The following is a 112,729-nucleotide window of genomic DNA, read 5'->3' as shown; positions in this document are numbered from 1 at the left end:
GCCACGGGTGAGGATGAAATGGCCGACTTCATCGGTCAGGTGCAGGCCACGGCGCGAGGCCCGCAATTGCAAGGCACGAAGTTTGTCTTCGTCGGACAGGCCGCGCATCTGGAAGATCAACGCCAGGGTCAGGCGCGACTTGAGGTCGGGCAATTTGATCGGCAGCTCGCGCGGTGAGCTGGACGCTGCCAGCAACAGGCGCCGGCCACTGTCGCGCAGGCGGTTGAACAGGTGGAACATGGCCTCTTCCCAATCGGCCTTGCCGGCGATCACGTGCAGATCGTCGATGCACACCAGTTCGTATTGCTCCAGGTAATCGAGCAACGTCACGCCACGGTCGAGCAATTGTGCCAGGGGCAGGTAGACAGCCGGTTCGCCCAATTGCTGGAAACGGTGGGTCGCGGCCTGGAGCAGGTGCGTGCGACCAACACCCTGCTTGCCCCATAGATAGATGAGGCTCTCGGTCCAGCCGGCGTCGGCTTCGCAAAGCCGTTCGACGTAACCCAATGCCGCGGCATTGGCGCCCGGATAGTAGTTGATGAAGGTGGCGTCATCGCGCAGACGCACACCCAGGGGCAACTGGATCGGTTTCATGCTGGCTGGCGGTCGCGAGGACCACAGGGGGCCTTTGGTGAACAGTGCGCAAAGTCTATACCCGCAACGCGGACGGCACAATCTGTGAGGGTAATAGGGCAAGTAAAATCAATGGGTTGCATGACATTTTGGCCTTGCCGGCACGGTTGCATGGCAAGGGCTTCGCCCTTGATCGCGCGGCAAGCCCGCGCCTACAGGGCCGCGACGCGGCCCCCTGCCCTGCTAAAGCTTCGGGTCGATATCCCCGGCGTACATGTCCGACTCCTTGTAAAGGTCATGCACATGCCGCAGCAATACCATGATCACCGCCGCCACCGGCAAGGCCAGCAGCACGCCGGTGAAGCCGAACAGCTCGCCACCGGCCAGGATCGCGAAGATCACCGCAACCGGGTGCAGGCCGATACGGTCGCCTACCAACAGCGGCGTCAGCACCATGCCTTCGAGCGCCTGACCGACCATGAACACCGCGACGATGCCGAGCATCGCGTAGGGGTCGCCGCCGAACTGGAACAGGCCCGCGACCAATGCCGCGCCAATACCGATGATGAACCCCATGTACGGCACGATGGCCGCAAGCCCGGCCAACAGGCCGATCAGTAACCCCAGCTCCAGGCCCACCAGCATCAGGCCGCCGGCGTAGATCAAGCCAAGCGCCAGCATCACCAGCAACTGGCCGCGAACGAACGCCCCCAGCACCTCATGGCACTCCCCCGCCAGGCCCATGACCTGCGCTTCGCGCTGGCGAGGCAGCAGGCTGCGCAGCTTGGCCATCATCACGTCCCAATCGCGCAGCAGGTAGAACCCCACCACCGGGATCAGCACCAGGTTGGCCAGCCAGGCGAGCAAGGCCAGCCCCGACGCCGTGGCCTGGGACACCACCACGCCGACAATATCGGTGGTCTGGCCCATGTGCGCACCAATGGCGGCCTTGATCTTGTCGAATCTCCAGAAGCCATCGGCCAGGCCCAGCCGACCCTGTACCCATGGCAGCGCCACATGCTGCAGCCAGTCGAGCATCTGCGGTGCCAGTTCGTACAAGCGCACCAACTGCTTGGCCAACATCGGCACCAACACCAGCAGCAAGGCAAGGAACAGCAGGGCGAACAGACTGAACACCACCACCACGCCCCAGGTCCGAGATAGCCCCAGGCGCTCCAGGCGATCGACCAGCGGGTCGGCCAGGTAGGCGAGCAGGATGCCGACCAGGAACGGCGACAGGATGTTATGCAGGCAATAGAGGAGCACGGCGACCAGCAACGCCACACCCAGCCACGCCCAACGGCGCATATCGATCATGCGTGGCACTCCCTACCAGCGAAAGCGCAGGCCGTCGAACGGCTTGGGCGCGGCCGGCTGGGGCGTGCCCGGTGGCTGCGGCGCCGCAGCGGCATCGGGCAGCGGCGCAGGCGCCTGCTCGGGCGGCAGCTCCTGGAGCTTGGCCAGGCCCAACTGGGCGCGCAGTTGTTCGCGGTTGCCGGTGACGCTGTAGGTCAGGGTGTCGCCTTCGGCCTGGCGCAGGCGTGGGCCATAAGGCTCGAGCACGCGGCCGAGCTCGGCATAGCGCTGCAGGTTCATGCCCTGCACCTGGATCTGCAACTGGCTGCTGGCCCCCGGGCGTGTGACATAGCGAGGGGCCAGGCGACTGCTGACCGCCAGCATCACCGCATCGGCCAAGGCTGTCTGGTCGGCGGCCTCGACACTCCCCTGCTCGCGCTGGTCGCCCAGCCACAGCTGCCATTTACCCCGCCACTTGCCGTCCGCTTCCTGGGCATGCACCGCCAGCATGGCATCGGCGTTGTAGCGTTCGGACGCTTCGCGCAAGGGCGCCGGGTCGTTGCCCTCCAGTTGCTTGGCGTCAGCCACCAATTGTTCCTGCAGGTCGCCCAACGGCAAGCGCAGCAGCAGGCCGCGATGCTGGGCGGCACGGCGCAACGGCCCGGCGGCCGACTGCCCGTCCCCCACCAGGTTGCTGCCCTCGACGCTGTCGTTCAGCCACCAGCCGAGGATCGACGGCCGGTTGCTGCCCCACAGGGCCAGCCCGGCCTGGCGCAGGGCGCGCTCGGTACTGCCAGGGTCGAACTCCACCACCAGGGTTTCAGGCGGGCCCGCCTCGGTGCCGACCTGGTTGATGATTTGCTGTGGATCTTTGCGCAACGCCGCAAGGCCTGGGCTCTGGGCCGCCTTGGGGTCGCCGGTCAGGCGCAGTACCAGGGTGTCCAGGGCCTTGCTGGTGGCCTGGGCGCGGGCTTCGCTGCCCTGCCCGTCGATCGGCTCACGGACCTGATAGAGCCCGGAGACGGTTTCGGCCTGTGCGACGGCACTGCCCACGACCAGGCAAGCGACCGCCAGGTGATTGAGAAAACGCATGGAGGATTCCTGTCCAGATGACCAAGGGGCGCCGGGCCCCGACCTGCCGTTGTGACACCCGCACGGCGCAAAACGCTCCGCCGTGCCAGCCGATACGGCCCACCGCCATTCCTATTACCTTATACAGGCACCGCCCCGGCAACCAGTCGCAGCCTGTGAAAGGATGTTTTTTGCCAGATTCACGCCCTGCCCGTCGGCCTGAGGATGGCCGCTGCCCGGCAACCCTGATAAAATCGCGCGCCTTCGCAGACCAGTGACGTACAGGCAGCCGCCGCCCTTCGAGCCGGCCTTGGCCGTCGCGGTCGTTTTCCCGAATCCCTCCCTCCTAAAGGCCTGGATCAATGAGCAAGCAACCCTCCCTGAGCTACAAGGACGCCGGTGTAGACATCGACGCCGGCGAAGCACTGGTCGAACGCATCAAGGGCGTGGCCAAGCGCACCGCACGCCCTGAAGTCATGGGTGGCCTGGGCGGCTTCGGCGCCCTCTGCGAGATCCCGGCCGGCTACAAGCAGCCGGTTCTGGTCTCCGGCACCGATGGCGTGGGCACCAAGCTGCGCCTGGCGCTGAACCTGAACAAGCACGACAGCATCGGCCAGGACCTGGTCGCCATGTGCGTCAACGACCTGGTGGTCTGCGGTGCCGAGCCGCTGTTCTTCCTCGACTACTATGCCACCGGCAAGCTCAACGTCGATGTAGCCGCCACCGTGGTCACCGGCATTGGCGCCGGCTGCGAGCTGGCCGGCTGCTCCCTGGTCGGTGGTGAAACCGCCGAAATGCCAGGCATGTACGAGGGCGAAGACTACGATCTGGCCGGCTTCTGCGTCGGCGTGGTGGAAAAGGCCGAAATCATCGACGGCTCCAAGGTCGCCACCGGCGATGCCCTGATCGCCCTGCCGTCCTCCGGCCCGCACTCCAACGGCTACTCGCTGATCCGCAAGATCCTCGAAGTATCCGGCACCGACATCGAGAACACCCAGCTCGACGGCAAACCGCTGGCTGACCTGCTGATGGCGCCGACCCGTATCTATGTCAAGCCGCTGCTCAAGCTGATCAAGGACACCGGTGCGGTCAAGGCCATGGCCCACATCACCGGCGGCGGCCTGCTGGACAACATCCCACGCGTGCTGCCGGCCAATGCCCAGGCCGTGATCGACGTGGCCAGCTGGCAGCGCCCGGCGGTGTTCGACTTCCTGCAGGAAAAAGGCAACGTCGACGAGCACGAGATGCATCGCGTCCTGAACTGCGGCGTCGGCATGGTCATCTGCGTAGCGCAGGACAAGGTCGACACTGCCCTGCAAGTGCTGCGTGACGCTGGCGAACAGCCATGGGTCATCGGCCAGATCGCCGAGGCACCAGCCGGTGCCGCCCAGGTCGAGCTGCAGAACCTCAAGGCGCACTGATGCCAAGCAAGACCTGTAATGTCGTGGTACTGCTGTCGGGTTCCGGCAGCAACCTGCAAGCGCTGATCGACGCCAACCGTGGCGACGATAGCCCCGTGCGCATTCGCGGCGTGATTTCCAATCGCGCCGACGCCTACGGCCTGCAACGTGCCCAGGCGGCCGGCATCGAAACCGCAGTGCTCGCGCACGGCGACTTCGAGGGCCGCGAAGCCTTCGATACTGCGCTGATGGCGCTGATCGACGGCTTCGAGCCGGACCTGGTGGTGCTCGCCGGCTTCATGCGCATCCTGAGCGGCGGGTTCGTCCGCCACTACCAGGGCCGCCTGCTCAACATCCACCCGTCGCTGCTGCCCAAGTACAAAGGGCTGCACACCCACCAGCGGGCACTGGAAGCGGGCGACGCGGAGCATGGTTGCAGCGTACACTTCGTCACCGAGGAACTCGATGGCGGCCCCTTGGTCGTACAGGCAGTGGTACCGGTTGAGCCAGGCGATACACCCGACAGCCTGGCCCAGCGTGTTCATCGCCAGGAACACCAGATCTACCCGCTGGCGGTGCGCTGGTTCGCCGAAGGACGCTTGCGTCTGGGCGAACAGGGTGCATTACTGGATGGCCAGCCCTTGGCGGCCAGCGGTCACTTGATTCGACCCTAGGAGAATTTATGCGTCGCGCCCTGCTCTTGGCTCTCGCTGTACTCGCCCTGCCGCTCCAGGCAGCTGATCTGAAGCCTTTCTCGGCCAGCTACACCGCCGACTGGAAGCAGTTGCCCATGAGTGGCACCGCCGAGCGCAGCCTGGTGAAGAATGCCAACGGTACCTGGGACCTTAATTTCAAGGCTTCCATGATGATCGCCAGCCTGACCGAACAAAGCACCCTGCGCCTGGACAACGACACCCTGCTGCCGCAGAAGTACCACTTCGAACGTGGCGGCCTGGGCAAGGCGAAGAAGGTCGACCTGACCTTCGACTGGAACAGCAAGAAAGTCACCGGCTCCGACCGTGGCGATGCCGTCAGCCTGCCGCTCAACCGTGGTGTGCTGGACAAATCCTCTTATCAGCTGGCCCTGCAGCATGATGTGGCCGCCGGCAAGAAGAGCATGACCTACCAGGTGGTCGATGGTGACGAGATCGACACCTATGACTTCCGCGTGCTCGGCACCGAGAAAGTCACCACCAAGACCGGCCAGGTCGATGCCGTGAAGGTCGAGCGCGTGCGCGACCCGAGCCAGAGCAAGCGCATCACCGAGCTGTGGTTCGCCAAGGACTGGGACTACCTGCTGGTGCAACTGCGCCAGGTCGAGACCGATGGCAAGGAATATGTGATCGTGCTGCAGGACGGTACGGTCGATGGCAAATCGGTGAAAGGCAACTGACCACCATTGCCTGCAATACCCGAGAGCCCCGCTTGATGCGGGGCTTCTTTTTGCCTGGGATTGGTCGCTGCCTGGGCCGGCCCTATCGCGGGACAAGCCCGCTCCCACAGATTTTGCCGCTGTAGGCCTATGGGCTTGTTCCGCGAGTAGGCAGCCCAGGATGAAACTTGTTTCATCGTCGTTTTAATTTACTTAGCCTGCTAACAAACTCTATAAAAGAGACCTGCGACACGTTGCCGCAGCCAATCGAAAGTGGAGTTTACCGATGACAGTCCAAGTAACCGAACGCGACGAATCGAAAATGTCCCACGAAAGCCAGGCCCATGGCCTGCGGATCTGGGACGTGCACCAGCAAGGCGAACTGGTGGGCATGTTCCACTCCGAACAGGAGGCCCAGCAATATCGCAGCGAGCTGGAATGCCTGGAGAACCAGCGCACTACGCAGTGACCCCCAAGCATAGAGGGGCCGCTTCGCGGCCCTTTCGCGGCACAAGGCCGCTCCTACAAGGATCGTGCGAGTCCTGTGGGAGCGGGCCAATTACCACATGAGGTCGTCTGGAATCTTGTAGGCGGCGTACGGATCGTCCTCGTCCGCTTCCTCGACATGGGTGTTGAGCAGCAGGATACGATGCGGGTCACGTTCCTGGATCTTCACTGCGGCTTCGCGCGGGATCACCTCGTAACCGCCGCCGAAGGAGACGATCGCCAGGGCACCATTGCTGAGCTTGGTACGCATCAGGGCATTGACGGCGATGCGCTTGACCTTCTTGTCATCGACGAAGTTGTAGTAGTCCTCGGTGTTGAGCTTGGGCAGCCGGGTTGCCTCGATCAACTGCTTGATCTGCGCGGCACGGGCCTTCTGCTCGGCCTTTTCCTGCAGCTGGCGGTTCAGCTCCTGATCTTTCCTGGCCTTCTCGGCCATGGCTTCCTTGGCCTGGCGCTGCTGGGTGTCGTCGACTTCGACCTGCCCCTTGTGCTCCAGACGTTTCTGTTTCTTCTCGGCTTTGTTGACCTGCTTGACCTGTTTCTGGTTGACCAGACCGGCCTTGAGCAATTGGTCGCGAAGGGAAAGGCTCATGTATTCACTCACTTATGCAACAGCTCAGCCGCAGCTGGGCAGGTTCTTTTCCTGACGCTTGGCTTCGCCCCACAGGGCGTCCAGCTCATCAAGGGTACAATCTTCGATCGGGCGGCCACTGTCGCGCAATGCCTGTTCGATGAAGCGGAAACGTCGCTCGAACTTGCGGTTGGCCCGGCGCAGGGCATTTTCCGGGTCGTGCTTGAGGTGCCGGGCGAGGTTGACGGTGGCGAACAGCAGGTCGCCGATTTCATCCTCGAGGGCATCGTCATCGCCGTCGGCCATGGCCTGCAGCACTTCATCCAGTTCTTCACGGACCTTGTCCAGCACCGGCAAGGCGTCAGGCCAGTCGAAGCCGACGGTGGCCGCGCGTTTTTGCAGCTTGGCCGCGCGCGACAGGGCCGGCAACGCCGCCGGCACGTCATCGAGCAGCGACAACTGCTCGGGCTCGCTTTTCTCGGCACGCTCCTGGGCCTTGATCTCTTCCCAGCGCGACTTGACCTGGGCCTCGCTCAGGCTGGGCGTATCCAGAGGCGCGTACAGGTCTCCGGTGGGGAAGACATGTGGATGCCGGCGGACCAGCTTGCGGGTGATGCTATCGACCACGCCATCGAAGGCGAAGCGGCCTTCTTCCCGGGCCAGCTGGCTGTAGTAGACCACCTGGAACAGCAGGTCGCCCAACTCGCCTTGCAGGTGTTCGAAGTCGCCACGCTCGATGGTGTCGGCGACTTCGTAGGCCTCTTCGAGGGTGTGCGGGACGATGCTCGCGTAGTTCTGCTTCAGGTCCCAGGGGCAGCCGTGCTGCGGGTCGCGCAGGCGGGCCATGAGGTGCAGCAGGTCGTCGAGGGTGTAGGACATCGGGTTCTCTCATACGGCGCAGGCTTCGCCTGCGATCGCGGGGCAAGCCCGCTCCTACAGGTACAGCGCACCCCTGTGGGAGCGGGCTTGCCCCGCGATGGGCCGCAAAGCGGCCCCGGGGTCTCAAGGGGTACGGTTACGCCGCGTCTCGATGATGTTCGGCAACTGCGAGATCCGCCCCAGCAGGCGCCCGAGGGCATCCAGGCCGGGGATCTCGATGGTCAGCGACATCAAGGCGGTGTTGTCTTCCTTGTTCGAGCGGGTATTGACCGCCAGCACGTTGATCTTCTCGTTGAGCAGTACCTGCGACACGTCGCGCAGCAGCCCCGGGCGGTCGTAGGCACGGATGATGATGTCGACGGGGTAGGTCTGCACCGGGATCGGCCCCCAGCTGACCTGGATCATCCGCTCCGGCTCCTTGCCGGCCAGCTGCAGCACCGAGGCGCAGTCCTGGCGGTGGATGCTCACGCCACGGCCCTGGGTGATATAGCCGACGATGGCGTCGCCCGGCAGCGGCTGGCAGCAACCGGCCATCTGCGTGAGCAGGTTGCCGACGCCCTGGATCTGGATGTCGCCACGCTTGCCGGAACGGGTGCCGCTGGCTTTGCGCGGGATCAGTTCGATCTGCTCGTTGCGCTCGGGCTCCAGCAGCTGCTGGGCGGCATTGACCATGTGGGCCAGGCGCAGGTCGCCAGCGCCCAGGGCGGCGAACATGTCCTCGGCGGTCTTGACGTTGGCCTTCTCGGCCAGGCGCTCGAAGTCGACCTGGGGCAGGCCCAGGCGGCTCAGCTCACGCTCGAGCAAGGTCTTGCCGGCGGCGACGTTCTGGTCGCGGGCCTGCAGCTTGAACCAATGGACGATCTTGGCCCGGGCCCGGGAGGTGGTGACATAGCCCAGGTTGGAGTTCAGCCAGTCACGGCTCGGGCTGCCGTGCTTGCTGGTGATGATCTCCACCTGCTCGCCGGTCTGCAGGCTGTAGTTCAGCGGCACGATGCGGCCGTTGATCTTGGCGCCCCGGCAGTTGTGGCCGATCTCGGTGTGCACGCGGTAGGCAAAGTCCAGCGGCGTGGCGCCCTTGGGCAGGTCGATGGCATGGCCGTCCGGGGTGAACACATAGACCCGGTCCGGCTCGATATCGACCCGCAGTTGCTCGGCCAGGCCGCCGATGTCGCCCAGCTCCTCGTGCCACTCGAGCACCTGGCGCAGCCAGGAGATCTTCTCTTCGTAGTGGTTGGAGCTGGACTTGACGTCGGTACCCTTGTAGCGCCAGTGGGCGCAGACGCCCAGCTCGGCCTCCTCGTGCATGGCGTGGGTGCGGATCTGCACCTCGAGCACCTTGCCCTCCGGGCCGATCACCGCGGTGTGCAACGAGCGGTAGCCGTTTTCCTTGGGGTTGGCGATGTAGTCGTCGAACTCCTTGGGGATGTGCCGCCAGAGGGTATGGACAATACCGAGCGCGGTGTAGCAGTCGCGGATCTCCGGTACCAGTACGCGCACCGCACGCACGTCGTAGATCTGGCTGAACTCCAGGCCCTTGCGCTGCATTTTGCGCCAGATGGAATAGATGTGCTTCGCCCGGCCGCTGATGTCGGCGTTGACGCCCGTGGCCAGCAGCTCGTTCTGCAGTTGGTTCATCACATCGGTGATGAAGCGCTCGCGGTCGAGGCGACGCTCGTGCAAGAGCTTGGCGATCTGCTTGTACTGATCGGGTTCGAGGTAGCGGAAGGACAAGTCCTCCAACTCCCACTTGATGTGACCGATGCCCAGACGGTGGGCGAGCGGTGCATAGATGTCGAACACCTCGCGCGCCACGCGCAGGCGTTTTTCGTCATCGGCGGCCTTGACCGCACGGATGGCGCAGGTACGTTCGGCCAGCTTGATCAGGGCGACGCGCACGTCGTCGACCATGGCCACCAGCATCTTGCGCAGGTTCTCCACCTGGGCCTGGGAGCCAAGCACCAATGACTGGCGCGGGCTGAGGCTGGCGCTGATGGCCGCCATGCGCAGCACACCATCGATCAGCTTGGAGACCACCGGGCCGAACCGCTGGCCGACCTCGGCCAGGGTCACCTTGCCTTCGCGCACCGAGCGATAGATCACGGCCGCCACGAGGGAGTCCTGGTCGAGCTTGAGGTCCGCGAGGATTTCAGCGATCTCCAGGCCCGCCTGGAAGCTGGACGTGCCATCGGCCCAGGAATGCTTGGCCGGGTTGCCCTTCTTCTCGACTTCCTGGGCAAAATCGCAGGCCTCCTTGAGCGCCTTGCGGTCCAGCGCCGAGTCGACGCTCACCACATGATCCAGCCATGCTTCGAGATTGATACTGCCGTCGGTATTGACCGGCTGGTGCACTCTCACCTGTACCATCTTTCTTTTACCTTTCCATACAGCGCACCCCACGGATGCGCTGGCAATCACCGTACGACGCCCATTCCCTGGACGCCGCACCAAGGGGCCAGCCTGGCTAGCCCGCTTCGAATAACGCCATGGCCTCGACATGTGCCGTCTGAGGAAACATGTCGAGAATCCCGGCCCTTGTTAACCGGTACCCCTGCCCTACCAGCACCTGGGCGTCTCGCGCCAGCGTGGCCGGGTTGCAGGACACATAGACCAACCGCTTGGCCTTGAGGCGTGCGATGTTTTGCACCACCTCGAAAGCACCGTCGCGCGGTGGATCCAAGAGTACCGCAGAAAAGCCCTCGGCGGCCCATCCGGCGCCATCCAAAGGCTGCGATAAATCGGCCTGAAAAAAGCGTGCATTATGCACTTTGTTGTCCCGGGCGTTGGCCGCCGCCCGCTCGACCATGGCCTGGACACCCTCCACCGCCACCACTTCACGGGCCTGCCGGGCCAACGGCAGGGCGAAGTTGCCCAGGCCGCAGAACAGGTCCAGCACCCGCTCCTCAGGTTGCGGCGCGAGCCAGGCCAGGGCCTGCTCGATCATCGCCGTGTTGACCTGGGCGTTGACCTGCACGAAGTCCCCTGGCCGCCAGGCAAGCTCCAGCCCCCAAGGCTCGAGGACAAAGCCCAGCGCCTGGCCTGCCCGTACCGGCGCCGGCTCGCCTTCGCCCTGCAGCCACAGCTGGGCACCGACGGCTTCGCAGAAGGCCTCCAGACGCGCCAGGTCATCTGCCGGCAGCGGCGCGACATGGCGCACCAGCACCGCCTCGGCGGTACCGCTGAACAACTCGACATGCCCCAGCGCTTGGGGTTTGCCCAAGCTGCGCAACACGTCCGGCAACTGGCGGAAAATCGTTTGCAAGGGCTGTACCAGAACCAGGCACTCATCGATGGCGACGATGTCCTGGCTGGCCTCGGCGCGAAAACCTACGTCCAGCCGGCGTGCCTTGGCGTCCCACCGCACCGCCACCCGCGCCCGTCGCCGATAGCCGAACTCAGGGCCCACCAACGGTGCGGCCCATTGTTCAGGCTGTATCCCCGCCACGCGCTGCAGCTGCTCGGCCAGCAGGCGCTGCTTGAGCGCCACCTGCCCCTCGTGGGGCAGGTGCTGAAGGTTGCAACCACCGCAGCGGGCGTAATACCGGCAAGGGGCTTCGCGCCGTTCAGGGCTGGCCTGCAGCACCCGCTCCAGGCGTGCCTCGACCACCTTTCCGCGCGCACCGAGCACCCGGGCTTCGACAGCCTCCCCTGCCAGGGCACCGCTGACGAACCAGGTACGCCCTTCCAGGAAAGCGATGCCTCGGCCGTCACCGGCCAGGCGTTCGATGTCCAGGCGTTGTTTCTTGCCTACCGGCACCTGGGGCGCACGGTTGCCGCCGGCCGGTTGGAACCGCAGGCCGCCGTTGCTTTTCTTTCTGGACATCAGGTTGCGTCGAACAGGCCGGTGGACAGGTAGCGGTCGCCACGGTCGCAGATGATCGCCACCATGACCGCATTCTCGACCTCGCGGGACAGGCGCAGCATGGCGGCAACCGCACCACCGGAAGACACACCACAGAAAATGCCTTCTTCACGGGCCAGACGGCGGGTGGTCTGCTCGGCTTCTTCCTGGGACATATCGACCACGCGGTCGACACGGCTGGCGTCGAAGATCTTCGGCAGGTACTCCTCGGGCCAGCGACGGATGCCGGGGATGGCCGAGCCTTCCATCGGCTGCAGGCCGACGATCTGCACCGCCGGGTTCTGCTCCTTGAGGTACTGCGAGCAGCCCATGATGGTGCCGGTGGTGCCCATGGAGCTGATGAAGTGGGTGATGCTGCCCTGGGTCTGCTGCCAGATCTCCGGGCCTGTGCTGGTGTAGTGGGCGACCGGGTTGTCGCCGTTGGCGAACTGGTCGAGCACCAGACCGCGGCCTTCGGCTTGCAGTTTGTCGGCCAGGTCGCGCGCGCCCTCCATACCCTCCTCCTTGCTGACCAGCAGCAGCTCGGCGCCATAGGCGGTCATCGCCGCCTTGCGCTCGGCAGTGGAGTTGTCGGGCATGATCAGGATCATCTTGTAACCCTTGATCGCCGCTGCCATGGCCAGGGCGATGCCGGTGTTGCCGGAGGTGGCTTCGATCAGGGTGTCGCCCGGCTTGATCTGGCCGCGCAGTTCGGCACGGGTGATCATGGACAAGGCCGGGCGGTCCTTCACGGAGCCTGCCGGATTGTTGCCTTCGAGCTTGAGCAGGAGGGTGTTGGTAGTCTCGCCTGCGATACGCTGCAGGCGAACCAGAGGCGTATTGCCGACGCAATCGGCGATGGTTGGGTACTGCAAGGTCATGGCGTAGTTCACAATCCGGACGGCAGGGGCGACTATCATACCGGCAAACGTTTCCTCGCCATATCACGCAATCTGCAGTCTCTATAGCTATAAGACATAAGGAAGCGATGCCTGTGAGGCCACCTCATGCCCTACGCAGCCGATCGCGCAAGCCCTACAGGGGGTGTGATGGCGGGCAGGCGCATGCACAGGCGCAGCCCTTGCTTGCCGTTCTCTGCCCACAGGGTGCCACCCTGGCGCTGGATCGCGCTGCGGGCGATGCTCAGGCCCAGACCGAAACCACCGTCGCCCGGGCGGGAGCCGTCCAGGCGCGAGAACGGGGCGAAGATGCGTTCGAGGTCTTCTTCGGCCACCCCGCCCCCCTGGTCTTCCAGGACGATGCGCCAATACCCGCCCTCACGCTGGCCTCCCAGGCGCACCACCCCCTGTTCGGGGGAATGGCGGATCGCGTTACGCAGCATGTTCTCCAGGGCCTGGGCCAAGTGGTTGAGGTTGCCTTGCACCCAGCATTCGGCCGGCAGTTCACAGCGCAGACGCGCCGGCACCCAGCCGCTCTCGTAGCAGGCATCCTCAGCGAGCATGTCCCACAGCGCCTGAAGCTGGATCGGCTCGAGGTTCATCGGCGCACGTTCGGCATCCTGCCAGGCCAGTTGCAGGGTGTTCTCCACCAGTTGCTGCATGCAGTCCACCTCACGGCCCACCCGTTCGGCCAGACGCTGCAGATCGGTTTCGCCATCACAGGCCACGCGCAGGCGGCTGAGCGGTGTACGCATCTCGTGGGACAGGTCACGCAACATCTGCTGTTGCATGGCCACGGTGCCCTGCAGGCGCTCGGCCATCTGGTCGAAGGCCCGGGCCAGTTCGCCCAGTTCGTCGTGTCGGCCGATGGTGCGCGAATCCAGGCGTGCCGAGAGCTGGTCGGCGCGCCAGGCATTGGCCTGCTCGCGCAACTGGTTCAGCGGTACGATCAGCATGCGGTACAGGCCCACGCACAGCAGCAGGGTGAACAAGCCCGGGATGATGCCGTTGGTCAGCACTTGCCAGAACAGGCGGTAGCGGCCAGGGTTGAGGCGCTCCGGCAGCTCGATCACCAACATGCCCTGCTCCGGTGCACCGGGGAACGGCAGGCGCAGCCAGGGTTGGCTGATGCTGCGCCGACTCATGGGCCAATCGACACCCCGCAGGTGCGTCAGTTGCTGAACCTCAGCAAGAGACAGGCTGGCGCTGCCCAGCGGCCGGAGTTCGGCATCGAGCACGCCGACCCAGCCCGCCCCCTGCTCGCGCATCTGCGCCTGCCATCGGTCGACGCCGGCCCGCCCGCCTTCGCGCCAGGCATGCTCGGCTTCGCCGGCCCAGGCCAGCAACGCTTCGCGGGCCGATGCGTCGAGGTAGGCATTGCGGGTTTCCATATGCCGACCCCAGGTGTAGCTCAGGCCGATCATCAGCAGGCAGAAGCCCACCAGGAGGATGGACAGCTTCCAGAACAACGAGTGACGGTCGAGCACCGTCAATCCGCCTCGCCGGCGCAGAGCATATAGCCCTTGCCCCAGACCGTGCGGATCTGCCGTTCGTGGTAACCGATCACCTTGAGCTTGCGGCGGATCTGGCTGACATGCATGTCCAGGCTGCGGTCGTGACGCGAATAGCCACGCTGCAGGACTTGCTGATAAAGGAACGGCTTGCTCAATACTTCATCCTGACTGCGATTGAGGGTATCGAGCAGACGGTATTCGCTGGGTGTCAGCCCAGCCCACAGACCATCGAGCCAGACGTCGCAGGCGGCATCGTCGAAGCGCAGCTGACCGTTGGCCACCTCGCGCGAAACCTGGTGACGCCGCTCGAGGGCGACGCGGCGCAGGATCGCCTCGATGCGAACACGCAGCTCGGCCATGCTGAAGGGCTTGGGCAGATAGTCATCGGCGCCGCGCTGGAAACCGCTGATGCGGTCGGCCTCGGCCCCCAGGGCCGACATCAGGATCACCGGGGTGGCGCTGTGCCTGCGCAATTGGGCCAGTGCATCCAGGCCATTGAGGCCGGGCAGCAGGATGTCCATCAGGACCACATCGAACACCTGGCGACCAGCGGCCTTCAGGCCCTCCAGGCCATTGCGGCACCAGGTCACCTGGAAGCCGTCACGCTGCAGCTCCTCGTTCAGGTAGGCGCCAAGTACGGGGTCGTCCTCGATGGCGAGAATAGAGGACTGGTTAACAGCTACGGGATTCATTGGCTTGTGACATTGATTCTCAGTTGCGCGATTATTGGCCATGCGGACGCACCAAGGCAACCGGGTTTCGACCGGTGACGGCTTTTCGCCACCCTCTGCGGGCTCGCATTCGCGTCGAACGCCCCCTGGCTGCATAAAATGGATACAAATAAGTGCAACAGGCCGGCTGCCGGGGTAACGTTCTGCCTGGAGCCGTCCCTATGATGACGGCATGCAGGCACATGACAGGAGACAGATGTGCTCGATCGCTTGGGAATCAGAAGCCGGGTCCTGCTGTTGGCCCTGCTGCCCGCCGGCCTGATGGCGTTGGTACTGGGGAGCTATTTCACCTGGTTGCAGCAGAACGAGCTGCGCACCCAGTTGTTCCAGCGTGGCAAGATGCTCGCCGAACAGTTGGCGCCGCTGGCAGCACCGGCCCTCGCCCACCCGGCCCAGGCCCAGCTCGAACGGATCGCCGCCCAGGCCCTGGAGCAAACCGACGTGCGCGCCGTGGCATTCCTCGCCCCGGACCGCACGCGCCTGGCCCATGCCGGCCCCAGCATGCTCAACCTGGCGCCCACCGGCGGCACCGGCACACAGCTGCTGCAGCGTACCGGCAACGATGCCACCCGTTACCTGATGCCGGTGTTCGGCCATCACCGCGACCTGGCCACCGAGGCCGTGCCCGCCGAGGCCGAGCGCCTGCTGGGCTGGGTGGAAATCGAACTGTCCCACGATGGCACCTTGCTGCGCGGCTACCGCAGCCTGTTCACCAGCGTGCTGCTGATCCTCGGCTGCCTGGCACTGACCGTCCTGCTCGCCCTGCGCATGAGCCGCACCATCAACGACCCGATCAGCCGCATCAAGCACGCCGTCACCCAGCTGAAGGACGGCAACCTGGAGGAGCGCCTGCCGGCCATGGGCAGCCACGAGCTGGACGAGCTCGCCGCGGGCATCAACCGCATGGCCGAGACCTTGCACAATGCCCATGAAGAGCTGCAGCACAGCATCGATCAGGCTACCGAGGACGTGCGCCAGAACCTGGAGACCATCGAGATCCAGAACATCGAGCTGGACATGGCGCGCAAGGAGGCCCTGGAAGCCAGCCGCATCAAGTCCGAGTTCCTGGCCAACATGAGCCATGAGATCCGCACGCCGCTCAACGGTATCCTCGGCTTCACCCACCTGCTGCAACGCAGCGAGCTGACGCCGCGCCAGCTCGATTACCTGAACACCATCGAGAAGTCCGCCGACAATCTGCTGGGGATCATCAACGAGATCCTCGACTTCTCCAAGATCGAGGCCGGCAAGCTGGTGCTCGACAGCATTCCCTTCAACCTGCGCGACCTGATCCAGGACACCCTGACCATTCTTGCCCCGGCCGCCCATGCCAAGCAGTTGGAGCTGCTCAGCCTGGTCTACCGCGACACACCCTTGTCGCTGGTCGGCGACCCGCTGCGGCTCAAGCAGATCCTCACCAACCTGGTAAGCAACGCGATCAAGTTCACCCGCGAAGGCACCATCGTGGTACGGGCCATGCTCGAGGACGAGCAGGAAGACAACGTGCAGCTGCGCATCAGCGTGCAGGACACCGGCATCGGCCTGTCGCCCCAGGATGTGCGCACCCTGTTCCAGGCCTTCAGCCAGGCCGACAATTCGTTGTCGCGCCAGCCCGGCGGCACCGGCCTGGGGCTGGTGATCTCCAAGCGCTTGATCGAACAGATGGGCGGTGAGATCGGCGTCGACAGCACGCCAGGCGAAGGGTCGCAGTTCTGGATCAGCCTGAACCTGCCCCGGGCCCATGACGATGCCGAGGAGCAGCCCTTGCAGCCGCTGCTCGGGCGCCGCGCGGCCATCGTCGACGGCCACGAGCTGGCTCGCCAGGCGCTGGAACATCAACTGGAAGACTGTGGCCTGAGCGTCAGCCTGTTCGCGTCCTTCGACCAGTTGCTGCAAGGCGCCCAGGCCGCCGCCCAGGCGGGCCAGCCATTCGACTTCGCCGTGCTCGGGGCCAACCTGGGCAGCCTCTCGCCGGAGCAGCTCGGTCATTACCACCAGCAACTCGAGCGCCTCGACTGCCTGTGCGTGGTGCTGTGCCCGACCACCGAACACGCGCTGTACCATCCCTACCTGCCCAATGGCCATGGTCAGTTGCTGTCCAAGCCGGCCTGCACACGCAAGCTGCGCCGTCTGCTGCTGGAACTGGTGCAGCCGCGTCGGCCATTGGCCGAGCCACGCAGCAGCGGTAGCCAGCGGGCGCCGAAGATCCTGTGCGTGGACGACAACCCGGCCAACCTGTTGTTGGTGCAAACCTTGCTCGAAGGCCTGGGCGCCGAGGTGCTGGCGCTCGACAATGGCTTCGCGGCGGTGCAGGCCGTGCAGAACGAGCCCTTCGACCTGGTGCTGATGGACGTGCAGATGCCCGGCATGGACGGCCGCGCCTGCACCGAGCAGATCCGCCGCTGGGAAGCCAGCCAGAGCGGCAACCCGCTGCCCATCGTCGCCCTCACCGCCCATGCCATGGCCAATGAGAAGCGCGCCTTGTTGCATAGCGGCATGGACGACTACCTGACCAAGCCGATCAGCGAACGCCAGCTGGCCCAGGTGGTGATGAAGTGGACCGGGCTGAGCCTGGCCCCGCAGCAACAGGAACGCGCACAGGAGCGCCTGCCGGACAGTACCGAGCTGAAAGTGCTCGACCCTGACGAAGGGCTGCGCCTGGCGGCGGGCAAGCCGGACCTGGCCGCCGATATGCTGGCCATGCTGCTGGCCTCGCTGGAGACCGACCGCGACTCGATCCGCAACGCCCGCGAGCGCGGCGACCGCACGGCCATGATAGAACAGGTGCACCGGCTCAACGGCGCCTCGCGCTATTGTGGCGTGCCGCAGCTGCGCGCTGCCTGCCAACGCAGCGAGACCCTGCTCAAGCAGGACAGCCCCCAGGCCCTACAGGCCCTGGATGAGCTGGACCGGGCCATCACCCGCCTGGCGGCCCAGGCGCGGCTGAGCGCCTGAGCTCAGGGCCCCGATCGCCGGCAAGCCGGCTCCCACCTGTACAGCGGTACACCCCTTGTGGGAGCCGGCTTGCCGGCGATCGGCCAGCACTGGCGACGCCTGTTCCCTCCGCGAAAGAGCGCCATAGATCAAGGTCCATGGGCTCGGACTGGCTACACTGGGCGCAACACGAAACCCAGAGGTGCCCCATGCGCGTCCTGTTGTTCAGCAGCCAGCACTACGACCAGGAAAGCTTCGACCAGGCTGCCGGAAACCATGGCCTGGAGCTGCATTACCAGTCCGCCCGCCTGACTTTGGATACCGCCCCGCTGGCCAACGGCTTCGCGGTGGTCTGTGCCTTCATCAATGACGAGCTGGACGCGCCGGTGCTCGAACGCCTGGCCGCAGGCGGTACGCGCCTGATCGCCCTGCGCTCGGCCGGCTACAACCATGTCGACCTGGCCGCCGCTCGGCGCCTGGGGCTGGCGGTGGTGCGGGTGCCGGCCTATTCGCCCCACGCCGTGGCCGAACATGCCGTGGCCCTGATCCTGGCCCTCAACCGCCGCCTGCACCGGGCCTACAACCGCACCCGCGAAGGTGACTTCACCTTGCATGGGCTGACCGGCTTCGACCTGCATGGCAAGACCGTGGGGGTCATCGGCACTGGCCAGATCGGCGAAGCCTTCGCCCGCATCATGGCGGGGTTCGGCTGCCAACTGCTCGCCTACGACCCCACGCCCAACCCGGCACTGCTGGCCTTGGGAGCGCGTTACCTGGCGCTGCCCGAACTGCTGCGCCAAGCGCGGATCATCAGCCTGCACTGCCCGCTGACCGAGCAGACACGCCACCTGATCAACGCGCAAAGCCTTGCGCAACTGCAACCCGGCGCCATGCTGATCAACACCGGGCGCGGCGCGCTGGTCGACACCCCAGCCCTGGTCGACGCGCTCAAGAGCGGCCAGCTGGGCTACCTGGGCCTGGACGTCTATGAAGAGGAGGCCCAGCTGTTCTTCGAGGACCGTTCCGACCTGCCACTGCAGGATGACGTACTGGCCCGGCTGCTGACCTTCCCCAACGTGATCGTCACCGCGCACCAGGCGTTTCTTACCCGCGAAGCCCTGGATGCCATCGCCGCCACCACCCTGGACAATATCGTCCGCTGGGCGGCAGGCGATGCGCAGAATCTGGTCATGGGTTAGTGCTAGGATACGCGGCAATTCTGGAGGACCCATGGTCGAACACGATTTCCGCTACACCCTATTCAACCCGCAACACACGCTGATCGAATGCCGCGCCCTGGTGCCCGGCCGCTACCAGGTCACCGGCAACGGTGGCTCGATGCACAAGGACGATGTCCTGCTGGTGACCCTCAAGGGCAGCAAGGACCTGTCCATGCGCCTGACCGTGGAAAGCGTGCGCCACCTGATCAACCCTCGCGGCCAGTGGGTCGCCGTGGCCAGCGGCCCGGTGTTCAACGAACTGGAGATTCTCAACTGGCAGGTCAAGTGCGACGCTTGCCAGGCCCAGCTGGACTTCGAATTCGCCGTGGACGCCAAGCTCGGCAAGAAGGCGCGTCAACCGGCGGCCAGCGCCCGTATCGCCGAACTGGGCTGGAGCAGCCAGGGCGAACGGCACCTGTGCCCGGCTTGCCAGGGGCGCGCGCAGTGAAGCATCTGTTGAGCGCCGCGCTGGTTGCCACCGCACTGGTGGGTTGTGCCTCCGAACCGTCGCCCCTGCAGCAGGAGCACGGCTATGTGCTGGAGTGGATCGGCGAACGTCCGCTGATCGACTACAGCCACCTGACCCTGATTCTGGGCGAGGACGGCCGCGCCTATGGCAATGCGGGCTGCAACCATTGGTTCGCGCCCTATACCCTGGAAGGCGATCGCATCAGCTTCGGCAAGGTCGGCAAGACCCGCAAGCTGTGCGCACCGGCGCTGATGGACCAGGAAAAACGCTTCCTGCAGGCGCTGGAGACCGTGCAGCGCTGGGACGTCTCGCCGATCGAGCAGATCCGCTTCTGGCCGGCCGAGGGCAAGCCGCTGCGGTTCTGGCCTGAGGAAGGCTGAAATGATCGGGGGCGCTTCGCGCCCCTTTCGCGGCACAAGGCCGCTCCTACACGCCTCGCGCCAGCTTGGAGCGGCCTTGTGCCGCGATGGGCTGCAAAGCAGCCCCGGAATCGATCAGGCGCCGCCCTTGAGCGCCTTGATCTTGGCCTGCAGCCCTTCGAGGGTCTGCTCGCCCATCAACTGCTCGCGTACCTTGCCCTTGTCGTCGATGATGTAGGTCACCGGCAGCGCCTCGCTGCGCGGCAGCTCGTAGCGCTCGGCCGGGTCCTGGGCGAGCACGGTGAAGGCGATGCCGAGGGTATCGGCCGCCTGCTTGAGGTCCTGCCCCTGCAGCCCGTCGAAGTTGACCCCCACCACCTTGATGCCCTGGGCCTCCCACTGCTTGGCCGCCGCGTTGAGCTCGGGGATTTCCGTGCGGCACGGGCCGCACCATTCGGCCCAGTAGTTGAGCACCACCCAGTGCCCATCGATCTGCTCGGCCTTTACCGTATTGCCGTGCTGGTCCACGCCGTAATCCGCACCGCAACCGCCGAGCAACAGGCTCGCAGTGATGGCCAGTACAGCTGCCAAACGCCTTGCCATGGGTCAATCCTTCTAGAAGATTCAAGCAAACTACACAGTCGCTGCGGTTAGAATAGCCGCCACACCCAGCTGGATGCGACCCGTCATGACTGATCTGACCCTCTATCATAACCCGCGCTGCTCGAAATCCCGCGGCGCCCTGGAATTGCTCGAAGCACGCGGCCTGGCCCCGACCATCGTGCGCTACCTGGAGACCCCGCCGGACACCGCCACGCTCAAGGCCCTGCTCGGCAAGCTGGGCATCGCCCCGCGCCAGTTGCTGCGTACCGGCGAGGATGAATACAAGACCCTGGACCTGGCCAACCCGGCACTGACCGACGCGCAGTTGATCGAGGCCATGGCCCAGCACCCGAAACTGATCGAACGGCCGATCCTGGTCGTCGGCGACAGGGCGGTGATCGGCCGTCCGCCTGAGAAAGTGCTGGAGATCCTGCCGTGAGCGAACCCTACGTCCTGGTTCTCTACTACAGCCGCCATGGCTCGACCAGCGAGATGGCCCGGCATATCGCCCGGGGTGTCGAGATGGCCGGCCTGGAAGCCCGCCTGCGCACCGTGCCAGCAATTTCCACCGAGTGCGAAGCCGTGGCGCCGGACATCCCGGCCAGCGGCGCGCTCTATGCCACCCTGGACGATCTGCGCCATTGCGCGGGCCTGGCCATGGGCAGCCCGACACGCTTCGGCAACATGGCCGCGCCGCTGAAGTACTTCCTCGACGGCACCAGCAGCCTGTGGCTGGGCGGCGAGCTGGTCGGCAAGCCGGCAGCGGTGTTCACCTCCACCGCGAGCCTGCACGGCGGCCAGGAAACCACCCTGCTGTCGATGATGCTGCCGCTGATGCACCACGGCATGCTGGTGCTGGGCCTGCCCTACAGCGAGTCGGCGTTGCTCGAAACCCGTGGCGGCGGCACGCCTTATGGCGCCAGCCATCATGCAGGTGCCGATGGCAAGCGTGAGCTCGACCCGCATGAGATCGCCTTGTGCCGCGCGCTCGGCCAACGCCTGGCGAACACCGCCAAAGCCTTGGAGGCCGCGCGTGGCTAAAAAGCCTAAGGTGTTGCCGCCGCTGGAATGGCTGGCACCGCGTTTGCGCCTGGCACGAGCATCGAGCCTGGCGTTCTTCTTCGGCCTGATCGCCCTGCTGGTGGTGAACAACCTGTGGTTCGCCGACCTCCACGGGGCGCGGGTCGAGGTGATCCTGGCGATCGAACTGGTGCCGCTGCTCGTGTTGCTGCCAGGCATGCTGATGGGCGGCGCCCGGGCGCATGCCTGGACCTGCTTCGTGGTGAATCTCTATTTCATCAAAGGCGTACTGGCGGCGTTCGACCCGGCGCGGGCAGTGTTCGGCTGGATCGAGGTGCTGGTGAGCCTGGGGCTGTTCGTCAGTGCGCTGCTGTATGTGCGCTGGAAGTTCCAGCATGAGCGGCGGCTGGCCGGCGAAGGGCTTTGAGCGCTAGGGTTGCCGCGCAACCCAATCGCGGGACAAGCCCGCTCCCACAGGGGATCTGCGTGACCTCAACGCTGTGGGGCTCAATGGTTGACGGTATGCGCCAGCATCACCGACAGCTGGCACAGCGGTCGCCCGCTTTCTGCATGCCATTGGTTGAAGGCCTGCTGCACCAACGCCAGGTCGCGCTGGCTGGTGGGCTGCTTGTCGATCACCCCCTGGGCGATCAAGGCCGCGCTCATGTCATCGGTGGGGATGAAGGTGTCCTTGCCGACCATGCGCAGGAAGCGCGGTGCCGACAGCCCACCTAGCTGGTTACCGTGCTTGGCCAGGTACTTCCACAAGCCGACGATGTCGGTCACCGGCCAGTCGGCGATGAATGCGCCGAAACTGCCGTGCACCTTCTCGATGTCGAGGATCATCTGCGCATTGCGCGGCACGCTCTTGAGCTTGCCCAGGTGGCGAATGATCCGTTCGTCCTGCATCAGCCGCTCCAGGTGTTCGGCGCCCATCAGCACCACCTTCTGCGGCTCGAAGCCGAAGAACACCTGCTCGAACGCGGGCCACTTGGCATCCACCAGGCTGTGCTTGAGCCCGGCGCGGAATACGCGCAGGGCCAGCGTCGACAGGTAGCGGTCATCGCCGATGTCGCGCAGTTGCGCAGGGGTACGCGGCTGCGGCAGGAAGGCTTCGAGGGCCTGGGCCGAGCCGAAGCGGTTCAGGCAGTATTCATGCAGCCACTGGTAGTCACGCATGGGTCAGATATTCAGCACGTCGAGAAAACGCGGGGTGGCGCTCTCGTCGATCTTCAGGCTGGTGAAATCGAACAGGTTGCGGTCGGCCAGTTGCGACGGAGCCACATTCTGCAGGGCCCGGAAGATGTTCTCGGTGCGGCCCGGGTGCTTGCGCTCCCATTCCAGCAGCATTTCCTTGACCACCTGGCGCTGCAGGTTCTCCTGGGAGCCGCACAGGTTGCACGGGATGATCGGGAATTCCTTCATGTCCGAGTAGGCCTGGATGTCCTTCTCGCTGCAGTAGGCCAGCGGGCGGATGACCACGTTGCGGCCGTCGTCGGCGCGCAGCTTCGGCGGCATGCCCTTGAGCGAGCCGTTGAAGAACATGTTGAGGAAGAAGGTCTCGACGATGTCGTCGCGATGGTGCCCCAGGGCCATCTTGGTGGCGCCGATCTCGTCGGCGAAGGTATAGAGCGTGCCACGGCGCAGGCGCGAGCACAGCGAGCAGGTGGTCTTGCCTTCGGGGATCAGTTCCTTGACCACCGAGTAGGTGTCCTTCTCGACGATGTGGTACTCGATGCCCAGGGTCTTGAGGTAGGCCGGCAGCACATGCTCGGGAAAGCCTGGCTGCTTCTGGTCCATGTTCACCGCGACGATCTCGAACTTGATCGGCGCCACCTTCTGCAGGTGCAACAGAACGTCGAGCATGGTGTAGCTGTCCTTGCCGCCGGACAGGCAGACCATGACCTTGTCGCCATCCTCGATCATGTTGTAGTCGGTGATGGCTTCGCCGGCGAGACGACGCAGGCGTTTTTGCAGTTTGTTCTGGTTGACCGAGAGGGTGCCCATAGCGCTTGGATCCGCGAGGTGTGACAAAAGCGGGCTATTTTACGCACAAACCGAGCACAGGCGTAGGCCATTCCGATAAAGAATCAAGGGCACGCCTGACAGCGCAATTTGCTCTAAAAAGCCGGTTTTTTGCCGGCAACGGCTTCCTATACTGCCTGATAAGGCCACACGACCGCTTGCATCGGTGTCCAGGGCCTCGGGCCGCAAGCGCTCCATTTGGGGGGCGTTTGACAACGACGATAGGAGTGACCGGCATGATCCATCACGTTCTGGGGCTGTTTACCCACCCTGACCAGGAGTGGAAGGAGATCCGTGGCGAGGACGAAAGCATCAGCCACATGTACCTGACCCATACGCTGATACTGGCAGCGATCCCTGCCGTGTCGGCCTTCATCGGCACCACCCAGGTCGGCTGGGTCATCGGCGATCGACCGGCGGTGATGCTGACCATGGAAAGCGCGCTATGGATGAGCATCATGTCCTACCTGGCGATGCTCGCCGGCGTCGCAGTGATGGGCGCCTTCATCCACTGGATGGCCCGTACCTACGATGCCACGCCGTCCATGGCGCAGTGCGTGGCCTTTGCCACCTATACCGCCACCCCGCTGTTCATCGGCGGCCTGGCGGCGCTCTACCCGCACCTCTGGCTGGGCATGCTGGTGGGCACGGCGGCCATCTGCTACACGGTCTACCTGCTCTACGTCGGCCTGCCGACCTTCATGAACATCCCCACCGACGAAGGCTTCCTGTTCTCCAGCTCCGTACTGGCGGTGGGCCTGGTGGTGTTGGTGGCGATCATGGCCGCCACGGTGATCATCTGGGGGCTGGGTGTGGGGCCTGTCTATACCAATTAGAGACATTGCGACACAGGAGCATGACCAGGGGCCGCCTTCGAGGCGGCCTCTGGCTGTGCGCTGACCGGTGGCTCGGCAGGCATGGGGCGCTTGCGGCATAATGGCCCGGCCAGGAGAACCACCCCGCCATGCCCGAGCTGCTCAAACAACGCGTCGAAACCTGTTACCAGCAAGCCGAAGCCTTCTTCAAACGCCCCTTCCCCCGCCCGGAAGTCAGCTTCAAGCTGCGCGGCCAGAAGGCCGGTGTCGCCCATCTGCACGAGAACCTGCTGCGCTTCAACCTGCAGCTGTACCGCGAGAACCAGGAAGACTTCCTGCGCCAGACCGTTGCCCATGAGGTCGCGCACCTGGTCGCGCACCAAGTGTTCGGCGACCGCATCCAGGCCCATGGCGAGGAATGGCAGTTGATCATGCGCGGGGTCTACGAGCTACCGCCCAACCGGTGCCACAACTATGAAGTGCAGCGGCGGGTGGTGACACGCTATATCTACCGTTGCCCGTGCCCGGAGAGCGATTTCCCGTTCACGGCCCAGCGGCACAAGCTGGTGCGCCAGGGGCGGCGGTACCTGTGTCGGCGGTGCCGGGAGATATTGGTGTACAGCGGCGAGACGCGCGTCGAATGATCGGGCTCTATCGCCGGCAAGCCGGCTCCCACCTGTCCTGCGCTGTTTTCAAAAACACCGCCATACCTGTGGGGGCTGGCCAAGCAATTCAAGACAGTTGCTCCCACCTGTCCTGCGCTGCTGTTATAGACACCGCGGAACTTGTGGGAGCCGGCTTGCCGGCGATGGGCTGCGAGGCAGCCCCAAATGCAGCCGATAAGGCTTAACTGGACTGGCATTAACCCGAAAGTCGCCTTTTCAGTTCATGCCCGGATCAACGTGCCGGGCCTTCTGCCACGCCCAGGTCGTCGAGCGGGCGGCTTTCGACCAGCGGTGCACCGCCAGAGGCCAGCTCGGCCTGCAACTGGTCGGTGTCCAGTTCATTGACCCACTTGGCCACGACCACGGTGGCCACGGCGTTGCCGATCAGGTTGGTCAGCGCGCGGGCTTCGGACATGAAGCGGTCGATACCCAGGATCAGCGCCAGGCCTGCAACCGGCAGGTGGCCCACCGCCGACAAGGTAGCGGCCAGAACGATGAAGCCGGAACCGGTGACGCCCGCAGCGCCCTTGGAGGCGATCAGCAGCACCAGCAGCAGGGTGATCTGGTGGGTGATGTCCATGGTGGTGTCGGTCGCCTGGGCGATGAACACAGCAGCCATGGTCAGGTAGATCGAGGTGCCGTCCAGGTTGAACGAGTAGCCGGTCGGGATCACCAGGCCCACCACGGACTTCTTCGCCCCCAGGCGCTCCATCTTGGCCAGCATGCGTGGCAGCGCCGACTCCGAGGAGGACGTGCCGAGCACGATCATCAGTTCTTCACGGATGTAACGGATCAGCTTGAGTACGCTGAAGCCGTGGAAGCGGCAGATGCTGCCCAGTACCACCAGAATGAACAGCAGGCAGGTGACATAGAAGCAGATCATCAGGTAGCTCAGCTGCACCAGCGAGCCCACGCCGTACTGGCCGATGGTGAAGGCCATGGCGCCGAAGGCACCGACCGGGGCCAGCTTCATGATCATGTTGATGATGTTGAACATGACATGGGCGAAGCGGTCGATCAGGTCCAGCACCGGCTTGCCGTAGCTGCCCAGGCGGTGCAGGGCGAAGCCGAACAGCACGGAGAACATCAGCACCTGCAGGATGTCGCCGTTAGCGAAGGCGCCGACCACGGTGTTGGGGATGATGTTGAGCAGGAAGCCGACGGTGGTCTGCTGCGCGCCGGCGGCGGCGTACGCGGCCACGCTGCTGGCGTTCAGGGTGCTGACGTCGACGTGCATGCCGGCGCCCGGCTGGACCACGTTGACCACCACCAGGCCGATGATCAGGGCGATGGTGGAGACGATTTCAAAATACAGGAGTGCGTAGCCGCCGGTCTTGCCGACCGACTTCATACTCTGCATGCCAGCGATGCCGCTGACGACGGTACAGAAGATGATCGGGGCGATGACCATCTTGATCAGTTTGACGAATCCGTCACCCAGGGGTTTGAGGGCGACGCCGGTTTCCGGGTAATAGTGACCGAGCAGGATACCGATGGTGATGGCGACCAACACCTGGATATACAGCGATTTGTACAGCGGCTGACGTGTCGTCATGGCTCATTTTCCTCAAGTGTGCCAAGCCCACCCTTCCCAGGGTGTTGCGGCACCTAAAGCGCGAACCCTCCTGCACCTGGAGGGATTTGTCGTTGTGGTCGAGCTGCCTGGGCAGGCCGATGCCAGGTCAATAGCAAGGCCGATGCCAAAGTGCTCGCAATGGGTGCAGAGGCCGTGTTTCAGGGCTTTTCATGCCCAAAGATCGAGCAGTCGCGCAGGAGGAAGCTGGCGGATTTCCGCCCGCTGGCGGGTTTGGAACGCGGGAGATGGCGGGAATCCGCCCGGGCGGGTGTTGCCTTCATCGCGGGACAAGCCCGCTCCTGCAAGGGCGCTGCCAACCCTATGGGAGCGGCGGTTCGGCTTGCACCGCGATGCAGGCGACACTCAGTCCAGATGGAAGACGATTCGGAAGGCCGCGCCGCCCAAGGGCGAATCGTCCAGGCTCAGCTCGGCGTCGTAGCTGTCGATGATGTCCTTGACCACCGCAAGGCCGATGCCCTGCCCCGGGTGCTGGCGGTCGAGCCGCTCGCCCCGCTGGAGAATGCGCTCACGCTGGCCGGCCGGCACACCGGGGCCGTCGTCCTCGACGCACAACGCCAGTTGCCCAGGTGCCTGCTGCAGGCTCACCCGCACCAGGCCGAGGCTCAGGCGGTAGGCGTTTTCCAGCAGGTTGCCGAACAATTCCAGCGCAGCCCCTTGCTCCATCGGCAGCCAGGCACGCTCGGGAATGTCCAGGGTGACCGCCACGCGCTTGTCGCGATAGACCTTGTCCAACGTGCTGCACAGGCTGTCGAGCACCGGCCGCAGTTGCACCCGGTGACGCACCAGGCCACTCTTGCGCAGGCTGGCGCGCTGCAGCTGGTAGTCGATCTGCTGACTCATGCGCTCGATCTGGCTTTGCAGCACCCGCGCCTGCTCGCGCTCGCTGTTGCCCTGCCCGAGGCTCTCGCCGACCCCCTGCAGCACCGCCAGCGGGGTCTTGAGGCTGTGTGCCAGGTCGTCCAGCGAGTCGCGGTAGCGTTGGCGCTGCTCGCGCTCACTACGCAGCAGGCGGTTGAGCGAGCCGGTCAGGCGCAACAGCTCCCGGGGGTGTTCGCGGCTCAGGCCATCACGCGCGCCGGCCTCCACTTCGTCCAGCTCCACGCTCAGCTGGCGCAGCGAACGCAGGCCCCAGGTCAGGCCGGCCCAGAGCAGCAGCATTAGCACCAGCAACGCGGCGCCAAAGCCCAGGTAGAGTTTTTCCTGCAGGCCATCGAGGGTGTGCTGGTAGTCGCGTACCGGTTGCAGGGCGACGATGCTGTAGGCCGCACTCTTGCCGCCGAGCAGCTTGATCTCCACGTCGTAGACGAAGTATTCCTCGCCATCGTCCTGGCGAATGCGATCGAATTCGTTGCCGCGCCCGTCGTAGCGCGGGTGGTAGTTGATGTGTTGTTCGGAGGTGGCGCGCGAACGCCACACCAGGGTGCCGTCACGGTCGAAGATATAGCCGCGCAAGCCGGTATAGGGCAGGTTGTAGCGCTCGTCGGGCAGCAACTCGGGCATCTGCAGCTGGCCATGTTCGATGCGCGCCGCAGAGATGAGGGTGGTGACATCCGAAGCCAGGCGCTGCTCGATCGACTCCTGCAAGGCCAGGCTGAAGGCCTTCTGCAAGGCCGGCAACAGGGCCAGCATGAACAGCAGGGCCAGCAGCGCCGCCGCCAGCATCAGGCGCAGGCGCAGCGAGCGGATCATCGGCAACGCTCGGTGAACAGGTAGCCCAGGCCGCGCACCGTGTCGATGGGCTTGAAGCCCCGGTCGCCCTCGAGCTTGCGCCGCAGGCGGCCGACCAGTACTTCGATGACGTTGGGGTCACGTTCCTCGTCATCGGGGTAGAGCTGCTCCATCAGCCGGTCCTTGGCCACCACCTGCTGGTGATGACGCATGAGGTATTCGAGGATGCGGTATTCATAGGCGGTCAGGGCCAGCGGTTGCTCGTCCAGCGTCGCCTGCTTGCGGTTGAGGTCCAGCACCAGCGGGCCGGCGGCGATGGTCGACTGGGTAAAGCCGCTGGAACGCCGCAGCAAGGCGTTGAGGCGCGCCTCCAGCTCCTCGAACTGGAACGGCTTGACCACATAGTCGTCGGCGCCGGCGGCCAGGCCCTCGACCTTGTCCTGCCAGTTGCCGCGCGCGGTGAGGATCAGGATCGGGAAGCGCTTGCCCTGGCTGCGCAGCTGGCGGATCAGGTCCAACCCGCTCATGCCCGGCAGGCCCAGGTCGACTACGGCCAGGTCGTGGTTGTATTGCTCGGCCTGGTACAGCGCTTCCTCGGCATTGGCCACCGCCTCGACCACGTGCCCGCTTTCGCCCAGGCGCGTGTACAGGTGGTGACGCAGCAGCGCTTCGTCCTCGACCACCAGCAATTTCATGTCACTCTCCTTGCTTCATTGCCTGACAGCCCCTATCGCGGGACAAGCCCGCTCCCACAAGATCGACGACGATTCCTGTGGGAGCGGGCATGTCGCGCAATAGGGCCGGCACAGCATACCAGTGAATGTCCGAGCCCCAGCCAAGTCAGAAGGTGTAGTTGGCCGACAGGTAAGTCTGGGCGCTGCTGGTCAGGCGCAGGGCGCCGGCCTTGGGTGCGCCGTGCTCGGCCAGTTCGGTGCTGGCATTGCTACGCAGGTAACGGTAGCCCAGTTCCACCGAGGCGTTGTCGGTGACCTGCTGCAGCACGCCGGCCTGCAAGCCCACCGCATAGCCCAGGTCAGTGTCGCGGCTGTAGCCCGTGGATTCCTGGGTCAGCTTGGTCAGGCCCAGGCTGGCGCCGCCGAACAGCTTGGTGGTGTCGCCGACCGGCAGGAACCTGTCGTAGCTGCCCAGCAGGTTTTCCTGGCGCAGCTTGATACCGCTGTGGTCCCCCGAGACGTTGTCGTAGGTCATGTAGTAGCGGGCGTCGTCGTTGATCTTGCCCAGGCGCACGCCCCAGGTGCCGTCCTTGCCGATGATGCCGTCGGTGTTCAGATGGCCGGTGTTGCGTTGCAGCAGGCCGGACTTGCGCACCTTGTCGCTGGTCTGGCCGTAGGTCAGGCTGGCGAAGGTGTCGTCTGCGGCGTGGGCGGTGAGGCTGGCGGCGCAAACGGCCATGGCGACCATCAGGGTGTTGAGTGCTTTCATGGGTTTGGTACTCCAGTTGGATGCGTTGTTTCGGTCTGGGGACTAGAGTAGGGAGGGCGCCCTGAACCGCCGCTGAACCCCGGCTGAACCCTGGCTGAACGAGCCGCCCTTTGCCGAAAAAGGAGGTACCGACCATGCGCTCCCTGCTTGCCCTGGCCTTGTTATGCAGCGCCACCTTCACCCAGGCGGCGGTGCAGACCCGTGAAATTCCCTACCAGGATGCCGACGGCCAGCGCCTGGTGGGCTACTACGCCTATGACGATGCGCTCGATGGCAAGCGCCCTGGCATCGTCGTGGTGCATGAATGGTGGGGGTTGAACGACTATGCCAAGCGCCGCGCCCGGGACCTTGCGGCCCTCGGCTACAGCGCCCTGGCCATCGACATGTACGGCGATGGCAAGAGCACCGAACACCCCCAGGATGCCCAGGCGTTCATGGCCGCCGCGATGAAAGACCCCAAGGCGGCGGCACGACGCTTCGATGCAGGCCTCGAGTTGCTTACCCTGCAACCCTACACGGACAAGGACAAGCTGGCCGCTGTCGGCTACTGCTTCGGTGGCAAGGTGGTGCTCGACGCCGCCCGGCGCGGCGAGCCCCTGGCCGCAGTGGTGAGTTTCCACGGGGCATTGGCGACCCAGGCTCCGGCGACACCTGGCAGTGTCAAGGCCAAGGTACTGGTCGAACATGGCGCGGCCGACAGCATGGTCACCGAGCAGCAGGTGGAGGCGTTCAAGAAGGAAATGGACGCGGCGGGAGCGAGCTTCGAGTTCGTCAGCATTCCCGGCGCCAAGCATGGGTTCACCAACCCCGACGCTGATCGGTTGAGCCATGGCGGGCATGGGGGGCCGGATATCGGCTACAGCAAGGCGGCCGATGAGAGTTCGTGGGCGGATATGCAGGCATTTTTGAAGAAAGTGTTCGACTGAGGATTGCCGGGGCCGCTTCGCGGCCCTTTCGCGGCACAAGGCCGCTCCTACGGGTACAGCGTCACGCCATTCCCTGTAGGAGCGGCCTTGTGCCGCGAAAGGGCTGCAAAGCAGCCCAAAAATGACCGAGCGCTGGCACAATAGCCGCCATGACCAGACTTCCCACTTGCTGTACTCCACTCCAACACCACTGGCCTCTGCCCCGCCCGGTCCCTGGGGCAGTGTTGGTCAGTTGCACCTTCGACCCCTCCCGCCTGGCCGCGGACGATTTCCAGCGTGCCGGTGTCGAGCAGAGCGCCAGCCTGCACCGCTCGGTGGCCAAGCGCCAGGCCGAATACCTGGCCGGCCGGGTCTGCGCCCGCGCCGCCCTGCAGCAGCTGGACGGGCGCGACTATGTGCCGGGCACCCATGAGGACCGCTCGCCGATCTGGCCGACCGGCATCCACGGCTCGATCACCCACGGCAAGGGCTGGGCGGCGGCAGTGGTGGCTGCCGATGGCGATAACCAGGGCCTGGGCCTGGATCAGGAAACCCTGCTCGATGAAGCGCGCGCCGAACGGCTGGCGGGGGAAATCCTCACCCCAGCGGAGCTGCAGCGCCTGGATCGCAGTCAGCTCGGCCTGGCCGTGACCTTGACCTTCTCGCTCAAAGAGAGCCTGTTCAAGGCGCTCTACCCCTTGACCCGGCAGCGCTTCTATTTCGAACACGCCGAACTGCTGGCGTGGTCCGCCGACGGGCAGGCCCGGCTGCGCCTGCTCACCGACCTGTCGCCCCAGTGGCGCAGTGGCCAGGAGCTCGAAGGCCAGTTCAGCGTCCGCGATGGGGCATTGCTCAGCCTGATCAGCGTATAGGGTTCAGGACGGCGCCCGGGTGCTGGGCCAGCTAAGGCTGAAACAGGCGCCGCCCAGCGCCTGGCTGCGGCCCACCATCGCCCGCCCGCCATGCCAGTAGATGATCCGGCGCACGATCGACAGGCCCAGGCCATGCCCGCCCGAGGCCCGGGTGCGGCTGTCGTCCAGCCGGGTGAAAGGCGTGAAGATGCGATCCCACACACCCTCCGGAATTCCAGGCCCATCGTCCTCGACATCGATCCGGCAGCGCTCCTGGCCCAACTGGTAGCTCAGCCGCACCTGGCTTTCAGCGTGACGCATGGCATTGCCCACCAGGTTCTGCAGGGCTCGATGCAGGTAACGGGGTTCGGCATCGACCCAGGCCCCGTCCGCCTGACCACCCAAACACTCGCCACGGACCACCTTGACCTCGGCGCGCAGGGGCGAGAGCTCCTGGATCACCCGCGCCAGCAAGGCGTCGAGGTCCACCGCCTGGAACTTCAATGCCGGCGTGCCCTGCTCCAGGCGGGCGTAGGTCAGCATCTCGTCGACCAACTTGTCCAGGTCCTGGATATCGCTGTCCATGCCGGCCAGGTGCTTGGCCCTGGCCTGTTCGGTGCCGGCGCTCTCGATCATCTCCAGGCCGAAGCGCAGGCGCGCCACGGGTGTGCGCAACTCGTGGGAGACCGCCCGCACCAGCTCGCGCTGCATGGTCAACGACCGCTGCAGGTGCTCGGCCATGCCGTTGAAGGCTTCGGCCAGCCGCCCCACCGAATCGGCATCGCCGGCCGGCACGCGGGTGTCCAGGCTGCCCTGGGCCAGGCGCGTGGCGGCGACTTCGAGCCCCGACAGGCGCCGCTCCAGCTGACGCACCAGCAGGTACACCACCAGACCGATCAGGCACAGGCCAAGGAAGGCAATGAGGATCAACAGCTGTGGCGGATACGGGTTGAGCTGGTACAACGGCCCGATTTCCAACACCCAGGGCGACCCGGTCAACCCCGAGAAGACACGCACCGAATCGCCATCCCTGCCCAGCGCCATCACCGTATCGCCCTCCTCCACCCGCCGCCGCTGGTCATCGTCCAAGCCGACCCGCTCCAGCCGTTGCAGGGCGACATTGAAGCCGAAGCCTTTGCTTTCCTTCAGTTCGGCCAGGCGCCGTTGCTGCTCGGTCACCGGGTAGCGCACCAGCTCGTCCGCCAGCAGGTAAAGGGTGGCGCGTGCGAGCTGTTCGCTGACCTGCTTGACCTCGGCCACCAACAACTGCGCCTCGTTGCCGATCTGGCGCAGCACCCGCACCGCGTGGGCACCGGTTTTCTCCACCACCACCAGCCCACGGCGCAGCCGCGCGCGCTGGCTGCCGTCGAGGGTGAAAGCCGATGTTGGCTGCAGCTCCAGCGGCACGCCGAGCAAACGCTCCCAGATCAGTAGCGAGCGCTTGCGCTCCACCGGGTCCTGCACGGCCAGGTTGTCGGCCATCAGGCTGAACGTGCCCTGCGCCAGCCGCTCGCGGTGTTGCTCGGCACGCACTTGGTTGACCAGGTGCAGGCTGAGCACGCCGAGTATCGCCACCAGCACCAGCACGGCCAGCATCCCGCCATAGATGCGCAGGAAGATCGAGTTCATGGCGCCGCGGCCTGGGCAGCCTCGCCGACGAACAGGTAGCCCTTGCTGCGCAGGGTCTTGATCAGCCGGGGATGAATCGGATCGTCGCCGATCTTGGGACGGATCTTGGATATGCGCACATCGATGGAACGGTCCTGGCCGTCATAGCCGACGCCGCGCAGGGAGGTGAAGATCTCCTCGCGCGACAGCACCCGGCCGGCGTTGCTGGCGAGCAGCCAGAGCAGGTCGAACTCGGCGCTGGTCAGGTCGATCGCCTGCTCGCCCAGCCAGGCTTCGCGCAGGCGGCTGTCGATACGCAAGGCGCCGAAGGCCAGCGCCTGGCGCTTGGCCTCCGGCGCCTCACTGCGCCGCAACAGGGCGGTGATACGCGCCAGCAGCACGCGTGGGCGCACAGGCTTGCAGACATAGTCGTCGGCCCCCATGTCCAGGCCCTGCACCTGGTCGAGCTCGTCGCTGCGCGCGGTGAGCATCAGGATGGGGCCTGCGTACTGGCCGCGCACACGCCGGCAGATGCTCAAGCCGTCTTCACCGGGCAGCATCAGGTCGAGGATCACCAGATCAGGCTGGCTGTCGATGATGCGTCGCACGGCCCGACCGCCATCACCTTCCACCGCAACCTCATAGCCGTTGGCCTGCAGGTATTCGGCGGTGAGCTCCGCCAGGCGCTGGTCGTCCTCGACGATCAAAATCCGGTTGCTGGGCTGGTCCATGAATCGCCTGTGCTGTTTATTCTTGTTCTGGGGCTGCCGATGGCTTGACGGTATCCGCGTCACCAAAAGGCAACAATGCCTGCCGATACTACGTGCCGCACCCGGCCCTGCCAACCATGCCAAGGCGCCGGTCGCAGGGCCTGGATCGGCGTGCTTTTCGTGATAGGGTTCGCACCCGAAAAAATCTGCGATGGGGCATCGGGACGCAGAAAAAAAGTGAAGACCAGCTAGGACAAGGCCTACAGCGCATACCCACGGATCACACACAAAGTACGCACAAGTTATCCACAGACGCTCGCCTTGCAAAGGCCCCAATACCGCATTATCTTGTATCCCCATCGCAGCGAACCACTAGATATTGGGTTTGACTCACTATCGCCAACACCAGTCGGCACAGAAATTCAAGCGATTTTTCTGGCTGAACTTAACGTGGTTTCACCAGCAAACCGCTCCAGCGGAAGCATTGAGAGCAACAGCTTTGGCCCCAGCGCCAACAGCATTTGACTTCGGCCAGGGAGCGGCAGGTTATTGCCCCTTATTCCTGAGTCTGTCCCGAAGTCGGTACGCCCGAGCGGGCGGACGCGCGTGCATGTGCGTCCCCCACCCGGCACCAGGCTAGTGGATGGAACGGTGGGCGCCCAAAAGGCGCCTGAACATATAGAAACTGTGGAGACACCCACCCATGCAAACCGACACAACTCGCGAGAACCCGCAGGCGAAGGTGCCGCAGGCCGCCGATTCGAACCAGGATCTGGCTGCTACGGCTCCAGGCCAACTGCGCGTGATCAAGCGCAACGGCACTGTCGTTCCCTACACCGACGACAAGATCACCGTTGCCATCACCAAGGCGTTCCTCGCAGTTGAAGGCGGCACGGCCGCTGCCTCGTCGCGCATCCATGACACCGTCGCGCGCCTGACCGAGCAGGTCACCGCGACCTTCAAGCGCCGCATGCCGTCGGGTGGCACCATCCACATCGAAGAAATCCAGGACCAGGTCGAACTGGCCCTGATGCGCGCCGGCGAGCAGAAAGTCGCCCGCGACTATGTGATCTACCGTGAGCAACGTGCCAAGGAGCGCGCCACCCGCGCCCACACCGACGCCGTGGTCGAGCCGCACCCGAGCATCCGCATCACCCTGGCCGACGGCAGCCTGGCGCCGCTGGACATGGCGCGCCTGAACACCATCATCAGCGAAGCCTGCGAAGGCCTGGCCGAGGTCGACGGCGAGCTGATCCAGCGCGACACCCTGAAGAACCTGTACGACGGCGTGGCCATCAAGGACGTCAACACCGCCCTGGTGATGACCGCCCGTACCCTGGTCGAGCGCGAGCCGAACTACTCCTTCGTCACCGCCCGCCTGCTGATGGACACCCTGCGCGCCGAGGCGCTGGGCTTCCTGAACGTCGCCGACAGCGCCACCCACCACGAGATGGCCGAGCTGTACGCCAAGGCCCTGCCGGCCTACGTCGAGAAAGGCGTCGAGTTCGAGCTGCTGGACCCTGCACTGAAGGGCTACGACCTGGAGCGCATGGGCAAGGCCATCGACCACGAGCGTGACCAGCAATTCACCTACCTGGGCCTGCAGACCCTGTACGACCGTTACTTCATCCACAAGGATGGTGTGCGCTTCGAGCTGCCGCAGGTGTTCTTCATGCGCGTGGCCATGGGCCTTGCGCTGCAGGAGAAGGACAAGGAAGCCCGTGCGATCGAGTTCTACAACCTGCTGTCCTCGTTCGACTACATGGCCTCGACCCCGACCCTGTTCAACGCCGGTACCCTGCGTCCACAGCTGTCGAGCTGCTACCTGACCACCGTGCCGGACGACCTGTCGGGCATCTACAAGGCCATCCACGACAACGCCATGCTGTCGAAATTCGCCGGTGGCCTGGGCAACGACTGGACCCCGGTACGCGCCCTGGGCTCGTACATCAAGGGCACCAACGGCAAGTCGCAGGGCGTCGTGCCGTTCCTGAAAGTGGTCAACGACACCGCCGTGGCGGTCAACCAGGGCGGCAAACGCAAGGGCGCAGTCTGCGCCTACCTGGAAACCTGGCACCTGGACATCGAGGAATTCCTCGAGCTGCGCAAGAACACCGGTGACGACCGTCGCCGTACCCACGACATGAACACCGCCAACTGGATCCCGGACCTGTTCATGAAGCGTGTGTTCGACGATGGCAAGTGGACCCTGTTCTCGCCTTCGGAAGTGCCTGACCTGCACGACCTGACCGGCAAGGCCTTCGAAGAACGCTACGAGTACTACGAAGCCCTGACCGAGTACAACAAGATCAAGGTGTTCAAAGTCGTCCAGGCCAAGGACCTGTGGCGCAAGATGCTGTCGATGCTGTTCGAGACCGGCCACCCGTGGCTGACCTTCAAGGACCCGTGCAACCTGCGCTCGCCGCAGCAGCACGTGGGCGTGGTCCACAGCTCGAACCTGTGCACCGAGATCACCCTGAACACCAACGCCGACGAAATCGCGGTGTGCAACCTGGGCTCGATCAACCTGCCGAACCACATCGTCGATGGCAAGCTCGATACCGCCAAGCTGGCGCGTACCGTCAAGACTGCCGTGCGCATGCTCGACAACGTGATCGACATCAACTACTACTCCGTGCCCCAGGCGCAGAACTCGAACTTCAAGCACCGCCCGGTCGGCCTGGGCATCATGGGCTTCCAGGACGCACTGTACCTGCAGCACATCCCGTACGGTTCGGACGCTGCGGTCGAGTTCGCCGACAAGTCGATGGAAGCGGTCAGCTACTACGCCATCCAGGCATCCTGTGACCTGGCCGACGAGCGCGGCGCGTACCAGACCTTCGAAGGCTCGCTGTGGTCCAAGGGCATCCTGCCGCTGGACAGCCAGCAGATCCTGATCGAGGCCCGTGGCGCCAAGTACATCGACGTCAACCTGGAGGAGTCCCTGGACTGGGCGCCGATCCGCGAGCGCGTCAAGAAAGGCATCCGCAACTCGAACATCATGGCCATCGCGCCGACCGCTACCATCGCCAACATCACTGGCGTGTCGCAGTCGATCGAGCCGACGTACCAGAACCTGTACGTCAAATCGAACCTGTCGGGCGAGTTCACTGTGATCAACCCGTACCTGGTCCGCGACCTGAAGGCCCGCGGCCTGTGGGACTCGGTCATGATCAACGACCTGAAGTACTACGACGGTTCGGTGCAGCAGATCGAGCGTATCCCGCAAGAGCTGAAGGACCTGTACGCCACCGCGTTCGAAGTCGAGACCAAGTGGATCGTCGATGCCGCCTCCCGTCGCCAGAAGTGGATCGACCAGGCCCAGTCACTGAACCTGTACATCGCCGGCGCCTCGGGCAAGAAGCTGGACGTGACCTACCGCATGGCCTGGTACCGTGGCCTGAAGACCACCTACTACCTCCGTGCCCTGGCCGCCACCAGCACCGAGAAGTCGACCATCAACACCGGCAAGCTCAACGCCGTTTCCAGCGGCGGCGACAGCGCCCCGGTCCAGGCAGCGGGCCCAGCCCCGGTGCCGAAGGCCTGCGCGATCGACGAACCAGACTGCGAAGCCTGCCAGTAACACCCCATGCCGCGGGAGGCGCCTTCGGGCGCCCCTTGCGGCATTTTTGTATCCGCGTCATCGAGAGGTCGTGCCCCCTGCACACCTGTTTCGCCAAGGGATAAAACAGCCAGACCCGGTGCTCCCAGGCACCGGGCCTCTATCCCAACACGGAAGACAAACGATGGCTCGGAAGAAAACAGTAGTACGCAAGATTGGCCGCAACGCCGAAACCGGCCGTTTCACCACGGTCGAAGAGGCGCGCCAGCATCCGAAGACGCATATCGTCCAGACGCTGCGCTACCGCTGCCACTAAGCCCTCGCCCGGGTGGTTCCGGCCTCCTGGGCGCGGCTTTTTGCCGCTCCCTCCCCCTGCGCAAAAACACAATATTTTGTGCCAAGTCAAAAATTCAGACACCACATCTGCGATTTTTCCGCTACACTTCTTCCCCGTGGAAACGACGCGTGATTCGTGAACGGATGCGCCTCACACCGGTCGAAAATTTACAGCAGGCCGGTTGAGCGTCGCTCCGATCGGTAGCGAATTCCGTTATACTTCGCCCCCCTCGAAAAAGGGTTTAGCCAATGATCGACTGCGTGACACAAGCCGTACCCCAACGCTTGGCCGGCCCGCACGTTTTATCGTTGCCACACTGTTCCCAAGCGACCTGGCCCCTCCTGCGAGGCAAGGACAGGCGCTGACCCCGACAATTCCAAACGTGACGAGCGCCCGCGCTCATCGCCCGCCGTATTGCCCTAAGGGCCTTGCGTAGCACAGGCGTCACCTTTCTAAAATCCAACCGGTTGCCCCGCGCAACCCTCTAGCAGGAGCCAGGAACCATGCTGAGCTGGGACGAATTCGACAAGGAAGACGGCGAAGTCGCCGCCAAAGGCAACGCCGCTGCACAAGGCAACGCTGCCGCCGCCACCCTCGACAAGCTGGACAGCGCCGGCGACGCCGCCGCCCAGGAAGCCCGCGTAGCGACCGCCGACGACTCCGATGCCGTCAAGCGCGCCAAGGCTGCCCTGAACGAACTCGACATCGCCGAAGGCCTGGCCGAGCTGGAAGGCTCCTCCGCTCGCGTGCGCGTCGACGAAAAGCGCATGATCAACTGCCGCGCCGACCTGAACCAACTGGTACCGTTCAAGTACGACTGGGCCTGGCAGAAGTACCTCGACGGCTGCGCCAACCACTGGATGCCGCAAGAGGTCAACATGACCGCCGACATCGCCCTGTGGAAGAGCATGGACGGCCTGACCGAAGACGAGCGCCGCATCGTGATGCGCAACCTTGGCTTCTTCTCCACCGCCGACTCCCTGGTGGCCAACAACCTGGCCCTGGCCGTGTACCGCCTGATCACCAACCCCGAGTGCCGCCAGTACATCCTGCGCCAGGCGTTCGAAGAGGCGATCCACACCCACGCCTACCAGTACTGCATCGAGTCGCTAGGCATGGATGAAGGCGAGATCTTCAACATGTACCACGAGATCCCGTCGGTGGCGAAGAAAGCCGCCTGGGGCCTGAAGTACACCCGCGCCATCTCCGACCCGGAATTCAACACCGGCACCGTCGAGACCGACAAGGAGCTGCTGCGCAACCTGATCGCCTACTACTGCGTGCTGGAAGGCATTTTCTTCTATTGCGGCTTCACCCAGATCCTCTCCATGGGTCGCCGCAACAAGATGACCGGCGTCGCCGAGCAGTTCCAGTACATCCTGCGTGACGAGTCCATGCACCTGAACTTCGGCATCGACGTGATCAACCAGATCAAGATCGAGAACCCGCACCTGTGGGACGCCGCGATGAAGGAAGAAGCGACCCAGATGATCCTGCAGGGTACCCAGCTGGAGATCGAATACGCCCGCGACACCATGCCTCGCGGCGTATTGGGCATGAACGCGGCGATGATGGAGGACTACCTCAAGTTCATCGCCAACCGTCGCCTGACCCAGATCGGCCTGAAGGAAGAATACCCAGGGACGACCAACCCGTTCCCGTGGATGAGCGAGATCATGGACTTGAAGAAGGAGAAGAACTTCTTCGAGACGCGAGTGATTGAGTATCAGACGGGTGGGGCGTTGAGCTGGGATTGATATCCGAGCGAAGCATAGAGAAGGCTGCCGATTGGCAGCCTTTTTTCGTTTGCGCGGACTTCAGGTTCACGCTGTTCTTGTGGGAGCGGCCGTGGCCGCGAACACTGGCGCAGCCGGTGCCCGCACATCCATGCAGAAGCCGCGTTACATCAGCGACAACACGCTACCTCGCAGCTTTCGCCGCCTCCCGGTTGGCCCTGCGAATGTCCCGGTAGCCCACCAGGCGCACGCGCATTTCCCGGTAGCGCTGGGTATTGATGATCAGTAAGGCCAGCAGCCCGAACAGCAAAACCGAGACGTAGCCGCCCATGTGCGGCCGGTAAGCGTAGCTCGGCAGCGCGGCCAACACGGCCAGCCCGTTCAGACCGATCAGCCCTCGCAGGCCCCAGGCATATCCACGCACCAGCGCGATATGCGAAGCGGCGCTCACCGCCCATGCCAGCGCCAGTGCCAGCACCGACAGCGACCGGTCCTGACTACGCAGATAGGTGGAGAACACCAGTGATACACAGCCGCCAATGGCAAAACAGGACAGCAGGAACTCGGCGATAAAAACGCCGAAATAGCGGGAAAGAAATCTTTGCAGCTCCTGACCCTTTTGAAACGTCGATCCCTTCATATGAGTGAGCACTGTCGTCCTTGAACACCGTGGTTAGCGGGTAGCTTACCTTGACAATTGCAAATGAATAAACCATAAGAAGCCGACTTCGAAGTGCCTGTCAGCGAGATATCATTTCGGCACTTTATGTAGGTTTCGCACCTGTGCATATCAGCAGCTCCGCACAGGCACATGCCCTCACCCAGGGCCGATAGGAGATCGAATTCTGGTGAATGAATCGCCGTTACTCTCGCTGTTCCCGCAGGCCGGTTCTGGGGAACTGAAAATGAATCGTGTGTCCAAAACCCTGCCGACGCTGCTGGCTGCAATCGCCCTGAATGCATGCGCACAGACGCCCGTTCCGTCATCGAATGCGGGGCCTGAAGTTACCCTTGCCGGGCACACACTTGCACTTGTGAACCACGAAGGGCGTTGCGCACTGCGCAGCTCCGATGCATCACTGCTACAGCTGGACATGCCCTGGCCCTGCCAATTCAGCCCGGAACGGGATGGAGGCAAGCCTCGCGTGGAACAGTTCAATGGTGTGCCGATCATCATCGTCAGCCATGTGCAACCAGCCCCGTCGCAGCCCGGACATTGCGATAGCCAGTACCAGGCTGTTCGCCAAATGGGCAACCGCCTCGAACCTTCCATCCTGGCACGTGGCGCCAGTTGCTCGAACGGCCCTGTGGACCAGAAGAACTTCGTAGGACTGTTCGAGTGGTAACCGAAATCGCGGGCTACCCGTCGCTACGCCAGGTCGTTCGCACGCGCAAAGGGCGTTATCAGGCATGAAGAAAATCCTCTTGTCCCGACACGATCGCGGCTTCGGCCAGATCGGTGGCGCGGCTTTGCTCAAGGACCTCTCCTTGTGGCCGACAAACCCGGAAACCGGCATGTTGATGACGCCCATCCTGACCCTGAGCGAGCGGTTCCAACCGGCCACGTTCGTCCCGCCAGGCATGGCCATCACGGTTTTCCTCGCCGTCGAGCAACATCAGGATGGCAGTTTCAGCCGCCCTCTCCAGCGTCGCTATACGGTCAATCAACAGGCGGAGCTGCAAGACGTCATCAGCAGCGGCTTTGCCCGGGTCATCCTGCACGAACTTGCCAGCCAACCACTGGAGCCCGGCAATCCCCCCTTGCTGCTGGAGCGAGCGTTCATCGATTTCGAAGAAATGACTGACGAGGAGCATGACGAGGAACATCAGGATGAGGACAGCGGGATCGGCCTGAGCAAACCCAGCGGCAGGCCCTGCTGGCTGCAGGACCCGATCTACGAACCAGCGCGCTACATGTTCATGATGCAACTGGTAGATGCTGACGTGGCCGAAGCCAGCCCTCAGCATGCAGGGCTGTTCGGCGAAGGTATCGGCTATCTGTTCGTGGACATGCGGGCGCGCCGTGGCAAGCAAGGCGACGACGCCGGTTTCTTCTTCATTCAGTTCACCTGAATGACCAACCAGGACCAAGGTCCATCCATGAATATCGCTACGGCACGAACGGCAAGAGCTCGGGGGCCTGGTATGAATATCTACCATTTAGACAACGCGCCAACGCCCTGGGGAGACTGGGGCGCAGCACTGATCCAGGGCGTGATCGCCTGGGATGAAGATACCGACATGGACAGCATCAACCGCGTCGGGCCGTACACGCCGGCTGCGTATATCCGGTCGGGTTCGCTGGTGCTCACCCAGCCGGTCAAGCAAGCCCTGGAAAAAAGCGGCCTGAAGGGGGTCGGGCGTTACGAGCGCCTGGAGAAGACCCATATCGTGCACATCGACTGGCTGCACTGGGATACCAGCAAGCCCATTACCGAATACCTCGATCTGGACGGCGGGCCGACCTCGATCATCGACGCCCTGCCCCATGACCCTGAGCTTGCCGCACGTATGCCGGAGTACTGGCAGGCATTCGTGGTGGGTAAGCTCAACCTGCTCAAGGACCCGCAGCATGACCCTGCCGACCTCGGCCAGTATCTCAAGGTGCTCAAGGTCGACGAGCAAGCCGATTTCTTCAAAGGGGATGCCTATCGTGGGTACTTCCTGAGCGAGCGGGCCAAGGAGTGGCTGGAACAGCAGTGCCCAGGCTGCTTTATATTCACCCGGCTCCGTTGAATCAGCCCAGCTGCTGAGCCCTCAGCGCCTGCGCCAGCATGTCAATGACGCTGCACGTGGTGCGCACGCCCGCTCCCACAAAGGTGAACATCAAGCCTGCACCACCTCCCCTGCTTGAGCTTTCGGCGCCTGCAGCAAGTTATGCAGGGTATTGATGAATACGTCGAAGCTCATGATCCCGCTGCCTACGGTGGACAGTACCGTCTGCCCGCTTTCGTCCTTGATCACCACCAGCTCGGTCCAGGCGTTGAGGTCGAGGTTGCGTAGGCTGGACATCGGCACCCGACGCCCATCCACATCGAGAGCATCCCGGGTGATGGTGAGGGTCTTGGTATTCAGCGCGAAGAAGTTGCCTTTCATACGCTTGCCCCACACCTGGGCGCTGTCGATGTAGCTGAAACGCACCGCACTGCCGTTTTCCAGGGTGGCGAGCGCACTGGGCAGGCGCTCGTTCAGGTGCAGGTCGCGCACCAGGTCGATGAAGGCATAGAGGTCCTTGAGGTGGGGGTTGACGCGACGGAACGGCTCGCTGGCATCGCGGCGGTACGCCAGGTTGTTGTGCAAACCGGCAACGGCGGTCTGCCCGGAGGCGAACAGGTAGAGGTCGTTCATCTCGCTGAAAGGCACGTAGTCGCGCTGGGTGCCGATGATCTGGCAGATGCCTTTTTCATACACTTCATAGCGAGCGTTGCGCAGCTTCTTCTGCCACATGGCCAGGCCGAACATGCACAGGGCAAGCACTGCCAGCAGGCCAAGGGTGAAGTTCAGCAAGCCTTGCGGACCATCGAACTGCAAGGTGGTGCCACGGCGGGTTTCGACGGAAATGGGACCAGACACATCCATTGGCAGCATCGTGCCCAGGACGCCGACGAAGGCGGCCAGGCCCAGGCAGACGATACCGATGACGACCAAGCTGATGATCAGCGCCTTGCCATAACCGTAGGTGCCGAGCAGATTCCCGGTGGCTGGGGATGAGTTCTGTTGCATGGTCGAGCCTCCTTGCGTGATGAATAAACGTCAGTGTTCGAAGCAGGCAGCGATCAGCACCGCCTGCATGAAACATGCTTTGGGGTTGGAGCGTTGGTCCTTTTCGCTCTGGTCGGGACAGCACCTCCCAGGGCCATGCGCCTATTGCGATGGCCGGAGCGTTGCTGGAATCAGGGCTGGCAGGTTAGCGGGATGAGCATTCCCCCAGCAAGTGCACTGTGGCGAACAGCCCACAAGATGGGACTTGTCTCACAGTAAGGAAAGAAACGGCCGACACCGGGAAGTACCGGCTTGATCGGGTCAGTTGCGCTGTTTGAAATACCGATACAGGCTACGCGCGGCCTCCACGACCTGAGGCACGCATGCCTGGTGCTCATCGAAGCTCATGGAGTCGAGCAGTTCGAAGTTGTCTTCCAGGCCATGCAGCGAAATGGCCTTGAGCAACCGGTCCTGTTCGGGCGGCAATTCGTCCCAGCCCGCGACCTGTGTACCGCGCATGTAGCCGAAGCACCATTCTTCCAGAATGATCGCCGGCCCCTCCTCGCCTTCGCTCTCCTCGAACAGCGGTTCGAAGTGGTCGAGATGATCGGCCAATTCGCCGGCCCGTTGATGGTAATAACGCAGCATCAGAGCGGTGTAGGCTTCTTCATCGGCCGGCTTCTTGAACTTGGGTACCTTGCCGCCGGAAACGGCCGGCAGCCATTGTTCGGGAAGGATATTGACCGGAGAGCTGGCCAGGGCAGTGAAGAACCCGTCGAGCTCGGCCAGGTTGAGCACGGAGAAGTCATTGCCGTACGTGATCAACAGGTCTTCCAGGCGGTCGAGTTCTTTTTCGCTGAGGGCGGGGAGCATAAAGTGAGTCCTGATGGAAATCTTCGTCGCACCCTAGCACATAAGCCAACGAGGCAACGCTTGCCTTGCCCCCCCTGGCGGAGCGGGCAAGGTTTTCAGCGCAAATGATCGCGCACTGAGCTCTGCAACCCATTACCCAACAACGCCCAGAGCAGTATCCGGCATTTGCGGGGACATAGGTGACCGGCCATGTGCATACACTTTTTTTGCAAATCGATTTCACTACCCACGAATCCGTAGCTGGCGCTGGCTGTCGTTCCCCTGCCAGTACGAGTCGCAACAATGACCGGGATCTGCCGCGCGATGCGCTCCAGGCTCGACGCCCAGCGTTCGGAAACATGTCCAGCACCAAACCCGGCAATGACCAGCCCTTCATAGCCCAGGCCAAGAGCTGCATCCAGCAAGCCCGTGTCAGCATCCAGACAGCTTTCCATCAATGCGACCTGATGCTGAACACGGTCTGGTTCAGGCAGAATGGTGCGATGCCCTGGCATGTGCCAATAGTGCACCTGGCCTTCGAACAGTTGGCCTACAGGGCCGCCATTCGGAGACTCGAATGCATTGACCGACAAGCTGTCACCCTTGCGTACACGGGCCGCGGCATGTATCTGATCATTCATTACGACCAATACGCCTCGATCTAGACTTTCTCTGGCCAATGCCACGCACGCCGCCGCCAGCAAGTTGGCCGGGCCATCCGCCCCTAGCTCACCCGCCGAACGCATGGCCCCCGTCAATACCAGAGGGACGTCAAAGGGCCAGAACAGGTCCAGGAAATACGCGCTCTCTTCCAGGCTGTCGGTACCCTGGGTAATCACTATACCGTGGGCACCACGCTCAACTTCCTCCTGCGCCCATCGCAATACGTCGATCATCTGCGCGAATCCCATAGAGGCACTTGGCACCAATCCCAGCGTAGCGGTACTGACCTGGGCAATCTCGCCAAGCCGGGGCAGGAAAGCGAGCAACGCCTCACAGTCCAGCTGCGGCGTAACCCCTTGCCCCATGATCGTAGCCTGCATGCTGATCGTGCCGCCCAGGCTGCCGATCGATAACCTGGGAAAACCGTCCGTTTCTTTCATCCTTGACCTCCTGCAATCAGGCTGAGCAACGGCACGATCGCCAAGGTGCTGATGGCCATCGATAGCACGTTGCCAATATAACTATGCATGTACCCCGGCAGCCGCTGGGTGATGGCCACAGCCAGTGGTGGCGCGATCAACGCTCCCAGGCTTGCGCTGAGGACGATGACCTGCCAACTGCCTCCAAGTGTCAGGACAGCAGCCGGCACAATGGAGACGATGGGGATGTAGGTCGGATACCAACCTCTTTCTCGCCACTGACGCCGCCAGATCACGACACCGATCAACGAAGCCAATGCCTGGCCGCCCACCAGTTCCAGAACCAGATACGACCCATAGGCGGGCCCCCCAGGGCCCAGCGCAAACGCGAGCAACACCCCGAGCAGCAACCCAAGGCTCGCCAGCTCGTTGCCAAAGAATGGAGCCTCGCTGAAGTCCGCGAGCACACGTCGCAAGGTCCAGCCAAGTCCCTGACCAACCTGGCCTGCCGGTGCCGCGACTTTGGGCTGGAAAGGCGTTCGTGCATGTCGAACCCATTGTGGATAACGCTTGCACAGTACGAAGGCGGCAATGCTCGCAACAGCCATGCCGAGCACGTTACCGACCACCAGGGGCAGATTCAGCGGATAACACAGCACGTTGACGAACAGAAGGCTCGCCGGGGTAACCAGCAGTGCTCCCAGCACAGCCCCCACGATCGACACACGCCAGCCGCCACCAAATACAAGCACCATGGCAGCAGGCAGCGATACGAATGCGACAAACGTTGGCTGCCAGATACCGGCCGCCAAGGTCCATCCCCACAAGGCATGGCTCAATAACAGCCCCAACAGCGAACTGAAGAACAGCCAGGGCCAGAGCCCGGTTCCGTAACAAATGGGGAAGCCTTGCCAACGGTAGCCCTCGGCATGTGCCCAATGAGCCAAGCAAGCCCCCAACAGTAACCCCAAGGCTGGCAGTTCATGCTTGTAAAACGCAACTTCGCTGATATCGCCGATAATCCAACGCAATCGACTCAGCGGCTCGTCCAGGGTAGCCAGCCATTGCCCATAGTCCGGCCAATGGCCCAGCGTCAAGCTGCCGGTCAGCAGCCCCCATAGACAAAGCAGGATCAGCATCACGGGCCATGGCCGCCCGTCGGAGAAACGTTTATCCACGACGGTCTCCTCAGCGCGGCAATGCTGGATGCTGGCGATAACCGAGCATGCCGTCGTACAGGTCGATACGACGGTCACGGGGCAAGTCGTTCAGGCTGTTCCAGATAGGGGCTGTACGGGCGTAGCTCAAATCCACATCCGCGTAGAGAATGCATTCCTCCTCAGCGTTGGCGACCTCACCGATGGGCCAGCCGTTCGTGCCTGCGATCAGCGAGCAGCCAAGGAAGCGCCCGCCGCGCTCCCTGCCGATGCGATTGGCTGCGGCAATGTAGATATTGTTGGCATGGGCGGCGGTCATGGTCAGGTAGGACGCCATGCAGCGCCCGGCTTCATCGAACAGCGGCGGAGGTGTCCACACCCAATTGTTCAGGCTGCAGATGATGTCGGCGCCCTGCAAGGCCATCAGGCGCGGAACCTCCGGGAACCAGATATCCCAGCAGATGAGCAGGCCGATACGACCGATCGGCGTCTCGAATACAGGAAACCCAAGATTGCCAGGGGTGAACCACAGCTTCTCCTGATTCCACAGATGGGCTTTGCGGTAGTGTCCCAGCAGGCCATCCGGCCCAAACAATACCGCACTGTCGTAAAGCTTCAGACCTTCGCGTTCGACGAAGCCAGCGGCCAGATAGACCTTGTAATCACGAGTGAATGTACACCATGCCTCCAGGCTGCGGCCCTCCTGCAGGGTCTCGGCATGGGCATAGGCTTCCTCGCGGGACTGGAAGGTATAGCCCGTATTGGCCAGCTCTGGCAGCACAATGAGGTTGGCGCCCTCACGCGCGGCGCGGCGAGCCAATGCCAGGCCTCGGCAGAGGTTACCGTCGCAGTGCTCGACCCCTACCTGGGGATCGTACTGGATGACGGCGATACGGACGGGGCTCACGGGTGGGTTCTGTTCGGGCATTACTGGCTTCCTTCTTGTGGTTATTGGAAGGTCGCCAGTAAAACGGGGTTGTCAGTGCCAAATACAGCCAGGCACCTCCTGCAATTAGGTAGGAAAATTCTGAAGCAACGGAAAGAACAGCCAGTGCGTTATTCTTTCCGCTACCCCTCATTCCTGTAGCCGGTAGTGAGGATAATCTTCTAGGGTAAATCCACCATTGTAGATAGCTGATGTGAAATGGCAGATATTGATGACCGCATCGATAGCCGTCCGCAGGCAGGGTTCGCTCCAGCCTGCATCCACCGAGAACGACTCGCCAACCAAATAAAGGCCAGACCGCCAGCTCAATTCTCGATTGTACGTCATTAAGTTCACCGCATCGTAATAAGTACCCGCGCGATACAGCTTGGCGCAGCCAAGGGCGTTACTATCTGTTACCCAGCGTTGTACTCGGATATTTCGGCTATCGACATAGGGTGAAATTGGCTCACCGATATTGGTGCAGCGCAGCAGGATCCGATCCAATTCCTTTAGGCATTTCACACCCAATTCCATATCGGTAAATGAGGCCAGCTTGGTAGCATCATCTTCCCAAGTATAACTGAGCAAAATGCAGTCATAGGCATAGCGCTCGTTATAGCGGTAGGCATAGACGTCATGTACAAAGCTGTCAGTTATCAGAATTTGAGGGATATGCGGGTTGCGGTCGAGGAAGGCTTTTTGCAGCGGTGCATATACCTTGCAGCTGGTTTCCCAATGGGCGTTTTTCCATGCACTGATGATACGTTGTGGTAACAAATCACGGCTAAAGCCATCCAGTCGGATATTGGTCTCAATCAGCCAAGACGGCAAAGTGAGAATCACTGCATCGAAATCTTGGTTCAATGTTCGCGTCTTGGAAGCATCACTGTGGTGCCAACGGTATTCGACGCGGATCCTTCCATTCGCCATCTTGTGCAGCCCACATACCGAGCTGTCGGTAAGCAGACCATCACTCCGCTCCAAACACTGGTTATAGAGCGACTGACCAATTTCTTCGATATCCATGAACAACAGACACTCATCAAGTGCTGCCAACCCAAGATAGGTAGGCGCCTGGAATCTCAACCCCTTGCTATCAGGCACTGTATCCATTTCGAGATAGGGGGCAGCATAAGGCATACCGTGCTCATCCACACGCCCATGCACCAGTTGCAGATGGCTACTGAAGCCGAAGATCGCTGTACGTAGTGGATAAAGGCAACAAACATCATAAAAGGCTCCCCAGCTACCATCCCCGATGCCTATCGAGTAAAAAATCGCTGACTCAGCATCACTCATCCCCAATCCACCGAAGTCGCCTGGATTCCCAGGGTCCCAGCTCTCAATCGTTGGTAAATGCACCAGATCACGGAAAGATAGCCGGTGATAACGTTCGACGATTGCGCTCCAACAGCCCTCCCACGTCCCCGTTCCGAAAACCGTAGCTACCTGTTCAGCCATCAGACGTGCAAACCTTTGCCATTTACCGTAAACCCGTAGCAGGGCCTCCGTTGGAGGGGGAGTGTCACCGAGTGGATTACGCCAGATCAGCAACTGGGGATCATCCTCTGCCAGTAATTGCCCTTCTTGAAGATAGATACCCGTGGCATTGACCCAAGGTGTTCCGGGATTGGGAAAATCCGAAATGCGTAAATCGAACAGCTTGGCGTAATAAGCCATCATTGAATGCCCGTCCTTGGGCGGCTCACCAGTCCTATTAAAAAATGGCATACGCATCGCCCCCATTTCGAAAGGCGTCGATGGTTGCTTGTGATCACTTGGATCGTTGATCACCGTCAGATGCCGTCCGCCAACGCGCTGAGATTGCTCGATCAAGGTGATGTTACGAAACCCACAGCGCAGCAATTCGCGGGCAGCGGTAAGCCCCGTCACACCCGCACCAACGATGCAAATGCGATAGTCCACTCGAGAGGCCTGTGCAACACCGCCGTACTGCTCAACGAGGCGGCGGTAATCAAAACAGAGGTCTGGAGGATTGGGAAACCGCACAGCCCACGGTTGAATAGGCGACTCAGGCTCGATTGCCAGGTCTGCGGGATGGTTATGACTCGATCCGATGGTCATGGGCCTTCGATTCTCCTAGGCGAATGGGAGAACCGAGAGTGACGGATACCAAGTAAAAGAAGCGGTGAATAGCTATTACCCGGCAATAGTGAAATAAACTGCAGTAAAGCAATCGCCGGCAAGCCGGCTCCTACCAGGATAACGTGATCCTTTGTGGGAGCCGGCTTGCCGGCGATCAACGCATGACGGCTTTATACGGCCAGCGCACGCTCACGCAGTTCCTGGTTGAGGATGCGGTCGTTCTCGCTGTAGTCGACCGGGCAGTCGATCACATGCACGCCCGGGGTCTTGATGCAGTGCTCGAGCAGCGGCAGCAGGCCTTCGGCGCTTTCGACGCGGTGACCGTTGGCACCGTATGCTTCGGCGTATTTGACGAAGTCCGGGTTGCCATAGTCCAGGCCGAAGTCGGTGAAGCCCATGTTGGCCTGCTTCCAGCGGATCATGCCGTAACCGTCGTCACGCAGGATCACCACAGTAATGTGCATGCCCAGGCGTACTGCGGTTTCCAGCTCCTGGCTGTTCATCATGAAGCCGCCGTCGCCGCACACCGAGATCACCGGGCGGTCCGGGTACACCAGGTGCGCCGCCATGGCCGACGGCAGGCCAGCGCCCATGGTCGCCAGGGCGTTGTCCAGCAGCACGGTGTTAGGCTTGTGAGCCTTGTAGTTGCGGGCGAACCAGATCTTGTAGATGCCGTTGTCCAGGGCCACGATGCCTTCGGACGGCAATACGCGGCGGATATCGGCGACCAGGCGCTGCGGGTAGACCGGGAAGCGGTCGTCATCCTTGCCTTCGGCGATCTGCGCTTCGTTGGCTTCGCGGATGGCCAGCAAGCGGGTGAAGTCCCAGTGCGAGGTGTCGCCCAGGCCTTCGGCGATCTGCCAGACAGCGTTGGCGATGTCGCCGATCACTTCGATCTGTGGGAAGTACACGGCGTCGACTTCGGCGGAGCGGAAGTTGACGTGGATGACTTCGGTACCGCCACGCACCATGAAGAATGGTGGCTTCTCGATGACGTCGTGGCCGATGTTGATGATCAGGTCGGCCGCTTCGATAGCGCGATGCACGAAGTCGCCGGACGACAGCGCGGCGTTGCCCAGGAAGCTCGAATGGCGCTCGTCCACCACACCTTTACCCAGCTGGGTGGTGACGAACGGGATGCCGGTCTTGTCGATCAGTTGCTTGAGGACCTTGGCGGTCATCTTGCGGTTGGCACCGGCACCGATCACCAGGATCGGGCTGCGGGCGGTGCGCAGCTTCTCGATGGCCGCTTCGATGGCCACGTGCTCGGCCAGTGGGCGGCGGTGCAGGCTCGGCTGGATCGGCATGGCATCGGTCTGCTCGGCAGCGATGTCTTCCGGCAGCTCCAGGTGCACGGCGCCCGGCTTTTCTTCTTCGGCCAGGCGGAAGGCTTCGCGCATGCGGGCCGGGATGTTATCGGCCGATGCGAACTGGTGGGTGTACTTGGTGATGGGGTCCATCATGCCGCACACGTCGATGATCTGGAAACGGCCCTGCTTGGACTTCTTGATCGGCTTCTGCCCGGTGATCATCATCATCGGCATGCCGCCCAGGTAGGCGTAGGCGCTGGCGGTCACCAGGTTGGTGGCGCCAGGGCCGAGGGTCGACAGGCTGACCCCGGTCTTGCCGGTCAGGCGGCCGTAGGTGGCGGCCATGAAGCCTGCGGATTGCTCATGACGGGTCAGGACCAGCTTGATCTTCGACTTGCGCAGGGATTCCAGCAGGTCGAGGTTCTCCTCGCCGGGAATGCCGAACACATACTCGACACCTTCGTTTTCCAGGCATTGCACAACGACATCGGCGGCCTTGGCCATCTTGCTTGCTACCTCAAATGATAGGACGGTGGTGAAGTCCAGAAATGCGCAGCACGGTACGCTGGCATCGCTATGTCCGCAGGTAAGGATCCTCGGAACCTAAGCCTTGACGTAGGCTGCGTGCAGGAAAGTCACGTTAATTATCGGCATTAATTGTCGCAGCTGTTGGCGGGAAGATAAGCGGCCAGTGGTGCAAAAGAGATTTGCTTTTGCATGAAACGCGCCCCCTTGTAGGAGCGGCCTTGTGCCGCGAAGCGGGCGCGCAGCGGCCGTAAGCCCAGGCGACGCGGTGCACCAGGGTGATCGAGATGGCAGGGTTGGCGGCCGCTGCGCGCCCGCTTTCGCGGCACAAGGCCGCTCCTACAGGGGGAGGCGCGATTCTTTCGAGGACCAGAAAGACAAAACCCCTACCTGCTCGCGCAGATAGGGGTTTTGCGAAATGAATCTTGACGATGACCTACTCTCACATGGGGAAGCCCCACACTACCATCGGCGATGCATCGTTTCACTGCTGAGTTCGGGATGGGATCAGGTGGTTCCAATGCTCTATGGTCGTCAAGAAATTCTGTTGCCAGAACGTCCAGATGGACATGCCAGCCAATTCGGATATGTGAATTTGTGATGCAAACTTTCGGTTCGTTCGTCTTCACCACCGCAATTCGCAACAGCAAATTGCTTGGGTGTTATATGGTCAAGCCTCACGGGCAATTAGTATCGGTTAGCTCAACGCCTCACAGCGCTTACACACCCGACCTATCAACGTCGTAGTCTTCGACGGCCCTTCAGGGGATTCAAGATCCCAGTGAGATCTCATCTTGAGGCAAGTTTCCCGCTTAGATGCTTTCAGCGGTTATCTCTTCCGAACATAGCTACCCGGCAATGCCACTGGCGTGACAACCGGAACACCAGAGGTTCGTCCACTCCGGTCCTCTCGTACTAGGAGCAGCCCCTCTCAAATCTCAAACGTCCACGGCAGATAGGGACCGAACTGTCTCACGACGTTCTAAACCCAGCTCGCGTACCACTTTAAATGGCGAACAGCCATACCCTTGGGACCGGCTTCAGCCCCAGGATGTGATGAGCCGACATCGAGGTGCCAAACACCGCCGTCGATATGAACTCTTGGGCGGTATCAGCCTGTTATCCCCGGAGTACCTTTTATCCGTTGAGCGATGGCCCTTCCATACAGAACCACCGGATCACTAAGACCTACTTTCGTACCTGCTCGACGTGTGGGTCTCGCAGTCAAGCGCGCTTTTGCCTTTATACTCTGCGACCGATTTCCGACCGGTCTGAGCGCACCTTCGTACTCCTCCGTTACTCTTTGGGAGGAGACCGCCCCAGTCAAACTACCCACCATACACTGTCCTCGATCCGGATCACGGACCTGAGTTAGAACCTCAAGGTTGCCAGGGTGGTATTTCAAGGATGGCTCCATGAGAACTGGCGTCCCCACTTCAAAGCCTCCCACCTATCCTACACAAGCAAGCTCAAAGTCCAGTGCAAAGCTATAGTAAAGGTTCACGGGGTCTTTCCGTCTAGCCGCGGATACACTGCATCTTCACAGCGATTTCAATTTCACTGAGTCTCGGGTGGAGACAGCGCCGCCATCGTTACGCCATTCGTGCAGGTCGGAACTTACCCGACAAGGAATTTCGCTACCTTAGGACCGTTATAGTTACGGCCGCCGTTTACCGGGGCTTCGATCAAGAGCTTCGCTTGCGCTAACCCCATCAATTAACCTTCCGGCACCGGGCAGGCGTCACACCCTATACGTCCACTTTCGTGTTTGCAGAGTGCTGTGTTTTTAATAAACAGTCGCAGCGGCCTGGTATCTTCGACCGGCATGGGCTTACGGAGCAAGTCCTTCACCCTCGCCGGCGCACCTTCTCCCGAAGTTACGGTGCCATTTTGCCTAGTTCCTTCACCCGAGTTCTCTCAAGCGCCTTGGTATTCTCTACCCGACCACCTGTGTCGGTTTGGGGTACGGTTCCCAGTTATCTGAAGCTTAGGAGCTTTTCTTGGAAGCATGGCATCAACCACTTCGTCGCCTAATGGCAACTCGTCATCAGCTCTCGGCCTGGAAATCCCGGATTTGCCTAAGATTTCAGCCTACCACCTTAAACTTGGACAACCAACGCCAAGCTGGCCTAGCCTTCTCCGTCCCTCCATCGCAATAACTGGAAGTACAGGAATATTAACCTGTTTTCCATCGACTACGCTTTTCAGCCTCGCCTTAGGGACCGACTAACCCTGCGTCGATTAACGTTGCGCAGGAAACCTTGGTCTTTCGGCGTGCGAGTTTTTCACTCGCATTGTCGTTACTCATGTCAGCATTCGCACTTCTGATACCTCCAGCAAGCTTCTCAACTCACCTTCACAGGCTTACAGAACGCTCCTCTACCGCATCACCCTAAGGTGATACCCGTAGCTTCGGTGCATGGTTTGAGCCCCGTTACATCTTCCGCGCAGGCCGACTCGACTAGTGAGCTATTACGCTTTCTTTAAAGGATGGCTGCTTCTAAGCCAACCTCCTAGCTGTCTAAGCCTTCCCACATCGTTTCCCACTTAACCATGACTTTGGGACCTTAGCTGACGGTCTGGGTTGTTTCCCTTTTCACGACGGACGTTAGCACCCGCCGTGTGTCTCCCATGCTCGGCACTTCCAGGTATTCGGAGTTTGCATCGGTTTGGTAAGTCGGGATGACCCCCTAGCCGAAACAGTGCTCTACCCCCTGGAGTGATACATGAGGCGCTACCTAAATAGCTTTCGAGGAGAACCAGCTATCTCCGAGCTTGATTAGCCTTTCACTCCGATCCACAGGTCATCCGCTAACTTTTCAACGGTAGTCGGTTCGGTCCTCCAGTCAGTGTTACCTAACCTTCAACCTGCCCATGGATAGATCGCCCGGTTTCGGGTCTATACCCAGCGACTAAACGCCCTATTAAGACTCGCTTTCGCTACGCCTCCCCTATTCGGTTAAGCTCGCCACTGAATATAAGTCGCTGACCCATTATACAAAAGGTACGCAGTCACCTAACAAAGTAGGCTCCCACTGCTTGTACGCATACGGTTTCAGGTTCTATTTCACTCCCCTCTCCGGGGTTCTTTTCGCCTTTCCCTCACGGTACTGGTTCACTATCGGTCAGTCAGTAGTATTTAGCCTTGGAGGATGGTCCCCCCATGTTCAGACAAAGTTTCTCGTGCTCCGTCCTACTCGATTTCACTGGCAAGAGATTTTCGTGTACGGGGCTATCACCCACTATGGCCGCACTTTCCAGAGCGTTCCACTAATCTCAAACCAGCTTAAGGGCTGGTCCCCGTTCGCTCGCCACTACTAAGGGAATCTCGGTTGATTTCTTTTCCTCAGGGTACTTAGATGTTTCAGTTCCCCTGGTTCGCCTCTTGCACCTATGTATTCAGTGCAAGATACCTAGGTTATCCTAGGTGGGTTCCCCCATTCAGAGATCTCTGGATCACAGTCTGTTTGCCGACTCCCCAAAGCTTATCGCAGGCTACCACGTCTTTCATCGCCTCTGACTGCCAAGGCATCCACCGTATGCGCTTCTTCACTTGACCATATAACCCCAAGCAATCTGGTTATACTGTGAAGACGACATTCGCCGAAAATTCGCATGTCGCGCGTTCGCGCAGAACTCACAAATTTTACCTTAGCCTGATGGCCCACCAGTGAAAGTGGTCATCAGTCTATCTATCACATATCCGAATTTTTAAAGAACGATCTGACAAAAGTCAGAAATCAACATTCACAGCGGAATGCTCATTTCTAAGTTCTGCAGGTAACTGCGTAGCAAAGCAAATGGTGGAGCCAAGCGGGATCGAACCGCTGACCTCCTGCGTGCAAGGCAGGCGCTCTCCCAGCTGAGCTATGGCCCCGTCGTCTCTGCACCCAGCGAATGGTAGGTCTGGGCAGATTTGAACTGCCGACCTCACCCTTATCAGGGGTGCGCTCTAACCAACTGAGCTACAGACCTATAACAGGGTCGCGTTACAGCATCGTCTTCTTCAAGGAATCAAGCAATTCGTGTGGGAGCTCATCAGCAGGCTGATGTCTTCGATTAAGGAGGTGATCCAGCCGCAGGTTCCCCTACGGCTACCTTGTTACGACTTCACCCCAGTCATGAATCACACCGTGGTAACCGTCCTCCCGAAGGTTAGACTAGCTACTTCTGGTGCAACCCACTCCCATGGTGTGACGGGCGGTGTGTACAAGGCCCGGGAACGTATTCACCGCGACATTCTGATTCGCGATTACTAGCGATTCCGACTTCACGCAGTCGAGTTGCAGACTGCGATCCGGACTACGATCGGTTTTGTGAGATTAGCTCCACCTCGCGGCTTGGCAACCCTCTGTACCGACCATTGTAGCACGTGTGTAGCCCAGGCCGTAAGGGCCATGATGACTTGACGTCATCCCCACCTTCCTCCGGTTTGTCACCGGCAGTCTCCTTAGAGTGCCCACCATAACGTGCTGGTAACTAAGGACAAGGGTTGCGCTCGTTACGGGACTTAACCCAACATCTCACGACACGAGCTGACGACAGCCATGCAGCACCTGTGTCAGAGTTCCCGAAGGCACCAATCCATCTCTGGAAAGTTCTCTGCATGTCAAGGCCTGGTAAGGTTCTTCGCGTTGCTTCGAATTAAACCACATGCTCCACCGCTTGTGCGGGCCCCCGTCAATTCATTTGAGTTTTAACCTTGCGGCCGTACTCCCCAGGCGGTCAACTTAATGCGTTAGCTGCGCCACTAAAATCTCAAGGATTCCAACGGCTAGTTGACATCGTTTACGGCGTGGACTACCAGGGTATCTAATCCTGTTTGCTCCCCACGCTTTCGCACCTCAGTGTCAGTATCAGTCCAGGTGGTCGCCTTCGCCACTGGTGTTCCTTCCTATATCTACGCATTTCACCGCTACACAGGAAATTCCACCACCCTCTACCATACTCTAGCTCGCCAGTTTTGGATGCAGTTCCCAGGTTGAGCCCGGGGCTTTCACATCCAACTTAACGAACCACCTACGCGCGCTTTACGCCCAGTAATTCCGATTAACGCTTGCACCCTCTGTATTACCGCGGCTGCTGGCACAGAGTTAGCCGGTGCTTATTCTGTCGGTAACGTCAAAACAGCAAGGTATTAACTTACTGCCCTTCCTCCCAACTTAAAGTGCTTTACAATCCGAAGACCTTCTTCACACACGCGGCATGGCTGGATCAGGCTTTCGCCCATTGTCCAATATTCCCCACTGCTGCCTCCCGTAGGAGTCTGGACCGTGTCTCAGTTCCAGTGTGACTGATCATCCTCTCAGACCAGTTACGGATCGTCGCCTTGGTGAGCCATTACCTCACCAACTAGCTAATCCGACCTAGGCTCATCTGATAGCGTGAGGTCCGAAGATCCCCCACTTTCTCCCGTAGGACGTATGCGGTATTAGCGCCCCTTTCGGAACGTTGTCCCCCACTACCAGGCAGATTCCTAGGCATTACTCACCCGTCCGCCGCTGAATCAAGGAGCAAGCTCCCGTCATCCGCTCGACTTGCATGTGTTAGGCCTGCCGCCAGCGTTCAATCTGAGCCATGATCAAACTCTTCAGTTCAATACTGCTTGGGTTTTTAAGAAACCCTAAACTTGGCTCAGCAATCTCAAATGACTATGTGATTTCTCGCATGGCCACTTGTGATGCTGATAATCTTGGCGACTATCAGTCCGTACTCACAAGCACCCACACGAATTGCTTGATTCGATTGTTAAAGAGCGATTTGGTTAAGCGCTTTGCTCAACCGAGGCCGCGCATTCTACGCTTACCTCAGAGTCTGTCAAGCGTTTATTTTGAAGTTTTTCGTTCAACTTCAACCGCTTAACAACGCTGCGATCTCTCGTAGCGGGAGGCGAATCATACAGCGTTAAAACCTGCTGTCAACTGCCTTTTTCACCGCTGCCGATCTGTGAGACCGAAGCCTTCCGATACTACCTGAAGCGTTCAACTCATTGAATCTCAAGGAGTTTTGCGTTTCGACTGCGTCGGAAGTGGGGCGCATTATAAGGGGATTCAGAAGGGCGTCAACCCTTTATTTCAATTATTTGAAATATTTAGATTGAAGGCCGCATTTAAAATGCGAACAGGTACCGGCCTTCAGGACTTCGGCATCTACCTGATCCAAGCCAACCCAAGACCGTTCGCCAACTTTTTCCATCCCGCCCCAGGCGCCCCGCTAGACTGATGCTTCTTACCGCCACGGACACTGCTCTGTCATGGCCAACGCCATCAGCGCCGACATCGCCACCATCGGCCGCATCAACGCAGTCCCTGCCCTCCTCCAGGTCATCTGCGAGACCACCGGCATGCGCTTTGCCGCCGTGGCTCGGGTAACCGAGAACAGCTGGACCGCCTGCGCCGTACTGGACAACCTGAGTCTGGGCCTCAAGCCTGGCGATGAACTCGACGTCACTACAACCCTGTGCCAGGAAATCCGCAGCAGCCACCAGACCATCGTGATCGACCAGGCCAGCGAGGACGACCAGTACGCCCGGCATCACGCACCACGGGTCTACCGTTTCGAAAGCTATATCTCGGTGCCGGTGCTACGCACCGACGGCAGTTTCTTCGGCACCATCAGCGCCCTGGACCCCAGGCCCACCTCACTCAAGGGCAGCGCCATCCAACCCATGATGGAATCGTTCGCCCGCCTGCTGTCGATCCAGATAGAAAGCGAGGAAAGCGCACAGCGCACCGAACAGGCCCTGCAGAAGGAGCGCGCCATGGCGGAGGTACGCGAGCAGTTCATCGCGGTACTCGGCCACGACCTGCGCAACCCATTGTTCGCCATCACGGCCGGGGCGGAGTTGCTCGTCCAGCGCTTGCAGGACGAGCGCAACCGCGCCATCGCCCGGCACATACATACCTCCGGCAGCCGCGCCGCCCAGCTGGTGCGCGATATGCTGGACTTCGCCCGCGGCCGCCTGGGCAGCGGCATCCCCATCAACCAGCAGCCCTGTCACGACCTGGCCGAGGCTCTGACCCATGTGGCCTCGGAGTTGCAGCGGGTGCATCCACAACGGCAGATCCTGCTGAACATCGGCGACATCGGTGGGCTGCACTGCGATCGCGAACGCATCGCCCAACTGCTCTCCAACCTGATCGCCAACGCCCTGGCCCATGGCGCCGCCGAAGAGCCGGTCACCGTCACCGCGACCCTGCACGACGGGATCTTCGTTCTCAGCGTGCACAACCTGGGCGAGCCGATCCCCGCGCAAGTCCTGGCACAGCTGTTCCAGCCTTTTTCCCGGCCACTGTCCAGCAGACCACAGCAAGGGCTGGGACTAGGGCTTTATATAGCCAACCAGATCGCCTTGGCCCATGGCGGCTCCATGGAGGTCGTATCGAATGCCCAGGTGGGGACGTTGTTCAGCTTCCGCCTGCCCGTCGACCGATCAAAGGCCAACGTGCGTCCATGACGCTCAATGTTCGGCCGGTGCCTCGTGCACCTGCACGCTGGCAGTCATCCCGGCACTGAGGTTGATGTCCTTGGGAATATGATCCAGGCGGATGCGCACCGGGATGCGCTGGGCCAGGCGTACCCAGTTGAATGTCGGTTCAACCTCAGGCAACAGTTGGCTGTCGGGATTGCTGTTGCTGTCGGTGATGCCGCGGCTGATGCTTTGCACATGGCCGTCGATCGCCTCGCCGGCGCCCATCAGCCAGACTTTCACCGGGTCTCCGACATGGATGCGCGGCAGCTTGGTCTCTTCGAAATAGGCCTGGATATAGAAGGTGGCATCATCCACCAGGGCCATGACCGATTGGCCGGTGTTGACATAGTTGCCCTGGGCCAGCCGCAGGTTGGTGATGTGCCCGCTGCGCGGGGCCCGGACTTCGCTGCGTTCCAGGTTGATCCTCGCCACCTGCAGCTGCGCCTGGGCTTCATGCAGCTCACCCCGTGCGACGGCAGCGTTGATCTGGGCATTCTCGCGCAGCTCGGCGCTGATCGCATCGGGGCCCAGGGCCGTGCGCCGCGCCGCCTCGCGCTCACGCAGGCGCAATTGGTGGGCGCGGGTTTCGGCCACGGCACTGGCTTGGTCGAAGGCGGCCTGGAAGCGCTCGCGGTCGATGCTCATGAGCAGATCGCCGGCCTTTACCTGCTGGTTGTCGCGCACCTTGAGCTCGCGCACCCAACCGGACACGTCCGGGGCGATGACCACCACGTCTGCACGCACCCGTGCATCACGGGTCCAGGGCGTGAGCATGTAGTACTGCCAAAGGTGATAGCCGGCGAATATGGCCAGAGCCACCACACAGAGGGTAACGAAGGCACGTACGGCTGTACGCATGGGTATCACTCCTTACAAAGGCCCCAGGACATGCACCACCAGGGACAGAACACAAACGAACAATGCCGCATCGAACAGCGCCTCGTGCCAGATCCAGCGCCCCAGTGGCGTAGCCTGCACCACCAGGCGCAGCAGACCGGTGAGCAGCAGCGCCAGCAACGCATAGATCAGAAACGGACTGAGCAGCACACCGCCCAGTGCCCATTCACGCAACCCCATGGATCTCCTCCTGCCGATGGCACCACTTGCCCCAGCTGCTGCGCAGTTGCAGCACCGCGCCAACGGCCAGGCGTAGCGGGTCGCTCGGCGGCTGACGGCGCAACGCCTCGATGAATTGCTCGGTCGCCGCGTCCAGGCGTTGGCTGCGCCCTGGTGCCGGCCCACTGGCCAGCACGGCCTCCAACTGCTGCAGGTAATGGCGTTCGGCTGGCCCCAGGGGTGCCTGGGCCACGGCCAGGCACATGCGCAAGTGCACCAGCTCGTCACCGATATCCAGTGCGTGCACGCCATCGTCCCAACGCTTGCGCTCGGCCTCCGGCAATTCGCTGGCGTGCCTGGCCAGCTGCATCAGGCGGTCGGCCATACGCCCACCGAACCAGCTGTCGGCACCACGCAGGTCGCGTCGGGTCAGGCGCACCAGGTCGCTCTGGGTCGCCGCCCGCAGGCGACGGCCGAGCCAGGCCGGGTGGCGTAGCACCACCAGGCGGAAGGCCATGACCGCGGCTCCAACGCCTAGCAACATGGCCTGGGCGCTATTGAGCATGGCCGCGACATCGAACTGCATGGTATTGAGCGGGGCCACCAACACGATGAAGTGCAGGCAATAGGACGTGGCAGTCGCACCAGTGCGCGGATGCGCCATGCCCAGGGCCCCCAGGAACAGCGGCACTCCCATCCCCAGGCAGAGCATGGCGAAACTGCTCCATTGCGGTAGGAGGATCTGCCCGACCAAAAAGGCCACGGGAATGGCCAGCAGGATGCCCCGCAGGAAGCTCAGGCCGATCTGCGCGCCGTTCTCGCGGCTGGCGAACAGGCTGCAGACCACACAGGTCAGCACCAGCCCGCCCGGCGCCGCCGGCCACGCGGTGGCCAGCCAGAAACTGGCCATGGCCAGGAAGGCCAGGGCACTGCGTGAGCCAAACAGCAAGGCCAGCGGCAGGTCGCGATGGACAGCCAGGCCTTGGGGCACGTCCTTCGGCGCCCTGCCCTGTTCGGCGTCCTGCAAGGCCTGGGTCGCAGCCATGGCGACATCCAGCAACAGGGCCATGCGCGCCAGGCAATAATGCTCGGCCGAGCTGATCTGCTCGTCATGGGCGGCATCCCAGATTCGCTGGCGCAACAACAACAGGCTGGGTGGGTCGGGCTCGGCCAGTTGCGCGCGCACCTCGTTCAACCAGGGCGCCAGCCGATCGGCCTCGGCTTCATCGAGCTGACGCCATTGGCGGCGCACCGAACGCGAGATACGCAGCAACACCATGAGCTTCTGGCTCAGCCCACGAATCGCCCTGGCCCGTTGGCGGCCACGGTTGCCTTCGAACCAGGCGTGTTCACGCTGGGCATCGATGGCGACGATCCGCCCGAGGATTTCAAGCAACCCCTTGCGCGCCTCGTCTTCGCCGCCCAGCATGGCGCTGGAGGCCTGCAAGCCGTTCTGCCAGGCCTGGCGCGCCTGGCCTGCGAGCTGCTGCTCGACGCGCATCGGCCAGAGCAAGGCGCTGGTGGCCGTGGCGCAGACGATCCCCAGGCAGATCTCGGTGCAGCGCGCTACGGCCTGGTCGAACACCTGTAAAGGATGGTTGATCGAGGGCAAAGCAATGATCGCCACGGTGTAACCCGCCAGTACGAACGAATAGGCCCAGGCACTGCGCAACTGGGTGGAGGCTGCGGTACACAACGCAAGCCACAACGCCAGGGTCAGCAGAAACAGCCAGGGCGCCTGGGCGAACAGGGCGATGAAGACCACCGACATGAACGTACCGACCAAGGTGCCGGCCAGGCGGGCCAGACCCTTCTGCACCACCATGCCCGACAGCGGCTGGGCGACGATGAACGCAGTCATCAGCGCCCATGAGGGCTGCTCCAAGCCCCAACGCATGGCCAACCACAACGCCAGGCCACCCCCAAGCACGGTCTTGATGGCGAACTTGAGGGCAAGGTTGCTGGGTGCGAACAGGGCCTGGAAGGTGATGGGCACGAATCGGACCTTGCGGGGGTGATGATTAAAAAGATAGACAACGGCGCAAGGATAAAGCGTGGCGAATTAATTAGCTAGCTAAGCATCATTCAAGGAAACACATCCCACACAAGCCCGCACCTACACAGGAATGCGTTGCCGCGAAGGCGTTGGGAAATTCCAGGCAAAAAAATGGGCGACCGAAGTCGCCCTAAATGCCTTGCGTGCTCGTGAACCTGGAAGGCTCAGCGCGGCTTGCGCTTGCTCGAATCCTTCCAGATGAAAATGCCCAGACCGGCGAAGAACACCAACATCAACCCGACCGTTACCACACCGGCGATAACCACATTGTCGAAGAACATGTCGGCCTCCCGTTTCGTCTGCCGTTGTCCGATGGGTGCAAGGTAGCGAATACGGGGGGAGGGAAAATTGACCGGAGTCAATGGTGCCCAAGGGCGGGCACGCGAGGCGGACGCAGGGTTGATCTACATCAAGTTTCAGCGCTTCTTCGGCTTGCCCTTGGGCTTTTTCTTCGGCTTGGCCAGCGGCATGGCCTGCTCGAACGCCTGGCGGACTTCATTCAGGCGCTTTTCCTTGAGGTCATGGATGCGTTTGGTGCGTTCGGCACCGAAATCGATCAGGTTGTCTTGGCTCATGGACGGGCTCGACTGACAGCAGAGACTTGCATGATGAAGCCTGACGCCCGTGCTGACCAGCTCAGACTTCGATGTCCACCAACAACCCCTGGCGGGTACGCTCGCCCAAAGGCGCCACCGGCACGGTGTTGTCGGCATTGAGCTCGTCGCCGGGCAAGGCGCTGTAGCGTTCGTCCTGGTCCTTCTGCCGACGCTGCTGCTGGCGACGCTGCTCCTCGCGCAGCAATAGCGCCTGCTCCTGGGGGTCGCGCTGGTGCTTGAGGTCGACGGTACCGTCGCTGGAAGCAGGCTGCGCCGGGACCACCGGAGGAATATCCGGGGTCGGTTTGACCGGGTCCTGTTGCGAAGTCACCGGTGCGGCACTGAGCGGGATGATCGGCGGCAGCATGGAATGGTCTCCTGTGGCCACTGTATCGGCCGGCGATCACTTGCACTTGAGCACCGACCCACCGGATTGTGCAGTGCATCACAACATGCTGTACAACCGCTACTCGAGGTCTTCGCCCAACGGCTCGTCGGGTGGCGGGCTGGCTTCGCTCCAGGGCCGCTTGTAGACCTGCTGCCACACTGCGTCCATGTGCTCGCGTATCACTTGCGATGCACTTTTCAACGATGCGCTGTCTTCCCGCTCGCCGCCGACAGGCTCCTCGCCAGCCGGAATGATCAGCGATTGGCCGGTGATGGTGTAGGTCGCCTGGCCTTCACGCATCTCGATAGCGATGTCGTGCGGGTCGATGCCACCGCCGCAAAAGGCATGGCTGGCCACGGTGAGCTCGGCGACGCCATCCTTGTTCAGGTCGCTGGCGTCGCTGACATCGGTATAGAAGTCTACGTCCAGGTCCAGCCCCGGGCAGCTGGTTTCCTGCTCGATCTGCCAGCGCGGGGTGAACACGTCAGCTTCGGCACCGCGCCCGTACAGGGTGGCTTTGAGCATGACCTTGTCCACCTCCTGTTCGGTCTCGGCATCGGTGGCCTGGCCATCGACGCGGCTGAGCACCAGCAGCCCTTCGCCGTCACGGTCACGGAAATGCACGCTCTTGAGCGGCGTCCGCACACCCAATACCTCCAGCTGTTCGGCCGGAATCGGTGGCAGGGTTTCGAAGTTCTTCTGTTCACAGGCGGCCAGCAGCAGCAAGCTGCCCATGGCCAGGGAGGCGTTCAACCAGCGGTGCTTTGCAGCCATGTGGTGTGGGCCCTCGTCGCAGGACGTTGTTCGTCGATGAAGCAGCTAGACTCTAGATTCTTTGGTCTACCGGCCCCTATCCGTTAACATAGTCGGCTTTTTCATCGCGGGAGTTCAGGCAGTATGGCGCAGCAGTATCAACCGGGGCAACGCTGGATCAGCGACAGCGAAGCCGAGCTCGGCCTGGGTACCATCCTGGCGCAGGATGGCCGCCTATTGACCGTGCTCTACCCGGCCACTGGCGACACCCGCCAGTATTCCCTGCGCAATGCGCCGCTGACCCGTGTGCGTTTCTCGCCAGGCGACCAGATCACGCATTTCGAAGGCTGGAAGCTGACCGTGCGCGAAGTCGAGGATGCCGATGGGCTGCTGGTCTACCACGGCCTCGACGGGCAGAACCAAGCCCGCGTACTGCCGGAGACCCAGCTCTCCAACTTCATCCAGTTCCGCCTGGCCAGCGACCGCCTGTTCGCCGGGCAGATCGACCCGTTGTCCTGGTTCTCCCTGCGCTACAACACCCTGCAACACACCAGCAAGCAGATGCTGTCGACGCTCTGGGGCCTGGGGGGCTGCCGTGCGCAACCTATCGCCCACCAGTTGCACATCGCCCGCGAGGTCGCCGACCGGATCGCCCCGCGCGTATTGCTGGCCGATGAAGTGGGCCTGGGCAAGACCATCGAAGCCGGCCTGGTGATCCACCGCCAGTTGCTCAATGGCCGCGCCAGCCGCGTGCTGATCCTGGTACCGGAAAACCTCCAGCACCAGTGGCTGGTGGAAATGCGCCGCCGCTTCAACCTGCAGGTGGCACTGTTCGATGCCGAGCGCTTCGTCGAAAGCGATGCCAGCAACCCCTTCGAGGACGCCCAGCTCGCCCTGGTGGCGCTGGAATGGCTGGTGGACGACGAGAAAGCCCAGGACGCCCTGTTCGCGGCGGGCTGGGACTTGATGGTGGTCGACGAAGCCCACCACCTGGTCTGGCACGAAGAACAGGCCAGCCCGGAATATGCCCTGGTCGAACAACTGGCCCAGGTCATCCCCGGCGTGCTGTTGCTCACCGCCACGCCCGAGCAGCTGGGCCAGGACAGCCACTTCGCCCGCCTGCGCTTGCTCGACCCCAACCGCTTCCATGACCTGGCCGCCTTCCGCGCCGAAAGCGAGCACTATCGCCCGGTGGCAGAGGCCGTCCAGGAACTGCTCGACGAAGGCCGCCTGTCGCCCAAGGCCCACGCCACCATTGCCGGTTTCCTCGGCGCCGAGGGCGAAGCCCTGCTGGGCGCGGTCAGCGACGGCGACAGCCAGGCCAGCGCTCGCCTGATCCGCGAACTGCTCGACCGCCACGGCACCGGCCGCGTGCTGTTCCGTAACACCCGTGCCGCGATCCAGGGCTTCCCCGAGCGCCAATTGCACCCCTACCCACTGCCCAACCCGCAGCAATACGTCGACCTGCCGAGCGGCGAGCGAGCCGAGCTGTACCCGGAAGTGGCCTTCCAGGCCCAGGGCGAGGCTGGCGACGACGAACGCTGGTGGCGTTTCGACCCGCGGGTGGACTGGCTGATCGACACCCTGAAGATGCTCAAGCGCACCAAGGTCCTGGTGATCTGCGCCCATGCCGAAACCGCCATGGACCTGGAAGACGCCCTGCGCGTGCGCTCCGGTATTCCGGCCACGGTCTTCCATGAAGGCATGAGCATCCTCGAGCGCGACCGCGCCGCGGCCTACTTCGCCGACGAGGAATTCGGTGCCCAGGTCCTGATCTGTTCGGAAATCGGCAGCGAAGGCCGCAACTTCCAGTTCGCCCATCACCTGGTGATGTTCGACCTGCCGGCACACCCGGACCTGCTCGAACAGCGTATCGGCCGCCTTGACCGGATCGGCCAGAAGCACACCATCGAGCTGCATATCCCCTACCTGCAGGACAGCCCGCAAGAGCGCCTGTTCCAGTGGTACCACCTGGGCCTGAACGCGTTCCTCAATACCTGCCCGACCGGCAACGCGTTGCAACACCAGTTCGGCCCCCGCCTGCTGGCACTGCTCGAGGGCGGCGAGGCCAAGGCCTGGGATACGCTGGTGGGCGAGGCACGAACCGAGCGCGAACGCCTGGAAGCCGAGTTGCACACCGGCCGCGACCGCTTGCTGGAGCTCAACTCCGGCGGTGCCGGCGAAGGCCAGGCGCTGGTCGAGGCGATCCTCGAGCAGGACGACCAGTTCGCCCTGCCGATCTACATGGAAACCCTGTTCGATGCCTTCGGCATCGACAGCGAAGACCATTCGGAAAACGCCCTGATCCTCAAGCCGAGCGAGAAGATGCTCGACGCCAGCTTCCCGCTGGGCGACGACGAAGGCGTGACCATCACCTACGACCGCAACCAGGCGCTGTCGCGCGAGGACATGCAGTTCCTGACCTGGGAACACCCGATGGTCCAGGGCGGCATGGACCTGGTGCTGTCCGGCTCCATGGGCAACACTGCCGTGGCGCTGATCAAGAACAAGGCGCTCAAACCCGGCACCGTGCTGCTCGAGCTGCTCTATGTCAGCGAGGTGGTAGCCCCGCGCAGCCTGCAGCTGGGCCGCTACCTGCCTCCGGCCGCCCTGCGCTGCCTGCTCGATGCCAACGGCAACGACCTGGCCCCACGCGTGGCGTTCGAAACCCTCAACGACCAGCTGGAAAGCGTGCCCAAGGCCAGCGCCAACAAGTTCGTCCAGGCCCAACGCGACGTGCTGGCCAAACGTATCGCCGACGGCGAGGCCAAGGTCCTGCCGACCCACATCGAACGCGTGGCCGAGGCCCAGCGCCGCCTGGCAGCGCAGGCCGACGAGGAGCTTGCCCGCCTGACTGCGCTCAAGGCCGTCAACCCAAGCGTGCGCGACAGCGAGATCGAGGCCCTGCGCAAGCAACGTGAAGACGGGCTGGCCATGCTCGACAAGGCCGCCCTGCGCCTGGAGGCGATCCGCGTATTGGTCGCGGGCTGATGGCACGGTAACAAGGGCTGCTTTGCAGCCCATCGCGGCCTTGTGCCGCGAAAGGGGCGCAAGGCGCCCCTTCGGCCTTAGAACATCGCGCTATCAAGCCAATATCCAAATGGTTGAAATCAAAATGCCATTAACCAGGCTGGCTTGAACTCCCATTCCTATACTGCTGCTGAACGGTCTCCTCCGGCTTTTTGGGGACGAGTGAGAACTCGACGAAGAGGCGAGCAATGGAGTGGTTGGGACTGCACCTGTTCGACACCCTGCCGACAACCGGCCAAATCATCCTGGACTGCCGCCACGACCCCCTCCTGGTGCTGCTTGCCTATGGGATCGCGTGCATCGCCTGCTTCGCGACCCTGGACATGACCGAGCGTCAGAGCCAGAGCGAAGACCCCACCGCTCGTCGACAGTGGCGCGTACTGGGCGCTTGCTGCCTGGCGGCGGGCATTTGGGCGCTGCACTTCACCAGTACACTGGCCCTGCAAGCACCGGTGGAAGTGCGTTACGACGTCCCCCTGACCGGCTTGTCGCTGCTCGTCGCCCTGCTCGCTGCCTGGCTGGCGATGAACAGCCTCGACCGTGTCGACATGCGCCCTCGCCATTATGTGCAAGGCGCACTGCTCATCGGGCTGGGCATCACGGTGATGCACTACGTGGGCATGGCTGCGCTCAATACCAGCGCTCGCCCGTACTACCACCCGGAACTATCATTGGCTTCGCTGGGCATCGCCATCGCCGCCAGCCTGGCGGCCTTGCTGATGGCGCGCGCTATCAGCAAGGGCAGCGGTACCCTGCACCTGGCCGGCAAATACGCGGCCAGCCTGCTCCTGGGCGGCGGCCTGCTGCTGACCCACTTCGCCAGCATGGCCGCCATGACCTTGGTGGCGCCCGCCGGCAGCCCCCTGCACTTGCCCACTACCGACAACAGCCTGCAATTGGCCCTGACCGTGGCCTTCATCACGCTGTTGATCAGCGGCAGCAGCATCAGTGCCGCCCTGGCAGACCGTAAGCTGCAAAGCAAGGAACATGACCTGCGCCGGGTCAACGTGCTGCTCAGCCAACTGGACCAAGCGCGCGCATCCCTGCAACAGGCGGCTCACTACGATGCCCTGACCAACCTGGTCAATCGTCGCGGGTTCAACCAGGTATTCGCCGAACGCCTGGCCGAACTTTCCGCCAATGAGCGCATGCTGGCTGTGATGTTTTTGGATATCGACCACTTCAAGCGCATCAATGACAGCCTGGGCCATGCGGCGGGCGATGAGTTGCTCAAAGTGATTGCCGGCCATATCAAGGCCGCCACCCGCAACCACGACGTGGTGGCGCGCTTCGGTGGCGACGAGTTCTGCATCGTCACCAGCCTCAACAGCCGTGACGAGGCACGCCATCTGGCGCAACGCATCATGCAGCGGATGAAGGACCCGATCGACCTGGGGGGGCGACGCATGGTCATGACCACCAGCATCGGCATCAGCATCTTCCCCGATGACGGGCGCACCGCCGAGGAACTGCTCAAGAACGCCGACCTTGCGCTGTACCAGTCCAAAGGTTGCGGTCGCAACAGCCTGAACTTCTTCAATAACGGCTTGAAGACCCGCGCGACTCTGGAGTTGCAACTGGAGGAGGAGTTGCGGGTCGCCCTGCTCGAGGAGCGCGGCCTGTGCGTGCACTACCAGCCGATCTTCGACCTGCACAACGGCCAGGTGGCCAAGCTGGAAGCCCTGGTACGCTGGCAACACCCCCAACACGGCCTGCTGAGCCCGGATCGCTTCATCGGTATCGCCGAGGCCAATGGCCTGATCGCCGACCTCGACTTGTGGGTGTTGCGCCGTGCCTGCCAGGACCTGGCCTCGCTCCATCGCCAAGGCCATGCCGAGCTCAAGGTCACGGTCAACTGTTCGGCCGTGACCCTGGGCCGGGAAGAACTGCCCAACGAAGTGGAAATGGCCTTGTTCGAGGCGGGCCTGGCCCCAAGGCACCTGGAGTTGGAGGTCACCGAGAATGCGCTGATGGGCGATATCCAGCGGGTCGTCAGCTTGCTCAAGCGGGTACGCGCACAGGGTGTTGCCTTGTCGATCGATGATTTCGGCACCGGGTACTCATCGCTGGCCTACCTCAAGCGCCTGCCTCTGGATGTGCTGAAGATCGATCGTTCGTTCATCCAGGAAGTGCCCGGCAGCCAGAAAGACCGCGAGATCGTCCAGGCCATCATCGTCATGGCCCATACCCTGCACCTGCAAGTGGTAACCGAAGGCGTCGAGACCCTCGAACAACACGCGTTCCTCGCCGCCCATGGTTGCGACTACCTGCAGGGCTACCTGCTCAGCCGCCCGGTGGCGCTGGCCGAGCTGCGCTCGACCCTCGACCGCCTCGAGCGCCAGGCCGTAGGCTTCAACCCTTGTTGCGATACAGTTCGACCAGGGTCGCTGGATCTTTTTGCAGATACCCCTGGCTACCATGCAAGCGCATCAGTTGCGCGGCAAGGCCACTGACCGGCGTCGCCGAACCCTGCTCGCGGGAAAACTTCACTGCAGTGTCCAGGTCCTTGAGCAAGGTGCGTACATGCCACTTGATCGGTTCGAAGCGGCTCTCGGCCATCTGCGGCGCCAGGATCTGCAATGGCTTGGAATCGGCGAAACCGCCGGCCAGGGCTTCGGCGATCAGTCGTGCATCCACGCCAGACTGCTCGGCCAGGGCCACCACCTCGGCAATCACCAACGCATTGCAGGCGACGATCATCTGGTTGCAGGCCTTGGTCACTTGGCCTGCGCCGACTGCACCCATATGGGTCACCCGCTGCCCGAGCGTCAGCAGCACCGGGCGAGCCCGTTCCAGGTCACCCGCCTCGCCGCCCACCATGATCGCCAGGGTGCCCGCCTCGGCCCCAGGCGTGCCTCCGGAAACCGGGGCATCCAGCCAGGCCATGCCGCACAACGCCGCCAGTTCGGCCGCCATTTCGCGGGTAGCGGTTGGCTCCAGGCTGGAGAAGTCCACCAGCAACTGCCCCTGGCGCCCACCTTCGGCCACCCCTCCCTCACCGAACACCACTTCGCGCACCACCGACGTATCGGCCAGGCACAACAACACCATGTCAGTGTCGCGGCACAAGTCGGCAGGGGTTGCGGCCAGCCGTGCCCCGGCCGCTACCAGCCCGGCACATTTTTCAGGGCTGCGGTTCCATACCACCAAGGGGTAACCCGCCGCCAGCAAGCGCCGACACATCGGCAAACCCATCAGGCCGATCCCGGCAAACCCCAGCGTAGGCAATGCAGTACTCATGAGCGACTCCATAACAGATGAACAGGAAGCACGGAGGCCGATCATACATCGCTGCGCTGTCGCGCATGGCACACAGGGCGCAAGCGCAACGAGCCAGCTTCATTACGCATACCGTAAACTGTTACCGCAGTGCCGAATTCCCAGCGATTGTTACCAACGGCCACCTTGGCTGAACGTCGGCAAGCATTCGCCCCCACTGCGCTGTGCGTTTTTACGCACCAAAACGGCGCAGCGTCACTGGGTTTTCTTTTCTTGCATCACCACGAACGGCGAAACCACCACCGCCCAAATCACCGGATCACGGCTCTGAATGTCTAGCGCCTGCTCCGCGGATACCGGCGCGACAGTGCCATCATTACGCCACTTGGCGAAGATCTCGCTGCGATTCTCGGCCATTGCCTCGGCAACTGCGATGAGGTCCAGGCTCGGGTCCACCCAAATCAGATCACCCTTCGCCCAGAAACGTTCCAGTGCCTTCCACTCGATGGTCGCCGTTTCGCCGAGCAATTTGGCATAGAGGGTGCTTGCTTGATCGGTCATGGGGTTCTCCACAAAAATTCGGCCATGAAAAAAGGCCGGCATTTTTGCAGAAAAACCCGGTTTCAAATATGTAATTTGATCGATTAACCCCGAAGTTGTGGGGCGGGGCCAAGGATGCAGGCAAAGTAATGGCGCTTTTCTGTATCTTTGTTTCGATCAGGCGACACCCTGGGAAACTGGCACTTTTCGCCCGCTTTTCAAGCGCTCGAAGGGCGCTCTACACTGTACCGGTACAGTTCCGGGACATGTTCCGGGGAAGGTGGGCTTGCGACATGGCGTAGCCGTGCCGGAGACCGCCCGATCTGTAGCCCTGGCCGCCAGGACTATAAGAATTACAACAGAATGAGTGGAGCACTATGATCAAGATTTCCAAGCTGTTCGCCGCAATGGTACTGGCCGGGGTTGCCAGCCATTCGTTTGCCGCCGATACCATCAAGATCGGTATCGCCGGGCCCAAGACCGGCCCGGTCACCCAGTATGGCGACATGCAGTTCGTTGGCGCCAAGCAGGCCATCAAGGACATCAACGCCAAGGGCGGCATCGACGGCAAGATGCTCGAAGCCAAGGAATACGACGACGCGTGCGACCCTAAACAGGCCGTGGCCGTCGCCAACAAAGTGGTCAACGATGGCGTCAAGTTCGTGGTCGGCCACCTGTGCTCCAGCTCCACCCAGCCTGCGTCCGACATCTACGAAGACGAAGGCGTGATCATGATCACCCCGGCCGCCACCAGCCCGGAAATCACCGCCCGTGGCTACAAGCTGGTGTTCCGCACCATCGGCCTGGACAGCGCCCAAGGCCCGGCCGCCGGCAACTACATCGCCGACCACGTCAAGCCGAAGGTCGTCGCGGTCCTGCACGACAAGCAGCAGTACGGCGAGGGCATCGCCACCGCGGTCAAGCAGACCCTGGAAGGCAAGAACGTCAAGGTCGCGGTCTTCGAAGGCCTGAACGCCGGTGACAAGGACTTCTCCTCGATCATCCAGAAGCTCAAGCAGAACAACGTCGACTTCGTCTACTACGGCGGCTACCACCCAGAGCTGGGCCTGATCCTGCGCCAAGCCCAGGAGAAAGGCCTGAAAGCCAAGTTCATGGGCCCGGAAGGCGTCGGCAACGACTCCATCTCGCAGATCGCCCAGAACGCCTCCGAAGGCCTGCTGGTCACCCTGCCCAAGTCCTTCGACGCCGACCCGGCGAACAAGGCCATCGTCGATGCCATCAAGGCCGACGGCAAGGACCCGAGCGGTCCGTTCGTGTTCCCGGCCTACTCCGCCGTCCAGGTGATCGCTGACGGCATCAAGGCCGCCGGCACCAGCGACGACGCCGAGAAAGTGGCCGCGGAAATCCACAAGGGCACCTTCAAGACCCCGACCGGCGACCTGTCGTTCGACGACAAGGGCGACCTCAAGGACTTCAAGTTCGTGGTCTACGAATGGCACTTCGGCAAGCCGAAGACCGAAGTCTCCCCTCAGTAACTGCGTGACTAATAGCTGACCGAGAAGCCCACTGTGCGAGCAGTGGGCTTTGTTTTACGAGGTTCATGGGCCTGATCCCCGCGATCCGGGGGCGGGTTCACCTGAAAATCTTAAAACCGTCACCCGCGGTTTCCTGGCCGTACCCCCTGCCAGTGAAATGCAAATCAGGTTTTTAGGAGCGCTGTAATGCCTGAGATCTACCATTTCTTCCAACAACTGGTTAATGGATTGACCATCGGCAGCACCTATGCCTTGATCGCCATCGGCTACACCATGGTGTACGGCATCATCGGCATGATCAACTTCGCCCACGGCGAGGTGTACATGATCGGATCCTACGTGGCCTTCATCGCCCTGGCGGGCCTGGCCATGATGGGTATCGATTCGCTGCCCCTGCTGATGACCGTGGCCTTCATCGCCACCATCGTCGTTACCAGTGCCTATGGCTACAGTATCGAACGGGTTGCCTACCGCCCCCTGCGCAACAGCAACCGCCTGATCCCGCTGATTTCCGCCATCGGCATGTCGATCTTCCTGCAGAACACCGTCCTGCTTTCGCAGGATTCCAAGGACAAGTCCATCCCCAACCTGATCCCCGGCTCCATCTCCTTCGGGCCAGGCGGTGCCGAGGAAGTCCTGGTGTCCTACATGCAGATCCTGGTATTCGTGGTCACCCTGGTGGCCATGACCTGCCTCACCCTGTTCATCTCCCGTTCCCGCCTGGGCCGCGCCTGCCGTGCCTGTGCCGAGGACATCAAGATGGCCAACCTGCTGGGCATCAACACCAACAACATCATCGCCCTGACCTTCGTCATCGGTGCCGCGCTGGCGGCGGTGGCGGCCGTGCTGCTGAGCATGCAGTACGGCGTGATCAACCCCAACGCCGGTTTCCTGGTAGGCCTGAAGGCCTTCACCGCAGCGGTTCTGGGGGGCATCGGCAGCATCCCGGGCGCCATGCTCGGTGGCCTGGTGCTGGGCGTGGCCGAAGCCTTCGGCGCCGACATCTTCGGCGACCAGTACAAGGACGTGGTGGCATTCGGGCTCTTGGTTCTTGTCCTGCTGTTCCGGCCGACCGGCATCCTGGGCCGTCCGGAGGTTGAAAAAGTATGAACAGAAATCTCAAACAGGCGCTGTTCAGCGTCGCCCTGGTCTGGGCCGTGGCGTTCCCGGTGCTTGGCCTGAAACTCAGCATCGACGGCATCAACCTGGTGGTACACAGCCAGGGGCCGTTCACCCTCTCGATCATCGCCATCTGCTCAGTGTTGATGTTCCTGCGAGTGCTGTTCGACAAACAGTGGAGCGCAGCGATGCGCGGCCGCTCGGAGCGCAAGCTGATCCCTGCGTCGGTCACCAACTACCTGACCCTGCCCAAGACCCAGCGTTGGGTCATCATGGGCCTGATCGTGGTGGCACTGGTCTGGCCGTTCTTCGGTTCGCGGGGCGCGGTCGACATCGCCACGCTGATCCTCATCTATGTGTTGCTGGGCCTTGGCCTGAACATCGTGGTGGGGCTGGCGGGCCTGCTGGACCTGGGCTACGTCGGTTTCTACGCCGTCGGCGCCTACAGCTACGCCCTGCTGTCGCACTACTTCGGCCTGAGCTTCTGGATCTGCCTGCCGATCGCCGGCCTGATGGCTGCGACCTTCGGCTTCCTGCTCGGCTTCCCGGTGCTGCGCCTGCGGGGTGACTACCTGGCGATCGTGACCCTGGGCTTTGGCGAGATCATCCGCCTGTTCCTGCGTAACCTCACCGGCCTGACCGGTGGCCCCAACGGCATCAGCAACATCGAGAAGCCGACCTTCTTCGGCCTGACCTTCGAACGTCGCGCTGCCGAAGGGATGCAGACCTTCCACGAGTTCTTCGGCCTGCAGTACAACTCGATCAACAAGGTGATCTTCCTCTACCTGGTCGCCCTGTTGCTGGCGTTGCTGGCGCTGTTCGTGATCAACCGCCTGCTGCGCATGCCGATCGGCCGCGCCTGGGAAGCGCTGCGCGAGGACGAGATCGCCTGCCGTGCACTGGGCCTGAACCCGACCGTGATCAAGCTGTCGGCCTTCACCCTGGGTGCCTGCTTCGCCGGTTTCGCCGGCAGCTTCTTCGCTGCCCGCCAAGGGCTGGTGACACCGGAGTCGTTCACCTTCATCGAGTCGGCGATCATCCTCGCCATCGTCGTGCTCGGCGGCATGGGCTCTCAGCTGGGCGTGATCCTCGCGGCCATCGTGATGATCCTGCTGCCGGAGCTGATGCGTGAGTTCAGCGAGTACCGCATGCTGATGTTCGGTGCGCTGATGGTATTGATGATGATCTGGCGTCCGCAGGGCCTGCTGCCCATGCAACGTCCCCATATGGAGCTGCGTCGATGAGCCGCGAAATTCTGCAAGTCAGCGGCCTGAGCATGCGCTTCGGCGGCTTGTTGGCGGTGAATGGCGTGGGCCTGACCGTCAAGGAAAAACAGGTGGTGGCATTGATCGGCCCCAACGGTGCCGGCAAGACCACCGTGTTCAACTGCCTGACCGGCTTCTACAAGCCCAGCGGCGGCACCATCCTGCTCGATGGCCAGCCGATCCAGGGCCTGGCCGGGCACCAGATCGCCCGCAAGGGCGTGGTGCGGACCTTCCAGAACGTGCGCCTGTTCAAGGAGATGACCGCGCTGGAGAACCTGCTGATCGCCCAGCACCGCCACCTGAACACCAACTTCTTCGCCGGCCTGTTCAAGACGCCGAGCTTCCGCCGCAGCGAGAAAGAGGCCATGGAGCGCGCGCAGTACTGGCTGGAGAAGGTCAACCTGACCGAGTTCGCCAACCGTACCGCCGGCACCCTGGCCTACGGCCAGCAGCGCCGCCTGGAAATCGCCCGCTGCATGATGACCCAGCCCCGGATCATCATGCTCGACGAACCAGCCGCCGGCCTGAACCCCAAGGAGACCGAGGACCTCAAGGCCCTGATCGCCTACCTGCGCGAATCCCACAACGTGACCGTGCTGCTGATCGAGCACGACATGAAGCTGGTGATGAGCATTTCCGACCACATCGTGGTGATCAACCAGGGCACGCCCCTGGCCGACGGTACGCCGGAAGAGATTCGCGGCAACCCTGATGTGATCAAGGCCTACCTGGGGGAGGCGTAAATGCTGAAGTTCGAGAACGTTTCCACCTTCTACGGCAAGATCCAGGCGCTGCACAGCGTCAACGTGGAGATCAACCAGGGCGAGATCGTCACCCTGATCGGCGCCAACGGCGCCGGCAAGTCGACATTGCTGATGACCCTCTGCGGCTCGCCCCAGGCACACAGCGGCAGCATCAAGTACCTGGGTGAGGAACTGGTCGGCCAGCCCTCCTCGCACATCATGCGCAAGAGTATCGCGGTCGTGCCGGAAGGCCGCCGTGTGTTCGCCCGCCTGACCGTGGAGGAGAACCTGGCGATGGGCGGCTTCTTCACCAACAAGGGCGACTATCAGGAGCAGTTGGACAAGGTCCTGCAGCTGTTCCCTCGCCTGAAGGAGCGCTACGTGCAGCGTGGCGGCACCATGTCCGGCGGCGAGCAGCAGATGCTGGCCATCGGCCGGGCGCTGATGAGCAAGCCCAAGCTGTTGTTGCTGGACGAACCCTCCCTCGGCCTTGCGCCGATCATCATCCAGCAGATCTTCGACATCATCGAACAGCTGCGCCGCGACGGCGTGACGGTGTTCCTGGTGGAGCAGAACGCCAACCAGGCGTTGAAGATCGCCGACCGTGCCTATGTACTGGAGAACGGCAAGGTGGTGATGCAGGGTACCGGCGAGGCACTGCTGGTCGACCCGAAAGTGCGCGACGCCTACCTTGGGGGGTGACCGGGAAAAGGGCCTTCGGGCTAATGCCAGTCATTTAAGCCTTTGCATTTGGGGCTGCTTCGCAGCCCATCGCCGGCAAGCCGGCTCCCACAGGTTCCGCGGTGCCTACAACAGCAGCGCAGGACAGGTGGGAGCAACTGTCTTGAGTTGCTTGTCTGCTGGCAAGCCAGTTCCCCTGGTATGGCGGTGTCTTTGAAACAGCGCGGGACAGGTGGGAGCCGGCTTGCCGGCGATGGGGCCTTAACTGACAGGCATTCGCCTTCGGGCCCTTTTTTCTGCCTGCCGCTATATCGCCTATGCTGGCCGAAAACTTGTGATCCCGGCAAAGCCTGAGTAACGTGGCCAGCTCCTTGGCAAAAGATCCCCCGGAGTCCACCCCATGCGCCTCACCCCTCCCTTGCTGCTCGCCACCCTGCTGCCGCTGTTCGCGGGCTGCCAGTTGCTGGCGGACAAGCCTGCCGACCCGAACATCGGCACCCTGCGCATGCAGGGCGAGTTGAGCGCCGGGGGTGGCAAGCTGCTGTTCAAGCCGTGCACCGAAGCCCGCCGTTTCGTGGTCAATGACGTCGGTGCCACAGGCCTGTTGCAGGAGGCCGCCAACCTGGCCGACGACGCAGGCGACAAACTATTCGCGGACGTACGCGGGCGCCTGGCCGGCAGCAGGCAGGCCGACAATGATGGCCGCCTCGACGTGCAACGCCTGTATCGCCTGGAACCCTCCACCCGCGCCTGCGAAGACCCCAACTTCAAGCAGCTGACCTTGCGCGCCGATGGCCAGGAACCGTTCTGGTCGGTGAAGGCCAGCGGCAAGGGCATGATCATCGAGCGCCCCGGCAAAGACCCACTGCCCCTGCCCTTCCTCGAAGAAGAAGTGCCCGGCGGCGGCCTGACCCTGAGCAGCGAAGCCAACGGCCAGCACGTGGAGCTGTGGGTCGCACCGCAACGCTGCGTCGACAGCATGAGCGGCGCCGTGCGCCACCTGCGCGCCGAGCTGCGCATCGACGGCCAGACCCTGCAAGGCTGCGGCTACTACGGCGGTGCCCGCGACAACTGATCGCCTGGGTGCTTTTATCCTCCAGTCGAGGCAGCTAACAGCTTATACTTGGCGGTTTGTGTAAAGCCGCCGGCCGCCCATGGCCGGGATACTGGACCCTGCCATGCTACGAATCACCGAACTGAAGCTGCCCCTGGATCACGCCGACGAAGCGCTGCGCGAGGCCATCGTGCAACGCCTGGGCATCACCGATGAGCAGCTGCTCGGCTTCACCCTGTTCAAGCGCAGCTACGACGCGCGCAAGAAGAACAGCGAACTGCTGTTCATCTATACCATCGACCTGGAAGCGAGCAACGAAGCCGAGCTGCTGCGCAAGTTCGCCGATGATCGCAACATCGGCCCAGCCCCGGACGTGACCTACAAGTTCGTCGGCCAGGCCCCGGCCGACCTGCAGGAGCGCCCGATCGTGGTCGGCTTCGGCCCGTGCGGCATCTTCGCAGGCCTGTTGCTGGCACAAATGGGCTTCAGGCCGATCATCCTCGAGCGTGGCAAGGAAGTGCGTCAGCGCACCAAGGACACCTGGGGCCTGTGGCGCAAGAGCGTGCTCAACCCCGAGTCCAACGTGCAGTTCGGCGAAGGCGGCGCCGGGACGTTCTCCGACGGCAAGCTGTACAGCCAGATCAAGGACCCGAACCATCACGGGCGCAAGGTCCTGGAAGAATTCGTCAAGGCCGGTGCGCCAGAAGAAATCCTCTACATTAACAAGCCGCACATCGGTACCTTCCGCCTGACCGGCATGGTCGAGCAGATGCGCCAGGACATGATCGCCCTGGGCGCCGAAGTGCGCTTCCAGCAGAAGGTCACCGACCTGCTGGTCGAAGATGGCCAGCTGGCCGGCGTGGTATTGGAGAGTGGTGAGCAGCTGCACTCGCGCCACGTGGTCCTGGCCTTGGGTCACAGTGCCCGCGACACCTTCCGCATGCTGCATGCCAAGGGTGTGTACATGGAAGCCAAGCCGTTCTCGGTCGGTTTCCGCATCGAGCACCCTCAGACGCTGATCGACAAGGCGCGCCTAGGCAAGTACGCCGGCCACCCGAAACTGGGCGCTGCCGACTACAAGCTGGTGTACCACGCCAAGAACGGTCGGTCGGTGTACAGCTTCTGCATGTGCCCGGGCGGCACCGTGGTAGCGGCCACCAGCGAGCCAGGCCGGGTCGTCACCAACGGCATGAGCCAGTATTCGCGGAACGAGCGCAACGCCAACTCCGGCATCGTCGTCGGCATCGACCCGGAGCGCGACTACCCGGGCGGCCCGCTGGCTGGGATCGAGCTGCAAGAACGCCTGGAAGCCCATGCCTATGTCATGGGCGGCAGCAACTACCAGGCGCCGGCACAGCTGGTCGGCGATTTCGTCGCAGGCCGTGCCTCCACCGAACTGGGCAGCGTCGAGCCTTCGTACAAGCCAGGGGTCACCCTGGGCGACCTGGCACCCAGCCTGCCGGATTTCGCCATCGAAGCCATCCGCGAGGCCCTGCCGGCGTTCGACCGCCAGATCAAAGGCTACAACCTGCACGACGCGGTGCTGACCGGCATCGAGACGCGCACCTCATCGCCGGTACGCATCACCCGTGGCGCGGACTACCAGAGCCTGAACCTCAAAGGCCTGTACCCGGCCGGTGAAGGGGCCGGTTATGCGGGTGGTATTCTGTCCGCCGGCGTCGATGGCATCCGCATCGCTGAAGCCGTGGCCCGTGACATGCTGGGGCTCGATGGCTGAGTACCTGGCCATCGAACATGCAACCCGCTCCCCATAGAACAACGCAAGACTATTTGGTTTTGCGGACCCTGTGGGAGCGGCGGTGCGGCGGTCCGACTTGTCCTGCGATCAGGCCCGCCCCGATGTCACCGTCGCCAAGCAAGGGCTTCGCCCTTGATCGCGGGGCAAGCCCGTGCCTACAAAACCACACAAAAATCAGAAAATTCCCCTCATCACACTTCCCAAAGTTCTCTAGGCTTCGCGAATCGGGCCGTAAAACCCTATGACAAAAGCGCAGGGCATCTGGGTTTCAAAGCCGTCACCCTAGGGTTTATCTTTTTCAACACCAAACCTGCTCATGGAGACCCGTTTGGCCGTGCGTAACCTTATTTCCCGTTTCCTCCAACTGGAAGCCGCCGGAGGCCTGTTGCTGATCGCCGCTGCCGTACTTGCGTTGATCATCAACAACTCCCCGCTTGCCTACCTCTATGGCGGGCTGCTCGATGTGCCGGTCGCGGTCCAGGTCGGCACCCTGCAGATCGCCAAACCACTGCTGTTGTGGATCAACGATGGCCTGATGGCGCTGTTCTTCCTGCTGATCGGTCTGGAGGTCAAGCGTGAGATCGTCGAAGGCCACCTGTCCAAGCCGTCGCAGGTGGTGCTGCCTGCCACCGCCGCTATCGGCGGCATGTTGGTGCCGGCGCTGATCTACTGGTACATCAACCGCGACAACCCTACCGCCATCGCCGGCTGGGCCATCCCCACCGCGACCGATATCGCCTTCGCCCTCGGCGTGCTGGCACTGCTCGGCAAGCGGGTGCCGGTGTCATTGAAGCTGTTCCTGATGACCCTGGCGATCATCGATGACCTGGGCGCCATCGTCATCATCGCCCTGTTCTACTCCGGCAGCCTGTCGAGCCTGTCGTTGATGCTGGCCGGTGCGTGCCTGCTGGCGCTGCTGGCCATGAACCGGCTCGGCGTGGTGAAGCTGGCGCCCTACCTGCTGGTGGGCCTTGTGCTGTGGGTCTGCGTGCTCAAGAGCGGTGTGCATGCGACCCTGGCGGGTGTCGCCCTGGCGCTGTGCATTCCTCTGCGCACCCAGCATGCCGAGCCGTCGCCCCTGCTGCGCCTCGAACATGCCCTGCACCCCTGGGTCGCCTATGCCATCCTGCCTTTGTTCGCCTTCGCCAACGCAGGCGTATCCCTGGCTGGCATGACCGTGGACAGCTTCACCCACCCGGTGCCCATGGGCATCGCCATCGGCCTGCTGCTGGGCAAGACGGTCGGAGTGTTCGGCCTGACCTGGATCGCCGTCAAGCTGCGCCTGGCGGCACTGCCCACTGGTGCGAACTGGGGGCAAGTGCTGGGCGTGGCCGTTCTGTGCGGCATCGGCTTCACCATGAGCCTGTTCGTCGGCTCCCTGGCCTTCGTGCCCGGCGCCAGCGACTTCGCCGGCATGGACCGCATGGGCATCCTCACCGGCTCGCTGTTCGCTGCGCTGATCGGTTATGGGATCACCGCGATGGCCAGTCACAAGTCGCCTGGCAACTGATCGCCCGAGCAACAAAAAACCCCGACCGGCCTGGGCCGTGTCGGGGTTTTTTGTTGCCTGCGCCGATCAGTGGGTGACGCGGCTGGTGCCATCGACCGTCAGGATGCGAACACGCTCGCCGACGCGGAAGATCTCGTTCTGCTGCACTTGCTGCACATAGGCGCGCATGCTGCCGTCGTCTTCACGTACGGTGATCTCCACGCCCTGGGTACGGGTCAGGCCTTCCTCGGCAGCGGAACCTGCCAGGCCGCCAGCAACAGCGCCGATCACCGCGGCAACGATGCTGCCGCGACCGCCACCGATGGCGCTACCGGCCACACCACCGACCACGGCACCTGCACCGCCGCCGATCGGGGTCTTGGTACCCTCGATCTTCACAGGGCGCAGGGATTCGATGGTGCCCATGCGCACGGTCTGTACACGGCGGGCCTCGTCTCGGGAATAGCTGTCACCGGACAGGTTCGACGCACAACCGCCGAGCAACAGCGACAGGGTGGTGAAGCTAGCCACCAGCAAAACGGATTTACGCATGGGAAAACTCTCCATAAGTCAGGTGTCCATTAGACCCCGTGCGTTGACGACTGTCACGACACATACGTTATAAAACTGTGTTTATTCAGCGTTGGTACAGCCTACGAAGCTTAAGGCGCCAGGCGCTCACGCAGCCACTGGCCGTCCACCTTGCGGTAGTTCAGGCGGTCGTGCAGCCGGCTGGCGCGCCCTTGCCAGAACTCGATGCGCTCAGGCAGCAAGCGGTACCCGCCCCAATGCGCGGGGCAATGGGGTTGGCTATCGGAGAAACGCGCTTCGGTGGCCTTGACCAGCCCTTCGAGCGCCTCACGACCGGCGATGACCCGGCTCTGGGGCGAGGCCCAGGCCCCCAGGCGGCTGCCCAGCGGACGTACCTGGTAGTAGTCGTCGGACTCCTTGGCCGTGACCTTTTCCACCCGCCCTTCGATCCGCACCTGGCGCTCCAGTGCCGGCCAGAAGAACGTCATGGCGGCAAAAGGGTTGGCCAGCAAATGCTGGCCCTTGGCGCTGTCGTAGTTGGTGAAGAAGGTGAAACCACGCTCGTCGAGCCCCTTGAGCAGCAGCACCCGGCAATGCGGGCGACCTTCGCCATCGACGGTGGCAAGCGTCATGGCATTGGCTTCCACCGGCGCCTGCTCGGTCTTCACCGCCTCGCCGAACCATTGGTGGAACAGGGCGAACGGCTCTCCCGGGGCCTGGTCTTCGGTCAGGCCATCGCGGGTGTAGTCGCGGCGCATATCGGCCAGGGACTGGGTCATGACAGCGTATCCTTAACGGTCAGTTGGTCTTGGCAGAAGCTACTTTCTTCTCGGTGGTGGCCTTCTTGGCTGCCGGTTTTGCCGTGGCCTTCTTCTTCGCAGTGGTCTTGGCCGGCGCCTTGGCCTTGGCGGTGGTTTTTTTCGCCGCAGGCTTGGCGGTGGCCTTCGCTGCTGGCTTGGCAGCTGGTGCCTTGTCCTGGACTGCGACCATCGAGGCCGGTGCAGGGGCCGGCGCAGCCTGCTGGTACTTGGCCAGCAGCGCCACCATGGTGTTCTGCGGGGTCAGCAACATTTCCACGCGGCGGTTCAGGGCGCGGCCTTCAGCGCTGTCGTTGGCAGCACGAGGCATGACCGAGCCCATGCCCTTGAGGGTCAGGCGGTCACGCTGCAGGCCGCTGAGACGGAAGATCGCCGACACCGAGGCGGCGCGCTCGAGGCTGAGTTTCTGGTTGGCAGCGGCGGCGCCGCTGGTGTCGGCATGGCCCAGCACCAACACGGCGGTCTTGGGGTCTGTTTCGACGGTCTTGGCCACGCGGGTGATCGGGCCCAGGGTCATCGGCAACAGCATGTTCGGGCGGTCCGGGTTGTACGAACCATCCACCGGGATGGTCACCGCCAACACGTTGTCACGGCGTTCGAGCTCGAACTTGCTGCCCTTGATCGCTTCGCGCACCTTGGGCTCGTACTCGTCCAGCCAAGCCTGGGTGGCCTTCTGGTCGATCTTCGGCACCACCGGGCCCTTGGCCTGCTTATCGTCACCGCCGAATGGCCACCACCAGCGGCTGGAGCTCTCGGACTTGGCGTCGGCCTTGGCCACCTTCTCGGTCACGGCCTCCTTCACTTCCTGCTCGGCGACTTTGTCCGAGCCGAAGGGCCACCAGCTGAGGCCCGCGTCGCTCGACGCGTTCTGCGAGTGCTGGGCGCAACCGGTCGCGGCCAGGCACAGGGCGAGTGCTAAGGTTTTATGTGAAGACATCAGCGATACACCATGAATTAGAAAGAGATTTTGCCCACACACACCAGGCGTTGGCATTGAGGATAGTCAAAGGGTCCGGGCAATACCCGCATTACCCGATCAAAGGCAACTGGCAAGGACGCGCACCAGTTTCTGGGCCCGGGGGTCCATCAACACGTAGGGGCCAAGGGTATTGGTGACGAAACCGAAGGCCACGTCGTGCTCCGGGTCGGCGAACCCGACCGAACCACCGGCTCCCGGGTGACCGAAGGCACGCGGCCCCAGGCCGAAGGTGGCATTGGCCACGTCAGGCTGGTCGAGCATGCAGCCCAGGCCGAAGCGGGTCTGGGTCAACAGGGTGCGGTCCTGGCCGAGGCTGTGTTCACGGGTCAGCTCATCGAGCAGCTCCGACTCCAAGAGGCTGCCGTCGAGCAGGCCTGCATAGAAGCCCGCCAGGCTACGTGCATTGCCGTGGCCATTGGCCGCCGGTTGCTGCATGCGTCGCCACTCGGGCTTGTTGGTGCTGGTGAGGATGGCCGGCGGGTTGGTGAACGCCCGGGTCGACAAGGCCTCAGGCTCGCGCAGGGTGACCTGCAGCAGGCGCTGGGCGGCCGCGTCGCCGGGGTTGCCCTTGCCACGGGCGATGTGCGCCACGCGGTGGAACTCTTCGTCGGCCAGGCCCACATGGAAGTCCAGGCCCAGGGGCCGGGCGGTACGCGCCACGATGGATTCGCCTGGGCCGCGCCCATCGACGCGGCTGATCAGCTCGCCGATCAGCCAGCCGTAGGTGATCGCGGCATAGCCATGCTCGGTACCGGGCACCCACCAGGGCGCCTCGGCCGCGAGGGCATCGACCATGGTCTGCCAGTCGTACAGCGCCTCGGCCGGCAGCAGCTCACGGATAGCCGGCAGGCCGGCACGGTGGCTGAGCAGTTGGCGCAGGGTCACGGCCTCTTTGCCGGCCTGGGCGAATTCAGGCCAGTAGCGGGCCACGGGGGCGTCCAGGGCCAGCTTGCCCTCGCCTACCAGTTGCAAGGCCGTCACGGCGGTGAAGGTCTTGGTGCAGGAGAATAGGTTGGCAATGGTGTCGCTGTGCCAGGCTTCCCGTCCGTCCTTGTCGGCGCTACCGGCCCACAGGTCGACCACGGTTTCGCCGCCGACCTGGATGCACAACGCCGCACCCCGTTCCTGGGCATCTTCGAACAACGCGGCGAAGGCCTCGCGCACCGCCTCGAACTTAAGCTCATAGTGACCCTGGATCTGCACCCGACCGCTCTCCGTACGACTTTTCTCAACAAAGTCGTGCATTGTTCCAGTAGTTGGCCGATTTGCAAACTGAATGTGGCCGGATGGTCGTGCTTGATGGCAGACCAGTGTCTGCCCTCATTGCAGGGCAAGCCCCTCCTACAAGGGGCTGCGCCGTGTTCATCGTTGCGCCGGCTGCTCCAGTGCCTTGCGCAGCTGATCCATGGCCTGCAGGTTGCTCTTGCGCACCGCTTCCACGAACCCGGCATAGGGCACATCGGTGATGGCTACCAGGCCAAGGTGCCCGTTCTCGCCGTCCAGCAGGCGGCCGGTGGCCGGCTGATCGAGGTACTGGAACCAGTGCGCCCCGACGATCATCGGCTGGGCCAGGGCCGCTTTGAGGAAGTTGCCGTAGGCAGGCCCACGGTCCTCTTCGCGGGCGACTTCCAGCGGCCCTGGCCAGAACGGCCCACGGTCACGGGAACCGAACTGGAACTCCGACACCAGCACCGGCTTGTCCAGCTCGGCCAGGCGGGCGAAGTCGTAGCCATCTTCAGGCTTGAGGGTATAGAAGTTGAAGCTCAGCACGTCGCAGAACTCGGCGCAGGCCTTGACCGCCTCCGGTGTGCTGACCGCGTAACGGCCACCCAACAGCAGGTGGTTGGGGGCGTGCCATTTCAAGGCATCGGAAATGGTCTTGAAGTAGGTCTGGGCGAATACCTGCTGGAAATGCTGGTAGTCACGCTCGATTTCAGGGTGCTCGGGGCTGGGCAATGGCGCTTCGAAGCCTGGGTCCTCCATCAGTTCCCATGCCTGCAGGTCGATCCCCCAGGCCTTGGACAGCCCTTGCTGGTTGCGGTACTTGTCGCGCAACTGCTTGAGGAAGGCGCGTTTGGCAGGTACGTCGGTGGTCAGGCGCAGGGTGCCGTAGGCCAGGCCGTAGCGCGCCTTGGGGTCATCACCGGGCGCGGCCCAGGCCAGTTCGTTGTCGGCGAAGTAGCCGATCAGCCAAGGGTCGTCACGGTGATCACGGGCGGCAATAGCCACGGCGCGCTCGGTGGCCATGGCGAAACGCGGATCGAACGGGTCGGGCATGCGCCCCCACCAATCCATGCCGGTACTGATGCTGGTGTAGTCGCCGACGATCGACAGCGGCAAGGTGTAGGGCACCCGCCGGGCCTGCCCCAGGGCCGGGTCGCTCCAGTTGCCCAGGGTATTGAAACCCCACGCCTGCAGGCGGTCCAGGGCGTGCCCCTGCCACCGGGCTGCATCCAGCGCCGCTGGCGGGCAGGCGGGCGCTGGCTGGCCCTGGGGGCTTGCCGGGCACGGCTGGCCGTAGGTGCGCTGCAGGTTCGCGGCATAGAAGTCGAACCAGCGGCCCTGCTTGAAGTTGCGCCCCTGGGACGAAGCATTGCCATCGTCGTTGTTGCCCTGGCCGTAGAAGGCAGCCAGTGGCTCGCCCTCGCCCGGTAAGGCCTTGAACATGCCCTCGCGGCCTTGCACATAGGTTCGCCCACCGTCGGCGGCCACGGCATTGACACCCAGCGAATAGAAAGGATGGCCATCCGGGGTGACCAGGTACCAGCGACCGTCGCGCTTCTCGGTGCGGAAGAAGCCCTTGGCGTCGAATGCAGGCCCGGCCAGCAGGCCGCCATAGGCATCCAGCTTGAATTTGCCACGCTCGGCGAGCCAGCCCTTGAGCTGTTGTTGCTCACGGCTGTCGGCAGCCTTGAGCTGTTCGTCGCGGGTGATTTTTTCCGGCCAGCGCCCTCGCGTCGACTGGCCATAGGCATCGAGCAAGCCTTCGTAGGCGGCCTTGAACGCCTGGTCGTCATCCTGGATGCCGACCTTCTCGATGAGCAGGCTCTGGGCGACCTTGGGGTCGGGAATGCTCAGGCTGACGGCAACCACCTGCTTGAGGTCGATGTCCCCGGCGCTGCTGGCCAGCAACAGGCGCTGCCCTTCGTATACCCATGGCATGGGCGGCCCTGCACGCATGCCCTGGCTCAACGGCGCGCGCGCCTGCAGCGGCACCATCACCGTCTGCGCAGGCCCCGCGGGCAGGTCGACCCGGCTGGTCAGGGTGCGCCCGTCGCTGCTCTGTACCGTGACATCCACCGTCAAGGCCCAGTCCATGGCGCTTTGCAGGCGCAAGGTCAGTGCTTGGCCAGCAGACCAGTCCCAGGCGCCACTTTGCGGGCTCAGGCGCAGGGTCGGCCGTTGCACGGGGTCGAACACCACACGCCGCAGCACCTCGCCCTCGGCGGTCTGCTCGGCGTTGTACTGCGGCATACGGGCATCGACGGTGGTCACGTTGACCACGGAGGCCGGGCGCACGAAGCTGAACAACGTCTGCTGCCCAGCCAGCAAGGGCGGGCTGAGCAACAGGGCAAACACGGCAGGCAGGGTACGGCGGATCATAGGGTTGCAGCTCTCCTTCAGGGCACTGGGGCCCGCGACAGGTCATAGACAACGGGACCGGAGCTTCGTGCTCCGCCCGTCAGGAAATCTCTCGCCGGAACGGCGGCAGCGCATTGAGGATAGCCTTGCCGTAGCGCTGGGTGACCAGGCGGCGGTCAAGCAAAGTGATGACGCCACGGTCCTGCTCGGTCCGCAGCAGTCGGCCGCAGGCCTGGATCAGGCGAAGCGAGGCGTCGGGCACGGCGATCTCCATGAACGGATTGCCACCACGGGCCTCGATCCACTCGGCCAGTGCTGCTTCGACCGGGTCGTCCGGCACGGCGAAGGGGATCTTGGCGATCACCACGTGCTCGCAATACGCGCCTGGGAGGTCGACCCCTTCGGCGAAGCTGGCCAGGCCGAACAGCACGCTGTGCTGGCCATCGTCCACCCGCGCCTTGTGCTTGTTCAGGGTTTCCTGCTTGGACAGGTTGCCCTGGATCAGCACCAGCTTGCGCCAGTCCCGGTCCAGGCCGTCGAAGACGTCCTGCATCTGCTTGCGCGAAGAGAACAGTACCAACGCACCGCGGGCCTCCTCGAGCATCTTCGGCAGTTCACGGATGATCGCCGCGGTGTGGCCCGGTACATCCCGTGGGTCGGCCCCCAGGTCAGGGACCCGCAGCAGCCCGGCGTCGCCATGAACAAAGGGGCTGGGCACTACACAGGTGACCGCGTCGCGAGGCAGCCCCGAACGCATGCGGAACCGGTCGAACTTGCCCAGTGCGGTCAGGGTCGCAGATGTCACCAGGGCGCCATGGGCCACGTTCCACAGGCTGCGCCGGAGCATCTCGGCCGCCAGGATGGGGCTGGCATTGACTTCGATATCGAACAGCGCACCGCTCTCGGCCAGGGTGAGCCAGCGGGCCATGGGCGGGCTGTCTTCCGGGTCTTCGGCGGTGAAGGCAGTCCACAGTTCCCAGTTGCCTTGGGCACGGGTCACCAGGCTGCCGAACAGCGGATACCATTCTTCGGCCTGGTGGCTGGCGATACCGATGTTGACCTCGCCATCCATGCCCTCCTTGAGCAGATCGGCCAAACGGGTGAACAGGTCGTTGAGACGGGCGAAGCCTTTCTTCAACTCGATGCCGACCTCGCGGATCTGCTCCGGCACCACGCCACCTTCGAAGCGGTAGCGAGGGCGCTCGCGGCCCTCCATGTCCTCGCCGGGGCGGAAGTCCGCCACCTGCTCGCACAGGGTGAACATGAACTGCTGCTGGGTGCGTACCTCCCGCGCCAGCTCCGGCACCTGTTCGATCAGCTTGCCCAGGTCGCCGGGCAACGGGTGCTGGGCCAGCAGCTTGGTCAGGTTCTTGGCCGTCTGCTCCAGCCAGTCGGCGGTGGAGCGCAGGCGCGAATAATGGGCGAAATGGCCGATGGCCTTGTCGGGCAAGTGGTGGCCTTCGTCGAAGACGTACATAGTGTCGCGCGGGTCGGGCAACACAGCCCCACCGCCCAGCGCCAGGTCGGCCAGAACCATGTCGTGGTTGGTGACGATGACGTCGACCTTGCCCATGCCCTCGCGGGCCTTGTAGAACACGCACTGCTGGAAGTTCGGGCAATGCCGGCCGGTGCATTGGCTGTGGTCAGTGGTCAGGCGAGCCCAGTCCTGGTCTTCCAGCGCCTCGGGCCAGCTGTCACGGTCGCCGTCCCAGCGGTTGCCGGCGAGCTTTTCGATCATGCTGTTGAACAGCTTCTGGCTCTTTTCATCGACTTCGATGCGAAAGCCCTCTTCCTCGAAGAGCTGGGCGGTGGCCGACTGGGCGTGGCCTTCCTGCAGCAGGATGTCGAGCTTGGACAGGCACAGGTAGCGTCCGCGGCCCTTGGCCAGGGCGAAGCTGAAGTTCAGGCCGCTGCTGCGCATGAGGTCGGGCAGGTCCTTGAAGACGATCTGCTCCTGCAGGGCGACGGTGGCGGTAGCGATCACCAGGCGCTTGCCGGCTGCCTTGGCGGCCGGGATGGCAGCCAGGCTGTAGGCGACCGTCTTGCCGGTACCGGTACCGGCTTCCACCGCGACCACGGCGGGCTCACCGGCACGGCGCCCTTCGTCGTCACAGGCGATGTCGCCGAGGACCTTGGCCACTTCGGCGATCATCAGGCGCTGGCCGTAGCGGGGCTTGAGGCTCTTGGCTTCGAGAAAACGCGAATAGGCGCCCTGGATGGTGGCTTTGAGTTCGTTGCTGATCATGGTCTGCAGGCGCCCGGAGGGCTGGATGAATTTTCAGTGTTTCGCATGGGCCGGCTATCATACCCCGCTATCGACCTTTATGCCCCATGGAGAACCATATGCTTGCCTTTGCCCTGCCCTACACACTGCACGTCCTGGCAGCCCTGGTCTGGGTCGGCGGCATGTTCTTCGCCTGGCTGGTGCTGCGCCCGGCAACGGTCGCAGCGCTGGAAGGGCCGGCACGGCTGAAACTGTGGGTGGAAGTTTTCCGACGCTTCTTCGGATGGGTCTGGCTGGCAGTGGCGGTCCTGGCGATCAGTGGTATCGGGATGTTGCACATGCGGTTCAACGGCTTCGAGACGGCGCCCCGCTATATCCAGGTGATGATCGGCGGGGCGATCGTCATGTTTGCGTTGTTCATGCGGGTCCAGGCGCTCTTGCTGCCGGAACTGCGGGCGGCGGTGCAGGCCCAGGACTGGGCAGCGGGGGCGTCGGTGCTGGGGCGGATTCGACGGATGGTCGGGGTCAACCTGCTGGTGGGGGTTCTGGTAGTGGCGGTGGCGAGTTCGCGGGTCCTGGTTTGAGGGAATCGGCAAGATCCTGGTGACGGAGTGACTGCCCAGGCCCTATCGCGGGACAAGCCCGCTCCCACAGAGCTGGCCGCCCCCTGAGAAGTTGCCCCCACCAAACCTTGGGGCAGCCCCTGTAGGAGCGGGCTTGCCCCGCGATTGCGGCCTGAGGGCAAACACCTTCTTATAACCGCTGCAGAATCAGCTCTCCGGCAGCCCCAGCCAACCCTGGCTGCCCAGCGACGCCAGGCCGACCATCGGCCCCCGCCTCGGTGCGGTAGACCAGGCACCCTTTGCTGCTGCCGCCCAACCCGGCCTTGCCGGCAGCCCCTGGTTTACCGGGCGCGCCACCCTCCAGGCGAACCTCGATACGCGCCTGCGGGAAGCCCGCCGGCACGGCCAGGCGGATCCGGCCGCCCGAGGCACCGTCGTGCCCGTCGCCCCCATCGTCGCCATCCGCGCCACGGCCCGCCTGGCCCCAGGTGCAACCACCGGCCTTGCCATTGGCGCCATCGAGCCCGACATAGCCCGGCGCCCCTGCCCCGCCTCGGGCGTCGATGGACAACCGCTCGGCCTGCAGGCCGTTCAGGCGCAGGTCCAGGTCACGCCCCGGCCGGGCGGCCCGTTCGTAGGTACCCGGCGCTCCGGTGGCAGTGATTTCGCTTCCCTGCCCCAGCACGGCGGCGCCGGCCTCGATCCGCAAGGGCTTCTCGGCGGGGGTGACGGCGATCCGCGCATCGCGTCCCAGCACCAGGTGGTCGACTTTCAATTCGGTCAGTGTCGCCGGTAACAACAAGGTCGCCGAGTCCGCCACCTGCAGCCGTTCCAGGTGCACGCTGCCCGTCTTGTTCGGCAGGCGCAGCACCGAGTGGGCGGCAACCTCCAGGCTCTGGGCCTGGGCCAGGGGGCTGGCCAGCGCCAGCCAAAGCATCAACTTACGCATGGCGGGGCGCCTCCAGGGGCTTGGGAATGGACATCACATGGAAAATGCCGGTCAGCAGGATCTGCAAGCGATCGAACCAGCGATGGCTGCGCCCGCGCAGGCTGCCGTTGAAAAACAACACCTCCAGGCAATGCAGCCCCAGCAGGACGATGCCCGCAGCATTGATCAGCAAATTGAACGGCAGTGGCTGGGGCATGAACAGATTCACCAGCACCACCCACCAGAACACCACCGTCAGGGCCTTGCCCAGGCCCAGGATGAATTTCATGCCCCCGCCCCCTGTCTTGTTGTTATGGCTGCGGCCCGTTCGGGCAGGCCGCTGGCCAACAGTAAACCCATGCCAGGATAGGCGCCAGAGGTGTCAGTTCAGGTGCAGCTCCACCCGCCGGTTGCGTGCCTGGCCTTCGTCGGTGTCGTTGTCGGCCACAGGCTCCGCCTCCCCACGCCCTTGGCTGGTCACCTTGGCTGGGGCCAGGCCCTGGCTGATTAGGTATTCGGCAACGCTGCTGGCACGGCGTTCGGACAGCGCCTGGTTGTAGCTGTCCGAGCCGACGCTGTCGGTGTGGCCGATGACCTTGACGCTGATCACCGACGGGTCGTTGAGCTTGGGCAACAGGCTTTGCAGACGCTGCTGGGCGCCAGCGGTCAGCTCGGCGGAGTCGAAGGCGAACAGGACCTGCCCCTGGTCGTCGAGGGTGATCACCTCAGGCGCCGGCGCTGGTGCCTCGGCCTTGGCGGGCGGGTACTGCGGCAATGGGCAACCCATATGGTCGACCCGGGTATCGGCCGGCGTGTCCGGGCAGCGGTCGCGGCGGTCGAACACACCATCGCCATCCTCGTCGCCGTCCTGGGCATAGCAGATCAAGCCACCGGCGATCGCACCGGCAGCGCCGGCTCCAGCCGCCCAGGCGGAACTCTCGATGGCGCCCAGGCCACCGCCGACCAACCCGCCCAGCAGGCTGCACAGCGGCCAGGTTCGTTGATTGAGGGGCGCGCTGCCATCGCTGTGGGTGGCACACCCGCCCAGCAAGCTCGTGGCCACCAGCAGCGGCAATGCCGCTTTCGACATGACACCCATGATGAATGCTCCTGTGTCACCGGCCGCGGCCGGTCACTCGAATTGGGACGCGCCCATGCCACTGCTCAAGGCATGGGCGCAGGCCGTCAGCGCTGGATCTTGATCTCGGTACGACGGTTCATGGCACGGCCATCGGCGGTCGCATTGTCGGCTACCGGCTGGGTTTCGCCAGCACCTACCACCGAGACGAAGCTGCTGCGCGGTACGCCGCTTTCGACCAGGTAGTCGGTCACCGAGTGGGCACGGCGCTCGGACAGTTTCTGGTTGTAGCTGTCGGAGCCGACGCTGTCGGTATGCCCGGTCACGCTCAGGCGGGCGCTCGGCGCTTCCTGTTTCAGGCGCGTGGCGATGGTGTTCAGGCGCTCCTTGTCGGCTGCGGTCAGACGTGCGGAGTCGAATTCGAAGTGCACGTCACGGATAACGATGACTTCTTCCTTCTGCACCACCACTTCCTCGACCACCGGGGCCGGCTCTGGCGGACAGCCATTGGCGTCGACCTGCACCCCGGGTGGGGTACCCGGGCACTTGTCGCGGCTGTCCGGCACGCCGTCGCCATCCTCGTCGCCATCGCCATGGGCCCAGCAGTAGCCCGCCGCCAGGCCACCACCCAGCAACGCGCCCCACCCAGCCCAGCTGGAGCTCTCGATGGCGCCCAGGGCAGCGCCGCCCACACCCCCGACGGCAGCACACTTCGGCCAGTCGGTTTTTTGCAAACCTGCACATCCAGTCAACACACTGGTGAGCAGGACCAGGGGTATCGCTGTGCGTACTATGCTCATCTTGTTGCTTCTCCTAGGGGGAATCGGCATAAGACCGATCCTTCGGAGTAAAGACCGCGCATTCCCTCTCTGCCAGCAATAAGCCATGCCTCTTTGCCGACCGCCCCGGGCCCGCTAGTCTAGGGCTCACCTGAACGAGGATTGGCAATGACCGACGGTTTCTCCCAGCGCACCCCGCAGCAGGCCCTCGCCGCCCTGCTCGAGCGCTTCACGCCCCAGCGCCTGTTGCTGGTGGGCACGCGTTTTCCGGCCCTGGAGGCATTTGCCCAGGCCCACCCCGAGGTGCACATCGAAACGGCCGCGCCAGGTCCGCTGCCGCCCCAGGCCGCCGCCCAGCGTTTCGACCTCGCGGTCCTGGTGGACTGCCTCGAACACCTGCCCAAGCGCACCGGCCTGGAGCTGCTCGGCGGCATCCGCAACCTCAATGCCAGCCGGGTCGCCGTGCTGGCGGACCTGCAGGCCTGCGGCTGGCACGACACCGACTTCTTCGCCCTGGCGCTGTCAGCCAGCGAGAAATTCCGCCGCGACGACCAAGTGCTGAGCCTGTTCACCTATGATCTACATGACTACAAGCAGGTCCCGGACTGGCTCAACGCCAAGTTCTGGGCCAACCCTGAAAACTTCGGCAAGTATTGGTGGTGATGCAATGAGTGTCTCGGTCTGCCCCTGCGGCAGCGGCAACCTGCTTGACGCGTGCTGTGGGCATTATCATGCCGGCACGCCGGCCCCCGACGCCCAGACGCTGATGCGCTCGCGCTACAGCGCCTATGTGCTTGGCCTGGTGGACTACCTGGTGGCAACCACCCTGCCCGCTCAGCAGGCGGGCCTGGATCGCGAGGCCATTGCAGCGTGGAGCGCCCAGAGTACCTGGCTGGGCCTGGAGGTGGAGCACGCCGAGGTGCTCGGCGGCCAGCCCGAGCATGCCTTCGTCAGCTTCACCGCCCGTTGGCACGACCAGCAAGGCGACCACCAGCACCATGAACGCTCCGCCTTCGTCCAGCACGACGGCCGTTGGTACTTCATCGACCCGACCGTAGGCCTGAAGGCCGGCCGCAACGACCCCTGCCCCTGCGCCAGCGGGCAGAAATTCAAGAAATGCTGCGCCAGTTACATCGGTAGCTGACCATGATCCCCTCGGCCCGCCTGCTCCTGCTCACCCTTTCATTGGCACTGCTGGCGGGCTGTGCCGGCTGGGGCGGCGACAGCTGGCGCCAACCGCAGATTCAGCTGGTCAAGGTCGAGACCGTCAAGGCCCGCCTGCACCAGCAGGAGTTCGTGCTCCACCTGCGGGTGGACAACCCCAACGACAGCCGCCTGTTCATTCGCAACCTGGCCTACTCGGTGAAACTCAACGAACTGCTGCTGGCCCAGGACGAGGCCAGCCTCTGGCGCAGTGTCGGCGGCCATGCCACGCGCACCTTCAAGATCACCGCGCGGACCAACCTGTGGCAGCACCTCAAGCCGCTGGCCAAGCTGCTCAAGAGCGAACAACCCCTGCATTACCGCCTGCAGGGTGAACTGAACACCGGGCTGATCGTCCACCGGGACCTGCACTTGTCGCACAGTGGTGAGATAATCCCCGGCGATCTTCAACCGGAGTAACCCCGCAATGACCCAGCAACCCCATGTCCATGGCCCCGACTGCAACCACGGTCACGACCACCATGACCACGACCACGGCCATGTGCACGGCCCGCACTGCAACCACGGCCACCAGGAGCCGGTGCGCAACGCCCTGAAGGACGTCGGCCGCAACGACCCTTGCCCATGCGGCAGCCAGAAGAAATTCAAGAAGTGCCACGGGGCCTGATGTGTTGAGCGCTTGAGATTGAATGCTGACTGGCAGTGCAGGCCTTGAGGCATGTGGTGTCAGTGAGATCGCGCGCCGCCCGCGCGGCGCATCGCGAGCTGCGCTCGCTCCTACGTTCGTTTACGGCCAGTAACGCCTGTGACAGATGCGCGCGACCGCCTGGTTGGTATGACACGATATCGCGCCGTACACCAAGGCGTCCGCGCGAAAATCGCACAGGATGGACTGGCCCGAAACAAACGTAGGAGCGAGCGCAGCTCGCGATGCGCCGCGCGGGCGGCGCGCGATCCGTGCCCTTCGAAACCCTCGAGCCAGCCCCCCCACCGCCATGCTACCTTAGCGCCTTTGAACCCCCGCCACGCCTAGCAGGAGCCTCGTCATGGCCGCCGCCGTCCTTCCTCCCTTCCGCCCTCGGTTCGGTACTGCCGCCGCGTTGTTCGGCATGCTCGGCCTTGCCGGCTGCCAGACGGGCGGCTACCAGGACAGCGTCCCTCCGACCACCGGCGTGCAACCGCTCAAGGGCCTGGCGCAGAACGTCTCGGTGCGCCGCAACGCCATGGGCGCGCCACTGATCGAAAGCAGCAGCTTCCATGACGCGCTGTTCAGCCTGGGCTATATCCATGCCGGTGACCGCATCGAACAGATGGTCGCCATGCGCTTGCTCGCACAGGGCCGCCTGGCCGAGCTGGCAGGCCCCGAGGCGCTGGACATCGACCGTTTGATGCGCGCCGCCAACCTCAAGCAAAGCGCCGGGCAGCTGTATGCCGATGCCTCGCCGCGCCTGAAGCGCTTCTTCGAGGTATACGCCCGCGGGGTCAATGCCTACCTGTTCCGCTATCGCGACCGGCTGCCGGCACAGCTCGCCCGCAGCGGCTACCGCCCGGAGTACTGGAAGCCCGAGGACTCGGCATTGGTGTTCAGCCTCTATGCCTTCAGCCAATCGGTGAACCTCCAGGAAGAGCTCGCCGCCCTGGCCCTGGCGCAAAAGGTCGGCACCGACAAGCTGGCCTGGCTGCTGCCAGGCGCGCCGGACGAACCGCTGGCCGAAGCCGAGCTGGACAAACTCAAGGGCCTGAACCTGGCGAGCCAGCTGCCGGGCCTGGATGCCCTGGCCAGTGCAAGCCAGAAACTCGCCGACCTGGGCCTGCTCGGCACCCCGGGCTCGGCCAACCTGGCCCTGGGCCCACAGCGCAGTCGCAGCGGCAAGAGCCTGTTGGCCAGCGACAGCCGCGCCAACTGGGCCCTGGCCCCCGTGCAGATCCATACCAGCAAGTACCAGGTCGCCGGCCTGTCGCTGCCAGGCCTGCCTATCGTACTGGCCGGCTACAACGGCAAACTGGCCTGGAGCAGCAGCGCGGTCATGGCCGACAACCAGGACCTGTACCTGGAACAACTGCGCCGCCAAGGCAACCAGATGAGCTACCTGGCCGATGGCAAATGGCAGCCGGCGCGGGCTCGCAGCGAGACCTTCTTCATACGTGGCCAGCGCCCGCAGCGCGAAGTGATGTACGACACTCGCCACGGCACCCTGCTCAGCCAGCCGGCCAACACCGGCCTGGGCCTTGCCCTGAACCTGCCGCAGCTCAAGGGTGACGCCAGCCTGGATGCCTTGTTCAACCTGACCCGTGCGCCGTCGGTGGAGCGCGCCTTCGACACCACCCGCGAAGTCGGTGCCGCAGCGCTGAACTTCGTTTTCGCCGAACCCCAGCACATCGGCTGGCAGGTCAGCGGCCGCTACCCCAACCGCCGTGAAGGCCAAGGCCTGCTGCCCTCGCCAGGCTGGGACGGGCGCTACGACTGGGACGGCTTTGCCGACCCGATGCTCCACCCTTACGACCAGGACCCTACCGCCGGCTGGATAGGCCACGCCAACCAGCGCAGCCTACCCCGTGGCTACGGCATGCAGTTGTCCAACACCTGGTACTACCCCGAGCGCGCCGAGCGCCTGGCCCAGCTGGCGGGCAACGGTCGTCATGACAGCCGCAGCCTGATGGCCTTGCAGAATGACCAAGTCACCCTACTGGCGGACAAACTCAAGCAGATGTTCGACGCGCCGGGCATGGCCCAGTCCCTGGCCCAGGCCATCGATGCGCTGCCCGCCGCCCAGCGTACCCAGGCTCGCGAGGCCTTGGCGACGCTCAAGGCATTCGATGGCCGCCTGAGCCCGGTCTCAGCCGATGCCGCGCTGTACCAACTGTTCCTCCAGGCCGTAGCGCGCCAGACCTTCCTCGACGAACTCGGCCCGGAATCCAGCCCGGCCTGGCAGGCGTTCGTCGGCAATGCGCGCCTGTCCTACTCAGCCCAGGCCGACCATCTGCTCGGGCGCGAAGACAGCCCGTTCTGGGATGATCGCAGCACGGCGCAAACAGAAGACAAGCCCACCATCCTCGCCCGCAGCCTGGCGGCAGCGATGGAAGCCGGCAACACGCAACTGGGGCCTGACCGTCGCGCCTGGCAATGGGGCCGGTTGCACCAGTACCGCTGGCCGGCACCGGCCTACCATGGGCTGGGCGATGCCATCAGCCGGGGGCCCATGGCTGCAGGCGGCGACTTCAGCACCCTGGCCCTGACGCCCTATGCCTGGGGCAGCAGCTTCGACACCAGCCTGCCGGCCTCGGCACGCATGATCGTCGACTTCGGCCAGGCCGAACCGCTGCAGGTGCTGACCAGCAACGGCCAGTCCGGCAACCCGGCCAGCCGCCACTTCAGCGATGGCCTGGACGCCTGGTTCAAGGGCCGCTTCATGAGCCTGCCCCTGCAACAGCAGAACTTCTCCGGCGCCTATGGCAGCCAACGCCTCACCCTGGTGCCTGGTCGCTGAGGCCCGCCTCCCCCGCTCGCAAGACCTGCGGATGGCCCACATGGGCTGCCCGCAGTTGTTTCGAACTTCCCGCCAAGGAGGCTGCGCAACCGTCGAAGTTATGCTTCTATCTTTGTGCCGACTGTTATCGCAGACCGTTTTCGCCACTCAGCCAGGACCACCATGCATCATTCGACCCACGACCTGCTGTCTCCCGTGCCGGGCATCGCCCGCCAGCTCCACAGTTTCCATTTCGGCCCGCGCGGTGGCGGCAAGGTCTACATCCAGGCCTCGCTGCACGCCGACGAACTGCCCGGCATGCTGGTGGCCTGGCACCTCAAGCGCCGCCTGGTCGAGCTGGAACAGCAAGGCCGGCTGAACCAGGAGGTGATCCTGGTGCCCGTGGCCAACCCGGTGGGCCTGGAGCAGGTGCTGCTGGATGCGCCCCTGGGGCGTTTCGAATTGCAAAGCGGGGAAAACTTCAACCGCAACTTCGTCGACCTGTCGGACAGCATCGGTGACCAGATCGAAGGCCACCTGACCCAGGACCCGGACCACAACCGGGCGTTGATCCGCGAATACCTGCGCCGCGGGCTGGACGCCCACCCGGCGCGCACCCCGTTGCAATCCCAGCGCCTGACCTTGCAGCGCCTGGCCTGCGATGCCGACATCGTGCTCGACCTGCACTGCGACTTCGAGGCGGTGGAACACCTGTACACCACACCTGAAGCCTGGCCCCAGGTCGAGCCACTGGCCCGCTACCTAGGCGTCCAGGCCAGCCTGCTGGCCACCGATTCAGGTGGCCAGTCGTTCGACGAGTGCTTCAGCCTGGTGTGGTGGCAGTTGCAGCAGCGCTTCGGCAAGCACTTCCCGATCCCCCAGGGCAGTTTCTCGGTGACGGTAGAGCTGCGCGGCCAGGCCGATGTCTGCCACGACCTGGCAGCCAAGGATTGCCAGGGCATCCTGGATTTCCTGACCCATGCTGGGGTCATCGAGGGCCAGGCCAAGGCATTGCCGCCCCTGGCCTACCCGGCAACACCACTGGCTGCCGTCGAACCGGTGATGGCACCGTTGGGCGGTTTGCTGGTATTCCACGCCAAACCCGGGCAATACCTGGAAGCCGGCCAGTTGATCGCCGAAGTCATCGACCCGCTCAGCGACCGGGTGACTGCCGTGCACAATGCCCAGGCAGGCTTGCTCTATGCGCGCAGCGTAAGACGCATGGCCACGGCAGGCATGGTCATTGCGCATGTGGCGGGCGAGCAGGTCTGCCGCAGCGGCTACCTGCTGGCCAACTGAGACGGCGTGGGGCTCAAGCCACCGGCGAGGGAGGCGGTTCGTCCGGCAAGGTGGGTTCGCCCGGCTCCATGGGTGGCGATTCGCCTGGTTCGGGTGGTTGCGGGGTATCAGGGTCGGGCTGGTGGGGCACGCCACCGGCCTGCACCGGCGTGGGCGGATGCGCCAGCAGGGACCATGCCAGCAACCCGATCTGGTTGGGCTGGAGGACGGCCAGCTTCGCGCTGATAGCGGGATGGAGTTTCATTGGCTGCTCCTGGCGATAGCCGGCACGCGCCATGCGCACCGGACCGTTCTAACCGTTGGAGTGCCTGGCGCGCGAGGAATTCCCCGCGCTCGTCACCTCAGGTGCGTGGCAGGGTGACGCCGCGCTGGCCCTGGTACTTGCCGCCACGATCCTTATAGGACACTTCGCATTCTTCATCGGACTCGAGGAAGAGCATCTGCGCCACGCCTTCGTTGGCGTAGATCTTGGCCGGCAGGGTGGTGGTATTGGAGAACTCCAGGGTCACATGGCCTTCCCACTCCGGTTCCAGTGGGGTGACGTTGACGATGATGCCGCAGCGGGCATAGGTGCTCTTGCCCAGGCAGATGGTCAATACGTTGCGCGGGATGCGGAAGTATTCGACGGTGCGGGCCAGGGCGAAGGAGTTCGGCGGGATGATGCATACGTCGCTCTTGACGTCGACGAAGCTGCCGGCGTCGAAGTTCTTCGGGTCGACGGTGGCCGAATTGATGTTGGTGAACACCTTGAATTCGTCGGCGCAGCGCACGTCGTAGCCGTAGCTGGAGACGCCGAAGGAAATGACCCGGCTGTCTTCGCCGCCGCGCACCTGGCGCTCGACGAACGGTTCGATCATGCCGTGTTCCTGCGCCATGCGGCGAATCCACTTGTCCGATTTGATGCTCATGGCGGGAGTGTCCTGAGAGTGCAAGGTGAAAAACGAGACGCGCATCTTACCGGTCCCGGCGCCCGCGGCAAAGTTCCATCCTGCAATCCCGCGCCGGACGGGAGCTGTAGCCGCCGTCGATCCGAATTTCGACAAAGCCGTCATTGACCATTGGCAGGTCGGGGAAAGTGGGTTAAGGTGGCGCCACTGTGCTGCACGTGACACCGAGAATCTCTAGTTTGATGCACGATTCCTATCGGCCCATCGCTGAATTTTCTGCTCTCTTTGCGCTCAGTCCCGGCCAGGGCGTTTCCTGTGCCGAAATCTACTTTGTCCAAGGAGACAGAAACATGTCCAATCGCCAATCCGGTGTTGTCAAGTGGTTCAACGATGAGAAGGGCTACGGCTTCATCACCCCTCAGTCGGGTGACGACCTGTTCGTACACTTCAAAGCCATCCAGGCTGACGGCTTCAAAACCCTGAAAGAAGGCCAGGCTGTTACTTTCGTCGCTACCCGCGGCCAGAAAGGCATGCAGGCTGAAGAAGTTCAAATCGCCTAAGTCGATTTGCTTCCTCGCTTTCAAAAAAACCCGCCTCTGGCGGGTTTTTTTATGCCTGGCCGATTGATGAATCGGTGCTGGCTCCGCTTGCTTCGTGGGAGCTGGCGACAGCCTGCGATGGGCCGCAAAGCGGCCCCTTAAGTCTGGAGGGCTCCAGCGTTTGAAGGCTTGGGGCTGCTTTGCAGCCCATCGCAGGCTATCGCCAGCTCTCATAGAACAACGCATGACCCTTTGATTTGCGGCACCCTGTGGGAGCGGGCTTGTCCCGCGATTAGGCCGGGCCCGATATCACCGTCGCCCTTGATCGCGGGACAAGTCGGACCGCCGCACCGCCGCTCCCACAGGGGCTGCATTGGCCGCTTGTTCTCTGCACGACAGCGCAGCCCGAAGGGCTGGGTGATCTCCCACCGAGATTGCGCCGCTCTCAAAACTCGCGAAATCCCTGTGTGGGGTTTACCTGCGAAGCAGACGACTCGCCCTTGCGGGTCAGTCCTCGCTGATGGTGATGTTCGGCATCGCCGGCGCCGCCGCTTCCTGCAGCACGATCCGCGCCCCCACCTGGCGGGCCAGTTCCTGGTAGATCATGGCGATCTGGCTTTCCGGCTCGGCGATAGCCGTAGGCTTGCCGTTATCGGCCTGCTCGCGAATCAACATCGACAGCGGCAGGGAGGCCAGCAGTTCGACACCATACTGGGCCGCGAGCTTCTGGCCACCCCCTTCGCCGAACAGGTGTTCGGCATGGCCGCAGTTCGAGCAAATGTGCACGGCCATGTTCTCGACCACGCCCAACACCGGGATGTTGACCTTGCGGAACATCTCCACGCCCTTCTTCGCATCCAGTAGCGCCAGGTCCTGAGGGGTGGTGACGATCACCGAACCGGCGACGGGCACCTTTTGCGCCAGGGTCAGCTGGATGTCGCCGGTGCCGGGTGGCATGTCGATCACCAGGTAGTCGAGGTCATCCCAGGCGGTCTGGGTCACCAGTTGCAGCAACGCCCCGGAGACCATCGGGCCGCGCCAGACCATCGGCGTGTTGTCATCGGTGAGAAACGCCATGGACATGACTTCCACGCCGTGGGCCTTGATCGGCACGAACCACTTCTGCTCGCGCACCTGCGGCCGGGTCCCCTCGGCGATGCCGAACATCACGCCTTGGCTCGGGCCGTAGATATCGGCATCGAGGATGCCCACCCGGGCACCCTCGCGGGCCAGGGCCAAGGCCAGGTTGGCGGCGGTGGTCGACTTGCCGACCCCGCCCTTGCCCGAGGCCACGGCGATGATGTTCTTGACGTTGGCCATGGCCGGTACCTGGGCCTGGCCCTTGTGGGTGCCAACCACGCAATCGATCGAAACCGTGGCCGCGCTCACGCCGTCGAGGTTTTCGATGGCGGTGCCCAGCACCTGCGCCCAACCGTTCTTGAACAAACCGGCGGCATAGCCCAGCTGCAAGCGTACGTTGACCTGCCCGCCCTGGATGTCGATGGCGCGCACGCAACCGGCGCTGACCGGGTCCTGGTTCAGGTAGGGGTCGGTGTACTGGCGAAGCACGCCTTCGACGGCGGCATGTGTGACGGCACTCATGGACACTCCCAATGGCAAACGAGTATGGAACAGGCGCCTATGCTAACCGTCAATCGTCAGCAGATGCGTCCTTGGGGTGAAATATATTCGCCAGCCCTTTATAGTGGCCGATCTTCTTCATTTTCCATCCCGTTGCCAGATCAAGTAGCCAAGCCACCATGTCCGAGCCACGCCAGATTCTCGTCACCAGCGCCCTGCCCTATGCCAATGGTTCCATCCACCTTGGCCATATGCTCGAGTACATCCAGACGGACATGTGGGTTCGCTTCCAGAAGCTGCGCGGCAATCAGTGCATCTATGTCTGCGCCGACGACGCCCACGGCTCGGCCATCATGCTGCGTGCCGAGAAGGAAGGCATCACCCCCGAGCAATTGATCGCCAACGTCCAGGCCGAGCACAGCAGCGACTTCGCCGATTTCCTGGTCGATTTCGACAACTTCCACTCGACCCACTGCGAAGAGAACCGCGAGCTGTCGAGCCTGATCTACACCCGCCTGCGTGAAGCAGGGCACATCGCCACCCGTTCGGTCACCCAGTACTACGACCCCGAGAAGGGCATGTTCCTGGCCGACCGCTTCATCAAGGGCACCTGCCCCAAGTGCGCGGCCGAAGACCAGTACGGCGACAACTGCGAGAAATGCGGTGCCACCTACGCGCCCACCGAGCTGAAGAACCCCAAGTCGGCCATTTCCGGTGCCACGCCGGAGCTGCGCGACTCCCAGCACTTCTTCTTCAAGCTGCCTGACTTCCAGGCGATGCTGCAGCAGTGGACCCGCAGCGGCACCCTGCAGGACGCCGTCGCCAACAAGCTGGCCGAGTGGCTGGACTCGGGCCTGCAGGAGTGGGACATCTCCCGCGACGCGCCGTACTTCGGCTTCGAGATCCCGGGCGAGCCGGGCAAGTACTTCTACGTCTGGCTGGACGCGCCGATCGGCTACATGGCCAGCTTCAAGAACCTGTGTGCACGCCGCCCGGAGCTGGACTTCGACGCGTTCTGGAAAGAAGACTCCAAGGCCGAGCTGTACCACTTCATCGGCAAGGACATCGTCAACTTCCACGCCCTGTTCTGGCCGGCCATGCTCGAAGGCGCAGGCTTCCGCAAGCCGACCGCCATCAACGTGCACGGCTACCTGACGGTCAACGGCGCCAAGATGTCTAAGTCGCGCGGCACCTTCATCAAGGCGCGCACTTACCTGGACCATCTGCAGCCGGAATACCTGCGCTATTACTACGCCTCCAAGCTGGGCCGTGGCGTCGATGACCTGGACCTGAACCTCGACGACTTCGTGCAGAAGGTCAACTCCGACCTGGTCGGCAAGGTGGTCAACATCGCCAGCCGCTGCGCAGGGTTCATCCACAAGGGCAATGCAGGCGTTCTGGTCGCCGGCGATGCCGCCCCCGAGCTGAGCGAAGCCTTCCTGGCCGCCGCCCCGTCCATCGCCGAAGCCTACGAAAACCGTGACTTCGCCCGTGCCATGCGTGAAATCATGGCCCTGGCCGACCGGGCCAACGCCTGGATCGCCGACAAGGCGCCGTGGTCGCTGGCCAAGCAGGAAGGCAAGCAGGACGAGGTCCAGGCCATCTGCGCCCAGGGCATCAACCTGTTCCGCCAACTGGTGATCTTCCTCAAGCCGGTACTGCCGGTCCTGGCGGCCGACGCCGAGGCCTTCCTCAATGTCGCGCCGCTGACCTGGAACGACCACCTGTCGCGCCTGGAAAACCACACGCTCAACCCGTTCAAGGCCCTGATGAGCCGTATCGAGCCGGCCAAGATCGACGCCATGGTCGCCGCCAGCAAGGAAGACCTTGCCGTCGCCGAAGCCGCAGCTCCCACCGGCAACGGTGAACTGGCCAAGGACCCGCTGTCGCCGGAAGTGGAGTTCGACACCTTTGCCGCGGTCGACCTGCGCGTGGCACTCATCGTCAAGGCCGAGGCGGTCGAGGGCGCCGATAAGCTGCTGCGCCTGACCCTGGACATCGGTGACGAACGCCGCAATGTGTTCTCCGGCATCAAGTCGGCCTACCCCGACCCCGCCAAGCTCGAAGGCCGCCTGACCATGATGGTGGCCAATCTCAAGCCACGGAAGATGCGCTTCGGCGTGTCCGAAGGCATGGTCATGGCGGCCGGCCCTGGCGGTGAAGAAATCTACCTGCTGAGCCCCGACAGCGGCGCCAAGCCAGGTCAGCGCATCAAATAAGCAGCGCGTCTTGCCCCGGCCTTCGGCCGGGGCATTTCCATCTGCGGGCGCGTGCCATACTGTCGGCACCTCCCAGCCATCGGCCTTCCCATGAGCGACTACGTCCTGGTACTGGTCAGCGCTGCGCTGGTCAACCACCTGATCCTGCAGCGGTCGCCGCTTTCCCGCCCGCAGCTTCACGTAGTGGGTGCCTGCAGCGCCCTGGCGGTGATGCTGGGCCTGATCGTTGGGCAACTGCTGCAGGACCTGATATTGATCCTGCAATGGCAGGACCTGCAGTTGTTCCTGTTGTTGCCCTTGCTGGCATTGCAAGCCTTAGGCCTGCCTAAACTGCTCGGGCAGTTGCGGCCCGCTTGGCGGGTGGACAACCTGCCGTCCCTGCTGCTGGGCAACACCCTGGTGCTAGGCTTGCTATTGCAACTGGGCACGCTTGGCCAATGGCTCCCGTCACTCGGCTGGGGCCTGGCCGGGGGGCTGGGGTTCTGGCTTGCCCTGGTCCTGTTCGATGACCTGCGCCAACGCACGGATCACGACGACATGCCCATCGCCCTGCGCGGCCTGCCCATCGAACTGATCGGCGCAGGCGTGATGGTCATGGCGTTCTCCGGCTTCAACGGATTATTCACACAATGAGTCTGATTCAACGCATCGACGCCCTGCTTCCACAAACCCAGTGCGGCAAATGCGGCCACGCCGGTTGCCGGCCCTATGCCGAAGGACTGGCCGCTGGCGAAGCGATCAACAAATGCCCACCGGGCGGCGCAGAAACCATTGCCGCCCTGGCTCACCTGCTCGATACCCCGGTCATCGACCTAGACCCGGGTCGAGGCAGCGCACCGCCCCAGGTGGCCTATATCCGCGAGGCCGAATGCATCGGCTGCACCAAATGCATCCAGGCCTGCCCAGTGGACGCCATCGTCGGTGCCGCGAAGCTGATGCATACGGTCATCGCCAATGAATGCACAGGCTGCGACCTGTGCCTGGCACCCTGCCCGGTCGACTGCATCGACCTGCTGCCTCTGCCAGACAACATCATCCCGATCGTTGGCGGGCTGGCCCAGACGCCACACCAGCAGGCTGCGCGCACCCAGCGCCGCGACCACGCGCGATGGCGTCATGACCAACGCAACGCCCGGCTGCAACGCGATGAAGCACGTCGCCAGGCCGAGCGATTGGCGCGCAACCCACGGCCGGCCGCCCCTACGGTAGGTGATGGCGACGCCGCGCCGGATCCGATCAAAGCTGCCATCGAACGGGTCAAGGCGCAAAAAGCCGCCAGCAGTGACGCCACCTTGAAGCAGGCGAAGATCGCCGCCGCCATGAGCCGCGCCCAGCTGAGCAAGGCCCGCAGTGCGTTCGGCAGCTCGCCGAGCGAAGCCCAGCTCGACCAGCTGCGCACCCTGGAGAAGGCGGCCGAGCAGGCTCAACGACACCTCGATGCCCTGCAGGCCGGGCCGGGCCATGCCAGCGCCTGACCCGCGGCTGCGCAGGGCCATGGGCCTGGTGCTGCTGGCCTGTGCGCCCGGCTTGCTGGCCCTGTGCTGGCTGTATGGCTGGGGCGTGTTGTTCAACTTGCTGCTCTGTGCCGGCACCGCCTTGGGCTGCGAAGCCGCGCTGCTGGCCCTGCGCGGCCAATCGCCGCTGCCTGCATTGGCAGATGGCAGCGCGCTGGTCAGCGCCGTGCTGTTGGCCGCAGCCCTGCCCAGCCTGGCACCGTGGTGGTTGCCGGTCATCGCCACGAGCGTGGCGATCGGTATTGGCAAGCAAGCCTTCGGCGGTGTCGGGCGCAACCTGTTCAACCCGGCGATGGTCGGCTATGCCTTCGTCCTGCTGAGTTTTCCCCTGCAGATGAACCAATGGCCAGGCCAGCCGGCAGGTTTTATGGAGGTGGTGCAGCATCTGTTCGGCGCGCCGGCGCACGTCGATGCCTGGGCCACTCCGACGGCGCTGGACGGGCTACGCCACAATCGCAGCCTCACCCTCGAGGAACTGTTCGCCCAACACCCAGGCTTTGGCACGATCGGTGGACGCGGCAGCGAATGGGTGAACCTCGCATTCCTGGTCGGCGGGCTGTTCCTCTGGCAACGCAAGGTCATCGCCTGGCATGCTCCCGCAGGCCTGCTGGCCGGTATATTCCTGTTCAGCCTGCTGTGCTGGAACGGCTCGGGCTCCGATTCCAATGGCTCACCGCTGCTGCACCTGTTCTCCGGCTCGAGCATGCTGGCGGCGTTCTTCATCGCCACCGAACCGGTATCCGGGCCCCGCAGCGCCTTGGCGCGCCTGGTGTTCGGCTTCAGCACGGGCCTGCTGATCTATCTGATCCGCACTTGGGGCAGCTATCCCGACGGCACGGCGTTCGCCATCCTCCTGATGAACCTCGCCGTACCGGCCCTGGAGCGCCAGGCCGCACGCCATTCACAGGCCAGCCCATGAACCCTTCGGCGCGCAGTGCCGTACTGCTGGTGCTGATCGGCATCTTTTCGCTGGGCAGTACCCTGGCCTGGCGACATTGGACAGCGCCAACCCGCCTGGAGGCCGAGCGACGGTTGCATAACCTGCGCTGGTTGCAGGCACTGCCTGTGGGTAGCTTCGACAACCAACCCCTGCAAGTCCCCGTGGCCTTGGGCGACACACACCTGCCCCACAGCCGCTTGCTGGCTGGCTACAGGGCGACCCTGGACGGCAAGCCGAGCGCTGTGCTGCTGCACAGCCAGACACAGGGGTATGCGGGGCCGATCACCTTGACGATCGCCATAGACCCAGCCGGACGCCTGGTCGGCATCCACGTCCTTGAACAACAGGAAAGCCCAGGCCTCGGGGACCAGTTGGTCGATCCACGCATCCATTGGCTGGACCAGTTCACAGGCCGCACCCAGGAAGGCGCCTGGGCCATCAAGCGCGACCACGGCGACTATGACCAACTGGCCGGTGCCACGGTCACCTCCCGCGCGGTGATCGACGCCCTGCAGGATGCCTTGCGCTATTTCGATGCTCACCGCGCCACCCTGCTGGAGGCACATACCGATGAATAGGTTCTGGCTACCCGGCATCAGCGTATTTGCCTTGACTGGTGCGACGTCGACCTTGGCACAGGCCACTGCCATCGGGTTGTGTAGCGTGCTGCTCCTGAGCCTGCACCAGGCGTTGCTGATACCCCTGCGCCGCTGGCTCGCTGGGCCCTGGCGTTTGCTGGCCAGCCTGTTGCTGCTCGCAGCGCTTGCCAGCAGCCTGCAACTGGGCCTGCAGACCTGGGCCCTACCGCTGGCCCATTCACTTGGCCACTATCCAGCCCTGCTCTGCATACAATGCCTGATGGCGGACCAGTTGTGGCCGGACGGGCTTGGCTGGCGGCGCCTGGGCCTTTTGCTGGGCGGCCTGCTGATACTTTGCATACTGCTCGGCGCCTGCCGCCAATGGCTGGCAACCGGGCCCGGCGTGCATCTGGCAAGCCTGGCACCGGGTGGATTGATGCTGCTCGGCGGCTTGCTGGCCCTGTACAATCGCTTGCGTCCGGGGCCAGCCCCCTCACGTCGTCAAGGAAGCCTTTGAGCCCATGAATGCCGCCAAACGCCTGGAGATCTTTCGCAGGCTGCACGAAGACAACCCCGACCCAAAGACCGAACTGGCCTACACCACCCCTTTCGAATTGCTCATCGCCGTCATCCTGTCCGCCCAGGCGACGGATGTCGGAGTGAACAAAGCCACCGCACGGCTGTACCCTGTGGCCAACACACCGCAGGCCATCCATGCCCTGGGCGTCGAAGGACTGAGCGAATACATCAGGACCATCGGCCTCTACAACAGCAAGGCCAAGAATGTCATCGAGACCTGCCGCCTGCTGATCGAACGCCACGGCGGTGAAGTGCCGCAAACCCGCGAAGCCCTCGAGGCGCTGCCAGGGGTTGGCCGCAAGACCGCGAACGTCGTGCTCAACACCGCCTTTCGCCAGCCGGCCATGGCGGTCGATACGCATATCTTCCGGGTCAGCAACCGGACCGGTATCGCGCCCGGCAAGACGGTGCTGGAGGTGGAAAAGAAATTGCTCAAGTTCGTACCCAAGGACTACCTGCTCGACGCCCACCACTGGCTGATCCTGCACGGCCGCTATGTATGCCAGGCGCGCAAGCCCCGTTGTGGCGCCTGCCGTATCGAGGACCTTTGCGAGTATAAACAGAAGACTTCTGACGATTGAGACAATAGAAGGAAATGGTTGTATACGATTGAAAAAATCTTTTTTACCGGAATCGGGTTTCTCGCTATAAGGACGGCCAATGGCCCCTTGGCTTGGAGTAACTCATGAGCACCGATAAAGACGAACTGTCGATCGACGATGAATTTCCTACCTCGGAAGACGATATCGAGCCCCAGGTGGAAACGGCGAAAACCAACCTGAGCAAACGCCGTACCATCGACAACCTCCTCGAGGAGCGGCGTCTGCAGAAACAACTCGCCGACTTCGACTACGACCTGTAGCCCGCCGGGCATCTTGAAAGCCTCCCTTGCGGAGGCTTTCCTGTTTCAGGGCCGCGACAGGCCGTGGCGCTGGGCAAGTTCGATGAGGTCGACCAGGGAACGGGCATTGAGCTTGAGCAACAGGCGTGTCTTGTAGGTACTGACCGTCTTGTTGCTGAGGAACATGCTGTTGGCGATCTCCTTGTTGCTCTTGCCGCTGGCCAGCTCCTTCAACACCATGACCTCTCTGCCGGAAAGACGCTGGACCATCTCCTCCTCGGTGCCGCCCTTGGCACACCCACGCGTCTTGTGCAGGGCCTGGTTGGGGAAATAGCTGTACCCGGACAGTACAGCCTTGATCGCGCTGAGCAGTTCGGTCAGGTCCTGCTGCTTGCACACATAGCCCGCCGCGCCCGCCTGCATGCAACGCATGGAGAAATGCCCCGCGGCCTGAGACGTCAGAACCAGCACCTTGCTGGCTGGGCTGATGCTCGACAGCCGACCAATGACCTCCAGCCCATCGAGTTTCGGAATACCGATATCCAACACTACGATGTCGGGTTGGTATTCCCGGATCAACTGCAAGGCATCCACACCGTTATCGGTTTCCGCCACGACGTCATACCCATGCCGTTCCATCAACATGCGTACGGCCAGACGAATAACCGGATGATCATCCACGATAAGCACTTTATTCATGCGATATCCATTGATTCATTATTCTTGCTCCGAGCTAACACGATAACCGAGCACGCCACCCCATGGCGCGGCGGATTGCGGCTTATGACCAAGCAGAGACGAGACCTACATCAATTGCGGAAATTTCCTACAACCGAACACTTTATAAATTGTCGAGTTATGTAGGTGTGAGACCAAAAGTTAACAACGATAAATAAACATTTCCTAGTCGCAAGCCGGCGAGACGCACGAACGACTAATCTATGTTTCAGGGTAACTAGACGCAGCGGCAAAGGTGATTTTGGCGTTATGGCTTCCAGGGAAATATCTCTACCTTCAGCCGAGCGCGAAAACAGGCGAGAGATAAGCAAATATTTGCGGGCCAAGCACCATGCAACAGACAGACTCCATCAGCCCCTTGGCGATCATCGCCATATTCGCAGGCATCATCGAAGCCTCCGCCCTTGCGTCCCTGCCCTTTCTCAGCGAGAACAGCCAGAAGACCTATACATGGTTTCTGGTGGGCTTTCCGTTCTTCCTGACCATGCTGTTTTTCCTGACCTTGAACTTCAACTATCACTCCCTGTACCAGCCCAACAGAACCGCTCGCCGAAGCAAGCCCCACGCACAAGTGCCCAGCACGCCGCCTGCGGAAAAGCCGAGCACATCGACGATGACCATCACGCTCTCAGGGCCCGACACGCGCAAGATGATCGAGCAGCATATATTGCGTACCGTCACCCGCCGCCATCCCCATGCTCGCCGTTGGGTGCTCTACAACCTCGATACCCGGACCCGTATCCAGCTGTCGGTCAAGGCGCTGGGCGAGCCCGACGAGGCGATCGACCGCTGATAAATAAAAAACCCGGCGCCAAGGCCGGGTTTTCAGGTAACGCTCGCCAGGATGAGATCAGAGCAGCGAGCGGCCCTTGTTGGCGGCAATACGCATGCGCAGGGCGTTGAGCTTGATGAAGCCCGCAGCATCGGCCTGGTTGTAGGCGCCGCCGTCTTCCTCGAAGGTCGCGATGTTGGCGTCGAACAGCGAATCGTCCGATTTGCGACCGACCACGGTGACGTTGCCCTTGTACAGCTTCAGGCGAACGACGCCGTTCACGTTGACCTGCGAGGCGTCGATCATCTGCTGCAGCATCAGACGCTCCGGGCTCCACCAGTAGCCGGTGTAGATCAAGCTGGCATACTTGGGCATCAGCTCATCCTTCAGGTGAGCGACTTCGCGGTCCAGGGTGATCGACTCGATGGCGCGGTGGGCCTTGAGCATGATGGTGCCGCCAGGGGTCTCGTAGCAGCCACGGGACTTCATGCCGACATAGCGGTTCTCGACGATGTCCAGGCGACCGATACCGTTGGCACCACCGATGCGGTTCAGGTCGGCCAGGACGGTAGCCGGGGTCTTCTCGACGCCGTCGATGGCGACGATGTCACCGTTGCGGTAGGTGAGCTCGATGTAGGTAGCCTGATCCGGGGCGTTCTCCGGGGACACGCTCCAGCGCCACATGTCTTCTTCGTGCTCGGTCCAGGTATCTTCCAGGACACCGCCTTCATAGGAAATGTGCAGCAGGTTGGCGTCCATCGAGTACGGCGACTTCTTCTTGCCGTGGCGCTCGATCGGAATGCCGTGCTTCTCGGCGTAGTCCATCAGCTTCTCGCGGGACAGCAGGTCCCACTCGCGCCACGGCGCGATGACCTTGACGCCCGGCTTGAGTGCATAGGCGCCCAGCTCGAAACGCACCTGGTCGTTGCCCTTGCCGGTAGCGCCATGGGAAATGGCGTCGGCACCGGTTTCGTTGGCGATCTCGATCAGGCGCTTGGCGATCAGCGGACGGGCAATGGAAGTACCCAGCAGGTACTCGCCTTCATAGACGGTGTTGGCGCGGAACATCGGGAACACGAAGTCTCGCACGAACTCTTCGCGCAGGTCATCGATGTAGATCTCTTTGACGCCCATTGCCTGTGCCTTGGCGCGGGCCGGCTCGACCTCCTCGCCCTGACCCAGGTCAGCGGTGAAGGTCACCACTTCGCAGTTGTAGGTATCCTGCAGCCACTTGAGAATCACCGAAGTATCAAGGCCGCCGGAATACGCCAGTACGACCTTTTTTACGTCCGCCATGCCATCACTCCACGGGGTTGTACGGAAAGCGGTTGATTCTACCGGCCCCATTGAAATATTTACAATGGGGCGACAGCTTGTGATGACAAAGCGACAGGAACAGTCAAGAGCGCGACCCTCGTCGCGGTCAGGATTTTTTTTCTGCCGGTGCCTGCGCCGGCGCTGGGCCAGGCGTCGCTGGAGCTGCGGCAGCGGGCGCCGGGGTGGGCTCTGCCGAGGGCTTTTCCACCGGCTTCTCGACCGGGGCGACACGCTCCAGCTGGATGTTCACCCGGCGGTTGCGCGCCCGGTTGGCGGCACTGTTGTTCCGGGCCAAGGGGTAACGTTCGCCGTGGAAGCGCACGGTGATCTGCTCATCCGGCACACCATGGGCCTTGAGGTAGTCGGCGACCGCCAGGGCCCGGCGGCGTGAGGTGTCGCGGTTGGTCAGGCGGCTGCCACTGTTGTCGGCATGGCCATCGAGCTCGATGTGGTTCACCGACGGGTCTGCCTTGAGGTAATCGAGGATCACGTCCAGGCGTGCCCGCGCCGCGCTGTCCAGCTCGATACCGCGTGGGAACCCGACCTGGGTCTGGCGGATCTGGTCGAAGTTCATCGGCAGCAGCTTGGCGGCACATGCCTGGTAGTCGCCATAGGCCTTGGCGAAGCTGACCGGCAGTACATGCACCTCCATGGGTCTGCCGCCCTCGCCGGCATGGTTGCGCACCACCGTGCTGCGCCCGTCGAGCAGGCCGTTGATCAGCCGGCTGGCCTGACCCTGGGACGATGTGAACAACACCCCGCTGCGCCCCATGCGCACGCCCCCGAGATTGATGTCGCCCCGGCCAGGTTGCCAAGGTGCTGCCGCGGCCAGCAAGGTCGCGCTGCCCGCCCCCAGCGCATTGCTGTCCGATCGCAACTGGAAGACCGCCTGTTCGCCGGCACGACGGACGAACTCACCGCTGCCGAAACCGTCGATCGGCTGGGACAGCCGACATTCGAACTGGTCCCCCTCGACGTTCCAGGCGACGTTCTCCACGCGCGTCTGGAACGTCAATGCCCCGGCCGGCAGGCTGGCAAACAGGGAAAGAAGGGCTAGGTAACGCTGGCGCACAGGTGGCTCCACAGATTCTGACGGCTTACCTGCAGGCTATCGGACGCCACCGGGAAAACTTGATAGCCGTGCTCCTACCGGGGTTTTCCGGTAGCATTGGCCCTTGAGTTCGACCCGCCTGGAATCTCCAATGTCCGATCGCCTGACCCTCCTGCGTCCCGACGACTGGCACATCCATCTGCGCGATGGTGCCGTCCTGCCCCATACCGTTGGCGACGTGGCGCGTACCTTCGCCCGCGCCATCATCATGCCCAACCTGGTCCCGCCGGTACGCAATGCCGTCGAGGCCGGCGCCTATCGCGAGCGCATCCTCGCCGCGCGCCCGGCGGGCAGCCGCTTCGAGCCGCTGATGGTGCTGTACCTCACCGACCGCACCAGCGCCGAGGATATCCGCGCGGCCAAGGCCAGCGGTTTCGTGTACGCCGCCAAGATGTATCCGGCCGGCGCCACCACCAACTCCGACTCGGGCGTGACCAGCATCGACAACATCACGCCGGCGCTCGAGGCCCTGGCCGAAACCGGCATGCCACTGCTGGTGCACGGCGAAGTGACCCGTGCCGAGGTCGATGTGTTCGACCGCGAGAAGCGCTTCATCGACGAGCACCTGGCCCGCGTGGTCGAGCGCTTCCCCACGCTGAAAGTGGTGTTCGAGCACATCACCACCGCCGATGCCGCGCAGTTCGTCCTGCAGGCCCCGGCCAACGTCGGCGCGACCATCACCGCGCAGCACCTCTTGTACAACCGCAACCACATGCTGGTCGGCGGTATTCGCCCGCACTTCTATTGCCTGCCGATCCTCAAGCGCAACACCCATCAGGTGGCGCTGCTGGACGCAGCCACCAGCGGCAACAGCAAGTTCTTCCTCGGCACCGATTCGGCGCCCCATGCCCGCCACGCCAAGGAAGCCGCCTGCGGCTGCGCCGGCTGCTATACGGCCTACGCTGCCATCGAGCTGTATGCCGAGGCCTTCGAACAGCGCAATGCGCTGGACAAGCTCGAAGGTTTCGCCAGCCTGCACGGCCCGGCGTTCTACGGCCTGCCGGCGAACACCGACACCATCACCCTGGTTCGCGACGAGTGGACCGCTCCCGACAGCCTGCCATTTGGTGACAACACCGTGGTTCCGCTGCGCGCTGGTGAAAAACTGCGCTGGCGTCTGCTGGAGGAGAAGGCGTGAGCGAAGCGTTCTACGAAGACGACCAGGAAGGTCAAGGCAGCAGCGTTCGCCACCCGATGGCCGAGCGCTTCCGCGGTTACCTGCCCGTGGTGGTGGATGTGGAAACCGGCGGTTTCAACAGCGCCACAGACGCGCTGCTCGAAATCGCTGCCGTCACCATCGGCATGGACGAGAAAGGCTTCCTGTTCCCGGAGCACACCTACTTCTACCGGGTCGAGCCCTTCGAAGGGGCCAACATCGAGCCGGCGGCCCTGGAGTTCACCGGTATCAAGCTGGACCACCCACTGCGCATGGCGGTTAGCGAAGAAACCGCGCTTACCGACATTTTCCGTGGGGTGCGCAAGGCCCTGAAGGCCAATGGTTGCAAACGGGCCATCCTGGTCGGCCACAACAGCAGCTTCGACCTGGGCTTCCTCAATGCCGCCGTGGCGCGCAACGACCTCAAGCGCAATCCATTCCATCCTTTCTCCAGCTTCGACACGGCCACCCTGGCTGGCCTGGCCTATGGCCAGACCGTCCTGGCCCGGGCCTGCCAGAGTGCCGACATCGATTTCGATGGGCGTGAAGCCCACTCGGCACGCTACGACACCGAGAAAACCGCCGAGCTGTTCTGCGGCATCGTCAACCGCTGGAAGGAAATGGGCGGCTGGCGTGACTTCAACGACTGACCAGCCTGAGCCCCTGGGGCTGCTTTGCGGCGCTATCGCTGGCAAGCCAGCTCCCACAGGGGTTTCGCAAGTCTTGAGAGCGGCGCAGGACAGGTGGGGGCTTGCTGGCACCAGGCTGCCCAGAGCACCGCTACAGGCATAAAAAAACCGGCCATGATGGCCGGTTTTTTTATTCGCGTGGCAATTACAGCTTGCCAGCGTTCTCGCTCAGGTAGGCAGCAACGCCTTCCGGCGAAGCGGTCATGCCCTTGTCGCCTTTCTTCCAGTTGGCAGGGCAGACTTCGCCGTGCTCTTCGTGGAATTGCAGGGCGTCGACCAGGCGCAGCAGTTCTTCCATGTT

Annotated in this window: 103 protein-coding genes, 2 tRNA genes, 3 rRNA genes and 1 pseudogene (2 of these 109 running past the window's edge); 51 read left to right on the top strand and 58 right to left on the bottom strand. The window is 63.2% G+C overall.

The window, feature by feature from the left end; all coding sequences use genetic code 11:
- From hda to ACXHGZ_RS04575, 3 genes are all read right to left on the bottom strand, one after another.
- On the bottom strand, positions 1–594 hold the 5' portion of the coding sequence (hda, locus tag ACXHGZ_RS04585; RefSeq protein ID WP_084858700.1) for a DnaA regulatory inactivator Hda. It extends 111 nt beyond the left edge of the window; the window shows 594 of its 705 coding nt (coding positions 1–594); its start codon is at positions 592–594; the stop codon falls past the left edge of the window.
- Positions 595–816: 222 nt separating this feature from the next.
- Entirely contained in the window at positions 817–1,890 is a 1,074-nt protein-coding gene (locus ACXHGZ_RS04580; protein WP_084858699.1) for an AI-2E family transporter, read from the bottom strand.
- 12 nt (positions 1,891–1,902) lie between these two features.
- Positions 1,903–2,961: a DUF2066 domain-containing protein gene (locus tag ACXHGZ_RS04575; protein ID WP_480462625.1), complete on the bottom strand. Its 1,059-nt coding sequence runs from the start codon at positions 2,959–2,961 to the stop codon at positions 1,903–1,905.
- Between the two features lie 341 nt (positions 2,962–3,302).
- On the opposite strand from ACXHGZ_RS04575, the gene purM reads away from it, so the two are divergent.
- The 4 genes from purM to ACXHGZ_RS04555 all read left to right on the top strand — a co-directional run bounded on the left by purM (position 3,303) and on the right by ACXHGZ_RS04555 (position 6,181).
- A complete protein-coding gene (gene purM / locus ACXHGZ_RS04570) occupies positions 3,303–4,361 on the top strand; it encodes a phosphoribosylformylglycinamidine cyclo-ligase (protein ID WP_224458225.1) in 1,059 nt (352 codons plus the stop codon).
- A complete protein-coding gene (gene purN / locus ACXHGZ_RS04565) occupies positions 4,361–5,014 on the top strand; it encodes a phosphoribosylglycinamide formyltransferase (RefSeq protein ID WP_480462623.1) in 654 nt (217 codons plus the stop codon). Before purM ends, purN begins: the two co-directional genes overlap by 1 nt.
- Before the next feature lie 8 nt (positions 5,015–5,022).
- The gene (locus tag ACXHGZ_RS04560; protein WP_084858695.1) at positions 5,023–5,733 is read left to right on the top strand and encodes a DUF3108 domain-containing protein; all 711 of its coding nucleotides are present in this window, start codon (positions 5,023–5,025) and stop codon (positions 5,731–5,733) included.
- A 265-nt stretch (positions 5,734–5,998) separates the two neighbouring features.
- A complete protein-coding gene (locus ACXHGZ_RS04555) occupies positions 5,999–6,181 on the top strand; it encodes a hypothetical protein (protein ID WP_324818162.1) in 183 nt (60 codons plus the stop codon).
- Positions 6,182–6,271: 90 nt separating this feature from the next.
- Here ACXHGZ_RS04555 and ACXHGZ_RS04550 read toward each other — a convergent pair whose 3' ends face one another.
- The 7 genes from ACXHGZ_RS04550 to ACXHGZ_RS04520 form a co-directional block, all read right to left on the bottom strand.
- Positions 6,272–6,811, bottom strand: coding sequence for a DUF2058 domain-containing protein (locus ACXHGZ_RS04550; RefSeq protein WP_084858693.1), 540 nt, complete (start codon positions 6,809–6,811; stop codon positions 6,272–6,274).
- A gap of 24 nt (positions 6,812–6,835) precedes the next feature.
- Complete coding sequence (gene mazG / locus ACXHGZ_RS04545) at positions 6,836–7,669, bottom strand: nucleoside triphosphate pyrophosphohydrolase (protein ID WP_084858692.1); 834 nt, start codon at positions 7,667–7,669, stop codon at positions 6,836–6,838.
- A gap of 123 nt (positions 7,670–7,792) precedes the next feature.
- The gene (relA, locus tag ACXHGZ_RS04540) at positions 7,793–10,033 is read right to left on the bottom strand and encodes a GTP diphosphokinase (RefSeq protein WP_084858691.1); all 2,241 of its coding nucleotides are present in this window, start codon (positions 10,031–10,033) and stop codon (positions 7,793–7,795) included.
- Between the two features lie 97 nt (positions 10,034–10,130).
- Complete coding sequence (gene rlmD / locus ACXHGZ_RS04535; RefSeq protein WP_480462620.1) at positions 10,131–11,489, bottom strand: 23S rRNA (uracil(1939)-C(5))-methyltransferase RlmD; 1,359 nt, start codon at positions 11,487–11,489, stop codon at positions 10,131–10,133.
- Entirely contained in the window at positions 11,489–12,388 is a 900-nt protein-coding gene (gene cysM, locus ACXHGZ_RS04530) for a cysteine synthase CysM (protein ID WP_084858704.1), read from the bottom strand. Before cysM ends, rlmD begins: the two co-directional genes overlap by 1 nt.
- A gap of 131 nt (positions 12,389–12,519) precedes the next feature.
- Positions 12,520–13,893, bottom strand: a complete 1,374-nt coding sequence (locus ACXHGZ_RS04525; RefSeq protein ID WP_480462617.1) for a histidine kinase sensor domain-containing protein — start codon at positions 13,891–13,893, stop codon at positions 12,520–12,522.
- 2 nt (positions 13,894–13,895) lie between these two features.
- Positions 13,896–14,612 carry a response regulator transcription factor gene (locus ACXHGZ_RS04520; protein ID WP_480462615.1) on the bottom strand — a complete coding sequence of 239 codons (717 nt, stop codon included), beginning with the start codon at positions 14,610–14,612 and terminating at the stop codon, positions 13,896–13,898.
- Between the two features lie 237 nt (positions 14,613–14,849).
- Between ACXHGZ_RS04520 and ACXHGZ_RS04515 the strand changes: the two genes are divergently transcribed.
- The 4 genes from ACXHGZ_RS04515 to ACXHGZ_RS04500 all read left to right on the top strand — a co-directional run bounded on the left by ACXHGZ_RS04515 (position 14,850) and on the right by ACXHGZ_RS04500 (position 19,654).
- Complete coding sequence (locus ACXHGZ_RS04515; RefSeq protein WP_480462614.1) at positions 14,850–17,606, top strand: response regulator; 2,757 nt, start codon at positions 14,850–14,852, stop codon at positions 17,604–17,606.
- Between the two features lie 188 nt (positions 17,607–17,794).
- Entirely contained in the window at positions 17,795–18,784 is a 990-nt protein-coding gene (locus ACXHGZ_RS04510; RefSeq protein WP_480462612.1) for a 2-hydroxyacid dehydrogenase, read from the top strand.
- 31 nt (positions 18,785–18,815) lie between these two features.
- The gene (locus ACXHGZ_RS04505; RefSeq protein ID WP_480462610.1) at positions 18,816–19,253 is read left to right on the top strand and encodes a hypothetical protein; all 438 of its coding nucleotides are present in this window, start codon (positions 18,816–18,818) and stop codon (positions 19,251–19,253) included.
- Entirely contained in the window at positions 19,250–19,654 is a 405-nt protein-coding gene (locus tag ACXHGZ_RS04500) for an META domain-containing protein (RefSeq protein WP_480462608.1), read from the top strand. Before ACXHGZ_RS04505 ends, ACXHGZ_RS04500 begins: the two co-directional genes overlap by 4 nt.
- Positions 19,655–19,768: 114 nt before the next feature.
- Here ACXHGZ_RS04500 and ACXHGZ_RS04495 read toward each other — a convergent pair whose 3' ends face one another.
- On the bottom strand, positions 19,769–20,236 hold the full coding sequence (locus ACXHGZ_RS04495; protein WP_084858683.1) for a TlpA disulfide reductase family protein: 468 nt from the start codon (positions 20,234–20,236) through the stop codon (positions 19,769–19,771).
- Between the two features lie 85 nt (positions 20,237–20,321).
- On the opposite strand from ACXHGZ_RS04495, the gene arsC reads away from it, so the two are divergent.
- From arsC to ACXHGZ_RS04480, 3 genes are read left to right on the top strand one after another with little or no spacing between them, the layout of a single operon-like run.
- Positions 20,322–20,675 carry an arsenate reductase (glutaredoxin) gene (arsC, locus tag ACXHGZ_RS04490; protein ID WP_480462606.1) on the top strand — a complete coding sequence of 118 codons (354 nt, stop codon included), beginning with the start codon at positions 20,322–20,324 and terminating at the stop codon, positions 20,673–20,675.
- The gene (wrbA, locus tag ACXHGZ_RS04485) at positions 20,672–21,277 is read left to right on the top strand and encodes an NAD(P)H:quinone oxidoreductase (RefSeq protein WP_084858681.1); all 606 of its coding nucleotides are present in this window, start codon (positions 20,672–20,674) and stop codon (positions 21,275–21,277) included. The genes arsC and wrbA overlap by 4 nt, the downstream gene beginning before the upstream one ends.
- The gene (locus ACXHGZ_RS04480) at positions 21,270–21,683 is read left to right on the top strand and encodes a DUF2069 domain-containing protein (protein ID WP_480462604.1); all 414 of its coding nucleotides are present in this window, start codon (positions 21,270–21,272) and stop codon (positions 21,681–21,683) included. Before wrbA ends, ACXHGZ_RS04480 begins: the two co-directional genes overlap by 8 nt.
- A gap of 80 nt (positions 21,684–21,763) precedes the next feature.
- On the opposite strand, the gene ACXHGZ_RS04475 is transcribed toward ACXHGZ_RS04480, so the two are convergent.
- Together ACXHGZ_RS04475 and ttcA are read right to left on the bottom strand one after the other, a co-directional pair.
- Positions 21,764–22,435, bottom strand: coding sequence for a DNA-3-methyladenine glycosylase I (locus tag ACXHGZ_RS04475; protein WP_084858679.1), 672 nt, complete (start codon positions 22,433–22,435; stop codon positions 21,764–21,766).
- A gap of 3 nt (positions 22,436–22,438) precedes the next feature.
- The gene (gene ttcA, locus ACXHGZ_RS04470; RefSeq protein WP_084858678.1) at positions 22,439–23,263 is read right to left on the bottom strand and encodes a tRNA 2-thiocytidine(32) synthetase TtcA; all 825 of its coding nucleotides are present in this window, start codon (positions 23,261–23,263) and stop codon (positions 22,439–22,441) included.
- 254 nt (positions 23,264–23,517) lie between these two features.
- On the opposite strand from ttcA, the gene ACXHGZ_RS04465 reads away from it, so the two are divergent.
- Entirely contained in the window at positions 23,518–24,117 is a 600-nt protein-coding gene (locus tag ACXHGZ_RS04465) for a Yip1 family protein (RefSeq protein ID WP_070091748.1), read from the top strand.
- Positions 24,118–24,245: 128 nt separating this feature from the next.
- Positions 24,246–24,740 (top strand): SprT family zinc-dependent metalloprotease, encoded by a 495-nt coding sequence (locus ACXHGZ_RS04460; RefSeq protein WP_084858677.1) that lies wholly within the window; start codon positions 24,246–24,248, stop codon positions 24,738–24,740.
- A 253-nt stretch (positions 24,741–24,993) separates the two neighbouring features.
- Here ACXHGZ_RS04460 and ACXHGZ_RS04455 read toward each other — a convergent pair whose 3' ends face one another.
- From ACXHGZ_RS04455 to ACXHGZ_RS04440, 4 genes are all read right to left on the bottom strand, one after another.
- On the bottom strand, positions 24,994–26,316 hold the full coding sequence (locus ACXHGZ_RS04455; RefSeq protein WP_480462601.1) for a dicarboxylate/amino acid:cation symporter: 1,323 nt from the start codon (positions 26,314–26,316) through the stop codon (positions 24,994–24,996).
- Positions 26,317–26,700: 384 nt separating this feature from the next.
- On the bottom strand, positions 26,701–28,047 hold the full coding sequence (locus ACXHGZ_RS04450; RefSeq protein WP_480462599.1) for an ATP-binding protein: 1,347 nt from the start codon (positions 28,045–28,047) through the stop codon (positions 26,701–26,703).
- A complete protein-coding gene (locus tag ACXHGZ_RS04445) occupies positions 28,044–28,721 on the bottom strand; it encodes a response regulator (protein ID WP_480462597.1) in 678 nt (225 codons plus the stop codon). Before ACXHGZ_RS04445 ends, ACXHGZ_RS04450 begins: the two co-directional genes overlap by 4 nt.
- Before the next feature lie 145 nt (positions 28,722–28,866).
- Positions 28,867–29,469 carry a hypothetical protein gene (locus tag ACXHGZ_RS04440; RefSeq protein WP_480462595.1) on the bottom strand — a complete coding sequence of 201 codons (603 nt, stop codon included), beginning with the start codon at positions 29,467–29,469 and terminating at the stop codon, positions 28,867–28,869.
- 134 nt (positions 29,470–29,603) lie between these two features.
- Here ACXHGZ_RS04440 and ACXHGZ_RS04435 point away from each other — a divergent pair, with 134 nt between their 5' ends.
- Both ACXHGZ_RS04435 and ACXHGZ_RS04430 read left to right on the top strand, forming a co-directional pair.
- The gene (locus tag ACXHGZ_RS04435; protein WP_480462593.1) at positions 29,604–30,395 is read left to right on the top strand and encodes a dienelactone hydrolase family protein; all 792 of its coding nucleotides are present in this window, start codon (positions 29,604–29,606) and stop codon (positions 30,393–30,395) included.
- Positions 30,396–30,544: 149 nt separating this feature from the next.
- Positions 30,545–31,246 (top strand): 4'-phosphopantetheinyl transferase family protein, encoded by a 702-nt coding sequence (locus ACXHGZ_RS04430; protein ID WP_480462591.1) that lies wholly within the window; start codon positions 30,545–30,547, stop codon positions 31,244–31,246.
- Between the two features lie 3 nt (positions 31,247–31,249).
- On the opposite strand, the gene ACXHGZ_RS04425 is transcribed toward ACXHGZ_RS04430, so the two are convergent.
- Together ACXHGZ_RS04425 and ACXHGZ_RS04420 are read right to left on the bottom strand one after the other, a co-directional pair.
- Positions 31,250–32,854, bottom strand: a complete 1,605-nt coding sequence (locus ACXHGZ_RS04425) for an ATP-binding protein (RefSeq protein ID WP_084858670.1) — start codon at positions 32,852–32,854, stop codon at positions 31,250–31,252.
- Complete coding sequence (locus tag ACXHGZ_RS04420) at positions 32,851–33,564, bottom strand: response regulator (RefSeq protein ID WP_480462589.1); 714 nt, start codon at positions 33,562–33,564, stop codon at positions 32,851–32,853. The genes ACXHGZ_RS04425 and ACXHGZ_RS04420 overlap by 4 nt, the downstream gene beginning before the upstream one ends.
- Before the next feature lie 682 nt (positions 33,565–34,246).
- Here ACXHGZ_RS04420 and ACXHGZ_RS04415 point away from each other — a divergent pair.
- The 3 genes from ACXHGZ_RS04415 to ACXHGZ_RS04405 all read left to right on the top strand — a co-directional run bounded on the left by ACXHGZ_RS04415 (position 34,247) and on the right by ACXHGZ_RS04405 (position 39,199).
- Positions 34,247–37,126 (top strand): ribonucleoside-diphosphate reductase subunit alpha, encoded by a 2,880-nt coding sequence (locus ACXHGZ_RS04415; protein WP_084858668.1) that lies wholly within the window; start codon positions 34,247–34,249, stop codon positions 37,124–37,126.
- Positions 37,127–37,289: 163 nt separating this feature from the next.
- Positions 37,290–37,421, top strand: a complete 132-nt coding sequence (locus tag ACXHGZ_RS04410; protein ID WP_263498521.1) for a hypothetical protein — start codon at positions 37,290–37,292, stop codon at positions 37,419–37,421.
- A 524-nt stretch (positions 37,422–37,945) separates the two neighbouring features.
- A complete protein-coding gene (locus tag ACXHGZ_RS04405; RefSeq protein WP_084858667.1) occupies positions 37,946–39,199 on the top strand; it encodes a ribonucleotide-diphosphate reductase subunit beta in 1,254 nt (417 codons plus the stop codon).
- Positions 39,200–39,362: 163 nt separating this feature from the next.
- Here the strand turns inward: ACXHGZ_RS04405 and ACXHGZ_RS04400 are convergent, their stop codons facing one another.
- Positions 39,363–39,830, bottom strand: a complete 468-nt coding sequence (locus tag ACXHGZ_RS04400) for a hypothetical protein (protein ID WP_480462586.1) — start codon at positions 39,828–39,830, stop codon at positions 39,363–39,365.
- 196 nt (positions 39,831–40,026) lie between these two features.
- On the opposite strand from ACXHGZ_RS04400, the gene ACXHGZ_RS04395 reads away from it, so the two are divergent.
- The 3 genes from ACXHGZ_RS04395 to ACXHGZ_RS04385 all read left to right on the top strand — a co-directional run bounded on the left by ACXHGZ_RS04395 (position 40,027) and on the right by ACXHGZ_RS04385 (position 41,914).
- Positions 40,027–40,524 (top strand): hypothetical protein, encoded by a 498-nt coding sequence (locus ACXHGZ_RS04395; protein WP_480462584.1) that lies wholly within the window; start codon positions 40,027–40,029, stop codon positions 40,522–40,524.
- 64 nt (positions 40,525–40,588) lie between these two features.
- Positions 40,589–41,251, top strand: a complete 663-nt coding sequence (locus tag ACXHGZ_RS04390) for a hypothetical protein (RefSeq protein ID WP_480462582.1) — start codon at positions 40,589–40,591, stop codon at positions 41,249–41,251.
- Positions 41,252–41,323: 72 nt separating this feature from the next.
- Complete coding sequence (locus tag ACXHGZ_RS04385) at positions 41,324–41,914, top strand: hypothetical protein (RefSeq protein WP_480462580.1); 591 nt, start codon at positions 41,324–41,326, stop codon at positions 41,912–41,914.
- Between the two features lie 90 nt (positions 41,915–42,004).
- Here the strand turns inward: ACXHGZ_RS04385 and ACXHGZ_RS04380 are convergent, their stop codons facing one another.
- From ACXHGZ_RS04380 to ACXHGZ_RS04325, 12 genes are all read right to left on the bottom strand, one after another.
- Positions 42,005–42,901 (bottom strand): hypothetical protein, encoded by an 897-nt coding sequence (locus ACXHGZ_RS04380; RefSeq protein ID WP_480462578.1) that lies wholly within the window; start codon positions 42,899–42,901, stop codon positions 42,005–42,007.
- Positions 42,902–43,201: 300 nt separating this feature from the next.
- A complete protein-coding gene (locus tag ACXHGZ_RS04375) occupies positions 43,202–43,753 on the bottom strand; it encodes a UPF0149 family protein (RefSeq protein ID WP_084858661.1) in 552 nt (183 codons plus the stop codon).
- Between the two features lie 95 nt (positions 43,754–43,848).
- A complete protein-coding gene (locus tag ACXHGZ_RS04370) occupies positions 43,849–44,835 on the bottom strand; it encodes an asparaginase (protein WP_480462576.1) in 987 nt (328 codons plus the stop codon).
- The gene (locus ACXHGZ_RS04365) at positions 44,832–45,953 is read right to left on the bottom strand and encodes a hypothetical protein (protein ID WP_480463988.1); all 1,122 of its coding nucleotides are present in this window, start codon (positions 45,951–45,953) and stop codon (positions 44,832–44,834) included. The genes ACXHGZ_RS04370 and ACXHGZ_RS04365 overlap by 4 nt, the downstream gene beginning before the upstream one ends.
- A 49-nt stretch (positions 45,954–46,002) precedes the next feature.
- Positions 46,003–46,899 (bottom strand): nitrilase family protein, encoded by an 897-nt coding sequence (locus ACXHGZ_RS04360; RefSeq protein WP_480462574.1) that lies wholly within the window; start codon positions 46,897–46,899, stop codon positions 46,003–46,005.
- A 147-nt stretch (positions 46,900–47,046) separates the two neighbouring features.
- On the bottom strand, positions 47,047–48,984 hold the full coding sequence (locus tag ACXHGZ_RS04355; RefSeq protein ID WP_480462572.1) for a flavin monoamine oxidase family protein: 1,938 nt from the start codon (positions 48,982–48,984) through the stop codon (positions 47,047–47,049).
- Between the two features lie 191 nt (positions 48,985–49,175).
- A complete protein-coding gene (locus ACXHGZ_RS04350; RefSeq protein ID WP_084858657.1) occupies positions 49,176–50,819 on the bottom strand; it encodes an acetolactate synthase large subunit in 1,644 nt (547 codons plus the stop codon).
- Between the two features lie 444 nt (positions 50,820–51,263).
- Positions 51,264–51,379, bottom strand: a 5S ribosomal RNA gene (rrf, locus tag ACXHGZ_RS04345).
- Positions 51,380–51,506: 127 nt separating this feature from the next.
- Positions 51,507–54,399, bottom strand: a 23S ribosomal RNA gene (locus ACXHGZ_RS04340).
- A gap of 242 nt (positions 54,400–54,641) precedes the next feature.
- A tRNA-Ala gene (locus ACXHGZ_RS04335) sits at positions 54,642–54,717 on the bottom strand.
- Between the two features lie 21 nt (positions 54,718–54,738).
- Positions 54,739–54,815: transfer RNA gene (locus tag ACXHGZ_RS04330), tRNA-Ile, on the bottom strand.
- A gap of 85 nt (positions 54,816–54,900) precedes the next feature.
- A 16S ribosomal RNA gene (locus tag ACXHGZ_RS04325) occupies positions 54,901–56,437 on the bottom strand.
- Together the 16S, 23S and 5S rRNA genes with 2 tRNA genes alongside form the textbook arrangement of a ribosomal RNA operon.
- A 656-nt stretch (positions 56,438–57,093) precedes the next feature.
- Here ACXHGZ_RS04325 and ACXHGZ_RS04320 point away from each other — a divergent pair.
- The gene (locus tag ACXHGZ_RS04320) at positions 57,094–58,296 is read left to right on the top strand and encodes a GAF domain-containing sensor histidine kinase (RefSeq protein WP_480462569.1); all 1,203 of its coding nucleotides are present in this window, start codon (positions 57,094–57,096) and stop codon (positions 58,294–58,296) included.
- A 3-nt stretch (positions 58,297–58,299) separates the two neighbouring features.
- Here ACXHGZ_RS04320 and ACXHGZ_RS04315 read toward each other — a convergent pair whose 3' ends face one another.
- From ACXHGZ_RS04315 to ACXHGZ_RS04285, 7 genes are all read right to left on the bottom strand, one after another.
- The gene (locus tag ACXHGZ_RS04315; RefSeq protein ID WP_084856116.1) at positions 58,300–59,169 is read right to left on the bottom strand and encodes an efflux RND transporter periplasmic adaptor subunit; all 870 of its coding nucleotides are present in this window, start codon (positions 59,167–59,169) and stop codon (positions 58,300–58,302) included.
- A gap of 12 nt (positions 59,170–59,181) precedes the next feature.
- Positions 59,182–59,388 carry a DUF1656 domain-containing protein gene (locus ACXHGZ_RS04310; RefSeq protein ID WP_084856114.1) on the bottom strand — a complete coding sequence of 69 codons (207 nt, stop codon included), beginning with the start codon at positions 59,386–59,388 and terminating at the stop codon, positions 59,182–59,184.
- The gene (locus ACXHGZ_RS04305; RefSeq protein ID WP_480462566.1) at positions 59,375–61,363 is read right to left on the bottom strand and encodes an FUSC family protein; all 1,989 of its coding nucleotides are present in this window, start codon (positions 61,361–61,363) and stop codon (positions 59,375–59,377) included. Before ACXHGZ_RS04305 ends, ACXHGZ_RS04310 begins: the two co-directional genes overlap by 14 nt.
- A gap of 224 nt (positions 61,364–61,587) precedes the next feature.
- The gene (ccoM, locus tag ACXHGZ_RS04300) at positions 61,588–61,704 is read right to left on the bottom strand and encodes a cytochrome c oxidase subunit CcoM (RefSeq protein WP_301178464.1); all 117 of its coding nucleotides are present in this window, start codon (positions 61,702–61,704) and stop codon (positions 61,588–61,590) included.
- A gap of 135 nt (positions 61,705–61,839) precedes the next feature.
- Positions 61,840–61,998, bottom strand: coding sequence for a hypothetical protein (locus ACXHGZ_RS04295; protein WP_172402998.1), 159 nt, complete (start codon positions 61,996–61,998; stop codon positions 61,840–61,842).
- A gap of 61 nt (positions 61,999–62,059) precedes the next feature.
- Positions 62,060–62,386 (bottom strand): aspartate-semialdehyde dehydrogenase, encoded by a 327-nt coding sequence (locus ACXHGZ_RS04290; RefSeq protein WP_084856110.1) that lies wholly within the window; start codon positions 62,384–62,386, stop codon positions 62,060–62,062.
- 99 nt (positions 62,387–62,485) lie between these two features.
- A complete protein-coding gene (locus ACXHGZ_RS04285; protein WP_480462563.1) occupies positions 62,486–63,181 on the bottom strand; it encodes a M949_RS01915 family surface polysaccharide biosynthesis protein in 696 nt (231 codons plus the stop codon).
- A 123-nt stretch (positions 63,182–63,304) separates the two neighbouring features.
- On the opposite strand from ACXHGZ_RS04285, the gene rapA reads away from it, so the two are divergent.
- Both rapA and ACXHGZ_RS04275 read left to right on the top strand, forming a co-directional pair.
- Positions 63,305–66,151, top strand: a complete 2,847-nt coding sequence (gene rapA / locus ACXHGZ_RS04280) for an RNA polymerase-associated protein RapA (protein WP_480462561.1) — start codon at positions 63,305–63,307, stop codon at positions 66,149–66,151.
- Between the two features lie 227 nt (positions 66,152–66,378).
- Positions 66,379–68,643 carry a putative bifunctional diguanylate cyclase/phosphodiesterase gene (locus tag ACXHGZ_RS04275; RefSeq protein WP_480462559.1) on the top strand — a complete coding sequence of 755 codons (2,265 nt, stop codon included), beginning with the start codon at positions 66,379–66,381 and terminating at the stop codon, positions 68,641–68,643.
- On the opposite strand, the gene ACXHGZ_RS04270 is transcribed toward ACXHGZ_RS04275, so the two are convergent.
- On the bottom strand, positions 68,543–69,430 hold the full coding sequence (locus tag ACXHGZ_RS04270; protein ID WP_084856103.1) for an NAD(P)-dependent oxidoreductase: 888 nt from the start codon (positions 69,428–69,430) through the stop codon (positions 68,543–68,545). The two genes, ACXHGZ_RS04275 and ACXHGZ_RS04270, sit on opposite strands and share 101 nt — an antisense overlap.
- A 234-nt stretch (positions 69,431–69,664) precedes the next feature.
- A complete protein-coding gene (locus tag ACXHGZ_RS04265; protein WP_480462557.1) occupies positions 69,665–69,970 on the bottom strand; it encodes a DUF2288 domain-containing protein in 306 nt (101 codons plus the stop codon).
- 356 nt (positions 69,971–70,326) lie between these two features.
- Here ACXHGZ_RS04265 and ACXHGZ_RS04260 point away from each other — a divergent pair, with 356 nt between their 5' ends.
- From ACXHGZ_RS04260 to nhaA, 8 genes are all read left to right on the top strand, one after another.
- The gene (locus ACXHGZ_RS04260) at positions 70,327–71,445 is read left to right on the top strand and encodes a branched-chain amino acid ABC transporter substrate-binding protein (RefSeq protein ID WP_368829693.1); all 1,119 of its coding nucleotides are present in this window, start codon (positions 70,327–70,329) and stop codon (positions 71,443–71,445) included.
- Positions 71,446–71,631: 186 nt separating this feature from the next.
- Positions 71,632–72,555, top strand: coding sequence for a high-affinity branched-chain amino acid ABC transporter permease LivH (gene livH / locus ACXHGZ_RS04255; RefSeq protein ID WP_084856094.1), 924 nt, complete (start codon positions 71,632–71,634; stop codon positions 72,553–72,555).
- Positions 72,552–73,808 (top strand): high-affinity branched-chain amino acid ABC transporter permease LivM, encoded by a 1,257-nt coding sequence (locus tag ACXHGZ_RS04250; RefSeq protein ID WP_084856091.1) that lies wholly within the window; start codon positions 72,552–72,554, stop codon positions 73,806–73,808. Before livH ends, ACXHGZ_RS04250 begins: the two co-directional genes overlap by 4 nt.
- Complete coding sequence (gene livG / locus ACXHGZ_RS04245) at positions 73,805–74,572, top strand: high-affinity branched-chain amino acid ABC transporter ATP-binding protein LivG (protein WP_084856089.1); 768 nt, start codon at positions 73,805–73,807, stop codon at positions 74,570–74,572. Before ACXHGZ_RS04250 ends, livG begins: the two co-directional genes overlap by 4 nt.
- The gene (locus ACXHGZ_RS04240; RefSeq protein ID WP_043215137.1) at positions 74,573–75,274 is read left to right on the top strand and encodes an ABC transporter ATP-binding protein; all 702 of its coding nucleotides are present in this window, start codon (positions 74,573–74,575) and stop codon (positions 75,272–75,274) included.
- Between the two features lie 379 nt (positions 75,275–75,653).
- On the top strand, positions 75,654–76,328 hold the full coding sequence (locus tag ACXHGZ_RS04235) for a COG3650 family protein (RefSeq protein ID WP_480462553.1): 675 nt from the start codon (positions 75,654–75,656) through the stop codon (positions 76,326–76,328).
- A 103-nt stretch (positions 76,329–76,431) separates the two neighbouring features.
- Positions 76,432–78,045: an NAD(P)/FAD-dependent oxidoreductase gene (locus tag ACXHGZ_RS04230; protein WP_480462551.1), complete on the top strand. Its 1,614-nt coding sequence runs from the start codon at positions 76,432–76,434 to the stop codon at positions 78,043–78,045.
- 355 nt (positions 78,046–78,400) lie between these two features.
- A complete protein-coding gene (gene nhaA / locus ACXHGZ_RS04225) occupies positions 78,401–79,576 on the top strand; it encodes a Na+/H+ antiporter NhaA (RefSeq protein ID WP_480462549.1) in 1,176 nt (391 codons plus the stop codon).
- A 66-nt stretch (positions 79,577–79,642) separates the two neighbouring features.
- On the opposite strand, the gene ACXHGZ_RS04220 is transcribed toward nhaA, so the two are convergent.
- From ACXHGZ_RS04220 to dinG, 6 genes are all read right to left on the bottom strand, one after another.
- Positions 79,643–80,107, bottom strand: coding sequence for an outer membrane lipoprotein (locus tag ACXHGZ_RS04220; RefSeq protein WP_084856081.1), 465 nt, complete (start codon positions 80,105–80,107; stop codon positions 79,643–79,645).
- Positions 80,108–80,217: 110 nt separating this feature from the next.
- The gene (gene pdxH, locus ACXHGZ_RS04215; RefSeq protein WP_480462547.1) at positions 80,218–80,865 is read right to left on the bottom strand and encodes a pyridoxamine 5'-phosphate oxidase; all 648 of its coding nucleotides are present in this window, start codon (positions 80,863–80,865) and stop codon (positions 80,218–80,220) included.
- A gap of 19 nt (positions 80,866–80,884) precedes the next feature.
- Positions 80,885–81,841: an OmpA family protein gene (locus ACXHGZ_RS04210; RefSeq protein ID WP_480462545.1), complete on the bottom strand. Its 957-nt coding sequence runs from the start codon at positions 81,839–81,841 to the stop codon at positions 80,885–80,887.
- 99 nt (positions 81,842–81,940) lie between these two features.
- On the bottom strand, positions 81,941–83,086 hold the full coding sequence (locus ACXHGZ_RS04205; RefSeq protein WP_480462544.1) for a serine hydrolase domain-containing protein: 1,146 nt from the start codon (positions 83,084–83,086) through the stop codon (positions 81,941–81,943).
- 159 nt (positions 83,087–83,245) lie between these two features.
- The gene (locus tag ACXHGZ_RS04200) at positions 83,246–85,486 is read right to left on the bottom strand and encodes a beta-galactosidase (RefSeq protein WP_480462542.1); all 2,241 of its coding nucleotides are present in this window, start codon (positions 85,484–85,486) and stop codon (positions 83,246–83,248) included.
- Between the two features lie 79 nt (positions 85,487–85,565).
- Complete coding sequence (gene dinG, locus ACXHGZ_RS04195; RefSeq protein WP_324813312.1) at positions 85,566–87,710, bottom strand: ATP-dependent DNA helicase DinG; 2,145 nt, start codon at positions 87,708–87,710, stop codon at positions 85,566–85,568.
- A 98-nt stretch (positions 87,711–87,808) separates the two neighbouring features.
- On the opposite strand from dinG, the gene ACXHGZ_RS04190 reads away from it, so the two are divergent.
- A complete protein-coding gene (locus ACXHGZ_RS04190; protein ID WP_480462541.1) occupies positions 87,809–88,273 on the top strand; it encodes a CopD family protein in 465 nt (154 codons plus the stop codon).
- Positions 88,274–88,442: 169 nt separating this feature from the next.
- Here the strand turns inward: ACXHGZ_RS04190 and ACXHGZ_RS04185 are convergent, their stop codons facing one another.
- From ACXHGZ_RS04185 to ACXHGZ_RS04170, 4 genes are all read right to left on the bottom strand, one after another.
- A complete protein-coding gene (locus tag ACXHGZ_RS04185; RefSeq protein ID WP_480462539.1) occupies positions 88,443–89,201 on the bottom strand; it encodes a collagen-like protein in 759 nt (252 codons plus the stop codon).
- A complete protein-coding gene (locus tag ACXHGZ_RS04180; protein WP_084856067.1) occupies positions 89,194–89,469 on the bottom strand; it encodes a DUF1145 domain-containing protein in 276 nt (91 codons plus the stop codon). Before ACXHGZ_RS04180 ends, ACXHGZ_RS04185 begins: the two co-directional genes overlap by 8 nt.
- A 93-nt stretch (positions 89,470–89,562) precedes the next feature.
- On the bottom strand, positions 89,563–90,279 hold the full coding sequence (locus ACXHGZ_RS04175; RefSeq protein ID WP_480462538.1) for a PA1041 family peptidoglycan-binding anchor lipoprotein: 717 nt from the start codon (positions 90,277–90,279) through the stop codon (positions 89,563–89,565).
- An 86-nt stretch (positions 90,280–90,365) separates the two neighbouring features.
- Positions 90,366–91,058 carry a PA1041 family peptidoglycan-binding anchor lipoprotein gene (locus tag ACXHGZ_RS04170; RefSeq protein ID WP_224458178.1) on the bottom strand — a complete coding sequence of 231 codons (693 nt, stop codon included), beginning with the start codon at positions 91,056–91,058 and terminating at the stop codon, positions 90,366–90,368.
- A gap of 147 nt (positions 91,059–91,205) precedes the next feature.
- On the opposite strand from ACXHGZ_RS04170, the gene ACXHGZ_RS04165 reads away from it, so the two are divergent.
- From ACXHGZ_RS04165 to ACXHGZ_RS04140, 6 genes are all read left to right on the top strand, one after another.
- Positions 91,206–91,700, top strand: a complete 495-nt coding sequence (locus ACXHGZ_RS04165; protein WP_368829686.1) for a DUF6231 family protein — start codon at positions 91,206–91,208, stop codon at positions 91,698–91,700.
- Between the two features lie 4 nt (positions 91,701–91,704).
- On the top strand, positions 91,705–92,181 hold the full coding sequence (locus ACXHGZ_RS04160) for a YchJ family protein (RefSeq protein WP_480462537.1): 477 nt from the start codon (positions 91,705–91,707) through the stop codon (positions 92,179–92,181).
- Positions 92,182–92,183: 2 nt separating this feature from the next.
- Entirely contained in the window at positions 92,184–92,660 is a 477-nt protein-coding gene (locus ACXHGZ_RS04155) for an LEA/WHy family protein (protein ID WP_480462535.1), read from the top strand.
- 7 nt (positions 92,661–92,667) lie between these two features.
- Positions 92,668–92,868, top strand: a complete 201-nt coding sequence (locus ACXHGZ_RS04150; RefSeq protein ID WP_023379046.1) for an SEC-C metal-binding domain-containing protein — start codon at positions 92,668–92,670, stop codon at positions 92,866–92,868.
- Positions 92,869–93,247: 379 nt separating this feature from the next.
- A complete protein-coding gene (locus ACXHGZ_RS04145) occupies positions 93,248–95,689 on the top strand; it encodes a penicillin acylase family protein (RefSeq protein ID WP_480462533.1) in 2,442 nt (813 codons plus the stop codon).
- Between the two features lie 162 nt (positions 95,690–95,851).
- Positions 95,852–96,967 (top strand): succinylglutamate desuccinylase/aspartoacylase family protein, encoded by a 1,116-nt coding sequence (locus tag ACXHGZ_RS04140; RefSeq protein ID WP_480462531.1) that lies wholly within the window; start codon positions 95,852–95,854, stop codon positions 96,965–96,967.
- Positions 96,968–96,980: 13 nt separating this feature from the next.
- Here ACXHGZ_RS04140 and ACXHGZ_RS04135 read toward each other — a convergent pair whose 3' ends face one another.
- The gene (locus ACXHGZ_RS04135) at positions 96,981–97,211 is read right to left on the bottom strand and encodes a hypothetical protein (protein WP_084856050.1); all 231 of its coding nucleotides are present in this window, start codon (positions 97,209–97,211) and stop codon (positions 96,981–96,983) included.
- A 97-nt stretch (positions 97,212–97,308) separates the two neighbouring features.
- Positions 97,309–97,875: a dCTP deaminase gene (gene dcd / locus ACXHGZ_RS04130; RefSeq protein WP_043213075.1), complete on the bottom strand. Its 567-nt coding sequence runs from the start codon at positions 97,873–97,875 to the stop codon at positions 97,309–97,311.
- Between the two features lie 329 nt (positions 97,876–98,204).
- Here dcd and ACXHGZ_RS04125 point away from each other — a divergent pair, with 329 nt between their 5' ends.
- Positions 98,205–98,414 (top strand): cold-shock protein, encoded by a 210-nt coding sequence (locus ACXHGZ_RS04125; protein WP_003254922.1) that lies wholly within the window; start codon positions 98,205–98,207, stop codon positions 98,412–98,414.
- Between the two features lie 486 nt (positions 98,415–98,900).
- On the opposite strand, the gene apbC is transcribed toward ACXHGZ_RS04125, so the two are convergent.
- The gene (apbC, locus tag ACXHGZ_RS04120; protein WP_084856048.1) at positions 98,901–99,995 is read right to left on the bottom strand and encodes an iron-sulfur cluster carrier protein ApbC; all 1,095 of its coding nucleotides are present in this window, start codon (positions 99,993–99,995) and stop codon (positions 98,901–98,903) included.
- 158 nt (positions 99,996–100,153) lie between these two features.
- Between apbC and metG the strand changes: the two genes are divergently transcribed.
- From metG to ACXHGZ_RS04080, 8 genes and pseudogenes are all read left to right on the top strand, one after another.
- Positions 100,154–102,193 carry a methionine--tRNA ligase gene (gene metG / locus ACXHGZ_RS04115; RefSeq protein ID WP_480462530.1) on the top strand — a complete coding sequence of 680 codons (2,040 nt, stop codon included), beginning with the start codon at positions 100,154–100,156 and terminating at the stop codon, positions 102,191–102,193.
- Positions 102,194–102,283: 90 nt separating this feature from the next.
- Complete coding sequence (locus ACXHGZ_RS04110) at positions 102,284–102,826, top strand: Rnf-Nqr domain containing protein (protein ID WP_480462528.1); 543 nt, start codon at positions 102,284–102,286, stop codon at positions 102,824–102,826.
- Positions 102,823–103,665: pseudogene (locus ACXHGZ_RS04105) on the top strand (RnfABCDGE type electron transport complex subunit B); the annotation flags it as partial. The gene ACXHGZ_RS04110 and the pseudogene ACXHGZ_RS04105, both read left to right, overlap by 4 nt.
- Positions 103,655–104,626: an RnfABCDGE type electron transport complex subunit D gene (locus ACXHGZ_RS04100; RefSeq protein WP_480462526.1), complete on the top strand. Its 972-nt coding sequence runs from the start codon at positions 103,655–103,657 to the stop codon at positions 104,624–104,626. The pseudogene ACXHGZ_RS04105 and the gene ACXHGZ_RS04100, both read left to right, overlap by 11 nt.
- Positions 104,623–105,225 (top strand): RnfABCDGE type electron transport complex subunit G, encoded by a 603-nt coding sequence (locus ACXHGZ_RS04095; RefSeq protein WP_480462525.1) that lies wholly within the window; start codon positions 104,623–104,625, stop codon positions 105,223–105,225. Before ACXHGZ_RS04100 ends, ACXHGZ_RS04095 begins: the two co-directional genes overlap by 4 nt.
- Positions 105,218–105,742, top strand: coding sequence for an NADH:quinone oxidoreductase (locus ACXHGZ_RS04090; protein WP_480462523.1), 525 nt, complete (start codon positions 105,218–105,220; stop codon positions 105,740–105,742). The genes ACXHGZ_RS04095 and ACXHGZ_RS04090 overlap by 8 nt, the downstream gene beginning before the upstream one ends.
- A 4-nt stretch (positions 105,743–105,746) precedes the next feature.
- Positions 105,747–106,385 (top strand): endonuclease III, encoded by a 639-nt coding sequence (nth, locus tag ACXHGZ_RS04085; RefSeq protein ID WP_324813242.1) that lies wholly within the window; start codon positions 105,747–105,749, stop codon positions 106,383–106,385.
- A gap of 104 nt (positions 106,386–106,489) precedes the next feature.
- The gene (locus tag ACXHGZ_RS04080; RefSeq protein WP_172402996.1) at positions 106,490–106,666 is read left to right on the top strand and encodes a PA3496 family putative envelope integrity protein; all 177 of its coding nucleotides are present in this window, start codon (positions 106,490–106,492) and stop codon (positions 106,664–106,666) included.
- 45 nt (positions 106,667–106,711) lie between these two features.
- Here ACXHGZ_RS04080 and ACXHGZ_RS04075 read toward each other — a convergent pair whose 3' ends face one another.
- Positions 106,712–107,344 carry a response regulator transcription factor gene (locus ACXHGZ_RS04075; RefSeq protein ID WP_084856033.1) on the bottom strand — a complete coding sequence of 211 codons (633 nt, stop codon included), beginning with the start codon at positions 107,342–107,344 and terminating at the stop codon, positions 106,712–106,714.
- A 370-nt stretch (positions 107,345–107,714) separates the two neighbouring features.
- On the opposite strand from ACXHGZ_RS04075, the gene ACXHGZ_RS04070 reads away from it, so the two are divergent.
- Positions 107,715–108,176, top strand: a complete 462-nt coding sequence (locus ACXHGZ_RS04070) for a hypothetical protein (RefSeq protein ID WP_480462521.1) — start codon at positions 107,715–107,717, stop codon at positions 108,174–108,176.
- Positions 108,177–108,233: 57 nt separating this feature from the next.
- On the opposite strand, the gene ACXHGZ_RS04065 is transcribed toward ACXHGZ_RS04070, so the two are convergent.
- Both ACXHGZ_RS04065 and ACXHGZ_RS04060 read right to left on the bottom strand, forming a co-directional pair.
- A complete protein-coding gene (locus ACXHGZ_RS04065; RefSeq protein ID WP_013973956.1) occupies positions 108,234–109,451 on the bottom strand; it encodes an argininosuccinate synthase in 1,218 nt (405 codons plus the stop codon).
- 127 nt (positions 109,452–109,578) lie between these two features.
- A complete protein-coding gene (locus tag ACXHGZ_RS04060) occupies positions 109,579–110,544 on the bottom strand; it encodes a flagellar protein MotY (protein WP_480462519.1) in 966 nt (321 codons plus the stop codon).
- Between the two features lie 130 nt (positions 110,545–110,674).
- Between ACXHGZ_RS04060 and pyrC the strand changes: the two genes are divergently transcribed.
- Both pyrC and rnt read left to right on the top strand, forming a co-directional pair.
- Entirely contained in the window at positions 110,675–111,721 is a 1,047-nt protein-coding gene (gene pyrC, locus ACXHGZ_RS04055) for a dihydroorotase (protein WP_196144234.1), read from the top strand.
- A 56-nt stretch (positions 111,722–111,777) separates the two neighbouring features.
- Positions 111,778–112,389, top strand: a complete 612-nt coding sequence (rnt, locus tag ACXHGZ_RS04050) for a ribonuclease T (RefSeq protein ID WP_230381177.1) — start codon at positions 111,778–111,780, stop codon at positions 112,387–112,389.
- A 184-nt stretch (positions 112,390–112,573) separates the two neighbouring features.
- Here the strand turns inward: rnt and ACXHGZ_RS04045 are convergent, their stop codons facing one another.
- Positions 112,574–112,729: the 3' portion of a peroxiredoxin gene (locus ACXHGZ_RS04045; RefSeq protein WP_084856025.1), read on the bottom strand. Its footprint extends 447 nt past the window's final position; 156 of the gene's 603 nt are visible here — the last part of the coding sequence; its start codon lies beyond the right edge, outside the window — the gene reads right to left on this strand; its stop codon occupies positions 112,574–112,576.

It is taken from the genome of Pseudomonas shiyinii, from assembly GCF_056725765.1.
This window is presented reverse-complemented; position numbering and strand designations above follow the sequence as displayed.

Excerpts from the sequence above, each read along its gene's own strand:
- ACXHGZ_RS04580 (WP_084858699.1), bottom strand. The coding sequence starts at position 1,890 with ATGATCGATATGCGCCGTTGGGCGTGGCTGGGTGTGGCGTTGCTGGTC.
- ACXHGZ_RS04575 (WP_480462625.1), bottom strand. The coding sequence starts at position 2,961 with ATGCGTTTTCTCAATCACCTGGCGGTCGCTTGCCTGGTCGTGGGCAGT.
- purM (WP_224458225.1), top strand. The coding sequence starts at position 3,303 with ATGAGCAAGCAACCCTCCCTGAGCTACAAGGACGCCGGTGTAGACATC.
- purN (WP_480462623.1), top strand. The coding sequence starts at position 4,361 with ATGCCAAGCAAGACCTGTAATGTCGTGGTACTGCTGTCGGGTTCCGGC.
- ACXHGZ_RS04560 (WP_084858695.1), top strand. The coding sequence starts at position 5,023 with ATGCGTCGCGCCCTGCTCTTGGCTCTCGCTGTACTCGCCCTGCCGCTC.
- ACXHGZ_RS04555 (WP_324818162.1), top strand. The coding sequence starts at position 5,999 with ATGACAGTCCAAGTAACCGAACGCGACGAATCGAAAATGTCCCACGAA.
- ACXHGZ_RS04550 (WP_084858693.1), bottom strand. The coding sequence starts at position 6,811 with ATGAGCCTTTCCCTTCGCGACCAATTGCTCAAGGCCGGTCTGGTCAAC.
- mazG (WP_084858692.1), bottom strand. The coding sequence starts at position 7,669 with ATGTCCTACACCCTCGACGACCTGCTGCACCTCATGGCCCGCCTGCGC.
- relA (WP_084858691.1), bottom strand. The coding sequence starts at position 10,033 with ATGGTACAGGTGAGAGTGCACCAGCCGGTCAATACCGACGGCAGTATC.
- rlmD (WP_480462620.1), bottom strand. The coding sequence starts at position 11,489 with ATGTCCAGAAAGAAAAGCAACGGCGGCCTGCGGTTCCAACCGGCCGGC.
- cysM (WP_084858704.1), bottom strand. The coding sequence starts at position 12,388 with ATGACCTTGCAGTACCCAACCATCGCCGATTGCGTCGGCAATACGCCT.
- ACXHGZ_RS04520 (WP_480462615.1), bottom strand. The coding sequence starts at position 14,612 with ATGAATCCCGTAGCTGTTAACCAGTCCTCTATTCTCGCCATCGAGGAC.
- ACXHGZ_RS04510 (WP_480462612.1), top strand. The coding sequence starts at position 17,795 with ATGCGCGTCCTGTTGTTCAGCAGCCAGCACTACGACCAGGAAAGCTTC.
- ACXHGZ_RS04505 (WP_480462610.1), top strand. The coding sequence starts at position 18,816 with ATGGTCGAACACGATTTCCGCTACACCCTATTCAACCCGCAACACACG.
- ACXHGZ_RS04495 (WP_084858683.1), bottom strand. The coding sequence starts at position 20,236 with ATGGCAAGGCGTTTGGCAGCTGTACTGGCCATCACTGCGAGCCTGTTG.
- arsC (WP_480462606.1), top strand. The coding sequence starts at position 20,322 with ATGACTGATCTGACCCTCTATCATAACCCGCGCTGCTCGAAATCCCGC.
- ACXHGZ_RS04475 (WP_084858679.1), bottom strand. The coding sequence starts at position 22,435 with ATGCGTGACTACCAGTGGCTGCATGAATACTGCCTGAACCGCTTCGGC.
- ttcA (WP_084858678.1), bottom strand. The coding sequence starts at position 23,263 with ATGGGCACCCTCTCGGTCAACCAGAACAAACTGCAAAAACGCCTGCGT.
- ACXHGZ_RS04465 (WP_070091748.1), top strand. The coding sequence starts at position 23,518 with ATGATCCATCACGTTCTGGGGCTGTTTACCCACCCTGACCAGGAGTGG.
- ACXHGZ_RS04460 (WP_084858677.1), top strand. The coding sequence starts at position 24,246 with ATGCCCGAGCTGCTCAAACAACGCGTCGAAACCTGTTACCAGCAAGCC.
- ACXHGZ_RS04455 (WP_480462601.1), bottom strand. The coding sequence starts at position 26,316 with ATGACGACACGTCAGCCGCTGTACAAATCGCTGTATATCCAGGTGTTG.
- ACXHGZ_RS04450 (WP_480462599.1), bottom strand. The coding sequence starts at position 28,047 with ATGATCCGCTCGCTGCGCCTGCGCCTGATGCTGGCGGCGGCGCTGCTG.
- ACXHGZ_RS04445 (WP_480462597.1), bottom strand. The coding sequence starts at position 28,721 with ATGAAATTGCTGGTGGTCGAGGACGAAGCGCTGCTGCGTCACCACCTG.
- ACXHGZ_RS04440 (WP_480462595.1), bottom strand. The coding sequence starts at position 29,469 with ATGAAAGCACTCAACACCCTGATGGTCGCCATGGCCGTTTGCGCCGCC.
- ACXHGZ_RS04435 (WP_480462593.1), top strand. The coding sequence starts at position 29,604 with ATGCGCTCCCTGCTTGCCCTGGCCTTGTTATGCAGCGCCACCTTCACC.
- ACXHGZ_RS04430 (WP_480462591.1), top strand. The coding sequence starts at position 30,545 with ATGACCAGACTTCCCACTTGCTGTACTCCACTCCAACACCACTGGCCT.
- ACXHGZ_RS04425 (WP_084858670.1), bottom strand. The coding sequence starts at position 32,854 with ATGAACTCGATCTTCCTGCGCATCTATGGCGGGATGCTGGCCGTGCTG.
- ACXHGZ_RS04420 (WP_480462589.1), bottom strand. The coding sequence starts at position 33,564 with ATGGACCAGCCCAGCAACCGGATTTTGATCGTCGAGGACGACCAGCGC.
- ACXHGZ_RS04415 (WP_084858668.1), top strand. The coding sequence starts at position 34,247 with ATGCAAACCGACACAACTCGCGAGAACCCGCAGGCGAAGGTGCCGCAG.
- ACXHGZ_RS04410 (WP_263498521.1), top strand. The coding sequence starts at position 37,290 with ATGGCTCGGAAGAAAACAGTAGTACGCAAGATTGGCCGCAACGCCGAA.
- ACXHGZ_RS04405 (WP_084858667.1), top strand. The coding sequence starts at position 37,946 with ATGCTGAGCTGGGACGAATTCGACAAGGAAGACGGCGAAGTCGCCGCC.
- ACXHGZ_RS04390 (WP_480462582.1), top strand. The coding sequence starts at position 40,589 with ATGAAGAAAATCCTCTTGTCCCGACACGATCGCGGCTTCGGCCAGATC.
- ACXHGZ_RS04385 (WP_480462580.1), top strand. The coding sequence starts at position 41,324 with ATGAATATCTACCATTTAGACAACGCGCCAACGCCCTGGGGAGACTGG.
- ACXHGZ_RS04380 (WP_480462578.1), bottom strand. The coding sequence starts at position 42,901 with ATGCAACAGAACTCATCCCCAGCCACCGGGAATCTGCTCGGCACCTAC.
- ACXHGZ_RS04375 (WP_084858661.1), bottom strand. The coding sequence starts at position 43,753 with ATGCTCCCCGCCCTCAGCGAAAAAGAACTCGACCGCCTGGAAGACCTG.
- ACXHGZ_RS04370 (WP_480462576.1), bottom strand. The coding sequence starts at position 44,835 with ATGAAAGAAACGGACGGTTTTCCCAGGTTATCGATCGGCAGCCTGGGC.
- ACXHGZ_RS04365 (WP_480463988.1), bottom strand. The coding sequence starts at position 45,953 with ATGCTGATCCTGCTTTGTCTATGGGGGCTGCTGACCGGCAGCTTGACG.
- ACXHGZ_RS04360 (WP_480462574.1), bottom strand. The coding sequence starts at position 46,899 with ATGCCCGAACAGAACCCACCCGTGAGCCCCGTCCGTATCGCCGTCATC.
- ACXHGZ_RS04355 (WP_480462572.1), bottom strand. The coding sequence starts at position 48,984 with ATGACCATCGGATCGAGTCATAACCATCCCGCAGACCTGGCAATCGAG.
- ACXHGZ_RS04350 (WP_084858657.1), bottom strand. The coding sequence starts at position 50,819 with ATGGCCAAGGCCGCCGATGTCGTTGTGCAATGCCTGGAAAACGAAGGT.
- ACXHGZ_RS04320 (WP_480462569.1), top strand. The coding sequence starts at position 57,094 with ATGGCCAACGCCATCAGCGCCGACATCGCCACCATCGGCCGCATCAAC.
- ACXHGZ_RS04315 (WP_084856116.1), bottom strand. The coding sequence starts at position 59,169 with ATGCGTACAGCCGTACGTGCCTTCGTTACCCTCTGTGTGGTGGCTCTG.
- ACXHGZ_RS04310 (WP_084856114.1), bottom strand. The coding sequence starts at position 59,388 with ATGGGGTTGCGTGAATGGGCACTGGGCGGTGTGCTGCTCAGTCCGTTT.
- ccoM (WP_301178464.1), bottom strand. The coding sequence starts at position 61,704 with ATGTTCTTCGACAATGTGGTTATCGCCGGTGTGGTAACGGTCGGGTTG.
- ACXHGZ_RS04295 (WP_172402998.1), bottom strand. The coding sequence starts at position 61,998 with ATGAGCCAAGACAACCTGATCGATTTCGGTGCCGAACGCACCAAACGC.
- ACXHGZ_RS04290 (WP_084856110.1), bottom strand. The coding sequence starts at position 62,386 with ATGCTGCCGCCGATCATCCCGCTCAGTGCCGCACCGGTGACTTCGCAA.
- ACXHGZ_RS04285 (WP_480462563.1), bottom strand. The coding sequence starts at position 63,181 with ATGGCTGCAAAGCACCGCTGGTTGAACGCCTCCCTGGCCATGGGCAGC.
- rapA (WP_480462561.1), top strand. The coding sequence starts at position 63,305 with ATGGCGCAGCAGTATCAACCGGGGCAACGCTGGATCAGCGACAGCGAA.
- ACXHGZ_RS04275 (WP_480462559.1), top strand. The coding sequence starts at position 66,379 with ATGGAGTGGTTGGGACTGCACCTGTTCGACACCCTGCCGACAACCGGC.
- ACXHGZ_RS04270 (WP_084856103.1), bottom strand. The coding sequence starts at position 69,430 with ATGAGTACTGCATTGCCTACGCTGGGGTTTGCCGGGATCGGCCTGATG.
- ACXHGZ_RS04265 (WP_480462557.1), bottom strand. The coding sequence starts at position 69,970 with ATGACCGATCAAGCAAGCACCCTCTATGCCAAATTGCTCGGCGAAACG.
- ACXHGZ_RS04260 (WP_368829693.1), top strand. The coding sequence starts at position 70,327 with ATGATCAAGATTTCCAAGCTGTTCGCCGCAATGGTACTGGCCGGGGTT.
- livH (WP_084856094.1), top strand. The coding sequence starts at position 71,632 with ATGCCTGAGATCTACCATTTCTTCCAACAACTGGTTAATGGATTGACC.
- ACXHGZ_RS04250 (WP_084856091.1), top strand. The coding sequence starts at position 72,552 with ATGAACAGAAATCTCAAACAGGCGCTGTTCAGCGTCGCCCTGGTCTGG.
- livG (WP_084856089.1), top strand. The coding sequence starts at position 73,805 with ATGAGCCGCGAAATTCTGCAAGTCAGCGGCCTGAGCATGCGCTTCGGC.
- ACXHGZ_RS04240 (WP_043215137.1), top strand. The coding sequence starts at position 74,573 with ATGCTGAAGTTCGAGAACGTTTCCACCTTCTACGGCAAGATCCAGGCG.
- ACXHGZ_RS04235 (WP_480462553.1), top strand. The coding sequence starts at position 75,654 with ATGCGCCTCACCCCTCCCTTGCTGCTCGCCACCCTGCTGCCGCTGTTC.
- ACXHGZ_RS04230 (WP_480462551.1), top strand. The coding sequence starts at position 76,432 with ATGCTACGAATCACCGAACTGAAGCTGCCCCTGGATCACGCCGACGAA.
- ACXHGZ_RS04220 (WP_084856081.1), bottom strand. The coding sequence starts at position 80,107 with ATGCGTAAATCCGTTTTGCTGGTGGCTAGCTTCACCACCCTGTCGCTG.
- pdxH (WP_480462547.1), bottom strand. The coding sequence starts at position 80,865 with ATGACCCAGTCCCTGGCCGATATGCGCCGCGACTACACCCGCGATGGC.
- ACXHGZ_RS04210 (WP_480462545.1), bottom strand. The coding sequence starts at position 81,841 with ATGTCTTCACATAAAACCTTAGCACTCGCCCTGTGCCTGGCCGCGACC.
- ACXHGZ_RS04200 (WP_480462542.1), bottom strand. The coding sequence starts at position 85,486 with ATGATCCGCCGTACCCTGCCTGCCGTGTTTGCCCTGTTGCTCAGCCCG.
- dinG (WP_324813312.1), bottom strand. The coding sequence starts at position 87,710 with ATGATCAGCAACGAACTCAAAGCCACCATCCAGGGCGCCTATTCGCGT.
- ACXHGZ_RS04190 (WP_480462541.1), top strand. The coding sequence starts at position 87,809 with ATGCTTGCCTTTGCCCTGCCCTACACACTGCACGTCCTGGCAGCCCTG.
- ACXHGZ_RS04185 (WP_480462539.1), bottom strand. The coding sequence starts at position 89,201 with ATGCGTAAGTTGATGCTTTGGCTGGCGCTGGCCAGCCCCCTGGCCCAG.
- ACXHGZ_RS04180 (WP_084856067.1), bottom strand. The coding sequence starts at position 89,469 with ATGAAATTCATCCTGGGCCTGGGCAAGGCCCTGACGGTGGTGTTCTGG.
- ACXHGZ_RS04175 (WP_480462538.1), bottom strand. The coding sequence starts at position 90,279 with ATGGGTGTCATGTCGAAAGCGGCATTGCCGCTGCTGGTGGCCACGAGC.
- ACXHGZ_RS04170 (WP_224458178.1), bottom strand. The coding sequence starts at position 91,058 with ATGAGCATAGTACGCACAGCGATACCCCTGGTCCTGCTCACCAGTGTG.
- ACXHGZ_RS04165 (WP_368829686.1), top strand. The coding sequence starts at position 91,206 with ATGACCGACGGTTTCTCCCAGCGCACCCCGCAGCAGGCCCTCGCCGCC.
- ACXHGZ_RS04160 (WP_480462537.1), top strand. The coding sequence starts at position 91,705 with ATGAGTGTCTCGGTCTGCCCCTGCGGCAGCGGCAACCTGCTTGACGCG.
- ACXHGZ_RS04155 (WP_480462535.1), top strand. The coding sequence starts at position 92,184 with ATGATCCCCTCGGCCCGCCTGCTCCTGCTCACCCTTTCATTGGCACTG.
- ACXHGZ_RS04150 (WP_023379046.1), top strand. The coding sequence starts at position 92,668 with ATGACCCAGCAACCCCATGTCCATGGCCCCGACTGCAACCACGGTCAC.
- ACXHGZ_RS04145 (WP_480462533.1), top strand. The coding sequence starts at position 93,248 with ATGGCCGCCGCCGTCCTTCCTCCCTTCCGCCCTCGGTTCGGTACTGCC.
- ACXHGZ_RS04140 (WP_480462531.1), top strand. The coding sequence starts at position 95,852 with ATGCATCATTCGACCCACGACCTGCTGTCTCCCGTGCCGGGCATCGCC.
- ACXHGZ_RS04135 (WP_084856050.1), bottom strand. The coding sequence starts at position 97,211 with ATGAAACTCCATCCCGCTATCAGCGCGAAGCTGGCCGTCCTCCAGCCC.
- dcd (WP_043213075.1), bottom strand. The coding sequence starts at position 97,875 with ATGAGCATCAAATCGGACAAGTGGATTCGCCGCATGGCGCAGGAACAC.
- ACXHGZ_RS04125 (WP_003254922.1), top strand. The coding sequence starts at position 98,205 with ATGTCCAATCGCCAATCCGGTGTTGTCAAGTGGTTCAACGATGAGAAG.
- apbC (WP_084856048.1), bottom strand. The coding sequence starts at position 99,995 with ATGAGTGCCGTCACACATGCCGCCGTCGAAGGCGTGCTTCGCCAGTAC.
- metG (WP_480462530.1), top strand. The coding sequence starts at position 100,154 with ATGTCCGAGCCACGCCAGATTCTCGTCACCAGCGCCCTGCCCTATGCC.
- ACXHGZ_RS04110 (WP_480462528.1), top strand. The coding sequence starts at position 102,284 with ATGAGCGACTACGTCCTGGTACTGGTCAGCGCTGCGCTGGTCAACCAC.
- ACXHGZ_RS04100 (WP_480462526.1), top strand. The coding sequence starts at position 103,655 with ATGCCAGCGCCTGACCCGCGGCTGCGCAGGGCCATGGGCCTGGTGCTG.
- ACXHGZ_RS04095 (WP_480462525.1), top strand. The coding sequence starts at position 104,623 with ATGAACCCTTCGGCGCGCAGTGCCGTACTGCTGGTGCTGATCGGCATC.
- ACXHGZ_RS04090 (WP_480462523.1), top strand. The coding sequence starts at position 105,218 with ATGAATAGGTTCTGGCTACCCGGCATCAGCGTATTTGCCTTGACTGGT.
- nth (WP_324813242.1), top strand. The coding sequence starts at position 105,747 with ATGAATGCCGCCAAACGCCTGGAGATCTTTCGCAGGCTGCACGAAGAC.
- ACXHGZ_RS04080 (WP_172402996.1), top strand. The coding sequence starts at position 106,490 with ATGAGCACCGATAAAGACGAACTGTCGATCGACGATGAATTTCCTACC.
- ACXHGZ_RS04075 (WP_084856033.1), bottom strand. The coding sequence starts at position 107,344 with ATGAATAAAGTGCTTATCGTGGATGATCATCCGGTTATTCGTCTGGCC.
- ACXHGZ_RS04070 (WP_480462521.1), top strand. The coding sequence starts at position 107,715 with ATGCAACAGACAGACTCCATCAGCCCCTTGGCGATCATCGCCATATTC.
- ACXHGZ_RS04065 (WP_013973956.1), bottom strand. The coding sequence starts at position 109,451 with ATGGCGGACGTAAAAAAGGTCGTACTGGCGTATTCCGGCGGCCTTGAT.
- pyrC (WP_196144234.1), top strand. The coding sequence starts at position 110,675 with ATGTCCGATCGCCTGACCCTCCTGCGTCCCGACGACTGGCACATCCAT.
- rnt (WP_230381177.1), top strand. The coding sequence starts at position 111,778 with ATGGCCGAGCGCTTCCGCGGTTACCTGCCCGTGGTGGTGGATGTGGAA.